Annotated in this window: 97 protein-coding genes and 2 tRNA genes; 44 read left to right on the forward strand and 55 right to left on the reverse strand. The window is 71.3% G+C overall.

What is annotated here, in order from left to right; translation table 11 throughout:
* Window positions 1-103: 103 nt before the first annotated feature.
* The 6 genes from EOT10_RS24855 to EOT10_RS24880 all read left to right on the forward strand — a co-directional run bounded on the left by EOT10_RS24855 (window position 104) and on the right by EOT10_RS24880 (window position 7,647).
* A complete protein-coding gene (locus tag EOT10_RS24855) occupies window positions 104-1,861 on the forward strand; it encodes a dolichyl-phosphate-mannose--protein mannosyltransferase (protein WP_127830554.1) in 1,758 nt (585 codons plus the stop codon).
* A gap of 51 nt (window positions 1,862-1,912) precedes the next feature.
* Entirely contained in the window at window positions 1,913-3,550 is a 1,638-nt protein-coding gene (locus tag EOT10_RS24860; protein ID WP_127830555.1) for a penicillin-binding transpeptidase domain-containing protein, read from the forward strand.
* Between the two features lie 94 nt (window positions 3,551-3,644).
* Complete coding sequence (locus EOT10_RS24865; RefSeq protein WP_127830556.1) at window positions 3,645-5,312, forward strand: penicillin-binding transpeptidase domain-containing protein; 1,668 nt, start codon at window positions 3,645-3,647, stop codon at window positions 5,310-5,312.
* A gap of 76 nt (window positions 5,313-5,388) precedes the next feature.
* Complete coding sequence (locus tag EOT10_RS24870) at window positions 5,389-5,904, forward strand: YbaK/EbsC family protein (RefSeq protein ID WP_127830557.1); 516 nt, start codon at window positions 5,389-5,391, stop codon at window positions 5,902-5,904.
* Window positions 5,901-6,755: a DMT family transporter gene (locus EOT10_RS24875; RefSeq protein WP_127830558.1), complete on the forward strand. Its 855-nt coding sequence runs from the start codon at window positions 5,901-5,903 to the stop codon at window positions 6,753-6,755. Before EOT10_RS24870 ends, EOT10_RS24875 begins: the two co-directional genes overlap by 4 nt.
* Window positions 6,756-7,029: 274 nt before the next feature.
* Window positions 7,030-7,647 carry a hypothetical protein gene (locus EOT10_RS24880; protein WP_189492044.1) on the forward strand — a complete coding sequence of 206 codons (618 nt, stop codon included), beginning with the start codon at window positions 7,030-7,032 and terminating at the stop codon, window positions 7,645-7,647.
* Here the strand turns inward: EOT10_RS24880 and EOT10_RS24885 are convergent.
* Genes EOT10_RS24885 through EOT10_RS24900 form a run of 4 tightly spaced genes read right to left on the reverse strand, consistent with a single transcriptional unit; the run spans window position 7,605 to window position 11,403 of the window.
* Entirely contained in the window at window positions 7,605-8,765 is a 1,161-nt protein-coding gene (locus tag EOT10_RS24885) for a serine hydrolase domain-containing protein (protein WP_127830559.1), read from the reverse strand. The genes EOT10_RS24880 and EOT10_RS24885 overlap by 43 nt on opposite strands.
* 55 nt (window positions 8,766-8,820) lie before the next feature.
* A complete protein-coding gene (locus EOT10_RS24890; RefSeq protein WP_127830560.1) occupies window positions 8,821-9,603 on the reverse strand; it encodes an energy-coupling factor ABC transporter ATP-binding protein in 783 nt (260 codons plus the stop codon).
* Window positions 9,591-10,352, reverse strand: a complete 762-nt coding sequence (cbiQ, locus tag EOT10_RS24895) for a cobalt ECF transporter T component CbiQ (protein ID WP_127830561.1) — start codon at window positions 10,350-10,352, stop codon at window positions 9,591-9,593. Before cbiQ ends, EOT10_RS24890 begins: the two co-directional genes overlap by 13 nt.
* Window position 10,353: 1 nt before the next feature.
* The gene (locus EOT10_RS24900; protein WP_127830562.1) at window positions 10,354-11,403 is read right to left on the reverse strand and encodes an energy-coupling factor ABC transporter permease; all 1,050 of its coding nucleotides are present in this window, start codon (window positions 11,401-11,403) and stop codon (window positions 10,354-10,356) included.
* A 235-nt stretch (window positions 11,404-11,638) separates the two neighbouring features.
* Between EOT10_RS24900 and EOT10_RS24905 the strand changes: the two genes are divergently transcribed.
* The gene (locus EOT10_RS24905) at window positions 11,639-11,968 is read left to right on the forward strand and encodes an SsgA family sporulation/cell division regulator (protein ID WP_127830563.1); all 330 of its coding nucleotides are present in this window, start codon (window positions 11,639-11,641) and stop codon (window positions 11,966-11,968) included.
* A gap of 8 nt (window positions 11,969-11,976) precedes the next feature.
* Here EOT10_RS24905 and EOT10_RS24910 read toward each other — a convergent pair whose 3' ends face one another.
* Window positions 11,977-14,229: an MMPL family transporter gene (locus EOT10_RS24910; protein ID WP_127830564.1), complete on the reverse strand. Its 2,253-nt coding sequence runs from the start codon at window positions 14,227-14,229 to the stop codon at window positions 11,977-11,979.
* A gap of 101 nt (window positions 14,230-14,330) precedes the next feature.
* A complete protein-coding gene (locus tag EOT10_RS24915; RefSeq protein ID WP_127830565.1) occupies window positions 14,331-14,921 on the reverse strand; it encodes a TetR/AcrR family transcriptional regulator in 591 nt (196 codons plus the stop codon).
* Between the two features lie 175 nt (window positions 14,922-15,096).
* On the opposite strand from EOT10_RS24915, the gene EOT10_RS24920 reads away from it, so the two are divergent.
* The gene (locus EOT10_RS24920) at window positions 15,097-18,426 is read left to right on the forward strand and encodes a S41 family peptidase (protein WP_127830566.1); all 3,330 of its coding nucleotides are present in this window, start codon (window positions 15,097-15,099) and stop codon (window positions 18,424-18,426) included.
* 202 nt (window positions 18,427-18,628) lie between these two features.
* Here EOT10_RS24920 and EOT10_RS24925 read toward each other — a convergent pair whose 3' ends face one another.
* The 4 genes from EOT10_RS24925 to EOT10_RS24940 form a co-directional block, all read right to left on the reverse strand.
* On the reverse strand, window positions 18,629-18,835 hold the full coding sequence (locus EOT10_RS24925) for a hypothetical protein (protein WP_127830567.1): 207 nt from the start codon (window positions 18,833-18,835) through the stop codon (window positions 18,629-18,631).
* A gap of 115 nt (window positions 18,836-18,950) precedes the next feature.
* Window positions 18,951-19,826 (reverse strand): SDR family oxidoreductase, encoded by an 876-nt coding sequence (locus tag EOT10_RS24930; protein ID WP_127830568.1) that lies wholly within the window; start codon window positions 19,824-19,826, stop codon window positions 18,951-18,953.
* Window positions 19,823-20,749, reverse strand: a complete 927-nt coding sequence (locus EOT10_RS24935; protein WP_127830569.1) for an alpha/beta fold hydrolase — start codon at window positions 20,747-20,749, stop codon at window positions 19,823-19,825. Before EOT10_RS24935 ends, EOT10_RS24930 begins: the two co-directional genes overlap by 4 nt.
* The gene (locus tag EOT10_RS24940; protein WP_127830570.1) at window positions 20,746-22,299 is read right to left on the reverse strand and encodes a flavin-containing monooxygenase; all 1,554 of its coding nucleotides are present in this window, start codon (window positions 22,297-22,299) and stop codon (window positions 20,746-20,748) included. Before EOT10_RS24940 ends, EOT10_RS24935 begins: the two co-directional genes overlap by 4 nt.
* 190 nt (window positions 22,300-22,489) lie before the next feature.
* On the opposite strand from EOT10_RS24940, the gene EOT10_RS24945 reads away from it, so the two are divergent.
* Entirely contained in the window at window positions 22,490-23,116 is a 627-nt protein-coding gene (locus EOT10_RS24945; RefSeq protein ID WP_127830733.1) for a MerR family transcriptional regulator, read from the forward strand.
* 66 nt (window positions 23,117-23,182) lie between these two features.
* Here EOT10_RS24945 and EOT10_RS24950 read toward each other — a convergent pair whose 3' ends face one another.
* Complete coding sequence (locus EOT10_RS24950) at window positions 23,183-23,983, reverse strand: exodeoxyribonuclease III (protein WP_189492047.1); 801 nt, start codon at window positions 23,981-23,983, stop codon at window positions 23,183-23,185.
* Between the two features lie 71 nt (window positions 23,984-24,054).
* Here EOT10_RS24950 and EOT10_RS24955 point away from each other — a divergent pair, with 71 nt between their 5' ends.
* The gene (locus EOT10_RS24955; protein ID WP_127830572.1) at window positions 24,055-24,552 is read left to right on the forward strand and encodes a GNAT family N-acetyltransferase; all 498 of its coding nucleotides are present in this window, start codon (window positions 24,055-24,057) and stop codon (window positions 24,550-24,552) included.
* Window positions 24,553-24,670: 118 nt separating this feature from the next.
* On the opposite strand, the gene EOT10_RS24960 is transcribed toward EOT10_RS24955, so the two are convergent.
* The 7 genes from EOT10_RS24960 to galU all read right to left on the reverse strand — a co-directional run bounded on the left by EOT10_RS24960 (window position 24,671) and on the right by galU (window position 30,341).
* Window positions 24,671-24,744, reverse strand: a tRNA-Ala gene (locus EOT10_RS24960).
* A gap of 87 nt (window positions 24,745-24,831) precedes the next feature.
* Window positions 24,832-26,154, reverse strand: coding sequence for a divisome protein SepX/GlpR (sepX, locus tag EOT10_RS24965; protein WP_127830573.1), 1,323 nt, complete (start codon window positions 26,152-26,154; stop codon window positions 24,832-24,834).
* 181 nt (window positions 26,155-26,335) lie between these two features.
* Complete coding sequence (locus EOT10_RS24970; protein WP_223281176.1) at window positions 26,336-26,986, reverse strand: GNAT family N-acetyltransferase; 651 nt, start codon at window positions 26,984-26,986, stop codon at window positions 26,336-26,338.
* A 17-nt stretch (window positions 26,987-27,003) separates the two neighbouring features.
* Window positions 27,004-27,528: a MogA/MoaB family molybdenum cofactor biosynthesis protein gene (locus EOT10_RS24975; protein WP_127830574.1), complete on the reverse strand. Its 525-nt coding sequence runs from the start codon at window positions 27,526-27,528 to the stop codon at window positions 27,004-27,006.
* Window positions 27,501-27,995 carry a cyclic pyranopterin monophosphate synthase MoaC gene (moaC, locus tag EOT10_RS24980; RefSeq protein ID WP_127830575.1) on the reverse strand — a complete coding sequence of 165 codons (495 nt, stop codon included), beginning with the start codon at window positions 27,993-27,995 and terminating at the stop codon, window positions 27,501-27,503. Before moaC ends, EOT10_RS24975 begins: the two co-directional genes overlap by 28 nt.
* An 88-nt stretch (window positions 27,996-28,083) precedes the next feature.
* A complete protein-coding gene (gene glp / locus EOT10_RS24985; protein ID WP_127830576.1) occupies window positions 28,084-29,433 on the reverse strand; it encodes a molybdotransferase-like divisome protein Glp in 1,350 nt (449 codons plus the stop codon).
* Window positions 29,430-30,341 (reverse strand): UTP--glucose-1-phosphate uridylyltransferase GalU, encoded by a 912-nt coding sequence (gene galU / locus EOT10_RS24990; protein WP_127830577.1) that lies wholly within the window; start codon window positions 30,339-30,341, stop codon window positions 29,430-29,432. The genes glp and galU overlap by 4 nt, the downstream gene beginning before the upstream one ends.
* A gap of 85 nt (window positions 30,342-30,426) precedes the next feature.
* Here galU and EOT10_RS24995 point away from each other — a divergent pair, with 85 nt between their 5' ends.
* Window positions 30,427-31,029 (forward strand): 5-formyltetrahydrofolate cyclo-ligase, encoded by a 603-nt coding sequence (locus EOT10_RS24995; RefSeq protein WP_127830578.1) that lies wholly within the window; start codon window positions 30,427-30,429, stop codon window positions 31,027-31,029.
* A 70-nt stretch (window positions 31,030-31,099) separates the two neighbouring features.
* On the opposite strand, the gene EOT10_RS25000 is transcribed toward EOT10_RS24995, so the two are convergent.
* Window positions 31,100-33,907 carry a penicillin acylase family protein gene (locus tag EOT10_RS25000; RefSeq protein WP_127830579.1) on the reverse strand — a complete coding sequence of 936 codons (2,808 nt, stop codon included), beginning with the start codon at window positions 33,905-33,907 and terminating at the stop codon, window positions 31,100-31,102.
* Window positions 33,908-34,140: 233 nt separating this feature from the next.
* Here EOT10_RS25000 and EOT10_RS25005 point away from each other — a divergent pair, with 233 nt between their 5' ends.
* The 6 genes from EOT10_RS25005 to mscL all read left to right on the forward strand — a co-directional run bounded on the left by EOT10_RS25005 (window position 34,141) and on the right by mscL (window position 40,312).
* Window positions 34,141-35,721 (forward strand): potassium/proton antiporter, encoded by a 1,581-nt coding sequence (locus tag EOT10_RS25005; protein ID WP_223281178.1) that lies wholly within the window; start codon window positions 34,141-34,143, stop codon window positions 35,719-35,721.
* A 314-nt stretch (window positions 35,722-36,035) separates the two neighbouring features.
* A complete protein-coding gene (locus EOT10_RS25010) occupies window positions 36,036-37,328 on the forward strand; it encodes an MFS transporter (protein WP_127830580.1) in 1,293 nt (430 codons plus the stop codon).
* 203 nt (window positions 37,329-37,531) lie between these two features.
* Window positions 37,532-37,891, forward strand: a complete 360-nt coding sequence (locus EOT10_RS25015) for an FmdB family zinc ribbon protein (protein ID WP_127830581.1) — start codon at window positions 37,532-37,534, stop codon at window positions 37,889-37,891.
* A 93-nt stretch (window positions 37,892-37,984) separates the two neighbouring features.
* Complete coding sequence (locus EOT10_RS25020; protein WP_189492050.1) at window positions 37,985-38,878, forward strand: S-methyl-5'-thioadenosine phosphorylase; 894 nt, start codon at window positions 37,985-37,987, stop codon at window positions 38,876-38,878.
* Window positions 38,879-39,082: 204 nt separating this feature from the next.
* Window positions 39,083-39,712 (forward strand): hypothetical protein, encoded by a 630-nt coding sequence (locus EOT10_RS25025; protein WP_431313320.1) that lies wholly within the window; start codon window positions 39,083-39,085, stop codon window positions 39,710-39,712.
* A gap of 141 nt (window positions 39,713-39,853) precedes the next feature.
* Window positions 39,854-40,312: a large conductance mechanosensitive channel protein MscL gene (mscL, locus tag EOT10_RS25030; RefSeq protein ID WP_127830737.1), complete on the forward strand. Its 459-nt coding sequence runs from the start codon at window positions 39,854-39,856 to the stop codon at window positions 40,310-40,312.
* Between the two features lie 7 nt (window positions 40,313-40,319).
* Here the strand turns inward: mscL and EOT10_RS25035 are convergent, their stop codons facing one another.
* A complete protein-coding gene (locus EOT10_RS25035; protein WP_127830582.1) occupies window positions 40,320-40,502 on the reverse strand; it encodes a hypothetical protein in 183 nt (60 codons plus the stop codon).
* A gap of 70 nt (window positions 40,503-40,572) precedes the next feature.
* Here EOT10_RS25035 and EOT10_RS25040 point away from each other — a divergent pair, with 70 nt between their 5' ends.
* The 3 genes from EOT10_RS25040 to EOT10_RS25050 all read left to right on the forward strand — a co-directional run bounded on the left by EOT10_RS25040 (window position 40,573) and on the right by EOT10_RS25050 (window position 43,956).
* Window positions 40,573-41,832: a low temperature requirement protein A gene (locus EOT10_RS25040; protein ID WP_127830583.1), complete on the forward strand. Its 1,260-nt coding sequence runs from the start codon at window positions 40,573-40,575 to the stop codon at window positions 41,830-41,832.
* Window positions 41,833-41,939: 107 nt separating this feature from the next.
* Window positions 41,940-43,049, forward strand: coding sequence for a P1 family peptidase (locus EOT10_RS25045; protein ID WP_127830584.1), 1,110 nt, complete (start codon window positions 41,940-41,942; stop codon window positions 43,047-43,049).
* A 136-nt stretch (window positions 43,050-43,185) separates the two neighbouring features.
* Window positions 43,186-43,956, forward strand: a complete 771-nt coding sequence (locus EOT10_RS25050) for a DUF6227 family protein (RefSeq protein WP_127830585.1) — start codon at window positions 43,186-43,188, stop codon at window positions 43,954-43,956.
* A gap of 92 nt (window positions 43,957-44,048) precedes the next feature.
* On the opposite strand, the gene EOT10_RS25055 is transcribed toward EOT10_RS25050, so the two are convergent.
* From EOT10_RS25055 to EOT10_RS25080, 6 genes are all read right to left on the reverse strand, one after another.
* The gene (locus tag EOT10_RS25055) at window positions 44,049-44,282 is read right to left on the reverse strand and encodes a hypothetical protein (RefSeq protein ID WP_127830586.1); all 234 of its coding nucleotides are present in this window, start codon (window positions 44,280-44,282) and stop codon (window positions 44,049-44,051) included.
* 105 nt (window positions 44,283-44,387) lie between these two features.
* Window positions 44,388-46,472 carry a PTS fructose transporter subunit IIABC gene (locus tag EOT10_RS25060; RefSeq protein ID WP_127830587.1) on the reverse strand — a complete coding sequence of 695 codons (2,085 nt, stop codon included), beginning with the start codon at window positions 46,470-46,472 and terminating at the stop codon, window positions 44,388-44,390.
* 131 nt (window positions 46,473-46,603) lie between these two features.
* A complete protein-coding gene (gene pfkB / locus EOT10_RS25065) occupies window positions 46,604-47,551 on the reverse strand; it encodes a 1-phosphofructokinase (protein ID WP_127830738.1) in 948 nt (315 codons plus the stop codon).
* A gap of 53 nt (window positions 47,552-47,604) precedes the next feature.
* Window positions 47,605-48,366, reverse strand: coding sequence for a DeoR/GlpR family DNA-binding transcription regulator (locus EOT10_RS25070; protein WP_127830588.1), 762 nt, complete (start codon window positions 48,364-48,366; stop codon window positions 47,605-47,607).
* A gap of 209 nt (window positions 48,367-48,575) precedes the next feature.
* The gene (locus EOT10_RS25075; protein WP_127830589.1) at window positions 48,576-49,340 is read right to left on the reverse strand and encodes a glucose 1-dehydrogenase; all 765 of its coding nucleotides are present in this window, start codon (window positions 49,338-49,340) and stop codon (window positions 48,576-48,578) included.
* A gap of 128 nt (window positions 49,341-49,468) precedes the next feature.
* Window positions 49,469-50,149 carry a TetR family transcriptional regulator gene (locus tag EOT10_RS25080; protein WP_189492053.1) on the reverse strand — a complete coding sequence of 227 codons (681 nt, stop codon included), beginning with the start codon at window positions 50,147-50,149 and terminating at the stop codon, window positions 49,469-49,471.
* Window positions 50,150-50,219: 70 nt separating this feature from the next.
* On the opposite strand from EOT10_RS25080, the gene EOT10_RS25085 reads away from it, so the two are divergent.
* Complete coding sequence (locus EOT10_RS25085) at window positions 50,220-51,479, forward strand: extracellular solute-binding protein (protein ID WP_223281179.1); 1,260 nt, start codon at window positions 50,220-50,222, stop codon at window positions 51,477-51,479.
* A 64-nt stretch (window positions 51,480-51,543) separates the two neighbouring features.
* Here EOT10_RS25085 and EOT10_RS25090 read toward each other — a convergent pair whose 3' ends face one another.
* Window positions 51,544-53,052, reverse strand: coding sequence for an MFS transporter (locus EOT10_RS25090; RefSeq protein ID WP_127830590.1), 1,509 nt, complete (start codon window positions 53,050-53,052; stop codon window positions 51,544-51,546).
* A gap of 146 nt (window positions 53,053-53,198) precedes the next feature.
* Here EOT10_RS25090 and EOT10_RS25095 point away from each other — a divergent pair, with 146 nt between their 5' ends.
* Entirely contained in the window at window positions 53,199-54,233 is a 1,035-nt protein-coding gene (locus EOT10_RS25095) for a helix-turn-helix transcriptional regulator (RefSeq protein ID WP_127830591.1), read from the forward strand.
* Between the two features lie 61 nt (window positions 54,234-54,294).
* Here EOT10_RS25095 and EOT10_RS25100 read toward each other — a convergent pair whose 3' ends face one another.
* Window positions 54,295-55,299, reverse strand: a complete 1,005-nt coding sequence (locus tag EOT10_RS25100) for a sigma-70 family RNA polymerase sigma factor (protein WP_127830592.1) — start codon at window positions 55,297-55,299, stop codon at window positions 54,295-54,297.
* 203 nt (window positions 55,300-55,502) lie between these two features.
* Between EOT10_RS25100 and EOT10_RS25105 the strand changes: the two genes are divergently transcribed.
* Window positions 55,503-56,048 carry a GNAT family N-acetyltransferase gene (locus tag EOT10_RS25105; protein ID WP_127830593.1) on the forward strand — a complete coding sequence of 182 codons (546 nt, stop codon included), beginning with the start codon at window positions 55,503-55,505 and terminating at the stop codon, window positions 56,046-56,048.
* A gap of 11 nt (window positions 56,049-56,059) precedes the next feature.
* Here EOT10_RS25105 and EOT10_RS25110 read toward each other — a convergent pair whose 3' ends face one another.
* Window positions 56,060-56,821 carry a dioxygenase family protein gene (locus EOT10_RS25110; RefSeq protein WP_127830741.1) on the reverse strand — a complete coding sequence of 254 codons (762 nt, stop codon included), beginning with the start codon at window positions 56,819-56,821 and terminating at the stop codon, window positions 56,060-56,062.
* 115 nt (window positions 56,822-56,936) lie between these two features.
* Between EOT10_RS25110 and EOT10_RS25115 the strand changes: the two genes are divergently transcribed.
* On the forward strand, window positions 56,937-57,500 hold the full coding sequence (locus EOT10_RS25115; protein WP_127830594.1) for a MarR family winged helix-turn-helix transcriptional regulator: 564 nt from the start codon (window positions 56,937-56,939) through the stop codon (window positions 57,498-57,500).
* 60 nt (window positions 57,501-57,560) lie between these two features.
* Here the strand turns inward: EOT10_RS25115 and EOT10_RS25120 are convergent, their stop codons facing one another.
* A complete protein-coding gene (locus EOT10_RS25120) occupies window positions 57,561-59,045 on the reverse strand; it encodes an MFS transporter (RefSeq protein ID WP_127830595.1) in 1,485 nt (494 codons plus the stop codon).
* 131 nt (window positions 59,046-59,176) lie between these two features.
* A complete protein-coding gene (locus EOT10_RS25125; RefSeq protein WP_127830596.1) occupies window positions 59,177-59,851 on the reverse strand; it encodes a TetR/AcrR family transcriptional regulator in 675 nt (224 codons plus the stop codon).
* Window positions 59,852-60,115: 264 nt separating this feature from the next.
* Here EOT10_RS25125 and EOT10_RS25130 point away from each other — a divergent pair, with 264 nt between their 5' ends.
* On the forward strand, window positions 60,116-61,393 hold the full coding sequence (locus EOT10_RS25130; RefSeq protein ID WP_127830597.1) for a M6 family metalloprotease domain-containing protein: 1,278 nt from the start codon (window positions 60,116-60,118) through the stop codon (window positions 61,391-61,393).
* Window positions 61,394-61,449: 56 nt separating this feature from the next.
* On the opposite strand, the gene EOT10_RS25135 is transcribed toward EOT10_RS25130, so the two are convergent.
* On the reverse strand, window positions 61,450-63,243 hold the full coding sequence (locus tag EOT10_RS25135) for a class I adenylate-forming enzyme family protein (RefSeq protein ID WP_127830598.1): 1,794 nt from the start codon (window positions 63,241-63,243) through the stop codon (window positions 61,450-61,452).
* A 124-nt stretch (window positions 63,244-63,367) separates the two neighbouring features.
* On the opposite strand from EOT10_RS25135, the gene EOT10_RS25140 reads away from it, so the two are divergent.
* Window positions 63,368-63,440, forward strand: a tRNA-Arg gene (locus tag EOT10_RS25140).
* A 50-nt stretch (window positions 63,441-63,490) separates the two neighbouring features.
* On the opposite strand, the gene EOT10_RS42100 is transcribed toward EOT10_RS25140, so the two are convergent.
* A complete protein-coding gene (locus EOT10_RS42100; RefSeq protein ID WP_223281180.1) occupies window positions 63,491-63,949 on the reverse strand; it encodes a hypothetical protein in 459 nt (152 codons plus the stop codon).
* Window positions 63,950-64,066: 117 nt separating this feature from the next.
* Here EOT10_RS42100 and EOT10_RS25155 point away from each other — a divergent pair, with 117 nt between their 5' ends.
* The gene (locus EOT10_RS25155; RefSeq protein ID WP_127830599.1) at window positions 64,067-64,633 is read left to right on the forward strand and encodes a Uma2 family endonuclease; all 567 of its coding nucleotides are present in this window, start codon (window positions 64,067-64,069) and stop codon (window positions 64,631-64,633) included.
* Between the two features lie 179 nt (window positions 64,634-64,812).
* On the opposite strand, the gene EOT10_RS25160 is transcribed toward EOT10_RS25155, so the two are convergent.
* On the reverse strand, window positions 64,813-65,226 hold the full coding sequence (locus EOT10_RS25160; RefSeq protein ID WP_127830600.1) for a hypothetical protein: 414 nt from the start codon (window positions 65,224-65,226) through the stop codon (window positions 64,813-64,815).
* 112 nt (window positions 65,227-65,338) lie between these two features.
* On the reverse strand, window positions 65,339-65,512 hold the full coding sequence (locus EOT10_RS41385; protein ID WP_189492056.1) for a hypothetical protein: 174 nt from the start codon (window positions 65,510-65,512) through the stop codon (window positions 65,339-65,341).
* A 175-nt stretch (window positions 65,513-65,687) separates the two neighbouring features.
* Between EOT10_RS41385 and EOT10_RS25165 the strand changes: the two genes are divergently transcribed.
* A complete protein-coding gene (locus EOT10_RS25165; RefSeq protein WP_127830601.1) occupies window positions 65,688-65,978 on the forward strand; it encodes a hypothetical protein in 291 nt (96 codons plus the stop codon).
* Window positions 65,979-66,065: 87 nt separating this feature from the next.
* On the opposite strand, the gene EOT10_RS25170 is transcribed toward EOT10_RS25165, so the two are convergent.
* The 5 genes from EOT10_RS25170 to EOT10_RS25190 form a co-directional block, all read right to left on the reverse strand.
* The gene (locus tag EOT10_RS25170; RefSeq protein ID WP_127830602.1) at window positions 66,066-66,854 is read right to left on the reverse strand and encodes an ABC transporter permease; all 789 of its coding nucleotides are present in this window, start codon (window positions 66,852-66,854) and stop codon (window positions 66,066-66,068) included.
* Window positions 66,851-67,846, reverse strand: a complete 996-nt coding sequence (locus EOT10_RS25175) for an ATP-binding cassette domain-containing protein (protein ID WP_127830603.1) — start codon at window positions 67,844-67,846, stop codon at window positions 66,851-66,853. The genes EOT10_RS25170 and EOT10_RS25175 overlap by 4 nt, the downstream gene beginning before the upstream one ends.
* Window positions 67,847-68,099: 253 nt before the next feature.
* On the reverse strand, window positions 68,100-68,942 hold the full coding sequence (locus EOT10_RS25180; RefSeq protein ID WP_127830604.1) for a DUF4097 family beta strand repeat-containing protein: 843 nt from the start codon (window positions 68,940-68,942) through the stop codon (window positions 68,100-68,102).
* An 82-nt stretch (window positions 68,943-69,024) separates the two neighbouring features.
* Window positions 69,025-69,546 (reverse strand): hypothetical protein, encoded by a 522-nt coding sequence (locus EOT10_RS25185; protein ID WP_127830605.1) that lies wholly within the window; start codon window positions 69,544-69,546, stop codon window positions 69,025-69,027.
* 258 nt (window positions 69,547-69,804) lie between these two features.
* On the reverse strand, window positions 69,805-71,187 hold the full coding sequence (locus tag EOT10_RS25190; RefSeq protein WP_127830606.1) for an FAD-binding oxidoreductase: 1,383 nt from the start codon (window positions 71,185-71,187) through the stop codon (window positions 69,805-69,807).
* Window positions 71,188-71,563: 376 nt separating this feature from the next.
* Here EOT10_RS25190 and EOT10_RS25195 point away from each other — a divergent pair, with 376 nt between their 5' ends.
* Window positions 71,564-75,364, forward strand: a complete 3,801-nt coding sequence (locus tag EOT10_RS25195) for a beta-propeller fold lactonase family protein (RefSeq protein WP_127830607.1) — start codon at window positions 71,564-71,566, stop codon at window positions 75,362-75,364.
* A gap of 137 nt (window positions 75,365-75,501) precedes the next feature.
* Here EOT10_RS25195 and EOT10_RS25200 read toward each other — a convergent pair whose 3' ends face one another.
* Complete coding sequence (locus EOT10_RS25200) at window positions 75,502-76,731, reverse strand: globin domain-containing protein (RefSeq protein WP_127830608.1); 1,230 nt, start codon at window positions 76,729-76,731, stop codon at window positions 75,502-75,504.
* Window positions 76,732-76,858: 127 nt separating this feature from the next.
* On the opposite strand from EOT10_RS25200, the gene EOT10_RS25205 reads away from it, so the two are divergent.
* Genes EOT10_RS25205 through EOT10_RS25215 form a run of 3 tightly spaced genes read left to right on the forward strand, consistent with a single transcriptional unit; the run spans window position 76,859 to window position 81,859 of the window.
* On the forward strand, window positions 76,859-79,234 hold the full coding sequence (locus tag EOT10_RS25205) for a serine/threonine protein kinase (protein WP_223281181.1): 2,376 nt from the start codon (window positions 76,859-76,861) through the stop codon (window positions 79,232-79,234).
* Between the two features lie 34 nt (window positions 79,235-79,268).
* Window positions 79,269-80,540: a hypothetical protein gene (locus EOT10_RS25210; protein WP_189492059.1), complete on the forward strand. Its 1,272-nt coding sequence runs from the start codon at window positions 79,269-79,271 to the stop codon at window positions 80,538-80,540.
* A gap of 11 nt (window positions 80,541-80,551) precedes the next feature.
* On the forward strand, window positions 80,552-81,859 hold the full coding sequence (locus EOT10_RS25215; protein ID WP_223281182.1) for an ABC transporter substrate-binding protein: 1,308 nt from the start codon (window positions 80,552-80,554) through the stop codon (window positions 81,857-81,859).
* On the opposite strand, the gene EOT10_RS25220 is transcribed toward EOT10_RS25215, so the two are convergent.
* Window positions 81,856-83,778, reverse strand: a complete 1,923-nt coding sequence (locus tag EOT10_RS25220) for a DUF8823 domain-containing protein (RefSeq protein WP_127830610.1) — start codon at window positions 83,776-83,778, stop codon at window positions 81,856-81,858. The genes EOT10_RS25215 and EOT10_RS25220 overlap by 4 nt on opposite strands.
* A gap of 206 nt (window positions 83,779-83,984) precedes the next feature.
* Window positions 83,985-86,654, reverse strand: a complete 2,670-nt coding sequence (locus EOT10_RS25225; RefSeq protein WP_223281183.1) for a D-alanyl-D-alanine carboxypeptidase — start codon at window positions 86,652-86,654, stop codon at window positions 83,985-83,987.
* A gap of 192 nt (window positions 86,655-86,846) precedes the next feature.
* On the opposite strand from EOT10_RS25225, the gene EOT10_RS25230 reads away from it, so the two are divergent.
* The 3 genes from EOT10_RS25230 to EOT10_RS25240 all read left to right on the forward strand — a co-directional run bounded on the left by EOT10_RS25230 (window position 86,847) and on the right by EOT10_RS25240 (window position 89,275).
* A complete protein-coding gene (locus EOT10_RS25230) occupies window positions 86,847-87,584 on the forward strand; it encodes a GOLPH3/VPS74 family protein (RefSeq protein WP_127830611.1) in 738 nt (245 codons plus the stop codon).
* 375 nt (window positions 87,585-87,959) lie between these two features.
* On the forward strand, window positions 87,960-88,817 hold the full coding sequence (locus EOT10_RS25235) for a helix-turn-helix domain-containing protein (protein ID WP_127830612.1): 858 nt from the start codon (window positions 87,960-87,962) through the stop codon (window positions 88,815-88,817).
* 248 nt (window positions 88,818-89,065) lie between these two features.
* Window positions 89,066-89,275 carry a DUF397 domain-containing protein gene (locus EOT10_RS25240; RefSeq protein ID WP_127830613.1) on the forward strand — a complete coding sequence of 70 codons (210 nt, stop codon included), beginning with the start codon at window positions 89,066-89,068 and terminating at the stop codon, window positions 89,273-89,275.
* 172 nt (window positions 89,276-89,447) lie between these two features.
* On the opposite strand, the gene EOT10_RS25245 is transcribed toward EOT10_RS25240, so the two are convergent.
* Window positions 89,448-90,287, reverse strand: coding sequence for a hypothetical protein (locus EOT10_RS25245; protein ID WP_127830614.1), 840 nt, complete (start codon window positions 90,285-90,287; stop codon window positions 89,448-89,450).
* Window positions 90,288-90,368: 81 nt separating this feature from the next.
* Here EOT10_RS25245 and EOT10_RS25250 point away from each other — a divergent pair, with 81 nt between their 5' ends.
* Window positions 90,369-91,151: an SDR family oxidoreductase gene (locus tag EOT10_RS25250; RefSeq protein ID WP_127830615.1), complete on the forward strand. Its 783-nt coding sequence runs from the start codon at window positions 90,369-90,371 to the stop codon at window positions 91,149-91,151.
* 35 nt (window positions 91,152-91,186) lie between these two features.
* Here EOT10_RS25250 and EOT10_RS25255 read toward each other — a convergent pair whose 3' ends face one another.
* Entirely contained in the window at window positions 91,187-92,326 is a 1,140-nt protein-coding gene (locus EOT10_RS25255; protein WP_223281184.1) for an ADP-ribosylglycohydrolase family protein, read from the reverse strand.
* A gap of 240 nt (window positions 92,327-92,566) precedes the next feature.
* Here EOT10_RS25255 and EOT10_RS25260 point away from each other — a divergent pair, with 240 nt between their 5' ends.
* Window positions 92,567-93,994, forward strand: coding sequence for an FG-GAP-like repeat-containing protein (locus EOT10_RS25260; protein WP_127830616.1), 1,428 nt, complete (start codon window positions 92,567-92,569; stop codon window positions 93,992-93,994).
* A 51-nt stretch (window positions 93,995-94,045) separates the two neighbouring features.
* Here the strand turns inward: EOT10_RS25260 and EOT10_RS25265 are convergent, their stop codons facing one another.
* Together EOT10_RS25265 and EOT10_RS25270 are read right to left on the reverse strand one after the other, a co-directional pair.
* Window positions 94,046-96,646 carry a bifunctional FO biosynthesis protein CofGH gene (locus EOT10_RS25265; RefSeq protein WP_127830617.1) on the reverse strand — a complete coding sequence of 867 codons (2,601 nt, stop codon included), beginning with the start codon at window positions 96,644-96,646 and terminating at the stop codon, window positions 94,046-94,048.
* A 108-nt stretch (window positions 96,647-96,754) separates the two neighbouring features.
* A complete protein-coding gene (locus tag EOT10_RS25270; protein ID WP_127830618.1) occupies window positions 96,755-97,585 on the reverse strand; it encodes an LLM class F420-dependent oxidoreductase in 831 nt (276 codons plus the stop codon).
* 159 nt (window positions 97,586-97,744) lie between these two features.
* Here EOT10_RS25270 and EOT10_RS25275 point away from each other — a divergent pair, with 159 nt between their 5' ends.
* Window positions 97,745-99,274, forward strand: coding sequence for a CehA/McbA family metallohydrolase (locus EOT10_RS25275; RefSeq protein WP_127830619.1), 1,530 nt, complete (start codon window positions 97,745-97,747; stop codon window positions 99,272-99,274).
* A gap of 88 nt (window positions 99,275-99,362) precedes the next feature.
* Complete coding sequence (locus tag EOT10_RS25280) at window positions 99,363-100,106, forward strand: hypothetical protein (RefSeq protein ID WP_127830620.1); 744 nt, start codon at window positions 99,363-99,365, stop codon at window positions 100,104-100,106.
* A gap of 52 nt (window positions 100,107-100,158) precedes the next feature.
* On the opposite strand, the gene EOT10_RS25285 is transcribed toward EOT10_RS25280, so the two are convergent.
* The 6 genes from EOT10_RS25285 to EOT10_RS25310 form a co-directional block, all read right to left on the reverse strand.
* Window positions 100,159-101,625, reverse strand: a complete 1,467-nt coding sequence (locus tag EOT10_RS25285; protein WP_127830621.1) for an aldehyde dehydrogenase family protein — start codon at window positions 101,623-101,625, stop codon at window positions 100,159-100,161.
* Entirely contained in the window at window positions 101,622-103,361 is a 1,740-nt protein-coding gene (locus EOT10_RS25290) for an N-acyl-D-amino-acid deacylase family protein (RefSeq protein WP_127830622.1), read from the reverse strand. Before EOT10_RS25290 ends, EOT10_RS25285 begins: the two co-directional genes overlap by 4 nt.
* Before the next feature lie 241 nt (window positions 103,362-103,602).
* On the reverse strand, window positions 103,603-104,721 hold the full coding sequence (locus EOT10_RS25295; protein WP_127830623.1) for an LLM class flavin-dependent oxidoreductase: 1,119 nt from the start codon (window positions 104,719-104,721) through the stop codon (window positions 103,603-103,605).
* Window positions 104,722-104,873: 152 nt separating this feature from the next.
* Complete coding sequence (locus EOT10_RS25300) at window positions 104,874-105,653, reverse strand: SDR family NAD(P)-dependent oxidoreductase (RefSeq protein WP_127830624.1); 780 nt, start codon at window positions 105,651-105,653, stop codon at window positions 104,874-104,876.
* 33 nt (window positions 105,654-105,686) lie between these two features.
* Window positions 105,687-106,619, reverse strand: a complete 933-nt coding sequence (locus EOT10_RS25305) for an LLM class F420-dependent oxidoreductase (protein ID WP_127830625.1) — start codon at window positions 106,617-106,619, stop codon at window positions 105,687-105,689.
* A 4-nt stretch (window positions 106,620-106,623) separates the two neighbouring features.
* Entirely contained in the window at window positions 106,624-107,871 is a 1,248-nt protein-coding gene (locus tag EOT10_RS25310) for an amidohydrolase family protein (RefSeq protein WP_127830626.1), read from the reverse strand.
* A gap of 182 nt (window positions 107,872-108,053) precedes the next feature.
* Between EOT10_RS25310 and afsR the strand changes: the two genes are divergently transcribed.
* The gene (gene afsR / locus EOT10_RS25315) at window positions 108,054-111,062 is read left to right on the forward strand and encodes an SARP-family global regulator AfsR (protein ID WP_127830627.1); all 3,009 of its coding nucleotides are present in this window, start codon (window positions 108,054-108,056) and stop codon (window positions 111,060-111,062) included.
* A gap of 167 nt (window positions 111,063-111,229) precedes the next feature.
* Window positions 111,230-111,484, forward strand: a complete 255-nt coding sequence (locus tag EOT10_RS25320; RefSeq protein WP_223281185.1) for a hypothetical protein — start codon at window positions 111,230-111,232, stop codon at window positions 111,482-111,484.
* Window positions 111,485-111,775: 291 nt separating this feature from the next.
* On the opposite strand, the gene EOT10_RS25325 is transcribed toward EOT10_RS25320, so the two are convergent.
* A complete protein-coding gene (locus EOT10_RS25325) occupies window positions 111,776-112,183 on the reverse strand; it encodes an ATP-binding protein (protein ID WP_127830628.1) in 408 nt (135 codons plus the stop codon).
* A gap of 122 nt (window positions 112,184-112,305) precedes the next feature.
* Between EOT10_RS25325 and EOT10_RS25330 the strand changes: the two genes are divergently transcribed.
* From EOT10_RS25330 to EOT10_RS25340, 3 genes are all read left to right on the forward strand, one after another.
* A complete protein-coding gene (locus tag EOT10_RS25330; protein ID WP_127830629.1) occupies window positions 112,306-113,157 on the forward strand; it encodes a helix-turn-helix domain-containing protein in 852 nt (283 codons plus the stop codon).
* A complete protein-coding gene (locus tag EOT10_RS25335) occupies window positions 113,138-113,356 on the forward strand; it encodes a DUF397 domain-containing protein (protein ID WP_127830630.1) in 219 nt (72 codons plus the stop codon). The genes EOT10_RS25330 and EOT10_RS25335 overlap by 20 nt, the downstream gene beginning before the upstream one ends.
* A gap of 109 nt (window positions 113,357-113,465) precedes the next feature.
* On the forward strand, window positions 113,466-113,690 hold the full coding sequence (locus tag EOT10_RS25340; RefSeq protein ID WP_223281186.1) for a hypothetical protein: 225 nt from the start codon (window positions 113,466-113,468) through the stop codon (window positions 113,688-113,690).
* Between the two features lie 59 nt (window positions 113,691-113,749).
* Here EOT10_RS25340 and EOT10_RS25345 read toward each other — a convergent pair whose 3' ends face one another.
* Entirely contained in the window at window positions 113,750-115,333 is a 1,584-nt protein-coding gene (locus EOT10_RS25345; protein WP_127830632.1) for a FadD3 family acyl-CoA ligase, read from the reverse strand.
* Window positions 115,334-115,343 lie beyond the last annotated feature (10 nt).

The raw sequence follows: 115,343 nt of genomic DNA on the forward strand, positions 1-115,343 counted from the left end.
CCGACACGTCCCGCCCCTGGGCGTCGACTGCGGCGGGCCGCCGACGGGACACGGGGAACGGCCGGACGCCCCCGCGCACAGTCGCGTTCCCTACGATGGCGCGGTGACCAGTACCGCGTCCTCGCCGTCCTCGCCCTCGACCAGCGCCCCGCCGGCCCCCGGCGAAGGGCGGCAGCCGTCGACGTGGGAGCGCCGGCTGCGGCGGTTCGGGTATCTGGCGCGGCCGAGAGCCGACGTGGGCACGCGGCTCGTGCCGCCGTACGCGCCCCCGTCGTCGCGGCTGTGGGGGACGCTCGGTCTGTCCGACGGCGCCGCACGCACCGTGACGCGCTGGTCCGGCTGGCTCGGTCCGCTCCTGGTGACGCTGGTCGCGGGCGTGATGCGGTTCTGGCATCTCGGCAGCCCGAAGGCCGTGATATTCGACGAGACGTACTACGCGAAGGACGCGTGGGCGCTGATCCACCGCGGCTTCGAGGTCAACTGGGACAAGAACGCCAACGACCTGGTCCTCAAGACGGGCGGCCATGTGCCGCTCCCGCACGACGCCGCGTACGTGGTGCATCCGCCGGTCGGCAAGTACGTGATCGGGATCGGCGAGTGGCTGTTCGGGTTCAACCCGTTCGGCTGGCGGTTCATGACGGCGGTGCTCGGGACGCTGTGCGTGCTCATGGTGTGCCGCATCGGGCGCCGCCTCTTCCGCTCGACGTTCCTGGGCTGCCTGGCCGGACTGCTGCTCGCCGTGGACGGACTCGCGTTCGTGATGAGCCGGACGGCGCTGCTCGACTCGGTCCTCGTGTTCTTCGTGGTCGCCGCGTTCGGCTGCCTGCTCGTGGACCGGGACGCGGCGCGCGGGAAGCTGGCCGCCGCGCTGCCGCGGGGCGAGGACGGCGTGCCGCGCCCCGACGCGCACATCGCCGAGACGCTGCGTCTGGGATGGCGCCCGTGGCGGCTGCTCGCCGGCCTGTGCCTGGGTCTCGCCGCGGGCACGAAGTGGAACGGCTTCATCTATCTGGCCGCGTTCGGTGTCCTCACCGTCCTGTGGGACGTCGGCGCGCGCCGCGTCGCCGGGGCGAGCCGGCCGTACGCGGCCGTGGCCAGGCGGGATCTCGGCTGGGCGTTCCTGTCGACGGTGCCGGTCGCGGTCGCCACGTACGTCCTGTCCTGGCTCGGCTGGATCCTGTCGCCGTCCGACGGGACCGGCGGCTACTTCCGCAACTGGGCGGCGACCGACGGCCGGGGCGGGTCCTGGACCTGGCTGTTCCCCGACTGGGTGCGCAGCCTGTGGCACTACGAGCACGAGGTCTACAAGTTCAACGTGGGGCTCAGCTCCCCGCACATCTACCAGTCGAACCCGTGGAGCTGGCTCGTCGACGGCAGGCCGGTCTCGTACTTCTACGAGTCCCCGCTGCCCGGCAAGGACGGCTGCCCGGCGGGCGCGGGCGACAAGTGCGCCCGTGAGGTCCTGGCGCTCGGCACCCCGCTGCTGTGGTGGGCCGCGGCGTTCGCCGTGCTGTATCTGCTGTGGCGCTGGTTCTTCCGCCGTGACTGGCGGGCGGGCGCGATCGCGTGCGGGGTCGCGGCCGGATATCTGCCGTGGTTCAACTATCAGGAACGCACGATCTTCTTCTTCTACGCGGTCGTCTTCGTCCCGTTCCTGTGTCTGGGCGTCGCGATGCTGGCCGGCGCGATCCTGGGGCCGCCGGGTTCCAGTGAGCGGCGCAGGGTGGTGGGCGCGGTGGGCGCGGGCGCGCTCGTCCTGCTGATCGTGTGGAATTTCATCTACTTCTGGCCGATCTATACCGGTCGCGCCATCCCGTTCGACTCCTGGCAGTCACGGATGTGGCTCGATACGTGGGTGTGACACCGAAGGCCGCATTAAAGTCCCTCCCGGAACCTGGGGAGGGGACGCAGCATGCGCAAGGGGGCCAAGGCGGCTGTGATCGGCGGGGTGTTCGCCATCATGGTCGGGGGCGCGGGATACGGCGCGTACAACATCGTGACGGCCGTGACGGGAGTGGGCGGATCGTCGACGGCGGGGGGTCCTGCGCCGCGCAGGACCGGGCCGCCGACGGCGGACGAGATCAAGGACGTGTCGCAGAAGTTCCTCACCGCCTGGGCGAAGGACGACCCTGACTCGGCGTCGAACTACACGAACAACGCGGAGGCGGCGCTCGCGGCGCTGACCGGCTGGCACGACGACGCGCACGTCACGCACACCACGCTGACGGCGGGCGCGCACTCGGGTGCCCGGGTCCCGTTCACGGTGAAGGCCACGGTCGCGTACGGCGGGAAGAAGAAGACCCTCGCGTACGACTCCGCCCTCACCGTTGTGCGGGGGCTCAACACCGGCCGGGCGCTTGTCGACTGGCAGGCGGCCGTCGTGCATCCGGACATGGAGCGCGGTGACACCCTCGTCACGGGCGAGGCCGAGGCCCCGCCGATCGAGGCCGTGGACCGCTCGGGGAACGTCCTGACGAAGGAGAAGTACCCCTCGCTCGGGCCGGTCCTGGACCAGTTGCGCGAGAAGTACGGGGACACGGCGGGCGGCAAGCCGGGCGTGGAGACGTACATCAAGCACGAGAACGAGGACGCGGGCTCGCGGACGCTGCTCACGCTGGCCAAGGGCACGACGGGCAAGCTGCGCACGACGCTCAGCGCGCGAGCGCAGGCGGCGGCCGAGCAGGCCGTGAAGAGCTACGCCGAGTCGTCCGTGGTGGCCGTCAAGCCGAGCACGGGCGAGGTCCTCGCGGTCGCCAACCACCGTCAGGACGACTTCAACGCCGCCTTCCTGGGCAAGCAGGCCCCCGGCTCCACGATGAAGATCATCACCGCGGCCATGCTCATCGACAACGGTGTCGCGTCGATGAACAGCCCTGCGCCCTGCCCCGACACCGCGACCTGGCAGAGCCAGACCTTCCACAACCTGCCTGGGATGAAGGCCGACGAGGGCGCCAGTCTGGCGAACAGTTTCGCGCGGTCCTGCAACACGGCGTTCGTGAAGCTCATCGACGAACAGCCGCTCACGGACGAGTCGTTGACGCGCGAGGCGCAGGACCGCTTCGGCCTGGGCCAGGCCAACTGGAAGACAGGCATCGTCTCGGCCGACGGCACGATCCCCGCGTCCGGCGGGCCCGACCGCGCGGCGGGCGCCATCGGGCAGGGCGGGGTCCAGATGAATCCGCTGAACATGGCGTCCGTCACAGCGACCGTGAAGGCGGGCGCCTTCCACCAGCCCGTGATCGTGCCGCCCTCCCTCGACGACCGGGAGCTCGCCACCGCCCGCGGGCTGCCCCCGAACACCGCCGCCCAGCTGCGGTCGATGATGCGTCTCACCGCGACGGCCGGCACCGCCGCGCAGGTCATGGCGGGTCTCGGCCCGGACATCGGCGCCAAGACCGGTTCCGCGGAGGTCACCGGCCAGACGAAGTCGAACAGCTGGTTCACCGGCTATCGCGGGGATGTCGCGGCCGCCGCGGTCACCGAGGAGGGCGGCCATGGCGGCGACGCCGCGGGCCCGATCGTGGCCGCGGTGCTACGGGCGGGTAGCTGAGGCGCCGTCGGGGGCACCTCCTCCGACGCCTTAGTCTGGGCCGTCCGCCACGAACCGAACGGCCCGGACGGACAGGACGACGACGGAGGACCCCGTGGGCAGCAGAGGCAGAAGTTCCGAGCGCAAGAAGGCGAACGCCGCCGTGATAGGCGGAGTGGTCGCCGTCGTGGTGCTCGGCGCGGGAGTCGGCGCCTACGCCCTCCTAGACAGCGGCCCGCAGCAGACGGCCACCGCCGACGACAAGCCGCACGTCAAGACGGGGCCCGTCACACAGGCCGAGGTCCGCACCGCCGCCGACCGCTTCCTGACCGCGTGGGCCGCCGGCGACACCGCGAAGGCGGCGGCCGCCACGGACGACGCCCCGGCGGCGACCGCGGCGCTCACCTCGTACTCCAAGGACGCCCATCTGACCGGCGTGAAGCTGACACCGGGCCACCGCACCGGCGCCAAGGTGCCGTTCGCCGTGTCGGCCACGGTCTCGTACGGGGGAAAGACGAAGCCGTTCGCGTACGGGTCCGAACTGACCGTGGTGCGGCGGGTGAAGGACGGCAGGCCGCTCGTCGGCTGGCAGCCGTCCGTCGTGCACCCCGACCTCAAGGAGGACGGCGACCGGCTCGTCACCGGCGAGGCCGGCAACCCGCCGATCAAGGCGACGGACCGCGCGGGCAACGAGCTGTCGACGGCCAAGTACCCCTCGCTGGCCACGGTCGTCGACGGGCTGCGCGAGAAGTACGGCAAGACGGCGGGCGGCACCGCCGGCATCGAGCTGCGCGTCGTCCACAAGGACAGCGGCAAGAAGAGCGAACACACCCCCGACAAGACGCTGGTGACCCTCTCCAAGGGCACGCCCGGCACCCTGCGGACGACCATCAGCCCCACCTCACAGGCCGTCGCCGAGCGCGAGGTCGCGGGGCGCGAGAAGGCCGCGGTCGTCGTCATCAAGCCGTCGACCGGGGAGATCCTCGCGATCGCCAACTCCCGCCCCGGCGGCTACAACACGGCCTTCCAGGGCTCCCTCGCCCCCGGCTCCACGATGAAGATCGTGACGTCGTCGATGCTCCTGGAGAAGAACCTCGCGGGCGTCGACAAGAAGCACCCCTGCCCCAAGTACGTGACGTACGGCGGCTGGAAGTTCCAGAACGACCAGAAGTTCGAGATCAAGGACGGCACCTTCCGGGCCAGCTTCGCGCGCTCCTGCAACACCGCCTTCATCAGCCAGGCGAAGAAGCTGCACGACGACGACCTGACGAAGCAGGCCCAGGAGGTCTTCGGGCTCGGCCGCGACAACTGGTCGATCGGCGTCCCCAGCTTCGACGGCGCGGTACCCGTGCAGACGCAGGCGCAGATGGCGGCCTCGCTGATCGGGCAGGGCGGCGTCCGGATGAACCCGCTCAACATGGCGTCGGTCGTCGCCACCGCCGAGACGGGTGTCTTCCGGCAGCCCTACCTGGTCTCGCCCGACGTCGACCACCGCACCCTCGCCACGGCCTCCCGCAAGCTGTCCCCCAAGACCGTGAGCGCCCTGCGCGACCTGCTGCACTACACGGCCGTTGCCGGTACGGCGGTCAAGCCGATGTCGGGCCTCGGCACGGACATGGGCGCGAAGACCGGCTCGGCGGAGGTCGACGGGCAGAAGAAGCCGAACGGCTGGTTCACGGCCTGGCGCGGCGACCTGGCGTCGGCGGCGGTCGTCCAGGCGGGCGGCCACGGCGGTGACTCGGCGGGTCCCGTGGTGCGGCAGATGCTGCTCGCCGGAAGCTGAGGGGCCTTGTCCTGACCGGCTTGCGGCCGCCGATACCTGGTCGCGTGCCGGGTACACGGACAGCTACGGTGCCGGGATGAGCACTCCGGAATCCGCCGACGACGGCGCCCAGGCCGCGCACCCCCGTTTCGCCGAGGCCCTCGCCGGCCTGGGCCTCGCCGACGTCATCCCGCTCGTCCGCCGCTTCCCGGAGGCGACCCGCACCGCGCAGGAGGCCGCCGCCGCGATCGGCTGCGAACTCAGCCAGATCTGCAAGTCGTTGATCTTCGCGGCGGACGGGGTGCCGGTCCTCGTCCTGATGGACGGCGCGTCACGCGTGGACGTGGACCTGGTCCGGCGCGAGCTGGGCGCGGAGAAGGTCACGCGTGCCAAGGCGGACGTCGTGCGCGAGACGACCGGGTACGCGATCGGCGGCATCCCGCCCTTCGGGCACCGCACCCGCACCCGCGTCCTCGCCGACCGCTCGCTCCTGGACCACGACACCGTGTGGGCCGCCGCGGGCACCCCGTACGCCGTGTTCCCCATGGACCCCAAGTCGCTGATCGCGCACGCGGGCGCGGCCCTCGTGGATGTGCGCGAGACCGATCTGTGACGCCCCTCGTCGCGGCGGCCGTCCTCCTCGCGGCGGTCACCCACGCGAGCTGGAACGCGATCGCCCACCACATCACCGACAAGCTGGTGGGCTTCACCCTGATCTCCGGCGGCGGCGCGCTGATCGGCCTCGGCCTCGCGCCCTTCGTACCGCTGCCGCACGCGGCGGCCTGGCCGTACCTGATCGCCTCCGCCCTCCTCCACGTGGCCTACTACGCCCTGCTCATGCGGTCGTTCAAGCTCGGCGACTTCGGGCAGGCCTACCCGATCGCGCGCGGCACGGCGCCCCTCGTGGTGACGGTGCTCGCGGCGCTGTTCGCGGGCGAGATCCCCGACGGCTGGCAGGCGGCGGGCATCGCGGTCTCGTGCGCGGGCCTGACGGGTCTCGCCCTGTGGGGCATACGGGGCTCGGGGCGCAGGCCCGACTGGGCGGCGATCGGCGCGGCCCTCGCCACGGGCGTCTCGATCGCGGCGTACACGGTGGTGGACGGCCTCGGCGTACGCGCCTCCGGCAACTCGCTCGGCTACATCGCGTGGCTGATGATCCTCGGCGGGCTCGGCGTGCCGGTGTACGCGGCGTGGATGTGGCGCGGCGAACTGACCGCGCGGCTAAGGCCGTTCGCGGCGGCGGGACTGCTGGGCGCGGCCCTGTCCGTGTCGGCGTACGGACTCGTTCTGTGGGCCCAGACGCGGGCGGCACTGGCACCGATCTCGGCGCTGCGCGAGTCGTCGATCATCGTGGGCGCGGCGATCGGAACGGTGTTCTTCAAGGAACGGTTCGGGGCGCCGCGGATGGTCGCGGCGGGGCTGATGGTGGCGGGGATCGGGCTGATGCTCCACGCGTCGGGATGACCCCCGTTGTCCTCAACCCGTCCGCCCATTCCTCTCAATCCGGCCGCCCATTCTTTCAACCCGGCCGCCCCATTCAGCCCGTCCGGCGTTTGAGGACCGGGGCCTGGGGCGGAGCCCCAGATCTGCGGGAAGGGGCGGGCTGGGGGAGAAGAAACCACTCGCCCCCTGAACCCCGGCGCCGACGCTACCCCGACACCCACCCAGGGCCCCCTCAGGGGCCAACCAGGGTCATTCCCCATCGAGTTGGGCCCGCACCGCGGTCACCATGGATCACATGACCCCATCACGCGGTGACTTCGTCTACGCCCCCGTCCTGTTCGGCGCCTACGGCGTGATCCGCACGCTCGACGGACTCGACGGGACGCGCGGCCCTGGCTTCGCCTGGACGGCCGGGCATCTGTGCTTCGTCGCCGGACTCGCCTTCTTCATACGGGGGTTCGTGACGATGCGGGAGCGGGCGGGGCGCGACAGGTGGTCCACGGCGGGCCTGTGGACGGCGTGCGCGGGCGCCTTCGCGTTCGCGGTGCAGTTCGGCGCCGACCTCGTCACCGGGTTCCTCGCGGCCGACCACGAGGCGATGTCCGAGCTGGTGTCGAGCTTCCAGGACGCGCCGGGCGTCACGCTCGCGTTCTACGCGGTCGGTCCTGCCCTGTTCTTCATAGGCCAGCTGCTGCTGGTGGGGCGGCTCGCGGCACTGCGGATCCTGCGCTGGTGGGCGCCCGCCCTGGTCCTGACCTGCTCCCTGCTGCCGAATGCCAACAAGGACCTGATACCGCTCGGCGCCGCCCTCCTGCTGGTCGCGTACACCCCGCTGTACCTGGGCAAGGGCGGCGGCGCGGGCAGCGGCGGCTACCCGGCGAGCGAGGAGCGCACGGCCCGTACCAGCGCCTGAGCGCGCGGGTCGGCGGTGACGCCCTTCTGCATGCCGTTCGTGACGTACCCGAAGGCGATCCCCGTCTCCGGGTCCGCGAAGCCGAGCGCGCCGCCCCGGCCGGGGTGGCCGAAGGAACCAGGTCCGAGGAGGGGGGAGGCGACGCCGTGAAGCATGTAGCCGAGTCCGAAGCGGGTCGGGACGACGAGGACGCGGTCGGGTCCCGCGGAGGCCTCTTCGCGCGCCTTGCCCATCGTCTCCGGCGTGAACAGGCGGGTGCCGCCGTCGACCTCGCCGATCAGGGACGCGTAGAAGCGGGCCAGGCCGTCCGCCGTGCCGACGCCGTTCGAGGCGGGCAGCTGGGCGGCGCGGTAGGCCGGGTCGTTCTCGTCCGGGGCGGGGTGGATGGCGCCGAAGGCGCGGCTGGTGAGGGAGTCGGGGTCGTTGTGCGCCTCGGAGACGCTCCGCTTGGGACGGGTGCGCAGGCCCCCGTTCGCCGTCGCGGGCGGCTCGACGGGGCCGACCAGGCCCGCCCGGTGGGCCTCGGCGGCGGGCAGGCCCACCCAGAGGTCGGCGCCGGCGGGGCCGGTGATGTGCTCGGCGATCCAGTCCCCGATGCGGCGGCCGGTGACGCGGCGCACGAGCTCGCCGGTGAGCCAGCTGTAGGTCTGCGCGTGGTAGCCGTGGGCGGTGCCGGGTTCCCAGGCGGGGGCCTGGGCGGCGACGGCGGCGGCGCCCCGGTCGGGGTCGGCGGCCTCGGCGGGGGTCAGCGGGTGGTCGAGCGCGGGGACACCGGCGCGGTGCGCGAGGACGTCACGGACCAGGGCCTGGTCCTTGCCGTGCTCCTTGAACTCGGGCCAGTAGGAGCCGACGGGCGCGTCCAGGTCGAGCTCGCCGCGCTGGTGCAGGAGGAGCAGCGCCGCGGCGGCGACGCCCTTCGTGGCGGAGCGCATGATCTGGGCGGTGCCCTGCTCCCAGAGGGCTCCGCCGATCACGTCGCGGGTGCCGCCCCACAGGTCGACGACCTTGTGCCCGTCGCGGTAGACCACCACGCCGGCACCGCGCTCGCCGAGCACGTCGAAGTTGCGCGCGAACGCGTCCCTGACCGGTCCGAACCCGTCGGCCACCGTTCCGTTCATGTCACTCACGATCGGTGCAACCACCATCGGTCACCGGGGGATTCCCGGAACGCCCTTATGCCGATGTGACCTTCACCGACTTCGGGTCGAAGCCGAAGGGCAGTTCCAGGCGGTGTGCGCGCATGAGGTCCTCGTCGGCGAGGAGGTCGCCGGTCGTCCCGTCGGCGGCGATCACGCCCTCGCTGAGGATCACCGAGCGGGGGCAGAGTTCGAGCGCGTACGGCAGGTCGTGCGTGACCATCAGGACGGTGACGTCCAACGAGCGCAGGATGTCGGCGAGTTCGCGCCGCGAGGCGGGGTCGAGGTTCGACGACGGCTCGTCCAGGACGAGGATCTCGGGCTCCATGACGAGGACGGTGGCGACCGCGACGCGGCGGCGCTGCCCGAAGGACAGGTGGTGCGGCGGCCGGTCGGCGAACTCGGCCATGCCGACCTGGGCCAGCGCCTTGTGGACCCGCGCTTCGAGCTCGGGCCCCTTGACCCCGGCGGCGGCGGGCCCGAAGGCGACGTCCTCCCGGACGGTCGGCATGAAGAGCTGGTCGTCGGGGTCCTGGAAGACGATGCCGACCTTGCGCCTGATCTCGGCCATGTGCCGCTTGCCGACGGGCAGGCCGGCGACCGTCACGGTGCCCGCGCCGCCGGTGAGGATGCCGTTGAGGTGCAGCACGAGGGTCGTCTTGCCCGCGCCGTTGGGCCCGAGCAGGGCGACGCGCTCGCCCCGGCCGAGGGTGAGGTCGACGCCGAAGAGGGCCTGGTGGCCGTCGGGGTAGGCGTAGGCGAGGCCGCTGACCTCCAGCGACGCGGTGGAGGATTCGGGGAAGTCAGTCACAGCACCCATCCCAGCAGACAGACGACAAGGGCGGCACAGGGGAGGGTGAGGGCGTACGACCACTGCGCGCGGGAGGCGCTCACGTCGTCGATGACGGGCATCGATCCGGCGTACCCGCGGCTGACCATGGCCAGATGCACGCGCTCACCGCGTTCGTAGGAGCGGATGAAGAGGGCGCCCGCGGACTTGGCGAGGACGCCCCAGTGCCGTACGCCGCTCGCCTCGAAGCCGCGGGACTCGCGGGCGATCTTCATGCGACGCATCTCGTCGGTGATCACGTCGCCGTAGCGGATCATGAACGACGCGATCTGGACGAGGAGGGGCGGCAGCTTGAGCCGTTGCAGGCCGAGCAGCAGTTCGCGCAGTTCGGTGGTGGAGGCGAGCAGGACGGACGCGGCGACGCCGAGGGTGCCCTTGGCGAGGACGTTCCAGGCGCCCCAAAGGCCGTTGACGCTGAGGGACATCCCGAGGACGTCGACGCGCTCGCCCTGCGCCACGAACGGCATGAGGACGGCGAACGCCACGAACGGGATCTCGATGAGGAGCCGCTTGAGGAGGAAGGCGGCCGGGACCCGGGCCGCGTACGCGACGGCCGCGAGCAGGGCCGCGTACAGGGCGAACGCCCACATCGCCTCGCGGGGCGTGGAGACGACCACGATCACGAAGCAGAGGACGGCGGCGAGTTTGGTGTGCGGCGGCAGGGTGTGCACGGGCGAGTGCCCGTGCCGGTAGAGCCTGTGCGCGTGTCCGGCGCCCATGTCAGACGGTTTCCGTGAGCTGACTCGGGGACGTGTCCGCGGTGCGGCGCCTGCGCACGACCCAGAAGACACCGCTGCCGGCGACGACGGTGACGCCGACGCCGATCACGCCGGCGAGGCCGCCGGAGAGCCGGGCGTCGCTCACGTCCTTGACGCCGTACCCGGCGAGCGGGGAGCCGTCGGAGGCGTGCTTCCGGGCCTTCGCGTCGATGCCCTTGTCGTGGGCGACCTTCTCCAGGCCGTCCGGGTGCGCGGAGGCGTAGAAGGAGACGAAGCCGGCGAGGACGAGGGACGTGACGAGGCCGGTGAGCCAGACCTTGCGCTGGGAGCCGCGGACGGCGGCGGGCGCGGGCGTCCCGGCCGCGTCGACCAGTTCGCCGCCCACGCGGAGCTTGAGGGGCCGGTTCAGGCCGCGGGCGCCGTACACGAGGTCGGGGCGGACCGCGACGACCGCGCCGACGGTCAGCGCGGTGATGACGGCCTCGCCGATGCCGATGAGGACGTGCACGCCGACCATGGCGGTGGCGACCTTGCCGATCGAGACGTCGGTGGTGCCGCCGATCGCGTAGATCAGCGTGAAGACGACGGCCGCGGCCGGCACGGAAAGCAGCGCGGCGACGAAGGAGGCGGCGGTGACGGAGCTGCGCTTGCGGGGCAGCACCTTCACGAGGACGCGGAAGACGAGGTAGGCGACGACGGTGGTGGTGATCGCCATGTCGGTGATGTTCACGCCGAGCGCGGTCAGGCCGCCGTCGGCGAAGAGCACGCCCTGCATCAGGAGCACCACGGACACACACAGGACGCCCGTATAGGGGCCGACGAGGATCGCGGCCAGGGCTCCGCCGAGGAGATGGCCGCTGGTGCCCGCCGCGACGGGGAAGTTCAGCATCTGCACGGCGAAGATGAACGCGGCGACGAGGCCGGCGAGGGGCGCGGTGCGCTCGTCGAGTTCGCGCCGTGCGCCTCGGAGGCTGACGGCCACGGCTCCCGCGGCGACGACGCCCGCCGCCGCCGAGACGGGGGCGTTGATGAATCCGTCGGGGACATGCATGGGTGAGGGCTCCGCTTCGGCACGGGACGGGCTTCCGGTGAACCGTTCGATGATAGTGCCTTGTTGCGAACTAGTTGCAACAGCGGTGCGGACACATTTAACCCACGAGCAGTTAGCCGCTCATGTGGTTTATGTGGGACATTTGATGACAGCATTCGCGTAAAGGTCACTCGCGAGAAGGCCACGAGAAGGCCATTCGCGTAAAGGTCGTTCACCTGAAGGTGAGGAGTGCCCGATGTCCGCCGTCTGGCAGAAGGCCCGCGCCCGCATCGTCACCGACTCCCCCGGCGAGCCCCCGGCCGTCCCCGCGGTCCTGAGCTACGACGGGCGCGTCCACCTCACCGTCCCCGAAGAGGGCGACTGGAGCTTCACCCGCGAGCTCCTCGAAGAGGGCCTGCGCGCCCCGACCGAAGTGGGCGACATCCGCATCTGGCCGTGCGGCCGCGTCCAGGCCGTCCTGGAGTTCCACTCGCCGAAAGGGGTGGCGGTCGTGCAGTTCGACAAGAAGACGCTGGTGCGCTTCCTCCGCCGGACGTACTCGGCCGCCACCCCGGTGGCTCACTGACCTCACGGTCACACGCGGACCAGCTCCCGGTCCCCCTCGTCGTCGGCGGCGGCGTCGTCGCCCCCGCGGGTCGCGTCCCGCAGGCCCTCGCCCTCGACGTCCACGTTCGGCAGGATCCGGTCGAGCCACTTCGGCAGCCACCACGCCCGCTTCCCGAGCAGCGCGAGGACGGCCGGCACGATCGTCATACGCACCACGAACGCGTCGAAGAACACTGCGATCGCGAGGCCGAAGCCGATCATCTTGACCATCTGCTCACTGGAGCCGATGAAGCCCGCGAAGACGGCGATCATGATGACGGCGGCGGCCGTGACCACGCGCGCCCCGTGCTTGAACCCGGTCACGACGGCCTGCGCGGGCCGCTCCCCGTGCACGTACGCCTCCCGCATGCGGGTCACCAGGAAGACCTCGTAGTCCATCGCGAGGCCGAAGACCACGCCCACCATGAAGATCGGCATCATCGACATGATCGGCCCGGTCTGCTCCACGCCGAACAGTGAGCCGAGCCAGCCCCACTGGTAGACGGCGACGACGGCGCCGAGCGCGGCGACCACCGAGAGCAGGAAGCCGAGCGCCGCCTTCAGCGGGACCAGGACCGACCGGAAGACCACCATCAGGAGCAGGAACGCGAGGCCGACGACCAGCGCCAGGTACGGCACGAGCGCGTCGTTCAGCTTCTGCGACACGTCGATGTTCATGGCGGTGGTGCCGGTGACCAGGACCTCGGCCCCGGTGTCCGCCTTGATGTCCGCGCCCTTGTCCCGGATGGCGTGGACGACGTCCTCGGTCCGCGTCGAGCTGGGCTTGTACGACGGCACGACGGTGATCGTCGCCGTGTCACCGGCCTGGTTGAACGCGGCCGGGGTGACCGTCCTGACGCCGTCGGTCGCCGCGATGTCCTTGGCGACGCGGGCCACCGCGTCCTTCGGGTCCTGCGAGTGCTTCACGTCGACGACCGCGACCAGCGGCCCGTTGAAGCCCGGCCCGAAGCCCTCGGAGAGCAGGTCGTACGCCTTGCGCTGCGTGGTGTCGGTGGGCTGGACCCCGTCGTCGGGCAGGCCCAGCTCCAGCGAGGACACCGGCACCGCCATCACACCGAGGCCGATCACGCCGGTGAGCAGCACGGCCACGGGCCGGCGCAGCACGAAGCTCGCCCAGCGCGTGCCCATGTTCGCCTTCGGCTCGGGCTTCGTATTCGTCTCAGGCTTCGTCCCGGGCTTCGCTTCGGCGGCCAGGGCCTTACGGGCCTTGCGGCCGTGGACCCGCTTACCGGCGTAACCGAGCAGGGCCGGGATCAGGGTGAGTGCGATGAGGACGGCGATGGCGACCGTACCGGCGGCCGCGACGCCCATCTTGGTCAGCATCGGGATGTTGACGACGGCGAGTCCGACGAGCGCGATGACGACGGTCAGACCGGCGAAGACCACGGCGGAGCCGGCCGTGCCGACGGCCCGTCCGGCCGCTTCCTCGCGGTCGCGGCCCTCGGCCAGCTCGGCACGGAAGCGGGAGACGATGAACAGCGCGTAGTCGATGCCGACCGCGAGGCCGATCATCATGGCCAGCGTCGAGGTCGTGGTGCCGAGGTCGAGCGCGTTCGCGAGTGCGGTGATCGACGAGACGCCGATGCCCACGCCTATCAGCGCGGTGAGCAGCGGAAGCCCGGCCGCGACGAGCGAGCCGAAGGTGATCACCAGGACGACGGCGGCGATCGCCACACCGATGATCTCGGTGGCCCCGGTCTCCGGCATGGCCTGCAGCGCGTCACCGCCGACCTCGACGGTGAGCCCGGAGTGCCGCGCCCCGTCGACGGTCTTCTGGAGCGCGTCCCGGTCTGTGTCCGTCAGCTCCATCGAGGAGACCTTGTAGGACACCGACGCGTACGCGATCGTGCCGTCCTTGCTGACGGTCCTCGCGGCATACGGGTCGGCGGCCGCGGCCACCTGCTTCGAGCCGGAGCCGAGCTCGGCGACGGTCTTGCTGACCTCGGCCTTGTTGGCCGCGGACGTGATCTTCTCGCCGGCGGGCGCCTGGAAGACGACGCGGGCGGTGGCGCCGTCGGCACTGGAGCCCGGGAATCGCTGGTCAAGCAGGTCGAAGGCCTTCTGGGCCTCGGTTCCCGGGATGGAGAAGGAACTGGACGCCGCCGTGGGCGCGGAGGCGGCGCCCACCCCCGCGAGGGTGAGCAGCGCCACCCAGATCAGGGCGACGAAGTGCCTTCGGCGGAAGGCGAGCTTGCCGAGTTTGTAGAGGAATGTGGCCACGAGGGCGTACTCCCGGTCAGGTCGTTGGGTCTTCAGGGCAGGAGGAATCAGCCCGACGACGTGAGCGGTCGCGTCAGGTGCTTGGTTTTACGGGGGTGGGGTCAGGCGCCGAGAGCGGGGAGGACCACGGCGTCGATGTACGAGGCGACGAAGGCCTGGGTGGGGGGCTGTTCGTCGATGAGGGTCCGGGCCGCGAAGGCCCCGACGATCATGTGCAGGACGTAGTCGAGGGCCGGGTTGTCCGCCCGGATCTCGCCCCGGTCGACGGCGCGCCGCAGCATGTGCCGCAGCTCCTCCATCTCGGGCTCGATCAGCAGCTCGCGAAAGGCCCGCAGGAGATCCGGGTTCGCGTGCACGGCCATGGCCAGGCCCCGCATCAGCGCGGATCCCTGAGCCATCTCGCAGTCGTTCTCGCGCAGGGCCAGTGCGTGGAAGTCGCCCCGCAGCGACCCGGTGTCGATCTCGCTGAGCCGCGACGGCTTCTGATGCCGCAGCGCCTTGACGACCAGCTCGGCCTTGCTGCCCCACTGGCGGTAGAGCGTGGCCTTGCTGGACCGGGTGCGGGCGGCGACGGCGTCCATGGTCAGGGCGTCGTAACCGACCTCGCGAAGCAGTTCGAGCACGGCGCCGTACAGCTCGGCCTCGCGCTCGGGCGTGATCCGGCTGCGGCGCGGCGTGGCGGCTTCAGCCATGGGTCACTCCTGTTCCGGTCCGGAAGTGCGTACGAAACGGTTTCGTACACCAGTACTCTACGACCGCCCTTAACGAAACGAAACCGTTTCGTACGTGGCCTGTGCCACAAGCCACGGGCGAAAACGGGGCGACCCACAAGTTGCCGGGGCCCGTGGAGCGGAAAAGCATGTGTAGGTGAGCGACGACGCGTACCTCCGGTTTCCGCATCTGCACGAGGACCGGCTCTGCTTCGAGACCGAGGACGACCTCTGGGTCGCCCCCCTCGACCAGCCGGGCCGGGCGTGGCGGATCACGGTCGACCGGACCAAGGTGAGCCACCCGCGGTTCTCGCCCGACGGCCGCCACATCGCGTACACGACCTGGCGCAGCCTCGATCCGGAGATCTACCTCATGCCGGTGGACGGCGGACCCGCCCGCCGCCTCACCTACTGGGGCAGCTCGGACACCCAGGTCCGCGGCTGGACACCGCCGGACAGGGACGGGCGGACCGTGATCCTCGCGGTGGCCTCCCACGGCCAGCCCTTCTCGTACTTCACCTGGGCCTACGACGTCCCCACCGACGGCTCGCCCGGCGGCAGGCTGCCCTGGGGCCCGGTCTCCGACATCGCCGTCGCCGACCTCGACGGCGAGCGCAAAACCCTGCTCCTGACCGGCACTCCCCCGCACGAACCGGCCGCCTGGAAGCGCTACCGGGGCGGCGCCCAGGGCCGCCTGTGGCTGCACGGCCGACAGCTCGTCGCCGACCTCGACGGACACCTGGAAGCCCCCATGTTCGTGGCGGGCCGCATCGCGTTCCTCTCCGACCACCAGGGCATCGGCAACGTGTACTCCTGCCTGCCCGACGGCTCCGACCTGCGCCGCCACTCCGACCACGACGCGTTCTACGCCCGCAACGCCTCCAGCGACGGGACCCGCATCGTCTACCAGTGCGCCGGCGACCTCTGGATCATCGACGACCTGGCCGCCGGCTCCGTGCCGCGCAAGCTGGACGTGCGCCTCGGCGGCCCGCGCGTCGGGCGCCGCCCCTACCAGGTGCCGGCCGCCCACCACGTCGACGGGCTCTCCGTCGACGAGACCGGCCGCGCCAGCGCCGTCGTCGTACGCGGCAGCCTGTACTGGCTCACGCACCGCGACGGCCCCGCCCGGACCATCGCGGACACCCCGGGCGTACGGGTCAGGCTCCCCGAGATGCTCGGCCCCGGCGGACAGGTCGCCTACGTCACCGACGCGGAGGGCGAGGACGCGGTCGAGATCTCGTACCTGCCGCGGGCGAGCGGGGAGCGCGAACCGCGCCGCCTCGCGTCCGGGCAGCTCGGCCGGGTCCTGGAGATGGTCAGCGACCCGGACGGCGAACGCCTCGCCATCGCCTCGAACGACGGCCGCCTGCTCCTCATCGACACGTCGGAGGAGGAGGAAGGGGAGGAAGGGGAAGCTGGTGAAGGGAACAAAGGAGAGGGCGAAGGCCATGAGGAAACCGCACCCGAACCCCCCTCCGCCTCCGGCGAAGTAACCGAACTGATCCGCTCCATCAACGGCCCCGTGCGCGACCTCGCGTTCTCGCCGGACGGCGCCTGGCTGACCTGGTCCCACCCCGGCATCGGGCGCTCCCTGCGCCAGATCAAGATGGCGCGCATCAAGGACCGCACGATCATCGACGTCACCAACGGCCGCTTCGAGGACGAGAACCCGGTGTTCACGCGCGACGGCCGCTACCTCGCCTTCCTGTCCTGGCGCGGCTTCGACCCGGTCTACGACGTGCACACCGGCGACCTGTCCTTCCCGCTCGGCTGCCGCCCGTACCTCGTACCCCTGTCGTCCGCGACGCCCTCGCCCTTCGCGCTTTCACCTCACGGGCGCACGGCCGCGGGCGGACTCGACCCGACGGAGGACTCGGGCGCCGACGGGGCGCCGACCGTGGAGATCGAGGGCCTGCCGGAACGTGTCGTGCCGTTCCCCGTCGCGGCGTCCAAGTACTCGGCCCTGTACCCCGTTTCGGGCGGTGGCCTCGTCTGGCTGCGCTGGCCGATCTCCGGCGCGCTCGGCGAGACGTTCGTCAACCCGGCCGACACCTCGGGCCGCCCCACCCTCGAACACTTCAACCTCACCAAGGGCAAGAAGACCGAACTGGTCACCCACCTCGACTGGTTCGCGCCCAGCGGCGACGGCACCCGGCTCGTGGTCGTCGACGAGGGCGAGCTGCGGGCCGTCCCCTCCACGGAGACCGGCGACAGCGACACCACGGTCTGGATCGACCTGCGCCGCATCCTGCACGAGGTGGACCCGGGCGCCGAGTGGCGCCAGGCGTACGACGAGGCGGGCCGGATCATCCGCGCCTACTTCTGGGACCCGAAGATGAGCGGCATCGACTGGGACGCGGTCCTCGCCCAGTACCGGCCGCTCGTCGAACGGGTCGCGTCCCCCGACGAGTTCGCCGACCTGCTGCGCGAGGTGCTCGGCGAACTGTGCACCTCGCACGCGTACGTCTCCGCCGCCCGCCGCAACGAAGGCCCGCCCCACTACCAGCGCGCCCAGGGCCTCCTCGGCGCCAACTTCGTGCACCGCGAGGGGGGTTGGCAGCTCGTCCGGGTCCTGCCCGGCGACTCGTCCGACTCCAAGGCGCGCTCGCCGCTGGCGGGCAGCGGCATCCGGGAGGGCGCCGTCCTGACCCATGTCGACGGGCGGCCGGTCGACCCGGTGGCCGGGCCGTACCCGCTGCTCGCGGGGGCGGGCGGCACGACGGTCGAGCTGACGTTCCGGCCGGCGGAGGGCGAGGGCCCGTCCCGCCGCGTCGCGGTCGTCCCCCTCATCGACGAACGGCCGCTGCGCTACCAGGACTGGGTGGCCAAACGCCGTGCGGTCGTACGGGAGTTGAGCGGCGGCAAGTGCGGCTATCTGCACATCCCCGACATGGGCGGCTCGGGCTGGGCGCAGTTCAACCGGGACGTGCGCATGGAGGTGTCACGGCCCGCGCTCATCGTCGACGTACGCGGCAACGCGGGCGGCCACATCAGCGAGCTCGTCGTCGAGAAACTCACCCGCAAGATCCTCGGCTGGGACCTGACGCGCAACGCCCAGCCCGTCTCGTACGCGTCGAACGCGCCGCGCGGCCCGGTCGTCGCCCTGGCCGACGAGGCGACCTCGTCCGACGGCGACATGATCACGGCGGCGTTCAAACTCCTCGGGCTCGGCCCCGTCGTGGGCCAGCGCACCTGGGGCGGCGTCGTCGGCATGACGGGCCGCCACACGCTGGGCGACGGCACGGTCATCACGGTCCCGATGAACGCGGCCTGGTTCCCCGAGTACGGCTGGTCCATCGAGAACAAGGGCGTGGCACCGGACATCGAGGTCCTGCGCACGCCCCTGGACTGGGCCGAGGGCCGCCACGCCCAACTCGACGACGCGGTCTACCTGGCCCTGGACCTCCTCGTAGCCTCCCCCGCCAAAACCCCCCCGGACTACACCAACACCCCCAACCACACCCGCCCCAAACTCCCTCCCCGCTAGCCCGCTCCCTCTGTGGGCAACTGGTCCGCCCCCTCCCCCACCCGCTCCCTCGCCTCCCCCTGTGGGCAACTGGTTCGCCAGGGGCGGAACGGGTGGGCACAGCCCACGCGCCGGGCGCCAACGCAAAGGGCGCGAGCCACGCAAAAAACGAGGGCCACCCGGCGTCCCGGGTGACCCTCATCCGCAAGGCTCAGCGCCAGCGTCAGGCGTCGTAGTCCTGATCGAACCGATCCTGCGCCTCCTGCGCACTCCGCTGGGCCTCATCGGACTGCGAACGCCCACGCTCGCTCATCCGGTCCTGCCCCTGCGAGGCACGCTCACTCGCCTCGTCCTTGCCTTGACCCGTCTTCTGCTTGGCCTTCTCGGCGAGCTGATCGGCCTTCTCCTGGAACTGGTCCTTCATGCCCATGCGATTTCACTCCCGTATTGGGTGAGGGGGGTTCGGGCTCGACCAGACTTACACGCCAGGACATCCCACGCATTTCGATCAATAACGCATCGTGCCCGCCTCCCGAAACCGCCGGTCAACCACCCCGTACGGACTCGTCGGCGGCGCCCCCCGCCCCCACGAGCCCGGTCGACACACTGCTCAGGCGCGGCTCGAAGCGCCGCATCTCGCGCTGCCCGACCGCCCCGATGATCCCGGGCAGATAGCCCCGGATCCCCTGCATGCCCCGCAGCCACCACTGCGCGTACACATGGCTGGAGCGCCGCTCGATACCCGCGACGATCCGGTCCACGGCCGGGCCCAGCGGATACGTCTTGTTCGACGGCCACGGCAGCCGCTGCCGCAGCTCCCGCATCACGTCGTCCTGGTCGGCGCCGCGCACCATGTCGGTGTCGGTCCACGACAGGTAACCGACCCCGACCCGCACGCCCTTGTAGCCGACCTCGGCACGCAGGCTGTGCGCGTACGCCTCCACGCCCGACTTGGACGCGCAGTACGCGGTCATCATGGGCGCCGGGGTGATCGCGGCGAGGGACGCGATCTGGAGCAGGTAGCCGCGGCTCTCCATCAGCACCGGCAGGAACGCTCGCGCCGTGACCGCCGACCCGATCAGGTTGACCTCGATGACCCGCCGCCAGGCGACGGGGTCCGACTCGACGAAGGGGCCGCCGTTGGCCACCCCGGCGTTCGCGACGACGATGTCGACCTTGCCGAAGCGCTGCTTGACCTCCTCGGCGACCTGCGCCATCGCCACATGGTCGGTGACGTCGGCGTGCCAGAAGTCGCTGTCCGTGTCGAGGCGTTCGGAGACCGCCTTCAGCTCGTCCGGCTCCAGACCGACCAGCGCGATCTTCGCGCCGCGCGCCGCCAGCTTGCGCGCGAGGAGCTCCCCGACGCCGCGCGCGGCGCCCGTGACGACCGCGACCTGTCCTTCGAGACTGACCCTGCTCATGCGGATGCCGCTCCCTTCATCTCCACGTGGTTCGCGGACAGTTCACGTATGCGCTCGGTGACGAGCTCCGGCGCCTCGACGGGCGTCATGTGCCCGAGGCCGGTGAGTTCGGTGAGCCCCACGCACTTGGGCAGTGTCGCGGCCAGGCGCCGGGCGTGCACCACGGGCGTGAGCCGGTCGGCGGTACCGGCGACGACCGCCGTGGGCACCGTCAACGCGGCGACTCCCTCGTCGAGTTCGAGCTCGGCGAGGACGTGCGACCAGTGGTACCGCACCTTGGTCGGGCAGGCGTGCACGATCCGCGCACACGCCTCGACCTTGTCCGGCGCAGAGCCGGGGCCCATGGTCGCGTAGCGCAGGACCTTCTTGCCGAGGGGCGTGACGGGTCCGAGCGGTGCCCGCGCGCCGAGCACGGCGGTGGTGATCCGGGTGCGCAGGCGCCCCGCCCGCAGCGGCAGCACCGTCGACTCGGCGACGAGCCGCGAACTGCCCGTGCTGCACAGCAGGACAGCCGCCGCGTGCTCACGGAACGCCGGCCGCCGCGAGGCCGCCATCATCGTCATGCCGCCCATGGAGTGCCCGGCGAGCACGGCCTTCTCCCCCGGCGCGAGCGTCGCCGCGAGCACCGCCTCCAGGTCGTCCGCGAGCATGTCCGTCGAGTACGGGGCCTGCCCCGCGGGGCTGCGGCCGTGCCCGCGCTGGTCGTACGCGACGACCCGGTGGTCGGCGGCAAGGGAGCGTATCTGCGCCGCCCAGAACGCCGTCGAACACGTCCACCCGTGCGCGAGCACCACCGCGGGCGCACCCTCGGGTCCGTGCACCTCCACGTGCAGCCGCGCCCCGTCGGCGGAGACCGCCGTCAGCTCCCGCGCCGCGACCGGCGGCGCATAAGGCCCACTCGTCACATGCATCAACCGGCTCATGCCGCTCCCGCCTCCACCTTGTCGCCCCGGCCCTTCTTCGTACGTGCCTTCGCCACCGCGGCCGGCTTGGCCGCCGCCGCCCTGACCACCTCGTACTCGCCGAGGTCGACGCGGCGCGTGGCGGACCGGAACTCGGTCGTCGTGCCCGGCCACAGCGTCGTGTTCACGCCGTTGTCGTCGAGGTACCAGCTGCTGCAGCCGCCGGAGCTCCACACCGTGCGCTCCATCCGGTCCTGCACACGGCGGTTCCAGCCGTTCACCGCGGAGACGCGCGGGTTCAGCGCGACCCGGCCGCCGAGCACGTCCAACTGGCGCATGTAGTCGGCCAGATAGTTCAGCTGCGACTCGATCATGAGGATCATCGAGGAGTTGCCGAGACCGGTGTTCGGGCCGATCACGGTCATGAAGTTCGGGAACCCGGCCGCCGTCGCGCCGCGCAGCGACTTCATGCCGTCCTTCCAGGAGTCCATGAGCGTGTGGCCCTCGGGACCCACGACCCGGTCCGCGATCGGCATGTCCGTGACGTGGAAGCCGGTGCTGAAGACGATCGCGTCGACTTCGACCTCGCTGCCGTCCGAGCCGACCAGCGTGGAGCCGCGGATCTCGCTGAGGCCGGCGGCCACGACGTCGACATTCGGCTGCGCGAGCGCCGGGTAGTAGGCGTTGGACAGCAGGATGCGCTTGCAGCCGATGCGGTAGTCCGGGGTGAGCTTGGCGCGCAGGGCCGGGTCCTTGATGGACCGGTGGATGTTGCGCTTGGCCAGCTGCTCGACGAGGCCCAGCTCGTTCGGCCGCTTCGTGAACGCCTGCACCTGGAGCTCACGGATGCCCCACAGCAGGCCGCGCCTGGCCTGCGTGGTGAACGGCAGCTGGCGGTGCAGCCAGCGCTCGGCGCCCGTGATGGCGCGGTCGGCGCGCGGCATGACCCACGGCGGGGTGCGCTGGAACAGCGTCAGCTGCGCCACGTCCCGCTGGATGGCCGGGACGATCTGGATGGCCGAGGCGCCGGTGCCGATCACTGCGACGCGCTTGCCGCGCAGGTCGTAGTCGTGGTCCCAGCGCGCCGAGTGGAACACCTTGCCGGGGAAGGCGTCGAGGCCCTTGATGTCCGGCATCTTCGGGTCGGACAGCGGCCCGGTCGCCGAGACGACGACGTCGGCGGTGAGCGTCCCCTGCGACGTCTCGACCACCCACCACAGCTTCTCGGCGTCCCAGCGCGCCTGCTTCACCTCGTGGTCGAAGCGGATGTGCGGGCGCAGCCGGAAGGTGTCGGCGACGCCCTCCAGGTACTCGCGGATGTGCTCCTGGCCGGAGAAGGTGCGCGGCCAGTCGGCGTTGGGCGCGAAGGAGAAGGAGTAGAGGTGGGAGGGCACGTCGCACGCGCATCCCGGGTAGCTGTTGTCGCGCCAGGTGCCGCCGACGGCGCCCGCCCGCTCCAGGATCACGAAGTCGGTGATGCCTTCGCGCCGCAGTCGGACCGCGGCCCCGAGGCCGCCGAAACCGGACCCGATCACCGCCACCCGTACGTGCTCATGCTCGTGCTCAGTCATCCCGGCGCCTCCCTAGCCCTGCGACCCTGCCAGTGAACACTGGCGCAATGGGGAGACTAGAGCAGCTCCGTACTCATGGGTAGGGGTCGAGACCATCAAAGTTACTGGCGGTACAACATAGGCTTCCCCCGTGGCGAAGGAAGCAGTGAGAAACGCACCGGCGAAGGACACCGGCCCCCGCGAGTTCCGCATGGAGGAGCTCGCCCGGGAGGCCGGCATCACCGTGCGCACCCTGCGCTTCTACCGCGAACGCAAGCTCATCCCGCCCCCGCGCCGCGAGGGCCGCATCGCCTGGTACGACGAGAGCCACCTGGCCCGCCTGCGCACCATCGCCGCCCTCCTGGAGCGCGGCCACACCCTGAGCGGCATCGCGGAACTCTCCGAGGCCTTCGACCGCGGCCGCGACGTCGGCGAACTCCTCGGCCTCGGCGAACCCTCCGAGGAGACCCCCGTCCGCCTCACCCCCGAGGAACTCGCCGACTACTTCGCCGGCCAGGTCACCCCCGAGAACCTCGAAGCCGCGATGGACCTCGGCTACGTCGGCGTCGACGGCGAGGAGATCGTCCACGTCAGCCGCCGCCTGCTCGACGTGTCTGCCGCCCTCGTCCGCGAGGGCGTCCCGCTCGCCGACGTCCTCTCCGCCGCCAAACGCGTGCGCGCCCACGCGGAGGACCTCGCCGAACTCTTCACGGACCTGGTCCTCTCCCACGCCACAGAAAAGGACCTCCAGCGCCTGCGCCCACTCGCCAAGAACGTGGTCGAGGCCGAACTGTCACTGGCCCTGGACCGCAGGCTGGCCAGGAAACCGGCCAACTGACCGCGTCGCCCACCACGCCTCACCGAGCCGAGCCGAGCCGATCCGAGCCCGCCACGCCCGAAGGGCCTACTCGTAGACGACCGTCACCGGCGCGTGGTCCGACCACCGCTCGTCATGCGTGGCGGCCCGCTCGACGAATCCCTTGACCGCCCGCGCCGCGAGCCCGGGCGTCGCGAGCTGGTAGTCGATCCTCCACCCGGAATCGTTGTCGAACGCACGCCCGCGGTAGGACCACCACGAATACGGGCCCTCCTCGTCCGGGTGCAGGCTGCGGACCACGTCGACGTAGCCGCCGTCGGACTCGTCGAGGACCTGGCCGAACCACTCCCGCTCCTCGGGGAGGAATCCGGAGTTCTTCTTGTTGGACTTCCAGTTCTTGAGGTCGGCCTCCTGGTGGGCGATGTTCCAGTCGCCGCACACGACCACCTCGCGACCCTCGGCGGCGGCGCGCTCGCGCAGCCCCTTCAGGTAGGCCAGGAACTCGCCCATGAAGCGGATCTTCTCGTCCTGGCGCTCGGTGCCGACCTCGCCGGACGGCAGGTAGAGGCTGGCGACGACGACGCCGGGCAGGTCGACCTCCACGTACCGGCCGGTCCCGTCGAACTCCTCGGAGCCGAAGCCGATCTGCACCCGATCCGGCGCGCGGCGCGTGTAGACCGAGACGCCGGCCCGCCCCTTCGCGCTGGACGGGGCGTGGACGACGTGCCACCCCTCGGGCTCGCGCACCTCGTCGGGCATCTGCTTCGCCTCGGCCCGTACTTCCTGGAGGCACAGGACATCCGCGGAGGTCCCGGCCAGCCACTCCACGAAGCCCTTCTTGGCGGCGGCCCGCACGCCGTTCACGTTCACAGTCGTCACAGTCAGCATCCCGGCACGATACCGGCACACTTAAACGGACAGCCTCGATCCCCACTCGGCATAGAGATACGATACTTCGCATGACTATTCAGCCCATGGCCCCCACCCTGCACCGCGTCTCCTTCGGCCACCCCGACGCGGTCCGGCTCAACGACCGCGTCCAGCTCGAATACGCCGAGCGCTACGGGGACGAGGGCGACGCCACCCCGCTCGACCCGACGATGTTCGACGCCCCGCGCGGCCTCTACCTGATCGCGTACGACGACGCGGGCACCCCGCTCGCCACCGGCGGCTGGCGCGCGCAGGAGCGGAACGACGAGGGATACGCGGACGGTGACGCCGAGCTGAAGAGGATGTACGTCACACCGGAGGCCCGTGGGCTCGGGCTCGCCCGCCGCATACTCGCGGCCCTGGAGGAGGACGCCCGCACCACCGGCCGCACCCGCATGGTCCTGGAGACCGGCACCAAGCAGCCGGAGGCCATCTCCCTCTACACGTCGAGCGGGTACGCGCCCTGCGGCAAGTTCGGCCACTACCGGTTCTCGGACCTGAGCCGGTGCTTCGCCAAGGCCCTGTGACGCGCGGCACATCGAAGTGCGGGTCAGAAGTGCGGGCCACGAGCGGGCCATGAACGGCCCCATGAGTGGGAAAGGCAAGAGCCCCACCGGACGAATCCGGTGGGGCTCTTAATTGCGGTGGACCTGTGGGGATTTGAACCCCAGACCCCCTCGATGCGAACGAGGTGCGCTACCAGACTGCGCCACAGGCCCTTGCAACGAGTGAAACTCTAGCATCCCGATCGGGGTGCTCGGAAATCCGGTCCTGGCTGGTCAGCCAGGGTGGCCCCGAACGGAGTCTCACTCATTGGCCGCGCGGGGCCGGCCGCCGCCGTCGTCGTACTGGTCGAAGAGCGGAGTGCGGCCGCGCTCACGGGAGCGGCGGGCGGAGGCGGCCCGACGGGCGTCACAGCGCTCGCCCCCGGCTTCCCCGCTCTCCCCCGCCTCTTCCGGCTCCCCCGCCGCCGCGGACTCCGCCGGCGCTTCACCCGCGTACGCGTCCTGCTCCGGCTGCGCGCCGCCCACCGTGCCGGAGCGCGCCGAGCTCCACGCGTCGGGGGCGCCCAGGTCGACACTGCCCGAGGCGCGCGGGGCGACCGGGGCGGTGACATAGGTCGGCAGCGGTACGGGGACCGGGTCCCAGCTGTCGCCGCGGCCGGGGCCGCGCTGCCGCTCGCGCTGCTGGTCGACCCATTCGGCGTGGTCGGTCTGCTCGACGAGCGCGCGCCGGTCGGCGGCCAGCGCCTCCAGGCCGGGGTCGGTCCCGACCGCTGGGACGGGGCCCTCTTCGGCTTCCTCCACCGCGCCGCGGCCCGTGGTGGGCTGGCGCCTGCGGGGCTGCCGTTCACGCAGCCGCTGCGCCGCGACCTCGGCCTGGCGCCGGTCCATCGTGTACGCGAAGCGGCGTCGCTCCTGCGTGCGCAGATAGACGATGTACGAGCTGAGCAGCACGGCGGGCACGGCGGGCGCCCACAGGAACGCGAGGCCGCCCACGGCGGCGACGACGGCGCCGGCCGTGAAGGCGAGGAACAGCATGACCGTCGTACGGCGCCTGCGCGCAAGCACCTTGGTGCGGCGGGCGCGGGCGGCGGCGTCGGCGGAGACGGCCTGCCGCTCGGCCGCGGTCCGGTCGGACGGGTGCCGCTCCGCCGTGGACCGGCCGTTCGTGTGCGGGCCGTCGGGTGTCCGGTCGGGGGACAACCCGTCGCTGACGGTCCGGGCGGTGACCTGACGGTCGGGGGTCTGCCGGGCGGGCGAAGTCCTGGGCTGGGGCCGGGACTCCGGGCGCGGCTCGGAGCCGGGGCGCCGCTCGCGCTGGGCATCCCGGTTCTCGTATCCGCGCTCACCTCGGAGCGGAGGCGCGGCGAAGGCCCGGACGTCCACCGAGTCGGTGATCTCGTCCGGGTCGCCGCGCTGCTCCTCCCCTTCGGGCGAGCGCGCCTGCAGGTCCTTGGCGTATCGGCGCTCCATGCCCGCCCGTCCGGACAACAGCCGGATGGCGGTGCTGAAGCGTTCCGTCGGACGGGCCTCGTTCAGCTCGTCCTGCCTACGGAGCCACATCGGCACCAAGTAGGCGGCCCAGGCCCCGACGATGACTGCGTAGATGAGGCCGCTGCTGCTCACGTCTCACACGGTAGAGGGGTTTGCGCGGGGCCATCCGCCAATTGAGCCGGTGTGTCGCACGATCTGGCTGATATTTCGAGCTTTTTTTACGACTGAGGCAGCAACACGCCGTCCGCCGAGCGAAATTAATGCCTCCGGCGGACGATCCCGATCGCTCAGGGATCAATTTCGAACACTTATTTTATTTGGGCGGTGTTCCGGGCCGGTCCACGGTGTTCGCTCCGCCCGGACCAGCGGTGTTGTCACCACGCTTACGACGCCAGCGGCTCAGCAGGCCTTCCGGGACCTCCTCCGCGGTGAGCGCGAAGACGAGATGGTCGCGCCAGCCGCCGTCGATGTGAAGATAGCGTGGACGCAGGCCTTCCTCGCGGAATCCGAGTTTCTCGACGACCCTGCGGCTCGGCCCGTTCTCCGGGCGAATACAGACCTCGATGCGGTGCAGACCCACGGTGCGGAAGCAGTGGTCGACCGCGAGCGCCACCGCCGTCGGCATCACTCCGCGCCCCGCCACCGACTGGTCGACCCAGTAGCCGACATGCCCCGAGCACATCGAGCCCCAGGTGATCCCGGCGACCGTCAACTGCCCCACCAGACGGCCCTGGTACTCGATGACGAAGGGCAGCATGCGCCCCGCGCTCGCCTCGGCCCGCAGATGGCGCACCATCTGACGGTAGGTCGGACGGTGGGCGATGGGGCCGCTGGGCGTGGGGGGCGGGATGGTGGCTTCCCAGGGGCGCAGCCAGTCGCGGTTGCGGCGGTTGACCTCCCGCCAGGCGCGCTGGTCGCGCAGCTTTATCGGGCGCAGAGTGACGTCACCGTCCGTCAGCTCCACCGGCCAGGACGGGCTGTTCAGCTCGCACCCCCGTCAGGTCTGGGATGGTCTCCGCCGCGGAGCTGGTCGACGGCGTGGGTCAGCAGGGTGCCGAGGACGGCGAGGCCGTCCCTGACGCCGCCGGACGACCCCGGCAGGTTCACGATCAGGGTCCGGCCTGCGACGCCCGCGAGTCCTCGGGAGAGCGCGGCCGTTGGCACCTTCTCGCGGCCGAACGCCCGGATGGCCTCGGGGATGCCGGGCACCTCGTGGTCGAGCACGCTCCGGGTGGCCTCGGGGGTGCGGTCGGTGGGCGAGATGCCGGTGCCGCCCGTGGTGACGATGACGTCGTATCCGGCGTCGACCCCGGCCCGCAGCGCCTCGGCCACCGGGTCGCCGTCGGGGACGACCCGCGGGCCGTCGACCTGGAAGCCCAGGTCTTCGAGGCCCCGCGCGATCAGGGGGCCACCCTTGTCGGCGTAGACCCCGGCGGCCGCGCGGTTGGAGGCGGTGACCACGAGGGCGCGGTAGGCGCTCACTCCCCGGCCTCCGCGCGAGTCCAGTGGCCCGACTTGCCGCCGGTCTTCTCCTCGACGCGGACGTCCGTGATGACGGCGCCCTTGTCGACGGCCTTCACCATGTCGACGACGGTGAGCGCGGCGACCGAGACGGCCGTCAGTGCCTCCATCTCGACGCCCGTGCGGTCGGTGGTCTTCACCGTGGCGAGGATCTCCACCGCGTCGTCGGCGACCGCCAGGTCCAGCTTCACCCCGGACACCGCCAGCGGGTGGCAGAGCGGGATGAGGTCGGGGGTGCGCTTGGCACCCATGATCCCGGCGATGCGCGCGGTGGCGAGGGCGTCGCCCTTGGGGACTCCCTCACCCCGCAGCAGCTCCACCACGCGGGGCGATACGAGGACGCGGCCGCTGGCACGGGCGGTGCGCGCGGTCACGTCCTTGGCGGACACGTCGACCATGCGGGCGGCGCCCGCCTCGTCGATGTGCGTCAGTCGGTCCTGCGAACTGCTCATGGTGCTGTGGCGCTCCCGATCCGAGGGCCGCGGCGGTGCGGCGCGCGCGGCCTGTTGTGCGCGACACGCTATCGCGCGGACGGGGCGTCTAGCCGAGGAGGACCACGTCGACTTCCGTGCCCGGCTCGACCGATGTGGTCTTCTCGGGTACGACGATCAGCGCGTCCGCGTGCGCGAGCGCCGCGACGAGGTGGGATCCGGAGCCCCCCACGGGCGTGACGGTGCCGGCCTCGGCGTCGTACGTGCCGCGCAGGAACTGGCGGCGTCCGGCGGGCGAGCCGATCGCCTTGCCGGTCTTGAGGACCGCGCGGGCCGACGGCCGGTGGATGTCGGCGGCGGGCAGGCCCATGAGGGTGCGCACGGCGGGGCGTACGAACAGCTCGAAGGAGACGTACGAGGAGACGGGGTTGCCGGGCAGGGCGAGGAGCGGGGTGTGCTCGGGGCCGATGGTGCCGAAGCCCTGGGGCTTGCCGGGCTGCATGGCGAGCTTGCGGAACTCGACGCCGCTGCCGGCCCCGATGCCGGTCTCGTCCTCGGAGTCGCCGACGGACGTCAGCGCCTCCTTCACGACGTCGTACGCGCCGACGCTGACGCCGCCCGTGGTGACGATGAGGTCGGCGCGGATGAGCTGGTCCTCGATGGTGGAGCGCAGGGTCTCCGCGTCGTCGGCGACCGCGCCGACGCGGTAGGCGATCGCTCCGGCGTCGCGGGCGGCGGCGGTGAGGGCGAAGCTGTTGGAGTCGTAGATCTCGCCCTCGGCCAACTCCTCGCCCGGCTGGACGAGTTCGCTGCCGGTGGACATGACGACCACGCGCGGGCGCGGGCGCACGCGTACGGTGCCGCGGCCGATCGCGGCGAGCAGGGCGATCTGCGGCGGGCCCAGGACCGTGCCGGCCTCCAGGGCGCGGTCGCCGGCCTTCACGTCGCTGCCCTTGGCGCGCACGTGCGCGCGTGCCTCGGCGGGGCGGTGCACGCGGACCTCGCCGGTGGCGCCCTCGGGGGCCGCGCTGTGGGCGCGCATCCCGGAGACCGGGCCCTCGCCCAGGCCGCCGTCGGTCCACTCCACGGGGACGACGGCCTCGGCGCCGGAGGGCAGCGGGGCGCCGGTCATGATGCGGGCGGCCTGGCCGGGCCCGACGTGGAGCAGTCCCGCCCGGCCCGCCGCCACGTCTCCCACGACCGTGAGCACCGCGGGGAACTCCTCGCTCGCGCCCGCCACGTCGGCGGCCCTGACCGCGTACCCGTCCATCGAGCTGTTGTCGAAGGGGGGCAGCGAGACGGGCACCGTGATGTCCTCGACGAGGACGCAGCCCTGTGCGTCGAGGAGCTGGAGCTCGATGGGCTCCAGGGGGCGGACGGTGTCGAGGATGTCCTCCAGGTGCTCCGCCACCGACCAGACGTGCTGCTGCCCGGTGGCGTGTGTGGTCGCGCTGCTCAAGGTGCCTGCATCTCCTCGGTGACGTAACTGCGAAGCCAGGACCGGAAGTCGGGCCCCAGGTCCTCACGTTCGCATGCGAGTCTGACAATGGCACGCAGATAGTCGCTGCGGTCCCCGGTGTCATACCGGCGGCCCTTGAAGACGACGCCGTGCACGGGGCCGCCGACCTTCTCGTCCGCGGCGAGCTGCTGGAGGGCGTCGGTGAGCTGGATCTCGCCGCCGCGGCCCGGCTCGGTCCGGCGCAGTATGCCGAAGATCGCGGGGTCGAGCACGTAGCGCCCGATGATCGCGTAGTTCGACGGGGCGTCCTCGGGGTCGGGCTTCTCGACCAGGCCGGTGACCTTGACGACATCGCCGTCGGTGGTCGACTCGACGGCGGCGCAGCCGTAGAGGTGGATCTGCTCGGGCTCGACCTCCATGAGGGCGATGACGCTGCCGCCGCGCTCCTCCTGGACGTCGACCATGCGGGCGAGCAGGGGGTCGCGCGGGTCGATCAGGTCGTCACCGAGGAGGACCGCGAAGGGCTCCTGGCCGACGTGCGGGGCCGCGCACAGGACGGCGTGACCGAGGCCCCTGGGGTCGCCCTGGCGGACGTAGTGCATGGTCGCGAGGTCGCTGGACTCCTGGACCTTGGTGAGACGGTCGGCGTCACCCTTCTTCTGGAGGGCCGACTCGAGCTCGTAGTTGCGGTCGAAGTGGTCCTCCAGGGGCCGCTTGTTGCGGCCTGTGATCATGAGTACGTCGTGGAGGCCGGCGGACACGGCCTCCTCGACGACGTACTGGATCGCCGGCTTGTCGACGACCGGCAGCATCTCCTTCGGCGTCGCCTTGGTGGCCGGCAGGAACCGGGTGCCGAGGCCTGCGGCGGGGATGACAGCCTTGCTGATCCTGGGGTGCGAGTCAGTCATGCGGTGAACCATATCCGTAGCGTCTGGGGTGGAAGATTTGCTTCCAGCTAAGTTGATGTCTATATGAGGGGTTTGTGAGCGAGCTATGTCTTTGTCAAAGGCTGGCAAGAGCGCGTTGCGCGCAGCGCTCCTCCAGGTGAGGTCCGGGTTGACCGCCGATGACGTCGAGAAGGCGGCCGAGTTGCTGGCCCGTCAGGCCCTTGAGCTGCCCGAGCTGTCCGGGGCGCGGACGGTCGCCGCGTACGTCTCCGTCGGCCGGGAGCCGGGCACGCGCGCGCTGCTCGACGCCCTCCACGCGCGCGGGGTGCGCGTGCTGCTCCCCGTACTCCTCGGCGACAACGACCTGGACTGGGGCGCCTACGACGGACCGGGGTCCCTCGCGCGCGTGCAACACGCGGGAAAGATGACCCTTTTGGAGCCCGCCGGGGATCCGCTCGGCAAAGAGGCCGTCGTGGAGGCGGACGCCGTCCTGCTGCCCGGCCTCGCGGTGGACGGGCGCGGCATGCGCCTCGGCCGCGGCGGCGGCTCCTACGACCGGGTCCTCGCCCGCCTGGAGCGCGCGGCCGCGGATCCCTCGCTCGTCGTGCTCCTGTACGACGGCGAGATCGTCGCGCACGTGCCCGAGGAGGCGCACGACCGGCCGGTGCACGCCGTCGTGACGCCGTCGGGCACGCGCCGCTTCCGGTGAGCTGACGGGATGTGAAAGGGCCCTCCACGCACGCGTGGAGGGCCCTTTCACGAGGTGACGCTCGGCCGGGTCAGGGCCGCAGCACCAGGGTGTCCTTCGTCGCCCCGTCGACCGCCTTCTCCGAAGAGGCCCACGGAATCAGCTCGCCCTTGGACCACTTGTCGGTCTGGTCGGTGTAGTGCGCGCTGAACGCGTGCCCCGAAGCGCCGGTCAGGTTGATCCACTTGGACTTGTCGAGGTCCGCGAGGTTGACCACCATCCGCATCGACGGCACCCAGATGACGCCGTAGCCGCCCGCCGCGTTCCAGCCGGTCGCGTCCACGGCCGCCTCGCCGCCGCCGAGCTTCCACGGGCCGCGGTTGAGCACGTACTGGAGCCAGCCGGGCCCGTCCGTGCCGAGGGTCTGGTTCTTCAGGCTGAGCTGGTGCAGGCGGCCCCAGCTCCAGGTGTCGACGTCCTTGCCGAGCTTGGCGGTGACGTCCCAGCGCGCATCCCGCATGGCCCGCGCGAACAGCTGATCGCGGGTCTTGGCCTCGGCGTGAGTCCGGGTCGCCGGGGCCTTCCACCAGTCGTTGTTCTCGTCGTCGATGATGTTGCGGACGACCTCGAACCAGCGGTCGCCGCCGTCCGGCTGCGCCGAGTCCGCGGCACGCTGACCGCACTCGCGCACCCGCTGGTCCTCGTCCGCGGGGCCGGTGTCACCGGCCGGTTCGACGCTCAGGCACTGGCCCTGGACACGCAGCTCCTTGGGGAGCTTGTTGCCGAAGGCCAGCTTGAGGATGTTGCGCCAGACCGAGTTGAAGTACGCGGCCGCCGCCGAGTCCGGGCTCTGGGTGTAGTCCCAGTTCTCCAGGAGCTTCTGCGCCTCGCGGACGTCCTTGTCCGAGACGTCGATCTTGAGCAGCTTGGGCACGAGCAGCTTGGCGATCTCGCTGCTGTTGTCCATCTGCATGGTGCGCATGTCGTCGGTGGAGATCTTGCCGCCGCCGGCGATCTTCGACTCGATCAGGTCGGTGATGCGCTGGCTGCGCGTGCCGTAACCCCAGTCGGACGTGAGGTGGTACGGGTACTTGTCCTTGTCGATGACGGCCTGGTTCGCCGTCACGATGTAGCCGCGCTTCGGGTTGAACTCGTAGGGCAGCGCGGCCTGCGGGATGTAGCCCTTCCAGCGGTACCTGGAGTCCCAGCCGGGCGCGGGCAGCGAGCCGTCGTCGCCCTTGGCGCGTACCGGGATCCTGCCGGGCGCCTGGTAGCCGATGTTGCCCTTGGTATCGGCGTAGATCAGGTTCTGCGAGGGCACCTCGAAGTCGGCGGCGGCCTTGCGGAACTGCGTCCAGCCCGTCGCCCTGTCCAGGGCGAAGACGGCGTCCATGGACTTGCCGGGGGTCAGCGCGGTCCAGCGCAGCGAGACCCCGTAGCCGTCGCCGCGGTCGGGGGCGGCCGTGTCGACCCTAGCCTTCTTGCCGACCTTGACGAGCTCGTCGTCACGGTCGGAGATCAGAGGGCCGTTGTCGGTCTCGCGGACGGTGATGGTCTTGTCGTCGCCGCCGGCGACCTTGATGGTCTCCTTGCGGGTCTTGAACGGGACCGTCTTGCCGTCGGACTGGTAACCGCCGCCGCTGTTCAGCTTCTCCAGGTAGAGGTCGGTGACGTCGGCGCCGAGGTTGGTCATGCCCCAGGAGATGTCCTGGTTGTGGCCGATGATCACGCCGGGCATCCCGGCGAACGTGTAGCCCGTGACGTCGTACTGGCAGCTTGCGGAGATGCTCCGGCAGTGCAGACCCATCTGGTACCAGACCGACGGGAGCTGCGGTGACAGGTGCGGGTCGTTGGCGAGCAGCGGCTTGCCGGTGATCGTGTGCTCTCCGGAGACGACCCACGAGTTGGAGCCGATGCCGTTGCCGTTCGGGCCGACGGCCGCGGGGACCTGGTCCAGGGCGTCGGAGAGTCCGGTCAGCTGGCTCTGGAGCCCGTTCGGGGCCTCGGTGTTGCCGGCGAGGCCGGTGCCGGAGCCCGTGCCTCCCGTGCCTCCCGTGCCGGTGGTGTTAGCGGTGGAGGCGCCAGTTCCGGTGCCGGTTTGATTTCCGGACCCGCTGGAGCCCGCCCCGTAGGTGCCGGTCGCGCTGTCGTAGGAGCCCGACTGGACGATCGCCTTGTTCCGGTCGTACGGGTAGTCCGGGTAGAGGTCCGCGATCTGCTGCGGGCCGAGGCGGCTCGTCATCAGGGAGCGGTCGATCTCTTCCTGCATGTTGCCGCGCAGGTCCCAGGCCATCGCCTTGAGCCAGGCCACCGAGTCGGCCGGCGTCCACTTCTGCGGCGTGTAGTCGTTGGTGAACCCGAGCGCCGCGTACTCGACGGAGATGTCACCGCCGTCCTTGCCCGCGAGGTAGGCGTTGACTCCCTTGGCGTACGCCTGGAGGTACTTCTTCGTCTCGGGCGAGAGCTTGGAGTCGTACTCCTTCTGCGCCACCCGGTGCCAGCCGAGCGTCCGCAGGAACTCATCGGTCTTGACCTGGCTCTTGCCGAACATCTCGGAGAGCCGGCCGGAGGTCATATGACGGCGGACGTCCATCTCCCAGAAGCGGTCCTGCGCCTGCACATAGCCCTGGGCCATGAACAGGTCCGCGTCGGACGAGGCGTAGACCTGAGGGATCCCGTAGGAGTCGCGCTTGACGTCGACGGGCCCGGAGAGTCCGTCGAGCTTGATCGACCCCTTCGTCTGCGGGAAGGAGGCGCGCACGGTGCCGACGCTCCAGTACGTGCCGTAGCCGATGCCCGCGACAATGGCCAAAACCAGCACGATCAGGATGAGTCGGGCTCTGCGCCCCTTCTTCTTGCCGGACGAATGGCCGGAAGAGGCGTTGGTGTTCGAGGGCATCGCTGTCCTTGCTGTCCTTCGCGAGCGGCAGAGCGGGCTGCAGGCGGGCTGTGGGGTCACGGAGCGCTGGGAGCAACCATAGGCGCAGGGCTCGGCGGCTCCGGACGCGGTGTCAAGAACCCGGGCCCTGGAGCCGCCCGAGGTCATCCTGAAGAGCGTCAAGAAAGCGTCAACGATTAGGTAAGGTAACGAAGTAGTTTAACGAAGTAGTTTCCTGAGTGCCGCCCCCCGGAGTGAGTGCCGGATCCCCGGAGCGAGCGCCCGATCCCCTGAGGGAGGAACAGCCCCTGACCGTCCACCACCTCAACCAGCTCCTGCTCGTCTGTTCGCTGGTCCTGCTGATCGCCGTGGCAGCCGTGCGCATCTCCTCGCGCAGCGGTCTGCCGAGCCTGTTGCTCTACCTCGGCATCGGGGTGGCGATGGGCCAGGACGGCATCGGCAACGTGTCGTTCAGCAACGCCGAGCTGACGCAGGTCATCGGCTACGCGGCCCTCGTCGTGATCCTGGCCGAGGGCGGCCTCGGCACGAAGTGGAAAGAGATCAAGCCGGCACTGCCGGCCGCCGTCGCGCTGTCGCTGGCCGGAGTCGCCGTCAGCGTGGGCGTGACAGCCGCCGGGGCGCACTACCTCGTGGGTCTGGAGTGGCGGCAGGCTCTGATCATCGGCGCGGTGGTGTCCTCGACGGACGCCGCGGCCGTCTTCTCCGTCCTGCGCAAGGTGCCGCTGCCGTCCCGCGTGACGGGCGTCCTGGAGGCCGAGTCCGGCTTCAACGACGCCCCCGTCGTGATCCTGGTGGTGGCCTTCTCCACGGCCGGACCCGTCGAGCACTGGTACGTCCTCGTCGGCGAGATCGCCCTCGAACTGGCGATCGGCGCCGCGATCGGCATCGCGGTGGGCTGGCTCGGCGCCTTCGGACTGCGGCGCGTCGCGCTGCCCGCCTCCGGCCTCTACCCGATCGCCGTCATGGCCATCGCCGTCACCGCGTACGCCGCCGGAGCCATGGCCCACGGCAGCGGGTTCCTCGCCGTCTACCTCGCCTCGATGGTCCTCGGCAACGCGAAGCTCCCGCACTGGCCCGCCACCCGCGGCTTCGCCGAAGGACTCGGCTGGATCGCGCAGATCGGCATGTTCGTGCTGCTCGGCCTGCTCGTCACCCCGCACGACCTCGCGGACGACTTCTGGCCCGCGATCGTCATCGGCCTCGTCCTGACGATGGTGGCGCGCCCTCTGGAGGTGTTCTTCAGCCTCGTGCCCTTCCGGATGCCCTGGCAGGAGAAGGCCCTCATGTCCTGGGCCGGGCTGCGCGGCGCGGTGCCCATCATCCTGGCCACCATCCCGATGGTGAACGGCATCGAGGACAACCGCCGCATCTTCAACATCGTCTTCGTGCTCGTCGTCGTCTACACCCTCGTCCAGGGGCCCACGCTCCCCTGGCTCGCCCGGGAACTGCGCCTCGGCAGCGACACCTCCGCCTCCGACCTCGGCATCGAGTCGGCGCCCTTGGAGCGGCTGCGCGGACACCTCCTCTCGGTGTCGATCCCCGAGAAGTCCCGGATGCACGGCGTCGAGGTCAGCGAGCTGCGGATGCCCGTGGGCGCCGCCGTCACCCTCGTCGTACGCGACGGGAAGTCCTTCGTACCCATGCCGACCACCGTCCTGCGCCGCGGCGACGAACTGCTCGTGGTGGCGACGGACCCGGTGCGCGACGAGGCCGAGGCCCGGCTGCGGGCCGTGGCACAGGGCGGCAAGCTGGCCGGATGGCTCTCGGGGCACGGGGCGCCGGGACGCGGACGACGGGGGCGCGGGGCCTCATAGAGGGTCCCCCGGGGTCCCTACGGAGTCCCTACGGGGACCCCGACTTCCCCGGGTGTTCCACCGGAGTTCCGCTTCGCGGAAGAACTCGGCCCCGTCGGCCGTTAACATGGCCGGTACACACGTGAAAGTTCCACCGACTCTGCCTGATGTAGAGCCGGCGCGACCGCAAAGCGGCCGCGGTTCCCTTGCAGCACCCTGCATGGCCCAGGGCCTCCTGGCGCGGACCTCGGTATCACTCGGTTCCCGGCGCAAGAGGACGGCTCTCGGCGCACCCCACCGGGTCAGCGCTACCAGGCGGCAGAAAGGCAAGGACCGTGCCTGAGAACCACCCGGCCACGGTCACCGACAAGCGCCCCGGATACGGCCAGCTGCTGCGTACCCGCGGCGCCTGGACGTTCCTGCTCCCCGGCTTCGCCGCCCGGCAGCCGTTCGCGATGCTCACGCTCTCGACGGTGCTGCTCGTACAGCACACCACCGGCTCGTACGGGACCGCCGGCGCCGTCTCCGCCACCACCGGCGTCTCCATGGCGCTGTTCGCCCCCTTCACGGGCAAGCTCGCCGACCGGTTCGGGCAGCGCGCCGTCCTGATCCCCGGCGTCCTCCTGCACACGGCCTCCGTCCTGGCGCTGACGCTGCTCGCGCTCTCCGGCGCGCCCCTGTGGACCCTCTTCGTGGCGGCGGTCCCGACCGGCGCCTCCACCCCGCAGATCGGCCCCATGGTGCGGGCCCGCTGGGGCGTCAAGCTCCACGGCTCCCCCCTGATGACGACGGCCGCCGCCTTCGAGTCGGTCACGGACGAGTTCACATTCGTCCTCGGCCCCCTGTTCGCGACCGCCCTGTGCACCGGCGTGCACCCGGCCGCGGGCCTGATCACGGAGGCGTCCCTGACCCTGGCCGGCGGCCTCCTGTTCGCCGCCCAGCGCAGCACGCAGCCGCAGCCCTCCCGGTCCACGAACGATGTCCACGCACGCGTGGAGCACGATTCCGCCCTGCGGGTGCCCGGAGTGCGCGTCCTCATCGCCGCGTTCCTCGGCATCGGCGCCGTCTTCGGCGGCATGCAGGTCTCCCTGGCCGCCTTCACCGAGTCGATCGGCGAGCCCGGTCTGAATGGTGTCCTCTACGGGACGTTCGCCGCGGGCAACATGCTCTCCGGCATCGTCTGCGGAGCCGTTGCCTGGAAGATCGCGCCGCAGCGCCGCCTCCTGCTCGCGTACACCGCCCTGGCCCTGACCGCCTCGGGCCTGTGGGCCGCGCAGTCCGTGCTCCTGCTGGCCGGGCTCGGCCTGCTGGTGGGCACGTGCATCGCACCCGCCCTGATCACCGGCTACACGCTCGTCGACCGCCTGGTCCCCTCGACCGCCCGCACGGAGGCCTTCACCTGGCTGACGGGCGCGGTCGCCCTGGGCCAGGCGGCCGCCGTCACGGTCGCCGGCCAGCTGGAGGACCGCCTGTGGGACGGGGCCGGATTCCTGGTCCCGATGGGGGGCACCGTGCTCGCCCTGCTGGTCGTCGCGGCCCTGCGTTCGCGGCTCGTGCCGCCGCGCGTGACCAAGGTGGTCACACGCGGCGCGGCCCATCGCGAACCCGTCGCGATCGGTGAGATGTGACGCGTATTTTTTTTTCCCGGGAATACGTCACTGTGACTCCGCCGCCGAGGCGGCTTCTCACTTGGGCCGGCAGGCCCTCATGACGGTCAAGCCCTGACCGCTGCCCGAGGGCAGGTGACGCACGTTACTCCAATTGCCGGGTGGCACGGGTTAACATGGACGATCGTTAGCACTCATCGAGTGAGAGTGCCAGGAGGAAGCAAGTGCCGACGTACCAGTACCAGTGCACCGAGTGTGGCGAGGGCCTCGAGGCGGTGCAGAAGTTCACCGATGACGCCCTGACCGTGTGCCCCAGCTGCGACGGACGCCTCAAGAAGGTGTTCTCGGCGGTCGGCATCGTCTTCAAGGGATCGGGCTTCTACCGCAACGACAGCCGCGGCTCCTCGTCGAGCAGCTCGCCGGCGTCGTCCGCGAAGTCGTCCGGCTCCTCGGACTCGAAGTCGTCGTCCTCGGACTCCGCGTCCTCCGGGTCGTCGTCCTCTTCGTCGACGTCCTCGGCTTCTTCGACGTCCTCGGCCTCGGCCTCGTCGTCAGGGTCGTCCACCCGCTCTTCCGCCGCGTAAGGCCCACCCCGCCCGTCCGATCGGTTCTTACGAAACCCTGTCGTCCACCGACGACAGGGTTTTCGGCGTTCCCGTCCCGCTACTGTGCCGGACATGGCGAACACTGTGCCGGGCACGGCGAACAAGGCGAACACGGCGAACGTGGCGGACACCGGGGCCACGGCCGGGATCGGCGTCATCGGCGGCTCCGGCTTCTACTCGTTCCTGGACGACGTGACCGAGCTCCGGATCGACACCCCGTACGGGGCGCCCAGCGACTCGCTCTTCCTCGGTGAGATCGCGGGCCGGAAGGTCGCCTTCCTGCCCCGCCACGGCCGCGGCCACCATCTGCCGCCGCACCGCATCAACTACCGCGCCAACCTCTGGGCCCTGCGTTCCGTGGGCGTCCGGCAGATCCTCGGCCCGTGCGCCGTGGGCGGCCTGCGGCCCGAGTACGGGCCGGGGACGCTCCTGGTGCCCGACCAGTTCGTGGACCGCACGAAGGCCCGCGCCCAGACGTACTTCGACGGGGCGCCGCTGCCGGACGGGACCGTGCCGAACGTGGTGCACGTGTCGCCGGCCGACCCGTACTGCCCGACCGGGCGCCGGATCGCGGTGAAGGCGGCGCGCGGGCGCGACTGGGAGCCGGTGGACGGCGGGACGCTCGTGGTCGTCGAGGGGCCGCGGTTCTCGACCCGTGCCGAGTCGCGCTGGCACGCCTCGCAGGGCTGGTCGGTGGTCGGCATGACCGGCCACCCCGAGGCGATGCTCGCCCGTGAACTCGAGCTCTGCTACACGTCCTTGACCCTGGTGACCGACCTCGACGCGGGCGCCGAGTCGGGCGAGGGCGTCTCGCACGACGACGTGCTCCAGGTCTTCGCCGCCAATGTGGACCGGCTGCGGACGGTGCTCTTCGACGCGGTGGCGGGGCTGCCGGCGGAGGAGGAGCGGGACTGCCTGTGCACGCGGGCGCTCGGCGGGATGGATCCGGGGTTCGTGCTGCCGTAGGAAACGGCGAACTTGCTGTTGGGTGGGTGAACTTCCCGTTCGGGTGAGGGAGTTGTCCACAACCCGTCGGTAGTCCACGGGGCTCAGCGGGATTCGGCACGAGCGTGGATCGTGGAGCGCGAGACGGGCTGACGGACTTTCGGGCTTTCGGGCCCGTGCGGTCCCGATTCTCCAGACGCTTCCCGAACCAGGCGGTGGTCTTCCGTGTACCAGCTCGACGCTCCCCCACTCGGCACGCCCTCACTCGACCCGTCCCCACTCGACCCGTCCCCACTGGGCACGCCCTCACTCAGCACGCCTCCACTCAGTACGCCCCCGACCTGCGAGGTCCCGCGGTTCGCGCCGCTGCGGGTGCGCGGTGGGCGGTGGCGGGCCCGGCCCGCGACGCGGCACCGGCGGCGGGCCGTCGCGGCGGGACTGGCACTGACGGCCGCGGCGCTGGTGACCGCCGGACCCTCCGGTGCCGGGCCCGGGCGGGAGCGCGCCGCCCCCGCCGGTGAGCGGGAGGCGCATGAGAGGGAGCCGCGCCGGCCCGTCGTGACGGTGTCCGCGCCGGTGCGGATCGCGGACGCGGCCGCTGTGCGGCTGCTGCGGCCGGGCGACCGGGTGGACGTGGTGGCGGCGGGAGCGGGGGCCGTGGCCGGGGAGGGTGCCGCCGCGGGCGGCCAGGGTGCCCGGATCGTGGCGGCGGGGGCGCGGGTCAGGTCCGTGCCGGAGTCGGCGGACGTGGCGGCGGAGGGCGGCGCCCTGGTCGTGCTGTCCGTGCCGCGGGCGACGGCGGCCCGACTCGCCGGGGCCGGTGCGACCTCACGACTGGCGGTGACCCTGTGGTGATCATTTCTTTCGGGCCCGCCCGCACGGTTTCGAGGTCAAGTCCCTCGTTCGAGTTACCGAATTGGACAGGTCTGCCACGTGTTGTCGTAGGTTGCGAAGTTGTTTGCTCCACAACCTGTACACGTGAAGAAAGGCCTCCTGGTGAGCGAGAAGAAGAAGCCCAGTGTGTGGGAGGGCTTCAAGGCCTTCCTGATGCGGGGCAATGTGATCGACCTTGCCGTCGCTGTCGTCATCGGCGCCGCGTTCACCAACATCGTGAACTCGGTCGTGAAGGGGGTCATCAACCCGCTGGTCGGCGCGTTCGGCACGAAGGACCTGGAGGGCTACAAGTCCTGCATCAAGGGCACGTGCCCGGGCCCCGGCGGCATCGAGATCCTGTGGGGGTCGGTGCTCAGCGCGGTCCTCAGCTTCGTGATCACGGCCGCGGTCGTGTACTTCCTGATGGTGCTGCCGATGGCCAAGTACCTCGCCAAGAAGGCGGACCGGGACGCCGCGAAGGAGGGCGTGCACGAGACCCTGGAGGTGTCCGAGCTGGAGGTCCTGAAGGAGATCCGCGACGCCCTGGTGGCGCAGCGCGGCTCCGGGCACAGCGAGGCGTAGCGGCGGCTCAGATGTGGTGGGGCGGCTTCTCGTCGAGGAAGCGCGCCAGGTCGGCGGCGCTGTCGCCGCCGCCGGTGGGCCGCTCGCCCCACCCACGGTCCGTGTCGTCCGAGGACTGCGTGTTCAGCGGGTCGTCGAAGACCAGCGCGCTCTTCGGATCGCGCGGTTCGGGGGCGGGGGCGGTGCTCATGCCTCCAGCGTACGTCCGCGGGAGCGAGCCGACGTCCCCGGGCGGGCCTCGGGTCTGCTGTGCTTGGACCATGACGTCCTTCCAGGGCAGTGAGCCCGGCCCGGCCCCCAAGAGGCATGCACCACCCGGCCCCCGGCCGCCCGTCCGCCGTATGACCGCGCGGGGGCGTGGTGAGGCGCACCGGGTGGCGACACCGCTGGAGCTGCTCTTCGACCTGTGTTTCGTCGTGGCCGTGGCCCAGGCGGGCGCCCAGCTGGTGCACGCCGTGGCCGGGGGGCACGCGGGCGAGGGGGTGCTCAACTACGCGATGGTGTTCTTCGCCATCTGGTGGGCGTGGATGAACTTCTCCTGGTTCGCGTCGGCGTACGACAACGACGACGCGCTGTACCGGGTGGTCACCCTCGTGCAGATCGCCGGTGTGCTCGTGCTGGCCGCCGGGGTGTCGCGGGCCTTCGAGAGACATGAGTTCCTGGCCGTCTGGCTCGGGTACCTGATCATGCGCCTCGCGATGAGCGCGCAGTGGCTGCGCGCGGCGGCGTCCACGACGGGTGCCGAGCGGCGCACGGCGCTTCGGTACGCGTGCGGGGTGCTGCTCTGCCAGGTCGGCTGGCTCGGCCTGCTGGTCCTGCCCGAGCCCGCGAGACCGTGGGTGTTCCTGGTGATGGCGCTCGCCGAGATGGCCGTCCCGGTGTACGCGGAGAGGGCCGCCGGCACGTCCTGGCACCCGCATCACATCTCCGAGCGGTACGGCCTGTTCGTGATCATCGTCCTTGGCGAGTCGATCGCGGCGGCGACGGTCGCGGTGAAGTCCGGGGTCGACGAGCACGACGCGCTCGGTGAGCTGCTGCCGATCGCCGCGGGCGGGCTCCTCATCGTGTTCGCCGCGTGGTGGATCTACTTCGCGGTGCCGATCCACGGGTATCTGCGCTCGAACCGGGAGTCGTTCCTGTGGGGCTACGGCCACTACGTGATCTTCGCGTCGGCGGCGGCGATCGGGGCGGGGATCGAGGTGGCCGTGGAGCAGGCGGTGGGGCAGGCGCATGTGTCGACGCTCGCCGCGTCGGCCGCGGTGACGGTGCCGACGACGCTGTATCTGCTGACGGTGTGGGCCCTGCACGCCCGGCATTTCAAGGTCGGCACCGCCCAGCAGCTGGTGCTTCCGGTGAGTGCGCTGGTGATCGCGGTGTGTACGTTCGCGGGCCGCTGGGCCGTTCTCGCAGCGGGCGTCGCGGCCGCGCTGACCGTCGTCCTGGGTGTCACGCTCACCGCCCGCAGAGCGCGCGCGGAGGCGGTCGCGGGCCCCAACTCTCGTGATACGCATGCCGTTTGACGCCAACCGGGAAACGATCTTTCGCCTCGGAGACGTCCGCCGCTCCGTGCCCTGCTGCACGGAGGCTTCCCCCGGCCGAAGCCGGGGGTATCCACGAAAGGATTCAGATGACGACTCCGACGCGCAACGCGCTGACCGATGTCGCCGGCCTGCGGGTCGGTCATGCGACCCGTGCCGGCGGGGGCGGCTGGCTGACCGGGACCACGGTCGTGCTCGCGCCCGAGGGCGGGATGACCGCCGCCGTGGACGTGCGCGGCGGCGGCCCGGGGACGAAGGAGACGGACGCGCTCGACCCGCGCAACGTGGTGCGGCGCATCGACGCGGTGACCCTGACGGGCGGCAGCGCGTACGGGCTCGATGCCGCGTCGGGTGTCATGGCGTGGCTTGAGGAGCAGGGCCGGGGCGTGCGGGTGGGGGCGGGTCCGCGCGAGGTCGTGCCGGTGGTGCCCGCCGCATGCGTCTTCGATCTGGGCCGGGGCGGCGAGTTCCGGGCCAGACCCGACGCGGCGACGGGTCGCGCGGCGGTGGAGGCGGCGGCCGCGGCGGCGCCGGGCTCCCCTGTCGCGGAGGGCTCGGTGGGGGCGGGCACGGGTGCGGTGATCGGCGGGCTCAAGGGCGGTGTGGGCACGGCGAGTACGGTCCTCGACTCGGGTGTGACGGTCGCGGCGCTGGTCGTGGCCAACGCCGTGGGCTCCGCGGTCGATCCGGCGACGGGGGCGCTGTACGGGCGGTTGTTCGCCCCTGAGCCCGCTCGGGACGGCGGCCCGCACCCGTACCCACACCCACACCCACACCCGTATCCGTACCCGTCGCCGGAGACGCACGCGGCGGCGCGGGAGCGGATCGCGCGGGCGCGGCAGGAGACGGCGGAGGCGGTCGGCGGGCCGGCGTCGCCTCCGATGAACACCACGCTCGCGGTCGTCGCGACGGACGCGGTGCTCGGCCGTTCCCAGGCACAGAAGCTCGCGGGCACGTCGCACGACGGGATCGCGCGCGCGGTGCGTCCGGTGCACCTGCTGAACGACGGGGACACGGTGTTCGCCGTGGCGACCGGCGCCCGCCCGCTCGACGAGAAGAACCCCCTCGCGCTGAACGACGTCCTCACGGCGGGCGCGGACGTGGTGACGCGGGCGATCGTGCGGGCGGTGCTGGCGGCGGAGACGGTGCGAGGGCCGGGCGGGACGTTCCTCTCCTATCGGGATCTGTACGGGAGTTGAGGTCAGCTCACCGGGGCGGGCCGCGCGGGAACTTCCCGGGGCGGCCCGTTCGTTTCTGATTTTGAGGACACGATGTCCGACCTAGGGGCTACGGTATGCACCCACAAGGTGACATGTAGCAACGCCGGGAGATGCCTTGAGCGTTCCGTACGACACCGCAGCGTACGAGCCACCCGAGTCGCACGAGTCGCATCAGCCGGACGGCACGCACCAGCCGGATGAGCACCTCGGGCGCCTCCTGGGGAGGGCCCTGAACTCCTTCGAGCTGCCCGACGAGGCCCTCGCCCGCCTCGACTGCGCGCTCGCGTACGACAGTTCGCTGCACTCCGCGCACCACAGCGCGGGCCTGCACCGCGAGACGTACCGGCACACGTGGCTGCTCGCGGACGGCCACGCGCTCACCCTGTGGGAGCTCGTCCACAACACGATGCCCGGCCGGCTGACCCAGCACGAGCTCTACACCACGGAGGAAGATCTCCGCCTGGCGACGGACCGCCTCCCGCTGCCCCCGGAAGCCGCCCCCGACTTCGAGCTGCCGCTCCCCCTCCAGCTCCCGTCGATCCCCGAGCCGCGCCGCAGTTACGCGGCCGACGGCTCGGCGGACCACGCCCGCCGTCTGCTGCGCCGCGCGGAGAACGAGGACGGCCCGGGCCCCGCCGCGGCCCGCCTCCTGCACGCCGCGTGCGCGCACCAGATCACCCAGGCCTTCGGCCGCCCCTGCCTCGGGTTCACGCTGTACGAGCACGCGTTCCTGCTGCACGACGGCAGCGAGGTCAGCCTCTGGGAGATCGAGCACACGGCCACACCGGACGGCCGTCACATGTGCGAGGTGTACGCCACCCAGGACGAGGCCCGCGCGGCGATGGAGCGCCGCGCCACGAACCGCTCACGCCCCAGCTGCGGCTGAGGCGGCGATTCCCGCGGAAAGCGGATGGCGGATGGCAGACAGCGGCTGGTGGCAGTGGCCGGCGGCGGTGGCTAGCGGCTAGCGGCTAGCGGCTAGCGGCGGCCGAACTGCCGTACCAGGCCGGCGAACGCGTCGCACTCGGCCGGTGTCAGCGGCACGGACTCGCGGGCGGGCGGACCGCCCTGGCCCGGCATCGAGGAGAGGGGCCGGCCCGTGCCCCAGGCCACATGGCGGATCAGCCGGACGAGGCCGACGACCCACACCACGGTGACGGCTGCGAGGAACGCCACACCTATCTGCTGAAAGACGGATACGTGCTCAGGCATGGTGCCAGTCAACACCACGGTCCGGGACTTTGGCCCCGGACCGTGACGTATCTCGCATCAACGGACAGTTCCGCCGACTTGTGGTGACTTGCGACTTCCGGACTGTCAGGCGGCCACCGATATCGCCGGCTCCCGCGGCTCACCCGGGACCGCCTCGGCCGCCCCGCCCTCGGGGGCCTGCTTCCGCATCCCCTTCAGGACCACGACCACGGCCGTCGACACACAGACACCGGCGGCGATGGCGATGAGGTACAGGAACGGGTTGCCGATCAGCGGGACCACGAAGATGCCGCCGTGCGGGGCCCGCAGGGTGCAGCCAAAGGCCATCGACAGGGCGCCGGTGACCGCTCCGCCCGCCATCGAGGCGGGGATGACGCGCAGCGGGTCCGCCGCGGCGAACGGGATCGCGCCTTCGCTGATGAACGAGGCGCCGAGCACCCACGCCGCCTTGCCGTTCTCGCGCTCGGTCTTGGTGAAGAGCCGGCCGCGCACGGTGGTCGCGAGGGCCATGGCGAGCGGCGGGACCATGCCCGCGGCCATCACCGCGGCCATGATCTTCATGGCCGAGTCGCTGGGGCTCGCGACCGCGATACCGGCGGTGGCGAACGTGTACGCGACCTTGTTGACCGGGCCGCCGAGGTCGAAGCACATCATCAGGCCGAGCAGCGTGCCGAGCAGGATGGCGTTGGCGCCCGTGAGGCCGTTCAGCCAGTCGGTCATGCCCTTCTGCGCGGAGGCGATGGGCTTGCCGATCACCACGAACATCAGGAACCCGACGATCGCCGCGGAGATCAGTGGGATCACCACCACCGGCATGATGCCGCGCAGCGCCTGCGGGATCCTGACCTTCTGGATCCCGATCACCACACCACCGGCGATGAGACCCGCGGCCAGGCCGCCGAGGAAGCCCGCGTTGATGGTGAGTGCGATCGCTCCGCCGACGAAGCCCGGGACGAGGCCCGGCCGGTCCGCCATGCCGTACGCGATGTAGCCGGCCAGGACCGGGACGAGGAAGCCGAAGGACACGACGCCGATCTGGAAGAACAGCGCGCCCCAGCTGTCCGTCTGCGTCCACAGGAAGTGGTCCATGACGGACGGCGCCTTGTTGATCTTGTAGCCGCCGATCGCGAAGCCGAGGGCGATGAGGAGGCCGCCGGCCGCGACGAACGGGACCATGTAACTGACGCCGCTCATCAGCCACTTGCGCAGCTTGGTGCCGTAGCCCTCGCCCGCGCTGCCTGCGCGCTCCACGGGGGTGCCGGGGGCCGCGGCGGCCGACGTCACCTCGCCCCGGGCCGCCTTCTCGCGGACCTCGCCGATGAGCTCGCCGGGCCGGTTGATGCCGGCCTTCACGCCGACGTCGACGGTGGGCTTCCCGGCGAACCGGTCCTTCTCCCGTACGGGCACGTCGTGCGCGAAGATCACGGCGTCCGCGGCGGCGATCACCTCCGGGGACAGGCGGGTGAAACCGGCCGAGCCCTGCGTCTCGACCGCCACCTCCACGTCGCCCGCGTCCCGGCCCGCCTTCTCCAGGGACTCGGCCGCCATGTAGGTGTGGGCGATGCCGGTGGGACAGGAGGTGACGGCGACGATCTTGAACTTCGCGGCGGGGGCGGGGGCGGGGGCCTCCGGCCCGGGCACGGGCGTGGACGTGGGCGTGGGCTCCTGAACCGACGCCTCCGGCTCGGGCTCCGCGATCGCGGGCTCGGGGGCCTGCGCCTCCGGTTCCGGCGTGGGCTCGGGGGCCGGTTCGTCGCCGCGGATCAGCGCCGCCGTGCCGCCCGCGTCCGTCGCCGAACGCAGCGCCGCCTTGAAGTCCTCGTCCATCAACTGCCGTGCCAGGGACGACAGGATGGTGAGGTGGGCATCGTCCGCGCCGGCCGGCGCGGCGATGAGGAAGATCAGGTCCGCCGGACCGTCGGGCGCACCGAAGTCGATGCCGTCCGCGCTGCGGCCGAAGGCCAGTGTCGGCTCGGTGACGTGCTCGCTGCGGCAGTGCGGGATGCCGATGCCGCCGTCGAGGCCGGTCGGCATCTGCGCCTCGCGGGCCGCGACGTCGGCGAGGAAGCCGTCCAGGTCGGTCACCCGGCCCTGGGCGGCCATCCGCTCGGCGAGGGCGCGGGCCGCCGCCTCTTTGGTGTCGGCGGACAGGTCGAGATCGACCAGTTCCGCGGTGATCATCTCGCTCATCGCGGGCTCCTTAGGCGTATCGCCTGGGTGGCGGGGGCGGGGAGGGTGGGGACGGGGGGGGTTGGGGAGTGGGGCGGGTGCGGGTCCGTGGGGGTTGATCGCGCAGTTCCCCGCGCCCCTTACGGGGCGCGTCATGGCGCCGGCTCCGTCAAGGCTCGGTCGAGCGGGACGTGAGACATGAGCGTGACCGCCTCCAGCGCCAGATCCTGGGGCGTCGGCATCGCGCTGCCCGGGAGTTGGACCGCCGCGGCGCCGTGGGCGACCGCCGAGGCCAGCGCCCGCGGGCCCGTGCCGCCCGCGATGAGGAAGCCGGCCAGGGACGAGTCGCCCGCGCCGACGTTGCTGCGGACGGTGTCGACGGGCGCCGTGGCGAACCAGGCGCCCGAGCCGTCGACGAGCAACTGCCCGTCCGCGCCCAGCGAGGCGAGGACGGCGTGCGCGCCGAGGTCACGCAGCTCCTCCGCCGCCTTGACCGCGTCGCCGACGGTGGCGAGCGGGCGACCGACCGCTTCGGCGAGCTCCTCGGCGTTCGGCTTGACGACGTCGGGGCGTTCACGCAGGGCCGCGAGGAGTGCTGGGCCCGAGGTGTCGAGCGCGATCCGGGCGCCGGCCGCGTGGGCGCGGGCCACCAGTTCGGCGTACCAGGACGGGGCGAGGCCGCGCGGGAGGCTGCCGCAGCAGGCGACCCAGGCGGCGCCGGCGGAGCGCTCGCCGACGACGGAGAGCAGCGACTCGGCTTCCTCGGAGGTGAGTTCGGGGCCCGGCGCGTTGATCTTCGTCAGCGTTCCGTCCGGCTCGGCGACCGCGATGTTGGACCGGGTCTGTCCCGCGACGGGTACGGGGGCGACGCTGATCCCCTGGGCGTCGAGGAGTTCGGCGACCAGGGCGCCGGGCGCGCCGCCGAGCGGCAGCACGGCGAGTGTGGGGGCGCCGGCGGCGGCGACGGCCCGCGAGACGTTGACGCCCTTGCCGCCCGGGTCCATGCGCTCGGCGGTGGCGCGGACGACCTCGCCGCGGTCGAGCGCCGGGACCTCGTAGGTGCGGTCGAGGGACGGGTTGGGGGTGACGGTGAGGATCATGGCGGGGGTGTCTTCCGGTGTCGCTTGCGTGCCGTGGGCCCGGGTCGCGGGGTTCATGCGCGGACCACCTCCGTGCCGCCCTTCTCGATGGCGGCGGCGTCCTCGGGGCTGAGGCCGCTGTCGGTGATCAGCAGGTCCACGTCCGACAGGTCGCCGAAGCGGGCGAAGTGCTCCTGCCCGTACTTGGCGGAGTCCGCGAGCAGGACGACCCGGCGGGCGGCGGCGACGGCCGCACGCTTGACGGCGGCCTCGGCGAGGTCGGGGGTGGTCAGGCCGTGCTCGGCGGAGAAGCCGTTGGCCGCGAGGAAAAGGACGTCGGCGCGGATCTCCCCGTACGCACGCAGCGCCCAGGCGTCGACGGCGGCCCGCGTGCGCTGGCGGACGCGGCCGCCGACGAGGTGCAGCTGGACGCCGGGGTGGTCGGCGAGGCGGGCCGCGGTGGGCAGCGCGTGGGTGACGACGGTGAGCGCCGAGTCCAGGGGCAGCGACGCGGCGAGGCGGGCGACGGTGGTGCCCGCGTCGAGGATCACGGTGCCGTCGTCGGGGAGCTCGGCGAGCGCGAGCCGGGCGATGCGGTCCTTCTCGTCGGCCGCGGTGCCCTCGCGCTCGGTGACGTCGGGCTCGAAGTCGAGGCGCCCGGCCGGTATGGCACCGCCGTGCACGCGCCGTACGAGACCGGCCCGGTCCAGGGCCTTCAGGTCGCGCCGGATGGTCTCGGCGGTGACCTGGAACTCCTCGGCCAGGGACAGCACGTCCACTCGTCCGCTGTCACGCGCGAGACGGAGGATCTCCTGCTGCCGCTCCGGTGCGTACATGTCCGTTTGCCTCCGAACCTCTTGCCCGATCGTGCCCGAGTCTGTGGTTTCTCTTCGAGGCTACGACTGGATTTCCAGAAAGTAAACAGGTTCGGGCACACGACAGACACAAACGGGCTTCTGCCCGTCGCCGGGTCTGCAGACACGGCAAACGGGCCCGGTCCTCCCCGCGGAGAACCGGGCCCGTCAGAGGGGCTGTACCGATGCGCCTACTGGCCCATGACGTACTTGATCGTCGGGCCGGTGGTCCAGCCGCCGTCCACGGCGAGCTCGGCGCCGGTCACGTACGAGGAGTCGTCCGAGAGCAGGAACACGACGGCCTTGGCGATCTCGTCCGCCTCGCCGACGCGGCCCATCGGGGTGTTCGGGTAGTTCCCGTCACCCCGCTGGATGCCGACCTGGGCGGTCATCGGGGTGTACGTCATGCCGGGGTGCACGGAGTTCACGCGGATCTTGGCCGTGCCCTGCTCGACCGCGGCGACCTTGGTCAGGCCGCGTACGGCCCACTTGGAGGCGCCGTAGGAGCTGGTCATGGCGAGGCCCATCAGGCCGGCGGCGGAGGAGATGTTGACGATCGAGCCGCCGCCGCTGTCCTTCATCGCGTTGATGGCCGTCTTCATGCCGATGAAGACGCCGGTGAGGTTGATGTCGATGACCTTGCGGAAGTGCTCGACCGACTCCGTCTCCAGGGGCATGCCGGTGGAGATGCCCGCGTTGTTGACCAGCCCGTCGAACCCGCCGAACTCGGCGACGGCGAACGCGGCGACGGCCGCCCAGTCCTCCTCCGACGTCACGTCGTGGCGCACGAAGCGGGCGCGCTCGCCGAGGTCGGCGGCGAGGGCCTTGCCCTCGTCCTCCAGGACGTCGGTGACGACGACGTTCGCACCGGCCTCGACGGCGAAGCGCGCGACCTCGGCGCCGATACCGCGGGCTCCGCCGGTGATGAGGACGGTCTTGCCGGTGAGGTTGTTCATGACGGGCTCCTGAAGAAGTCGGGGGTGGGACAAGGGGGTTCGGGGCGGTTCGGGGTTGCTCAGGGTGGTCCTGTGGGGTCCGAAAGGGTTCGAGGGCCGCGGGGGTCGGGCGGTCGGCCTACGTCGGCCTACGTCGGCGCCCACGAGAAGTCGCCCAGCGACGCGAGGCAGCGCGTGGCGAGTGCCGCGGGTCCGAGTTCGCCGGCGGCCGGGGCGTCGCTCGCCGCCCAGGTCTCCACACCGACGCGCACGGCGGTACTCGCGACACCGGCGGCCATGCGCAGGGCGAGCGGTACGGGCGTCAGCGGGGCGTCCGCGCCACCGGCCTCCGCCGCCCGCTCCCCTGCCCGCTCCTCCGCCCGCTCCCCGACCCGCTCCTCCAGCACCGCCAGAAGCGTGGCCTCGGAGGCGTGGCAGGCGCTGCCCCACACCGCCTGGAGCGCCGGGCTCTCCGCCGCCATGCGCAGCAGGGACCTGATCCACTCCAGGGATTCGGCGTTGGCCGTGAGCGCCTCGGCGACCGCGTGCCGCAGCGCGTCGGGCACGGACAGGTCCGCCGGGGCACTGCGCACGGCCTCCGCCCACATCTGGGCGCCCGCGGCGAAGAGCGGTGCGACGGCTTCCTCTTTGGTGGGGAAGTAACGGTAGAAGGTGCGCGGTGCGACTCCGGCGGCGCGGGCGATGTCCTCGGCGCGGGTGGCGCGCAGACCGTCCGCCACGAAGAGGGCCGCGGCGGTGCGGGCGATGTCCAGGCGGGTGGCGGCCTTGCGTCGCTCCGTCAGCGTCTCAGTCGTCGAGATTCCGGCCATAAAGTCATGGTATGCCTATGTGGCAGAATCTGCCACTGATCCGGTGTTCGACCAAGGGTGGGCGAGAGCAGTGCGGCGGCGACGTTTCCTTCTTCAGACGGCCGGGCTCACCGGCGCCGCGGCCTACGGGCTCAGCGGCTGCGGTTCCGGTTCGTCGAAGACCTCGCTCCACCTCATGGTGGGCAGCTACGACAAGACCGTCGGCTCGAAGATCGGCGACGACTGGGGCACCGTCGCCAAGGACTACCAAAAGGTCAATCCGGACGTCGAGATCCATGTCGAGCGGATCCCGTACCTCAAGCTCGACAAGGCGATCGCCGACCGCGTGAAGGCGGGCAAGGCCCCGGACATCGCCCAGTCCAACTACTTCGCGACGTACGCCGAGGCGGGCAAGCTCTACCCGGTGTCCGAACTGTTCGACATCCCGACCCAGGCCGACTTCATCCAGTCGTTCGCCCAGGCCGGCGTCTCCCACTACGTCCAGTACGGCATCCCGGTCCTGGCCAGCACCCCGCGCCTCTTCTACAACACGAGGCTCTTCAAAGCGGCCGGTGTCTCCGCGCCCACCTCCTGGGACGAACTGCGCACCGCCGCACAGGCGTTGAAGCGGATCGGCGTACCGACGCCCTACGGCCTCCAGCTCGGCCCCGAGGCCGCCGAGGACGAGGCCCTCTCGTGGCTCCTCGCGGGCGGCGGCACGTACGCGGGCGTCACCGGCTACGAGTTCGCCACCCCCAGCAACATCGCGACGCTGACGTGGCTGCGCGACAATCTCGTCGCCGACGGCCTGGCCGGCTCCGCCCCGCACCGCCTGTCCCGGACGCCGGCGTACGCGCAGTTCATGCGCGGCCAGATCGGCATGATGCTCGCGCACCCCGTCCTGCTGCCCGCCCTCGAACAGACGAAGTTCCCGTACGCGCATGCCGCCTTCCCCATGAAGGGAGGGGGCGAGGCGCCGCCGCTCGGCCTCAACGGCTGGATGCTCGCGTTCAACCAGAACGGTCACAAGAAGGCCTGCGGTGACTTCCTGACGTACCTGTACAAGAAGAAGACGTCGGTCGCGTACAGCGGCGGGGCGGCGGCGCTGCCCGTGACGGCGTCGGCGTCGGACACCCTGCGCTCCGATCCGGCCCGGCGCCCGCTGTGGAAGTTCATCGACCAGATGCCGAAGGCCGAGTTCCAGCCGGCGAACCTGGCGTCCTGGCCCGAGGTGCAGACCGCCATCCGAACGGACATCGGCAAGGCGGTGGTGCGCGGCGGCGACCCGCGCGGCGTCCTCGCGTCCCTGGACACGGAGGCGAGCCGCGCGGAGATCCACGCGGCGAGGTGAACGACGCGTGGGCGGGCCCCCGCGCCGCAGCGCGAGAGCCCGCCCACCCGGAGTAACGCAGGCCCTAGACCAGTTCGGATTCCTTCTCCGTGCCCTTTGCGACCGGAGGGGCCTCCGCGTCCTGCGCGCCCCCCTCGACGTGCTGGGCGGGCCGGGCCGGCAGCGCGAACATCAGCAGGAAGATCGCGCCGAGCACCGCGACGACCCACCACAGCGAGTCGCGGAACGCGTCCGTGAACGCCTGCCCGACCGCGGCCGGTACGAGGTGGTCGCCGATCGCCCCGAAGAAGACGACGGAGACCAGGCCGAGGCCGAGCGCCGTACCCATCTGCTGCACGGTGTTGATCAGTCCGGACGCCGAACCCGCGTGCTCCTTCGGCACCTCGGACAGCACCGCGTCGGTCAGCGGGGCCACGATGAGGCCCATGCCGGCGCCCATCACGACGAGCGGCAGCGCCATCTGCAACGAGTTGATCCCGGCGCCGTAGTGCCCGGCCTCCCAGATGTAGATCAGCAGCCCGGCGATCATCGCCAGCGCTCCGGCCTGGAGCACCTTGCGGCCGAACCGCGGCACCAGCTTCTGTACGGAGATCCCCGCCGCCGCCGAGACCGCGATGGAGAACGGGATCCCGGTCAGGCCCGCGTGCAGGGCCGTCCAGTGCAGGCCCACCTGCATGTACATGGTCCAGACCAGGAAGAAGATGCCGAGCGCGACACCGAAGACGACCTGGACGGCGATGCCGGCCGCGAAGCTCTTCACCTTGAACAGCGACAGCTCGATCAGCGGCGAACCGTCACGCCGCGCCTTGTACTTCTCGTAGGCGACGAGCGCGCCGAAGACGAGGACGCTGCTCGCCATCACGAGGTGACCCCACAGCGGCCAGCCCAGCTCACGGCCGCGCGTCAGCGGGTAGATCAGCATGAGCAGGCCGAGCGTGACCAGGACGACGCCCACGAGGTCGAGCTTGAGGGCGCGCGGCGCCTTGGACTCGCTGATGAACGCGCGGCCGAGCAGCAGTCCCGCGATGCCGACGGGCAGGTTGATCAGGAAGATCGGGCGCCATTCGAGGCCGAACAGGTTCCACTCGGTGAGCAGCGCGCCGAGCACAGGGCCCGACACGGCGCCCAGGCCGACGATCATGCCGAACATGCCGAAGACCTTGCCGCGCTCCTCCGCCGGGAAGGTGGCGTGCACGATCGAGAGGACCTGCGGCACCATCATCGCGGCCATGCCGCCCTGGAGGATGCGCGAGGCGACAAGCACCTCGGGGTTCGCGGCGAAGCCGCACAGCGCCGAGGCGAGCGTGAAACCGGCGATACCGATGAGGAAGAGCCGCTTGCGGCCGTAGATGTCGCCGAGCCGCCCGCCGGTGATCAGGCCCGCGGCGAACGCGAGTGCGTATCCAGCGGTGATCCACTGGATCTGGCTTACGGTGGCGCCCGCGTCGCGCTGGATCGACGGGATCGCGACGTTGACGATCGTCACGTCGACGAGGTCCATGAAAGCGGCCGTCATCACGATGGCCAGGGCGAACCAGCGTCGCCTGTCGGGGGTGGTCACGGGTGAAGTCATACGGTGAGACTAGAAGGCATATAGGTCAGCCTGTGTCCTAGATCGCGCGCATGCTGGGCCGCGTCGATAACAACTGCGCCGCGATACGAGTACGGCGCGATACGCGTCTCGAACGGCGCGATTCGCGAAACGAGAGGGGACGCACCATGACCACCGACACCCCGGCCCGGCTGCTCCAGCTGCTCTCCCTGCTCCAGACCCCGCGCGAGTGGCCCGGCGGTGAACTCGCCGGCCGCCTCGGCGTCTCGCGGCGGACCGTGCGCCGCGACGTGGACCGGCTGCGCGACCTCGGCTATCCCGTGCAGGCGTCGATGGGCGCGGACGGCGGCTACCGCCTCGTCGCGGGCAAGGCGCTGCCCCCGCTCGTCCTGGACGACGAGGAAGCGGTGGCCATCGCGGTCGGCCTGCGGGCCGGTGCCGGGCACGCCGTCGAGGGGGTCGAGGAGGCGTCCGTACGGGCGCTCGCCAAGCTGGAACAGGTGCTGCCCTCGCGCCTGCGGCACCGGGTCGCCACGCTGCAGGCCGCGACGATGCCGCTGACCAGCGGGGACGGGGCGTCCATCGCGACGGAGACGCTCACGGTCCTCGCGTCTGCGACGGCGGGGCAGGAGCGGCTGCGGTTCCGCTACCGCTCGGGCGACGGCACGGAGTCCCGGCGGCTCACGGAGCCGTACCGGATGGTGTCGACGGGGCGGCGCTGGTATCTCGTGGCGTACGACATAGACCGCGACGACTGGCGCACGTTCCGCGTGGACCGGGTCACGGAGCCGTTCGCCACGGGTGCGCGGTTCGTGCCGCGGGAGCTGCCGACGGGGGACGCGGCGGAGTACCTCCGGCGGTCCATGTCGGGGCGCGGGCGGCCCTCGTACGACATCGACGTGACGTTCGACGCCCCGGCGGAATTCGTGGCGGCGCGACTGCCTTCGGCGCTCGGCGCACCGGTGGCCGAGCCCGACGGCCGGTGCCGGCTACGCGCCGCCGCGTCCGACTCCGTCGAGTGGCTGGCGCTACGGCTCGCCATGGTGGACTGCGAGTTCACGGCACACGGCCCGGATGAACTGGTCGACTACATAAGGGAGTTGGGTGCACGCCTAAACAGAGCGACGCAACCCGCTTCATCCAGCGGGGCCGGCACCCCATTCAGCCCGTCCGGCACCTCATCCAGCCCGTCCGGCGTTTGAGGACAAGGGACGCCGGGGGGTCTGGGGGCAGCGCCCCCAGAAACCACGCCCCGGACCACCCTTACGCCGCCGCGTCGAACCCGGTGTCCCGCGCCAGCTTCTTCAGCTCAAGAAGAGCGTGCTTCTCGATCTGCCGGATCCGCTCGCGCGTGAGCCCGTGCTCCTTGCCGACCTCCGTGAGCGTCCGCTCACGCCCGTCGTCGATCCCGTACCGCATCTTGATGATGGACGCCGTCCGCTGGTCGAGGCGCCCGATGAGGTCGTCCAGCTCCTCGCTGCGCAGCAGCGTGAGGACGGACTGCTCGGGCGACACGGCGGACGTGTCCTCCAGGAGGTCACCGAACTGGGTCTCGCCCTCGTCGTCGACCGGCATGTTCAGCGAGACCGGGTCGCGGGCCCAGTCCAGGACGTCGACGACGCGCTCGGGCTTGGTGTCGAGCTCGGCGGCGACCTCCTCGGGACCGGGGTCCCTGCCGTTCTTCTTGTTGAACTCGCGCTGGACGCGGCGGATGCGGCCCAGCTCCTCCACCAGGTGGACGGGGAGCCGGATCGTGCGCGACTGGTCGGCTATCGACCGCGTGATGGCCTGACGGATCCACCACGTCGCGTACGTGGAGAACTTGAAGCCCTTGCGGTAGTCGAACTTCTCGACCGCGCGCACCAGGCCCGCGTTCCCCTCCTGGATGAGGTCGAGCAGGGGGAGTCCGCTCCTCGGGTAACGGCGTGCGACGGCCACGACCAGGCGCAGGTTGGACTTGATGAAGATGTCCTTGGCCCGCTCGCTCTCGGCGACGAGCGCCTCGAGCTCCTCGCGGGACGCGCCGTCCGCGGCCTTGCTCTCTGCCTCACCGTCGAGGATCTGCCGGGCGTACACACCCGCCTCGATGGCCTGTGACAGTTCGACTTCCCTGGCGGCGTCGAGCAGCGGTGTACGCGCGATCTCGTCGAGGTACATGCCGACCAGGTCGCGGTCGGCGATCTCGCCGCCTACGGCGCGAACACTGCGTGCGCCGTCGGTCTCGCCGGGGGCGGCGGACTTACGACGGGCGACGGCACGGGTTGCCATGCGTGCTCCCTTGCGATGGTGGGCGGGGGCCTGCGGTGGACAGGTCCTGTGGTCCTGTGGTGTCCCGGACACCCTCCCGGGTGCCCTGCATCCGATGGAAACAACGACTGGAATCCGGACAGAATTCCCAAGCCGACCATCGATTTTCGTGATCATGCAGTACCCTGTGCCGCCATCGGCCGGATACGGAGAGGTCCGCACGGGTGACGGAGTCCGCAGAAGTGCAGGTCAGGCCGGGAGCCGAGGACGATCTCGACACGCTCACCGCCATCTACAACCACTATGTCCGTGAGACGCCGGTCACCTTTGACACGGACGTCTTCACCCCGCGGGAGCGCCGTCCCTGGCTGCTCTCCCACCCTGAAGACGGCCGGCACCGGCTGCTGGTTGCCCAGGAGCGCGATTCCGGCCGGATCCTCGGCTACGCGACCTCGGGCCCCTTCCGCGCCAAGGCCGCCTACGCCACCTCGGTAGAGGTCAGCGTCTACTGCGCGCCCGACGCGGGCGGCCGGGGCATCGGCACCCTGCTCTACAAGGCGCTCTTCGAGGCGCTCGCGGGAGAGGACGTCCACCGCGCGTACGCGGGGATCACACAGCCGAACGAGGCCTCGGCGCGCCTGCACGCCCGCTTCGGCTTCACGCACGTGGGCACGTACCGCGAGGTCGGCCGGAAGTTCGGCCGCTACTGGGACGTGGCCTGGTACGAGAAGCCACTGGGCACCGGTACCGCCACCAGCACCAGCACCTAGCCGAACTGCGCCTAGCCGAACTGCACCGACCGCTTCGCCAGCCCCATCCAGAACCCGTCGATGACGCTGCGCTGCGCGTCCAGCTCGCCGCCCGCGTCCGCCGCGCCCATCGCCACGAACAGCGGCGCGAAATGCTCGGTGCGCGGGTGGGCGAGCTGCCCCGCCGGGGACTTGTGGGTGAAGTCGAGGAGGGCGTCGACGTCACCGCTCTCCAGGGCCCGGTGCCCCCAGTCGTCGAACTCGGACGACCAGGCCGGGATGCCGCCCTGCCGCAGCGCGGCGAGGTTGTGCGTGAAGAAGCCGGAGCCGACGATCAGGACGCCCTCGTCCCGCAGCGGTGCGAGCTTGCGCCCGATGTCCATCAGCTTCTGCGGGTCGAGCGTCGGCATGGAGATCTGCAGGACCGGGATGTCGGCGCCGGGATACATCTCGACGAGCGGCACGTACGCGCCGTGGTCGAGGCCGCGGTCCGGGATGTCCTGCACGGGAGTGCCGGGGCCGCGCAGCAGCTTGCGTACGGAATCGGCCAGTTCGGGGGCGCCGGGGGCCTCGTAGCGCACCTGGTAGTAGTGCTCGGGGAAGCCCCAGAAGTCGTAGACGAGCGGCACGGTCTCGGTGGCGCCGAGGGCGAGCGGGGCCTCCTCCCAGTGCGCGGAGACCATCAGGATCGCCCGGGGGCGCGGCAGGTCGGCCGACCACTCGGCGAGCTGGCCGGTCCACAGGGCGTCGTCGGCGAGCGGCGGCGCACCGTGGCTGAGGTAGAGGGCGGGCATACGCATGGCGACGCTCATGGCGACACTCCCAGAATTACTTGAAGTCTCAAGCTGTACTGACAGAGTAGTACCCGATTGTTTAATCTTCAAGAAGGAGGTGCGTACAGTGGAATCCATGACGACGGCACCCACCGAGGCAGCCCGGACCCAGGCGGCCAAGACCCAGGCAGCCAGGACCGAGGCAGCCAGGACCCAGGCCCCGCACTGGCTCACGGACGAGGAACAGCGCACCTGGCTCGCGTACCGCCATGCCTCCACGCTGCTCGAGGACCACCTCGACCGGCAACTCCAGCGGGACGCGGGCATGCCGCACATCTACTACGGGCTGCTCGTCCAGCTCGCCGAGGCGCCCCGCCGGCGGCTGCGGATGACCGAGCTGGCCATGCACGCGAAGATCACCCGCTCCCGCCTCTCGCACGCGATCGCCCGCCTGGAGAAGAACGGCTGGGTGCGCCGCGAGGACTGCCCCTCCGACAAGCGCGGCCAGCTGGCCTGCCTCACCGACGAGGGGTACGAGGTCCTGACGCGGACCGCGCCCGGCCATGTCGCCGCCGTCCGGCAGGCCCTCTTCGACCGTCTCTCCCCGGAACAGCAGAAGTCCCTCGGCGAGATCATGAGGATCGTCGCCGAGGGACTTCAGCCGAAGGAGGCGGGCGCGGACCTGCCCTGGCTCCGGTAGCGCCCCGCGTCTTCTACGGGGTCAGTGCACGTCCTACGGGTCAGTGCACGTCCTACGGGGTCAGTGCGCGACCACCGGGATCTGCACCTCGTCCTCGGCGCCCTCCGTGGAACCGGAGGCCGTCGGGGCCGCGCTGCCCGGGACACCCGTGTTGATCAGGGTGAGGGCGATCGTGGCCGCCGCGGCGAGGATGCCGACGGCCCACCAGATGGCGTGGGTGTAGCCGTTCACCATGGCCTGCGCCTGGAGGAGCTTGGCGTTGGTGGCGCCGGCCGCGTGCGCGGCGACGTAGGCGGTGGTCGCGGACGCGGCGATCGTGTTCAGGAGGGCGGTGCCGATCGCGCCGCCGACCTGCTGCGAGGTGTTGACCATCGCGGAGGCGACGCCGGCGTCACGCGGCTGCACCCCGTGCGTGGCCAGCGACATGGCGGGCATGAACGCCGTACCCATACCGAGGCCGAGCAGCAGCTGCGCGGGCAGGATCAGGGCCGGGTACGACGAGTTGATCTCCAGCTGGGTCAGGAGCAGCATGCCGAGCGCGGCGACCAGGAAGCCGGGGCCCATGAGCAGCCGCGGGCGGACCCGGGTCATCAGACGGGCGCCGATCTGCGTGGAGCCCGTGATCATGCCGACGATCATCGGCAGGAACGCGAAGCCGGTGGTCACCGGCGAGTAGCCGCGTACGACCTGGAGGTAGTACGTGAGGAAGAGGAACAGGCCGAACATCGCGATGACGGCGAGGCCGAGCGAGAGGTAGACGCCGCCGCGGTTGCGGTCGAGCAGGACGCGCAGCGGGAGCAGCGGCGAGCGGACCTTGGACTCGGTGAAGACGAACGCGAGCAGCAGCACCGCGGAGGCCACGAACATGCCGACCGTCACCGCGTCGGACCAGCCGTCGGACTCGGCGCGCGTGAAGCCGTAGACCAGGGAGACCAGGCCGAGGGTCGACAGGACGACGCCCGGGATGTCGAGCGACGAGCGGTTGCGGGAACCGGCCGGCTCACGGATGACGAAGTAGGCGCCCGCGGCCGCGATGACCGCGAACGGGATGTTCACGAAGAACGTCCAGCGCCAGTTCAGGTACTCGGTGAGGAAGCCGCCGAGGATCAGGCCGACGGCGCCGCCGCCACCCGCGATCGCACCGTAGATGCCGAAGGCCTTGGCGCGCTCCTTGGCGTCGGTGAACGTCACCGCGAGCAGGGAGAGCGCGGCGGGCGCGAGCAGCGCGCCGAACATGCCCTGCAGGGCGCGGGCGCCGAGCATCATCGCCTCACCCTGGGCCGCGCCGCCGAGCGCGGACGCGAGGGCGAAGCCGACCAGTCCGGTGACGAAGGTCCGCTTACGGCCCCACAGGTCGGCGATCCGGCCGCCGAACAGAAGCAGTCCGCCGAAGGCCAGCGCGTAGGCCGTGATGACCCACTGCTTGTTGCCGTCGGAGATGCCGAGGTCGTGCTGGGCCCACGGCAGCGCGATGTTCACGATGGTCGCGTCGAGCACGACCATCAGCTGGGCGAGCGCGATGAAGACGAGCGCTTTCCAGCGCATGGCGTCTGCCTGGGGCAGACCTGTTTTTGGCAAGGGGGTAGCCACGAGGGGACTCCAAGTCTCAAATAAGCGTGAAATATCGGGTGTTACGGAAGCGATGAGGGCCCCGCGCGCCGGCGGGGCGGGATGACTCAGGCCTGCCGGAGGTCCTCCAGAGTCGCGGGCTCACCCGGGAGCTCCGAGCGGGCCGGTGTCATGAGGCCGTCCAGGAACAGCTGCAGATGGCGGTGGACGAAGCGGTCGATGTCCAGGCAGGCGATGCCGGGCAGCGGCCTGGTGAGCTGGGAGAGGGCGACCATCAGGTCCCCGGCGGCGATGTCGGCGCGCAGCTTCCCGGCCGCGCGGGCCCGCTCCATGACACCCTCGGTGCCGGCCTCCAGGCGGTCGCGGGCGGCCAACAGGTCGGGGTGATCCTTGTCGAAGCCGGACGAGAGCATCGGGCACAGGGCGCCGATCCGTTCGTCGGCGGCCGCGTGCACGAACGTACGCAGGGCGCCGAAGGAGGCGTCCGGGTCGGCGTCCGCGACGGCGATCGCGTGTTCGGCGTGGGCGATGACGCTGTCCATGACGGAGAGGACGACGTGCCGGAGCAGTTCGGCGCGGTCGGCGAAGTGCCGGTAGACGGTGGCGTTGCCGACGCCCGCCCGGCGGGCGATCTCGTCCATCGGGACCTCTGCGCCGTGTTCGACGACCATCTCGCGGGCCGCGGCGACGATCCGCTCCCTGTTGCGCAGCGCGTCGGCGCGCGGCTTGGGCACGCGGCGCGGGTGCGTGGCGGGGGCGTGGGCCGAGGCGGCGGCACTCATGGGTCTTGCTCCTTCCGGCGGGCGTTCCGACGATTCTCCGGCGTCCTTCCGATCCGGGGAGCGAGTCCCCGTTTCATCCGGACACCTGGCTAAACGGGGAATGCCTCCCCGGTTATTTCCCGGCCCTTTTGTGACCTGCGTCACATTCTCGAAAACCCCACGATCGGCGCACCCAGCGAGCGGCCCCGCACACCCCGTCACAGGGTGATCGAAACGGCGCGGCCCGCTCTCGGTGCCGCCGGGGACCGAGGGTGAGGCGATCTCATGCGGCAACGCATACGCAGGGCCCGGCGCAGCGCGGGGCTCGCCGGGCTCGCCGCCGTGGCCCTCGCCGTCAGCACCTCGGCGAGCACGGGCCGCTTCATGGCGGAGTCCCCGTCCCCGGGCGGCGCGGGCCCCGTATCGCTGTCCCGGTCGACCGCGCTCAGCCCCTGCATGATCCGGGGCAAGCTCGGCGTACAGATGTCGGAGGGCGTGCCCACCCAGCCCGGCTACGCCCGCTCCACGGGCACCGTCCACGCCCTGTCTCTCATGGTCGACTTCCCCGACGCCCCCGGCCGGGGCAGCGCGCACGACCGCCTCGCCGAGTTCTTCCCGCAGACCCAGGCGTGGTTCCGCACCGCCTCGTACGGGAAGCTCGACTACCGCCCCGAGGCGCCGATCAGCCACTGGCTGCGCATGCCGAAGCCGTTCTCCGCGTACGGCATAGAGCGCGGCGCGCCCTTCGACCCCGGCTACCGCGACCTCGTCGACGACATCGTGGCGAAGGCCGACCCCGACGTGGACTTCCGCGACTACGACCTGGTCAACATCCTGGTCACCCCGAACGCGGGCCCCTCGGCCCTGGACACCGTGCTGTCCGTGACGTTCGCCGGCAACCACGAGGCGCCGGTCGCGGACGGAGTCCCGATCTCCAACGCCTCGTTCGTCTACAGCCGCCAGGACGACGGCTCCGGCTCGTACGCCGAGACCGGCTACCGCGTCCTGCCCCACGAGAACGGCCACACCTTCGGCCTGCCCGACCTCTACACCCAGGACGGCGGCGGCGCCGTCGGCCACTGGGACATCATGAGCGAGGACTGGGGCGCCAACAACGACATGCTCGGCTGGCACAAGTGGAAGCTGGGCTGGCTCGGGAACGACCAGGTCAGCTGCGCGTCGGCGAGCGGCACGACCGAGCACACCCTGTCCCCGCTCGGCCGCGCCGGCGGCACGAAGCTCGTGTTCGTCCCGCTCACGGCGAAGACCGGTTACGCGATCGAGGTCCGCACCCACGAGGGCAACGACGAGGCCGTGTGCCGCCCCGGCGTCCTCGTCTACAAGGTCGACGCCGGTGTCGACACCGGGCACGGCCCCATCACCGTCGAGGACGCCACCCGGAACAGCGGCGGCTGCACCCGCAGCCCGAACGTGCACGCGGAGCTCTCCGACGCGCCCTTCACCCCGGGCCAGACCTTCAAGGACCCCAGGACGGGCGTGCGGATCAAGGTCACGGGCGCGGACCCGAACGGGGACTACCGGGTGCTGGTCACCCGGAAATAGCCGGCGGGTACCGGGTGCTGGTCACCCGGAAATAGCCGGTGGCTACCGGGTGCTGGTCACCCGGAAATAGCCGGTGGCTGCCGCGGGCCGTCCGATGCCGGGCATTGTGGGGCCACCGTCTCCCCCACCGCCTCCCCCACCGGCCCGCGCAGCTCCCGCTTCAGGAGTTTGCCGGTCGCGTTGCGCGGCAGCGGGGCCTCCCGCAGGAGCACGTGGGCGGGCACCTTGAACGCCGCGAGGGACTTGCCGACGTGCGCCCGGATCTCGTCCGCGTCCAGCCCCGACCCCGGCCTGACCTGCACGACCGCGGCGACCTCCTCGCCGAGCACCGGGTGCGGCACCCCGAGCACCGCCGCGTCGAGGACGTCCGGGTGGTCGTGCAGGACGGCCTCCACCTCCACGCAGTACACGTTCTCGCCGCCGCGGATCACCATGTCCTTGATCCGGTCGACGACGCTGACCCGCCCGTCCCGCAGCGTCGCGAGGTCCCCGGTCCTGAACCAGCCGCCCGGCGCGAACGCCGCCGCCGTCGCCGCCTCGTCACGCCAGTAGCCGCGTATCACCGACTGCCCGCGCAGCCACAGCTCCCCGACCTCACCCTCAGGGACCTCCTCACCACCCGCCCCCGCAACCCGCACCTCCACGGCGGGCGCAGGCCGGCCCACGCTCTCGGGGTGGGCCCGGTACTCGGCGCCGAAGTTGGCGGTGACACCGCCGAGCGTCTCGGTCAGCCCGTATCCGTTACGCGGCTCCACCCGCTCCCCGAACCGGGCGGTGAGCCGGGCCACCAGGTCGGGCGGCGCGGCGGCGCCCCCCGTGTTGAACATGGCGAGCGTCGGCATCGCGTCACCCGCGGCCTCGGCGGCGTCGAGGAGCTGCAGCGCGGTCGCGGGCACGCCCCCGTAATTCGTGATCCTGTACTCCCGGATCGCCTCCAGCGCCTTGCCCGCGTCCCACTTCCTCAGCAGGACGAGGGTGCCGCCCGCCGACATCGCCGCGTAGAAGCCGGTGAACGCGGCGACGTGGAAGAAGGGGAAGGTGAGCAGTGCTACGGGCGTGGGCCCCTGCCCGGGGATCTGCCCGCGCCGCAGGGCCGAAAGGGCCGCGAAATAACGGGGGTTGGCGATGGCACCCATATGCGCGCGGTGCGTGGCGACGGCACCCTTGGGCCGCCCCGTGGTCCCCGACGTATAAATAATGGTGGCGTCGTCATCGGGCCCCACCTCCACGTCGGGCGGCCCGAACGCGGGATCGGCGGCGGGCAGATCCTCGTACCGCTCGAAGCGGTCGCCGCCCGGCAGATCACCGTCATGATGAAAAACAAGGGTCCACGGCAGCCTCTCCTCCCCACCCCCCTGCCCCGCCAGCCACGGCCCGACCCGCTCCAGCCGCTCCCCGTCGACGAGCAGCACGCCCGGCTCACAGTCACCGAGGGCGTACGCGAACTCGTCGGCGGTCCACCAGGCGTTCAGCGGAACGGCGACGAGCCCCGCCAACTGCGCGGCCCAGAAGGCGATCTGCCACTCCGGGTGATTGCGCATGGCGACCACGGCACGGTCCGCGGGCCGCAGCCCGTACTCCTCCACGAACCGACGTGCGAGCGCGGACGCGGCGGCGAAGAACTCCCCATAGCTGAGCCTCTTGCCCTCCGCGATCAAGAAATCCGTGTCCCCGAAGGCCCAGGTCGTCTCGACGAACTCCCGCAGGGTCTGCGGCCCGTCGACGTACTCGAGCCCACCGCGCTCCCCCCGCGCGACAGCGAAGGGCGCACCGGGCCCGGTGAGGAGTGCAACGACCGGATCGGCTCCGGGATCGGCTCCGGGCGCGGTGTCTGCGAACTGCGGCTCCATCTGAGGCGAGGCCCTTTCAGCAGGTCGAACGAACACATCCACTACACCTCCGGACGCTACGACGTCAGAAGAAAACCCGGAACCCCACACCCGAACCCATCGGCTACCCTGTCAGTGGTCGCACGCCTTCGTAGCTCAGGGGATAGAGCACCGCTCTCCTAAAGCGGGTGTCGCAGGTTCGAATCCTGCCGGGGGCACAGCGAAAAGGGCCAGTTCGGAGGCTTGATCCTCTCGAACTGGCCCTTCGTCATGATCGCGGTCGTGCCACACGCGTGCCACACGGTCCGCTGAGCGTCCGCGTCGCCACGCGTCTTGCGGATCGTCGAGCCGAGCCGAGCCGCTCGGCGATCTCACGGTCACGCCCGCTGACCATGTGCCGATAGATCAACGCTGCCCGGGGCGTGCTGTGCCCCATCCTCGTCATCAGCTCGCGCAGGCTCGCAGAGCTACTACCGCTCCGCATAGCGCAGGATCGGTCGCGGATGTAGCAGCCGACCGCCGAGATTTTCTCGTCGTTGACCAGGTAGGTCCAGCCCAGTACCAGGCAGACCACGGGGACGGCGAGCAGTAGTTGAGCCTGCCTGCTCTGGACCGTGATCGCCAGGACCGCGGTGGACGCGGCGAGCGTGAAGTAGAGCAGGTTGTCACGGAATCCGATCCGGGTTTTTTGCTCCTCCTTGATCCGGTCGTACTCGGCCAGCAGCAATCTGCTTTCGGTGACGTCCTCTATGGCGTCAGCGAGATCAGCGTGCCGGACGGATGGCAGACAGTACGCTGAATTCAGCGGGATCGGGCCCGCGGAACAGTGTCCAGGAGGTGCTTCATGACGGCCGAGATGGTGGCCCCGGCGTGGATGCATGAGCAGATCACCGCTTTGGAGTACGAGTCCTGGTCCGAGGAGCAGTGCGCCGGCATCGAGGTCGTGGACGGGATGGTCGTCGTGAGTCCGAGTGCGTCCAAGCGGCACAACCGGCTGGCCCGGATTCTGGCGAACGCCCTGGATGCCGCCACGGGCCCGGAGTGGAACGCCGACACTGACTTCGACGTCCGGCTTCAGGACGTCCCGCTCACCAATCGCCGCCCGGACGTCGTCGTGTACCGCGCAGACACGATCGACATCACGCCTACTCGCCCTGAACACGTGCTGCTGGTCGCAGAGGTGGTGTCGCCAGGCTCGGAGACCACCGACCGGATCGTGAAGGTCGACCAGTACGCCAAGGCAGGCATCGGCTTCTACTGGCGGATCGAGCAGGCCGCGACAGGCGTTCCTCTCGTGTACACCTACGTTCTCGACCCCGCGACGAACACCTACCGGGACGGAGACGTGTTCACCGGCGTCCTCAAGGCGGCGGCCCCGTTCCCGGTGGAGCTCGACCTCAGCCAGGTCTGACCACGCACTGCTCAGCAGCCGGCGGCGCGTGAGCGATTCGCGAGCGGAAGGCCCGATACAGGGGGACATGAGCTGGATAAAGTGGCTCGCCATGCGGTTCCGACCAGGGGAAACAGCACGCCTCGACAGCTCCAGGCACCCCGCGGGCGCGACACAGATGTGCCGCTATGCCCGCATCCTCACGCCGAGTGCCGGATGGTCTGCAAGAACGCACCGGACCCGTCATCGAGCAACCAGAACGACCAGCCGTTGCGGTTCGGGTTGACGTCCGGCTTGTAGTGCGCCACCACCGCCCGGGCCGCCCCAGTGGGTGTCTTGAAGCTTTGCCCGGCAAGCGGCCCCGAGGTGATGTCGATCCGCTTCGTGTCCCGGTCATAGCCACCACGAGTGCGGTGACCTTCATAGTCGACATACACGCCGACCTTGCGCTCCGTCTCCCCGCCCTCCTCGCTCGTGACGGCCGGCACAGAGGGCGGCACACTAGCGGTTCTCACGAGCCGGGCAACGACTTCACCTGCGGTCGTATTACCCATGCGCGCGGCGAACTCGATGGCGCCATAGGTCTGTTCATCAACATCAATAGTCGGGCTCATGCCCTCCCCCTTGCTCGTCGGCGTCGACCACCCAAGACTAACGCCAAAGGAGGGAGCAAAGCAAGAGAAAGCAGCATTCAAAGCTGTCCGATGGTGCGCCGGCCGGTCCGGGTTAGATCGGGGCAGGGTCCGCCAGCGGTGCCGCGAGCACGGCCGGAACCACCGTGATCGATGCCAGTCCCAGCACGATGCCGGTGGTGACGAGGCGAATGCGCGTGGGCGAAGCGGGCGTGGGAATCGCGGATTCGTCCGGAACATCCGCGTGAGTGGGACGGCGATCCGCCATGAAGGAAGAGCAGGCGTCAGGCGTCAGGCGTCACACCATTGACGGGTGCCAGGCATCGAGCGAGGTCGAACTGCCGGGCAAGGCAATGGGTTTGCACCGGACGGCAGTCTTCGGCATCTTGCCTTCGCGGTACCCTCCGTGCCCCTGGATCACCAGATCGAAATGCGAGCGCCCCGTGGCCATACGTGACACGTTCTCCAGCCTCTTCAAACGCACGGCGAAGACCGATGACGGAGCTGCCTACGCGGCGGAACGGCCCTGCCTGTGTTCTCCCGCATGGCCCGGCCTGGAGACGACGGCGAACGGCTTCACGCTGCCGGCCGAGCCGTCCAGCCACTACAGCGTCCTCACCAACCCGGACATCGGCCCGTTCGTCGCCCGCTGCACCGGCTGCCAGGCCCGCTACCCCGACCCCTGGGTCATCCCCCAGGGCGCACCCATGCCTTTCGAGTGGGCACAGGACTAGGGAGGGACGAGTCATCGCGGGCGGGCATGGCTCAGGGCCCGTCCTGTGGAAGGACGGGCCCTGAGCCGGCACCGGTGAAGACCGGCGTCAGCGCTTCGTCGTGCTGTTGAAGAGCGAGCGCGACCAGAAGTAGCCGACGAGGGCGATTCCCGCGCACCAGGCGAGCGAGATCCAGCCGTTGTTGCCGATCTCGGAGCCGGTGAGCAGGCCGCGCAGCGTCTCCGTCATCGGCGTGAACGGCTGGTTCTCGGCGAACCAGCGCAGGCCCGGCGCCATCGAACCGGCCGGCACGAACGCCGAGCCGAGGAACGGCAGGAACTGGATCAGCAGCGGCTTGTTGCTCGCCGACTCGACCGTCTTGGAGATCAGCCCGAGCGCCGCCGACAGCCAGGCCACGGCGAACGCGATCGCCGCGACGAGTCCCGCCGCCGCCAGCCACTCGACCGGGTTCGCGTCCGGGCGGAAGCCGAGCGCGAGCGCCACTCCCACCACCAGGACCAGGCTCACCAGCGTCGTGATGACGCTGCCGACGACATGGCCCGTCATGAAGGAGGAGCGGGTGATGTTCATGGTGCGGAAGCGGTTGATGATGCCCTCGGTCATGTCCTGGCAGACCGCGATCGAGGTCGACATGGCCCCGGCGGCCACGCCCATGATGATGACGCCGGGCGTCAGGTACTCCAGATACGCGTCCCGGCCGCCCGCGCCGGGAAGACCGGCGCCGATCGAGTCACCGAAGGCGTAGACGAAGAGCAGCAGCATCAGAATCGGCATCATGGCCGGGCCGAGCGAGACGGCCGGGTAGCGCAGCGCGTGCTTGATGTTGCGCCGCAGCATCGTCATCGAGTCGTGCACGGCGTACGTGAGGGTGCTCATCGCAGGGTCTCCTTGACGTGGAGCGGAGTGGCGTCGGTGCCGTCGCCGGTCAGGGCGAGGAACACGTCGTCCAGGTCGGGGGTGTGCACGGAGAAGTCGGCGGCCCGTACTCCGGCCGCGTCCAGCCGGTCGAACAGGGCGCGCAGCGCTTCCATCCCGGCGTCGCTCGCCACGCGCAGGGCGAGGTTCTCGTCGTCGCGCGCCGCGCCGGGGAAGGCGGCGGCCGCACGCTCGTACTCGTCGAGCTCGTTGAACCGCAGGCGTACGTGGCTGCCGGGGATCTGCGCCTTGAGTTCCTCGGCGGTGCCCTCGGCGACGATCCGGCCGCCGTCGAGAACCGCGATCCGGTCCGCCAACTGGTCGGCCTCTTCCAGGTATTGCGTGGTCAGGAAGACGGTGACGCCACCGGCGACCAGCGAGCGCACCGTCTCCCACATCGTGCGGCGGCTGCGCGGGTCGAGCCCGGTCGTCGGCTCGTCCAGGAAGATCACCTGCGGGTCGCCGACCAGCGTCATCGCGATGTCGAGCCGGCGCCGCATGCCGCCGGAGAAGGTCGCGGCCCGGTTGCCCGCGACGTCGGCGATACCGAAGCGCTCAAGGAGCTCCTTGGCGCGCTTCTTGCCCTCGCGCTTGCCGAGCCGCAGCAGGTCGGCCATGAGGAGCAGGTTCTCCTCGGCGGTGAGCAGGTCGTCGAGCGCGGCGAACTGTCCGGTGACACCGATCGCGGCGCGGACGCCGTCCGGCGAGGTCGCGACGTCGTGACCGGCGACCTGGGCGTGGCCGCCGTCGGCGGAGATGAGCGTGGAGAGGATCTGCACGGTGGTGGTCTTGCCGGCGCCGTTCGGGCCGAGCAGGGCGAACACGGTGCCGGCCGGGATGTGCAGGTCGATGCCGTCGAGAACGTTCTTGTCGCCGTAGGACTTGCGCAGATCGGCGGTGGAGACGGCGGCGGGCGACGGGTGACTGCCGTCGGCCTGTCGGGGCGTGGGCATGACAGATGAAGGCATGGGGCCCTCCGGTTGGTGAAAGGCGGAAGAGAGGGGGTTGAGAGAGAGGGGGGTGGGGGCGCAAGGTGCGAGGGCGCGGGCGCATGGCGCGAGGGCTCGAAGCGCGAAGTGCGGGGCCCTGTGTGGCGCGAAGTGCGGGGTGTGTACTGGCAGTTGGGCTATGGGGCTGCGGGGTGCGGGCCGGCGCCCGCCCGCCCGCCGCAGGCGAAGTGGCTCTCCCCCTAAGCCAGTTCCTCCGTCACGCCTTCGCGCGGCGGACGTCGATGTTGCCCCAGTTGGTGCGGGCGCGGACCGTGACCGTTTCCTCCGTCTGGGACGGGGCGTCCGACGCCGCGAGCGTGTTGCGTACCTGACCCCGCGTGGAACTCGCGTCGAGCCACGCCGCCGTGCCCTCGCGGACGCCGACCTCGATGGCGCCGTACGACGTCTCCAACTGGACCGTGCCGGAGGCGACTTCGGCCACCCGCAGGGCGCCGTGGGCCGTCGTGGCCGTGACCGAGCTCTCCGCGCGGGCGATGTCGATGTCGCCGTGGGCGCCGCTCACCCGCAGTTCGCCGGTCGCGGCGGCCACCGTCGTCGTGCCGTGCGAGTTCTTCAGGACGGCGGGGCCGTCGACGACGCCGACGCGCACGCTGCCGGAGCTGGTGGTGATCTCGGCCGCGCCGTCGACCCGGTCGACGGTGATCGAGCCGTGGGACGCGGTCAGGTGGAGCGGCCCGGTCGCGTCGAGGCGGACGTCACCGCCCGAGGTCTTCACCCGGACCTCGCCGAGCCGGCCCTCGCCGAGCACCTGGGTCCAGGAGCCGGTCACCTCGACGTGCGAGCCCTCGGGCAGTTCGACCGCGACGTCGACGGCTCCGCTCGGCCCGACCAGGCGGCGCTCCTTCGTCCTGACGGTCAGGACGCCGCTCGCGAACGACACCTCGGTCTGCTCGGCGGCCCGTACGTCCTTGTCCCGCTTCGGGCTTGCCGGCCGTACGTCGACCGCCGTGTCGGCGCGGTCGCTCGCGGTGAGCCGGAGGGAACCGGCGCCCACGTGGGCGATGACGGAAATCGGTTCGGGAGTGTCGAAAGAAGGCATGGCTGTCCCGTCCTCTTGGGTCTCAGATGAAATTCCGGGTGAAGTCAGGCAGGTGGAGCGGCGGGCGGAGCGGCTGACGGCGTCAGCGCACCCAGCCCGTGAAGTTCTGTCCGACGGTGCGGGTCTTCTCCGTCGTGCGCGGCCGCGCTCCGCCGTCGACCGCCGCCGACACGGCCCGTACCAGCCACGCGTTGACCGACAGGCCCTCGCGGCCGGCGGCCTCCTCGGCCCGTGCCTTCAGGTGGGCGGGCAGCCGGAGGTTGACGCGGGCGGTGCCACCCTCGTCGGCGTCGGCGGGTGCCGGAGCCGGCGCGTCGAACGGCGCGGCGGGCGCGCTCTTGCTCTCGTACGGCTCGTCGCGCGGCGGCGCCGTCACCACGAAGTCCGGGTCGAGACCCCGCAGCCGTACGTCGACCGAGCCCGGGGCGAGTTCGCGGGTGATCTCGTCCATCGCGGCGGAGAGCACGTTGAGCATCGTCAGGCGGGTCGCCGACTCCAGGGGAGCGGTGAGGCGCTCGGCCAGCTCGCGGGCGTCTTCGCCGCCGGCTTCGGCGGCCACCGCGAGTTCGCGGCGGAGGTTGTCGACATAGGGCGTGAGGTCCATGTGCGCCATAGTGGCACCACAGTGGCGCCACATGCAACCCCATAGGGGGAACAAAGATGTGCCACAGTCTGCGCATTGACTCTGACCTGCGAAAACGCGACGACATCAAGCCGCGTCAATGTGGCGCCACGCACCGCCCCGACCCCACTGGCACCCCGAATGGCACCACCTGGCGCCAGCTGACACCACGTGGCACCACCTGACGCCGCCTGGCGCCCAGTGGTGCCACCCCGACGCGGCCTACACCCCCTACGTCGCCTACGCCGCCGCCGGCGCGATGTTCTGGTTCGCGTGGAACAGGTTCTTCGGGTCGTACTTCCGCTTGACCTCCGCGAGCCGCGCGTAGTTCTGCCGGTACGTCGCCCGCACGCGGTCCTGGGACTCGTCCGCGCCGAGGAAGTTCACGTACGAGCCGCCCATCGAGTACGGGTGCAGGTCGTGCCAGTACGCGACCGCCCACCGCTTGACGGCCTCCGCGTTGGCCGGGTCCGGGTCGATGCCCGCGAAGATTCCCGACCAGAGGGCGTCGCGGTAGCCCCAGGCCGTCGCGTCCCCGGAGACGCGGGACGCGGCCGCGTCGACCGGGTAGAGGTGCATGATCGACAGCGGCGTCGGCAGGTTCTCGGCGAACTTCGCGTGCACGTCGATCGCCTCGTCCGTGATCCGGTCGAAGAAGTCACCGCGCCAGTACCACTGCAGCCCCTTCGGGATCAGCTCGTCGAACATCGCCTGGAGCATCGGATACGGCATCGGGGCCACGAACTGGAAGGCGGGCGGGCCCGCTTCGGCCGCCCCCGCGATCGCCTCGCGGAGGTGGGCCAGGTCACCGGTCCAGCACCACACCACGCCGCACATCTTCTGCCCGTGGATCTCCGCCGGGAACGGCGGCGCCGGCGGGACGGTCAGGACGGCGAAGAAGCCGTTCAGGTCCTCGGGCGCCTGCGGCAGGAAGTCGCGGTACCACTCCAGGACCTCACGGGTCCGCTCGACGGGCCACAGCGTGACCCCGACACCGACCGTGTGCACCGAGTGCAGCTGGAACTTGAACGCCGTGACGACGCCGAAGTTGCCGCCGCCGCCCCGCAGCGCCCAGAACAGGTCCGGGTGTTCCGACTCGCTCGCCGTGACGAAGCTGCCGTCCGCGAGGACGACGTCCGCGGCGAGCAGGTTGTCGATGGTCAGGCCGTACTTGCGGGTCAGGTGGCCGTGGCCGCCGCCCAGGGTGAGGCCGCCGACCCCTGTCGTCGACATGATGCCCGCGGGCGTCGCGAGCCCGAACGCGTGTGCCGCGTGGTCCAGGTCCCCCAACTGGCTGCCGCCGCCGACCCACGCCGTCCTGTCAGCGGGGTCTACGCGGACGTAGCGGATCGGTGTCAGATCGATCGTGACCCCGCCGTCGACCAGGCACAGGCCGCCGCCACTGTGGCCGCCGCCCCGCACGGCCAGCTCCAGTTCGTGGTCGCGGACGAAGTCGACCGCGGACATGACGTCCGCCGCGTCCGAGCACTTCACGAAGGCCGCGGGACGCCGGTCGATCATCGCGTTGTAGATCTCGCGGGCGTCGTCGTAGTCCGGATCCCCCGGGCCGATGACCGGTCCGCGCAGTTCAGCCCTCATCAGTTCGAGAACGGTGTCGTTCATGGCGCACTCCTCGACGCAGCCTCGACGCGGCACCTACCGCTGTTCCCTCCCCGCCTCGCCCTCTTCGGCCGGTGTCGGTGAGCGGTCGGGCGCCGGCGTCCGGGCGCCCCCGGCTGCCACGGCACGCCTCGCTTCGCGCGCGGGCTGCCCTTCCAGGATCCGCCCGCCCGGCAGGGCCCGCAATCGCGTAGCCGCATAACGGATCCATAACGTGTCTAGTCCCAACCGTTGGCACCAGTTCATGTCCACGACAGCGTGAACAGCCTTGCCCGTCGCCTGTGGCAACGAAGGTCTCGGAGGCCGGAGGGCAACGCTCCGGTCTCCCCCTCACCCGGCGAGGGGCGAACCGATGTTCACGGAAGGGACATGAACAACCGTGAGATGGACAGGACTTCTGCAAGGACGGGAACGCAGGTCACGCACCACGGTCACGGCCGCCCTGTGTGCGAGTGCCCTCGTGTTGGGTGGCGGTCTCGCCTTCTCCCTGGGCGCCTTCGAGCACGCCGGCCCACAGGGCGACGGCACCGCATACACGCCCGCGGGCTGGCAGGTGACCCCCGCCGGCAAGCAGCAGGCGGCCGGCTTCTTCCCGGCGAACGCGGTGCTCTCGCCCGACGGCCACTCCGTGGTCGTACCGAACATCGTGCGGAACGCGAACGGCAAGCAGACCGTCCAGGTGCTCGACGCCGGTGACGGCAAGCTCGTGCAGGAGCTGGAGCTCGACACCTCCAACACCTCCGTGCCCCAGGGCGTGGCGCCGGGCCTTGTGTTCAGCCATGACGGCAAGCAGGCCTTCCTGGCGACGGCGAGCAAGAACGCGATCCTCGTCCTCGACTGGGACTCCGCGGCCCGCAAGCTGAGCGTGCGGCGCTCCCTCCCCCTGCCCAAGGGCGCGTACCCGCAGACGGTCGCCGTCTCCCCGGACGACAAGACCGTGTACGCCAGCGGGCAGTACGCCCGCGCCCTGATCGCCGTCGACGTCGAATCCGGCAGGACCGCGCAGGCGCCGGTGGACCTCTATCCGTACGGCGTGACACTCGCTCAGGACGGGCGCACCGCGTACGTCAGCAACCAGGGCGCGAAGACGGTCTCGGTCTTCTCGGTCGACGGCCTGACGCTCACCCCGAAGCCCGCGATCACGGTCGGTACCCACCCCAACGCGATGCTGCTGGACGCGGGGCACCACCGGCTGTTCGTCGCCAACGGAGACAACGACACCGTCTCGGTGGTCGACACCGAGACCGACAAGGTCGGCGACACGATCTCGCTGGCCCCCTTCAAGGACGCGCACGGCGGCAGCCAGCCGACCAACCTGACGCTCTCCCCCGACAAGGCCACGCTGTACGTCACCAACGGCGGCAACAACGACGTCGCCGTGGTCAACGTCTCCGACCACGGCGAGTTCGGCCAGGTCAAGGGCCTGATACCCACCGGCTGGTACCCGACGGGCGTGCAGGTCACCCCCGACGGCAAGCGGCTGCTCGTCACCAGCGCCAAGGGCCTCGGCACCGGTCCGAACAAGGGCACCGACCCCTCGAACCCCGACAGCCACCCCTACATCGAGCGCCAGCTCCAGGGCTATCTCTCGGTCGTACCGGTCCCGGACGCCGACCAGCTCGCGAAGTACACCCGTCAGGTGCGCCAGAACAACGACTTCGACGGCAAGAACGGCGTGCGCGGCTTCGACGGCAAGGAGACCGGCACGATCGTGCCGCGTCGCGTCGGTGACTCCTCGCCCATCAAGCACGTGATCTACGTCGTCAAGGAGAACCGCACCTACGACCAGGTCCTCGGCGACTTCCACAAGGGCAAGGGCGACCCCTCCCTTGCGGTCTTCGGCAAGGACGTCACGCCCAACCACCACAAGCTGGCGGACCAGTTCGTCACCCTCGACAACTTCTACGTCAACGGCGAGGTCAGCCAGAACGGCTGGCAGTGGGCCACCCAGGCCAGCTCCAACGGCGAGAACGAGACGGCCACGGCGCAGGGCTACGCCGGCAACGGCTCGGAGTACGACTCCGAGGGCTACCACCCCGACGTGGCCGCCGCCGGCGCCGACCCCGACCACGCCTACCTGTGGGACAAGCTCGCGCAGAAGAAGGTGCCGTTCCGCAACTACGGCCAGTTCGTGGTGCCGGACAACTGGATCGGCCAGGACGAGAAGGTGAAGTGCGCGAAGGGCGACTTCTGCGCGCACGACCCGCTGCTCGACGCCTCGACGAACCACGCGTTCCCGTGGTTCGACATGGGCGTGACCGACGCGCACCGCTACGACCTCTGGAACAAGGAGTTCCAGGGCTACGTCGCCCACGACAACCTGCCCACCATGCAGTTCATCGACCTGCCGCGCGACCACACCGCCGGCGGGGCGACGGCGAAGCAGCTCGTCGCGGACAACGACGTGGCGCTCGGCAAGATCGTCGACACGGTGTCGCACTCGAAGTACTGGAAGAACACGGCGATCTTCGTCGTCGAGGACGACGCCCAGGCGGGCCCCGACCACATCGACGCGCACCGCACGATCGCCAACGTGATCAGCCCGTACACGCAGACCGGCAAGGTCGACTCGCACTTCTACAGCCAGGTGTCGATGCTCCGCACCATGGAGCTGTTCCTGGGTGTCGATCCGATGTCGCAGTACGACGCCGCCGCGCTGCCGATGATCTACTCCTTCACCGACAAGCCGAACTTCGCTCCGTACAGCTCGGTCACGCCGCCGAGCGTCACGGCGACCGTCTCCGACCCGATCGTGAAGCCCGGGCAGACCATCACCGTCACGGGCAAGGTCACCAACCCGGGCAGCACCCCGCTGTCCGGCGCGAAGGCGCGGCTGACCACGCCGGACGGCTGGAAGGCCACGCCTGACGGCTCGTCGGACCTCGGGACGCTCGCGCCCGGTGCGGACTCCACGCTGACCTGGAAGGTCGAGGTGCCCTCGGGGGCCACGCCCGGCCAGCAGCGCTTCACCGTGCAGGCGGACTACGCCATCAACGGGAGCATGACCGGCTCGCAGAAGGCGACCGTCGCCACCGTCGTACCGGACCCGCACACCGCCGAGGTGCCGCAGGCCTTCGTCGCGAACTACTCCAGCAACAGCGTCTCCGCCGTCGACGTGTCGACCGGCAAGAAGCTGGCCGACATCCAGGTCGGATCGGCCCCCGGCACCATAGCCGTCAGCCCCGATCACACCAGGGCGTTCGTCGCCAACCAGGGCTCGAACACCGTCAGCGTGATCGACGTGGCCGCCGACGCCGTGGTCTCCACCATCCCGGTGGGCAGGACCCCGGCCGGACTCGCCGTCAGCCCGGACAGCAAGACCCTGTGGGTCAGCGCCTACGGCGACAACGCGGTCCAGCCCGTCGACATCGCGACCGGCAAGGCCGGCGCGCAGATCGCCGTGGGCAACGGCCCGGAGAACCTGGCGATCACCCCGGACGGCTCCACGCTGTACGTCGCGAACAAGTGGAGCGACACGGTGACCCCGGTCAGGACGGACTCCCGTACGGCCGGTACGCCGGTCAAGACCGGCAGCCAGCCGTTCGGCATCGCCATCACGCCCAACGGCAGGACCGCGTACGTGACCGACATGGGCTCCAATGACGTCACGCCGATCGACCTCGCCACCGGCACCCCGCGCGAGCGGATCCAGGCCGGCGCGACCCCGTTCAACATCAGCATGTCGCCCGACGGAGCGACGGCGTACGTGGCGAACACCGGTGGCGACAAGGTCACCCCGATCGACATCGCGACCGGGACGGCCAAGCCCGGGCTGACCGCCGGCTCCGCCACGAGCGGTGTCGCGGTCTCACCCGACGGCAACACCGTGTTCGCGACCGCGGCCGGCGACGGCAGGCTCGTCCCGATCTCGACCGCGACCGGCAAGGCCGGCACGCCGATCCAGGTCGGCAACTACCCGATCTGGGTCTCGTACGCCCCGCCCGTCGGCTCCCAGCCGGCGATGCGCGAGCAGGCGCTGACCCAGACCAGCCCGGCCACCAACCCCTCGGTCCTCCCGTCCCTGGCCATGACCCCGCAGGAGATCGCCGGAGCCCCCGACCAGGCCGACTCCGCGGCCCTCAACGAGGAGATCTGGAAGGCGATCCGCGGCAGCCACAGCAAGATGCCCGCGCCGCAGCACCACATCTACCCGAACGTCCCCGACGCCGACGGCCGCTGATCCCCCGGCACTGACCGTGCCACCGCACCGGCCATGAGAACGAGGCGCCGCGCTCTTCGCAGAGCGCGGCGCCTCACCGCGTCCGCCGCCATCCACATCCGCGACTCGAAGAACACCCCCGCCGGAGACAGCTGACCCTAAGAACGCGGCCGTATCCACGGAACCTCGCGCTTCATCAGGAACCACTCCGCCGCCGTCTCCGGACGCTCACCCGTGCCGGGGTGGACCACAGGATCGTGGTGGACGTGGGCAGGCGGCACCCCATGCCGCGCCGTCAGTCGGGCCTCCACCATCTCGACCATGCCGGCGGGGCCACTGACGTACACCTGGGGTCGACCGGCAGGCGCGTGGCGGGCGAGTTCGCGCAGGAGCGCGGCGTCCGCGTCGCCGGGCCCGCCCTCACGCGGAGGCAACGCGGCACGCACGCGAAGCCACGGGTGCGCGCCGGCGAGAAGTTCCAGGACGCCGGCGTCGTACACGTCGTGGGCGGCGCGGGCGCCGACGAGGAGCGTGGCGGTCGCGTCGCCCCGGCAGACGGCGAACTCCTCGACGAGCGCCTTGATCTGGGCCCAGCCGGTCCCTCCGGCCACGAACAGCAGCTCGCCGCGCGGGGACTGAGGGAGCGTCGTCGTGCCGAGGGCCGGGCCGAGGCGGACGGAACCGCCGGGGGCGACCGCCTCGACGAGCGCGGTGCTCAGGACGCCGCCGTCCACGCGGCGGACATGGAAGTCGAGGGTGCCGTCGGCGCGCGGGGCGTTCGCGACGGAATACGGGCGCCAGACCTGGGGCGCCTCGGGGACCGTCAGCGTCGCGTACTGGCCCGGCAGATACCCGTAGGGCCGGTCGGGGAGGACCGTGAGGACGGCGATGTCCTCGGTGCGGCGCTCGTGGCGGATCACCTCCGCGTCCCACCAGGCGGGCTCCGTCGCGGGTGCGGACTCCGCGCCGGCGATCATGATCTTGGAGATGAGGACGTAGGCCGCGCGCCAGGCCGCCTCCGTCTTCGGGGTCCAGGCGCTGCCGGAGAAGAACTTCAGGGCCGCCAACAGGCTTTCGCCGACGGCCGGGTAGTGCTCGGGGCGTATCCCGAACTTGCGGTGGTCGAAGCCGAGGGTGCGCAGCTGGGCGACGAGCGCGTCGGTGTCCTCAAGGCGCAGGATCGCCGCGGTCAGGGCGGCGAAGAGACGGTCGCGCTGTTCCTCCATCCGCTCCGGGAACATGGCCCGCAGACCGGGGTTGTGCTTGAACAGGTGGGCGTAGAAGTACTGGGTGAGGGAGTCGGCGCGGCGTTCGACGACGGCGAGGCTGGAGCGGATCAGGGCGGGGTTCAGGGCCGCGTACGGTCTGGTGCCGGTACTCGTCGTCACGGGGCGGGGCCTCCATTCCACGATCAGGCCGGAGGCCTACGAACGGGCGCCATCCGGACGCCGCGCCCCTATCCTGAGGCAGCATGCAGGGGGACGCGGGAGCAACCGGAGAATTCAGGGGACGCCGATGACTCGGTCCTCCGGCCCCCTGTTCGTGATGCCCTCCCCGGACAGGCCGCGCGACGCCCGGGTCACGCTGCCCGAGGAGGGACCGGACCCGACGGCACTGCCCGAGGTCAGGCCGCGTGACGACCGGGGACGGGCCGCGGGACCCGGTGAACCGGCCCTTGAACAGGGCGAGTTACTGGCCGGGCAGTACCGGGTCGTGCGGCGGCTCGGGCAGGGCGGCATGGGCGACGTGTATCTGGCGCTCGACACGAAGATCGACGACCGCGAAGTCGCCGTGAAGACGCTGAGGCCGGGTCAGGTCGCGCCGCGCCTCGGCTCCCTGGAGGACGAGCGGCAGGCGTTCGCCGACCTGCACCACGACGGGATCATCGCGGTCTTCAACTACGGCCGCCACACCCGCGTCGGCCCCTTCCTCGTCCTGCCGTACGTCGACGGGCTCAACCTCGACGAGATCCGCGCGCTCGCCGCCCACGACCCCGACCGGTTCGGCGGCTCCCGCTTCCACGAGTTCGTGCTCGCGTACGGGCTCCGCGTCCTGTCCGCGCTCGACCATCTCCACGCACGGCCCGCACCCCGCAAGGTGTACGGCGATCTGAAGCCGGAGAACGTGATGCACGACGGCGCCACCACCAAGGTCATCGACGTCGGGTCGATCCGCGAGGAGGGCGCCCCGGGCCTGACGACGGACGGGTTCCGCGCGCCGAACGTGCTGCTCGCGCCGCCCGCCGTGGCCGGCGCGTCCACGCCGCGCGACGACCTGTTCAGCCTGGGCGAGACGCTGCGCACGCTCAGCGGGCTCGGCGCGGGAACCCACGCGCTCGCCGAACTCGGCGCCCTGGACCGGCTGCGCGCGGGCGACCCCGTGACGGCGGAGGCCGCCGCGCGGACCACGACGCCCGCCCCGGAAGGCCTCGGGCTCGTCTCGCTGGCCCGCGCGCTGCGCCGTGCCACCCGGCCCGAACCCGCCGACCGGTACGCGGACGCCGACGAGATGGCCGACCAGCTCCGGGGTGTCTTCCGGGAGTTGAGGTCGCTGCGGACCGGCCAGGAGACGTTCGAGCCGTCACCGCTGTTCGAGCAGTCGCCGTACGCCCTTGACGGGGCGCTCGGTGTGGCGCCCGTGCTGCCGCGCTGGGCCACGCCGTCGGGGGGCGCGGGGTCGGGCTCCGCGGGGTCGGGGGACACGGCCTCCGGGGACGCGGGGTGGGGGGACGCGGGGTCAGGGGTGATGGGGCCGGGGCACGCGCCGCTCGGCCCGCTCCACGAGCCGCCGTCCCCCGCCGACGCCGCGGCCCGCCTCCCCGCACCGCGCCCCGACCCGCACGACGCCCACCACGACCGCCTCAGCCGCCTCGCCGACGCCGACCCGGCCGCGCTGCTCCAGCACACCGGGGACTGGCGGGACTCCCCCGAGGTGCGGCTCCTGCGGTGCCGGCTCCGGCTGCGCGTCGCCGTACGCGCCGACCGCGCAGCGGGCGAACCCCCGGACCTGAAGGCCGCCGCCGGCGAGCTGGACGGCGCCGTCGCCGGCATCGGGCCCGAACTGTCGCCGCACGACTGGCGCATCGACTGGCACCGCGGCCTCCTCACCCTCGCCGAGGGCGACGTGGCCTCCGCACGCGACTACTTCGACCAGGTGTACGGCGCGATCCCCGGCGAGTACGCGCCCAAACTGGCCCTCGGCCACTGCGCCGAGCGGCTCGGCCACTGGCACGAGGCGCTGACCTTCTACGAGGCCGTACGGCTGCGCAACCCGTCGCTCGGCAGCGCGGCGTTCGGCGCGGCCCGGGCCCGCCTCGCGCTCGGCGGCACCTCCCCGGACACGTACGCCATCGACGCGCTGGACGCCGTACCGCAGCACTCGCGGCACCGCACGCCGGCCCGGACCGCGACCGTGCGCATCGCCGTCGAGTACGCGACGACGGCCGACGGGCTGCGCACCGCGCTGACCCGGCTCGCCCGCCTCTTCAACGAACACGGGCTCACCGACGAACAGGCCCGCGTCCGGATGAAGGCCGAGGTGTGGGAGGCCGCTCAGCGCCTCGTGACGCGGCGGAGCGTGGACACCGCGGACCTCGTCCGCCTGTCGGAGGCGGCACGGCGGCGCGACGAGGACGCCCGGGACGCGGGCGGGCGGCTCGAATTCCCGTCCGAACAGGTCGAGTTGAGGCGCCAGCTGTCACAGTTCTACCGGGCGCTCGCCCGGCAGGCCGCCCGCTCCGACAGCCCGCACGGCGAAGCCGTCGCCGAACGCCTCCTGGACCGCGCCTACCTGGTCAGACCGCTCGAACTGTGGCACCGCCGCGACCGGCCCCGCCCGCCGCGCCTGCTGCCCCGGCTCCCCGGCACCCGGCCTTCGGGCGCGGACCGATGACGAGGACGAGAAGGACGAGGATGGGGGAGAGGGGATGAGCGAGATACGGGCGGCGCGTCGCGCGGGCGTGCTCCTCGCCGCGCTCCTCAACGGGCTGCTCGCCGGGCTGCGGACGCTGTGGCGCGGCGCCCTCGCCCTGTGGCGGGCCGTCCGCGTCCTGTGGCGGTATCTCTGGGCGCCGCCCGTACCGGCGACGGACCGGCCGCGCGGGCGGCGCACCGCGGCCCCGCCCCGCAACCGCGCCTACCTCCACGACCGCCTCGTCGCCCTCCCCCTCCTCGCCGCCGTCGCCTTCGCCGGACTCGGCTACACCGCCACGTCCCTGCGCGACGACTCCGCCGCGATCCGCACCCACCTCGCGCCCGCGCTCCGCGACCTCGCCGACGCGCGGATCTCCCTGCGGATCGCCCAGCGGGAGGCCGAGGTGAGCCTCGACGCCGGGGACGCCGTGGAACTGAGCGGACTCAGCCCCCGCTACGGCTCCCGGATCACCGGCGCCGCCCAGGACCTCAGCCAGGTCGCCCGCGGCGGCGCCCTCACCGCCGCCGAACGCCAGGAACTCGACGTCGTCTCCGGTCTCGTCGACGGCTACGAGCACTGGATCGCCTGGGCCCAGACCAACGTCTCCGACGTGTCCCTGCGCAAGGCCGGACTCTCCTACGCGCTCAGCATGCTCTGCCCCACCCAGCCCCCCGAACCCGCCACCGACCGCTACGCCCCCTACCCCCGCTGCAAGCCCGCCACCGGCACCGACGCCACGACCGTCGTCGACCGCATCTCGGCCCTGGAACACGCCCTGCGCGACCGGCTCGCGGAGCGCGCCGCGCTCGGCCCCGCCGTCGTCACCGTCACCGCCGTGTCCGCCGCCGCGTCCGTACTCCTGGCCGCCGGCCTGTGGCGCACCCTGCGCTTCCTGCGGATCCGCTTCCGCGTCCTGGCCAGCCTGCCGCTGCTCGCCGCCGCGCTGCCGCTGCTCGCCGTACCCCTGCTCGCCGTCGACGGGCTGCGCGCGCACGCCGCCCAGGAGGACACCGTGCCCCTCGCCCGCCGCCTGTCCACGGCGACCTCACCGGGCACCGAGGTCGCCGTCGAGGACCACCGCGTCGACGCACGCGACGCCCCCGCTGTCGTGACACTCGCCGGGGCGATGGACCGCGCCCTCGACCAGGGCAGACTTCCCGCCGTCGACGGGGCCGCGCCCTGGGTGACGCCAGTCGGGCTGCTCACCGCCGCCGTCATCGGCGCCACGCTGCACGCGTACCGGCGCGAGTACCTGCTCGTGGGGCGCCCGGGGGCCGCCGTATGAGGGGGCGAGCCGTGCGTGTCCTGGTGGCCGCCTGTCTGCTCGCCCTCGCCGCGCTCACCGGCGGCTGCGCGGGCGGGCCCGCCCACCGCACGGTCGTCGTCCTCGGGCCCTGGACCGGAGCCGAGGGCGCCGCCTTCGAGGACGCCCTCCAGCGCCTGTCCGCCGGTCGCGGCGACCGCTACGTCTACAAGGGCACCCGCTCCCTGCGCGAGACCCTCGTCGCCCAGCTGGAGGCCGGCGCCCCGCCCGACGTCGCCATCCTCAACAGCATCGGCGAACTCACCGAGTACGCCGCCGACGGCAAACTCGAACCGCTGTCCCCGCGCGCCGCCGAGCGCGCCTACCCGCCCTGGTCCCCCACCCTCATGCTCGACGGCAGGCGCCGCACCTACTGGGTGCCGCTGCGCGTCAACCTCAAGAGCCTCGTGTGGAGCAAACGGGCCACCCCGCCCGGGCCGCCGAACTGGTGCGTGGCGATGGCCGCGCAGGCCACCTCCGGCTGGCCCGGCACCGACTGGATCGAGGACATCCTGCTCCACCAGGCCGGCCCCGACACCTACACGCGCTGGGCCACCGGACGCCTCGACTGGTACCGGGACCCGGCCGTCCGCCGCGCCTTCACGACCTGGGCCCAGCTCCTCGGCCCCCGCTCGACCCGCTCGGTCGAACAGTCCCTGACCATGTCCTACGAAGGCACGCCCGACCCGGCCCACCCCGACGACCCGCGGCGCGGACTGCTCGGCGGCTCACTCCCCGGCTGCACCCACGAGCACCAGGGCTCCTTCATCCGCTACCTCTACCCCGGCGCCGCCGGCGAGGCCCTGCGCGTCGAACCGTCCGCCCGCTACCTGCGGGGGCAGGCCGCGTACAAGGACACGTACGAGGTGTCGGGCGACATGGCCGCCGTGCTCACCCACAACCCGGCGGCGCAGGACCTCGTCAAGCTCCTGACCAGCGAGAGCGGCCGGGCGGGCTGGTCGCGGGCCGCGCCCGAGGAGCTGCGGCCCTTCTTCCCCGACGCGAGCGACCCGCAGCCGGGCGACGCGACCGGCCAGGCCATCGCCTCGTATCTGACCCGCGACGCGGACACCCTGTGCTTCGACGCGTCGGACGTGATGCCGCCCGTGCTGCGCGACGCGTTCTACCGGGCCGTCCTCACGTACTTCCAGGACCCGCGCCCCGGCACCCTCGACACGCTCCTGTCCCAGCTGGAGACCGTCCGCAGCGAGATCGCCGGCACCCCGTCCGGCCGGTCAGGACCGGTCCGCGTACCGGACGACATCTGCGCGCCGCCCGGCAGCCAGGGCGACCCTCCCTAGGGCATGAGCTCCTCGGGGCAGGCCGTGCCGCGCGGGAGCTGGTAGGGCGAGGCGAGGCGGTAGGTGCCCGCCTTCGGGGCGACCAGTTCGGTCCACCGGTCGCCGGACGCGTCCTCCTCGGTCTGCGTCAGACAGCCGTTGACGTTCTCGTACGTCTTCGGGAGGCTGTCGTCCTCCTCGCGGGCCAGCTTCGACGCCGCCGTCTCGCGCGGCGCCCCGAGGCTCTTGCCCTGCGCGTCGACGAGGCTGAGCCACGGCGAGTAGGGGATCCGGACGAGGATGACGCCGGGCTTCCTGACGTCGATCGTCCACTCGCCCTGATCGGCGCGGTCCACGACGGCGTTCGGCTCGGCGAGCGGGCTCGCGTCGGTCACCTCGAACAGCTGCCAGTTCGCGTCGCCCCACACCTGCTTCAGATACGGCAGTCCGCGCTGGACGAGCTCGCGCTCCCGCTCGCCGCCGTCACCGTCCGGCTCGCCCTTGGGCAGCACCACGTAGTGCACGGCCCAGCGGCCGAGCCAGTCGTGGTAGTTCGCCGAGTTGAGCGTGTCGTCGTAGAAGAGCGGGTTGCGCTCCATGTCGGCCTGACGGTTCCAGCCGCGGGCCAGATTGAAGTACGGGGCGAGCGCGGACGCCTCGCGGTGCGAGCGGGCCGGGACCACCTCGACGCGGCCGCGCTCCGCGCCGACCTTCTGGAGCGCGTTGACGATGGGGGCGAGCTCGCGCGCCCAGGACGCGGCGGGCGTCGTGTGGATGACGTCGTCGCCCGTCTTGTCGCCGATCCACACGATGAACCCGGTGAACGCGACCACGATCGCGTACCACTTGCGCGAGCGGGGCACCGCGAACGGCAGCGCGGCCAGCAGGACCACACCTGCGAACAGCATGGCGAGCCGCGTGATGTTCGAGCCGATCTGCGAGCTGATCAGCCAGGTGAGCAGCACGGACAGGGCGTAGACGACCCCCGTGATGCGGACCGTCAGCCACTCCTTCGGCACGAGCACGCAGCACAGCACCCCGAACACCATCGGCAGCGACGCCGATCCGAACGACATCGGCTGGGTGCCCGAGAACGGGAACAGCCAGGCGGAGAGCGCCACGACGGCGGCCGGCGCGAGACCCAGGGCGTACGCGCCCGGCCGCCGCCTCTGCAGGAACAGGGCCACCGCGACCAGGCCCACGAAGAGCCCCGCGACCGGCGAGCAGAGGGTGGCGAGCCCCGCGAGGGGCGCCGCGCAGACGGCCTTCGCCCAGCGTTTGTAGCGCCAGCGGTACGGCCAGCAGAACACGGTCGCGGCGGCCGCGAGCCCGAACATCATGCCGAGCCCGAATGTGACCCGGCCCGACGCCGCGTTGCACAGCAGCCCGTAGACACCCGCGAGCGCGGGCCACATCGGCTTCCGCACGGCCCGGCTGCGGATGAGGATCATGGTGAGCAGCGCGGCGGACGCGGTCCCCGCGAGCATCATCGTGGTCCGCACTCCGAGCACCGACATCAGATACGGCGACACCACGCTGTACGACACCGGGTGCATGCCGCCGTACCAGGCGAGGTTGTACGCCGAGTCGGGATGCCGCCCTACGAACTCGGCCCAGGCGTCCTGCGCCGCGAGGTCTCCCCCACTGTTCGCGAACGTGAAGAACCAGAGGATGTGCAGGGCCGCGGCGACGGCGGTGGCGACGGTGACGGGGTGCAGCAGAAATCGCCCGATCCGGCGTTCGGCGAAACGGGTGGTGGGGGCGGGGAGGGAGGTCTGAGGGGTGTGGGAGGTCTGGGGGGCCTGGGGGGCCTTGGGGTGTATTCGGGGGGCGGCGTCCGTGCGTATGCCGGTGCTGGTGCTGGTGCCGCTACCGGTGCCGGTCGACTCCGCACCCGGCTCGGCGTCGTCGCCCGCGCGCGTCGGCTCCGCAGTCGCCACTGAAGGCACTCCCCGTACGTGTCGTTCCCCACCGGGAATCCGAGAGGGTCGCCCCCGGGACACGTCCCGGTGCTGCCCCGGTCTCGCGACGCTAGCACGCGACGCGGCGCGGGGCCCCGGGGGTTGTTCCCCCGGAGCCCCGCGCCGCGCTGTTGCTTCGTAGCTCCCTGGCTCTGTCGCGCTGTTCGAGCGTCAGCCGACTCGGGTCAGCCGACGCGGGTCAGCTTCGCGCTGAAGCCCGGTTCCGTGAGGTCCTTCTGCAGGCTGACCGGGACCTCGACCGCGCCGCCCGAGCCGTCGCCGACCTTGAGGACACCGACCTTCGTCCCGGCTTTGGCCTTGTGCGGGATGGCGGCGGCACCGTCGCCGAGCTCCAGCTTCACGGTGAGCCCGGCCCAGCCGACCGCCGAAACGTTCTTGTCCACGACGACCGGGGTCTGCCCGCCGAGCCCGTCGTCCACGTACCCGACGACGTCACCCTTCTTGAGGATCGCCGACGCCTTCACGGCGTCCTGCGCCGCGAGCATCGCCGTCTTGCTGACCGCGTTGACGGTGTCGATGATCGGCGCGGTGTGCTGGCCGAGCACCGCGCCGACGACCGTCACGGTCTCGCCGCCGGCGTCCTTCGTCGCCGCGAACAGCAGGTTGCCGCCCGCCTTCGTCGTCGAACCGGTCTTCACGCCGACCGCGTTGTTGTACGGCACGAGGCGGTTGTAGTTCTGCCAGGTCTTGCCCGACGGGTCCTTCCACGACGGCAGCTTGGTGATGTCCGTCAGCGCCTGGATCTTCACCAGCTCGTTGCCGAGCTTGACCTGGTCACCGGCGGTGGAGACGGTCGTCTCCTTGAGCCCGGACGGGTCCGTGTACGTCGTGCCGGTCATGCCGAGTTTCTTGGCGGCGGCGTTCATCTTCTTGACGAACGCCTCCTCGGAACCGGCGTCCCAACGGGCCAGCAGCCGCGCGATGTTGTTCGCCGACGGAATCATGATCGCCGACAGGGCGTCCTTCTGGCTGAGCTTGTCGCCCGCCTTGACGGTGTTCAGCGTCGACTCGCCCCCGGAGTCGTAGCCGCCCTCCGTCTCGGCCTTCGCGTCCACGTCGATCGACGGCCCGTCCTTGCCCGGCTGCAACGGGTGATCCTTGAGCACGACGTACGCGGTCATGGCCTTGGCGACCGACCCGATCGGCACGGGCTTCTGCTCACCGAAGTGATCCATCTTGCCGATGCCGCTGACGTCCATCCAGCCCTGGCCCTCGGCGGGCCACGGCAGCGACACCTTGTCGCCGCCGAACGTGAACGTCGGCTTCGCGGTCAGCGCCAACGTGGGCGTGGGCAGCGGCCGTACGGCCTGCACGACCGCGAACACGACCGCGAGCAGCAGGACGAGCGGCGTCCAGATCTTGACCCTGCGCACGGCCGTACGGACCCGGGTCTCCGGGGGCGGCGGCGTGTTCGTCAGCTCGGCGAGCAGGTCGAGCGGCGGGCGGGGCGGCAGCGGCTGCTGCGTGGTCCGCTCGGGCCCGACGGCCGCCACCGCCTCCGGCAGAGCGCCGGACCCACCCAGGTGGGCCTTCTTGAGCGGCACGAACTTGCTGGTCCGCTCAGCGTCGGACTCGGCGGGGCCGGCTTTGGCGGGGCCGGCTTGAGCGGGGCTGGCTTTGGCGGGCTGGGCCGCTGCGGGTTTGCCTTCGGCGGGCTTGGCGTCGGCGGGCTTGGCTCCGTCTGGCTTTGCGCCGGTGGGCTTGGCTTCGGCCGGCTTGGCGCCGGTGCCGGTCCCGCTGCCGAGGGACTTGAGCATCTGGGTGGGCTGGTCGACAGGCGGCTTGGTGGGCGGCTTGACGGCCTTGAAAACGGCGGTGGCCTGGTCGACGCGGGGGGTTCCGGCGTCGGGCTTGGCGTCGTCGGGCTCGACGTCGTCGGGCTCAGCGTCGTCGGGCTCAGCGTCGTCGGGCTCAGCGTCGGCTTCGGGCTTGGCCTCGTCCGGCTCGGCGTCGGCTTCCGGCTTGGCGTCGTCGGCTTCGGCTTCGGCTTCGGGCTTGGCGTCGGACGGCTCGGCGTCCGCTTCCGGCTTCGCGTCAGCCTCGGACGGCTTCGCGTCGGCGTCGGCTTCGGGCTTGGCGTCGTCGGCTTCGGCTTCCGGCTTCGCGTCGGACGGCTCGGCGTCCGCTTCCGGCTTCACGTCGGTTTCGGGCTCGGCGTCGTCCGCCTCAGCGTCGGCTTCCGGCTTCGCGTCGTCCGGCTCAGCGTCGGCGTCGGCTTCGGCGTCGGCTTCGGCTTCGGCTTCGGCTTCCGGCTCAGCGTCCGACGGCTCGGGGGCATCCTCGGGCTCGTCGTCCTCGCTGGAGGCCTCGGGAGCTTCCGCCGGCTCGTCGTCCTCGCCGGACGCCTCAGGGGCGTCCGAGGCGCCGTCGGCCGAGCCGTCCCGCGGACCCGCCACCCACGCCGCCACCGCGGCACGCAGACGGGCGTCGCCCGGCTCATCACCGGAACCCGGCTCCGTACCGGAACCAGAATCCTCATCCGAGTCAGAGTCCGAACCCTCGGCCGAGTCCGCGTCCGAATCTGCGTCCGAATTCGAGCCCTCGGCCGAGCCCGACTCCGAATCGCGTCCCGACTTCGCAGGCGTATCCGCATCCGCGCTCACGTCGGCGCTCGCGTCGTCCGAATCCGTCGCCGAATCCTCCGCCGCGTCCGAATCCGTCGCCGAGCCCGATTCCGCCCCCGCCGCCGGAACATCCCGCACCGAGAACACCGCCGTCGCCTGATCGACCCGCTCCGGCGACTTCATCGCCATCGCGAGCCTCGGGTCGCGTTCCTCCGGGGCCCCTCCGCCCGACGACTCCTGCTGCTCCGACCTGTCGGGGGTCCCCGCCACCGATGCCTCCTCGCTACGCGCCACGCGCTACGCCACTGTCCGAACCATGTACCAGTGTCCTGTGTGGGGGCTTAACCCCCTAGGTAGACGAGAACGACATACCTGCCGGTTCCCGCACATAGCCCCCACGCACTCTCGACAGACCAATGTGAGAGGGGTCACCCTGTCATTCATCCACGCGGGGAGGCATGGATGGGCAGGAGCCGCAGAACAATTCCGGAGGAGCTTCTGCTGCTCGCTCTGGACCCGGCCACGGGTACCACAGCGCAGCCGCAGTCGCTCGACCTAGGTCTGGCCGGAGCACAGCTAGTAGAGCTGGCGCTGGCCGGACGGATAGCCCCAGACGGGGATCGTATCGCCGTGGTCGCACCACGGCCGACCGGAGATCCGACATTGGACTGTGCGTTGGAGTTGCTGCGCAGACGCGGCGCTCCGGTACGCGCGGTGCACTGGATCGGCGGGCCCCGACTGGGGCTGCGCCAGACATATCTCTCGCATCTGGAGAGGTGCGGCATGGTCCATGCCGTGGCCGGCCAGATGTGCGGAGTGCTGCCGACGACTCGCTACCAGGCGACGGACACGGCGATCAGCCGGGAGATCAGGACCCGGCTGGACAGTGCGATCCGTACCGGCGTACCGCCGGACCCACGGACCGCGGCGCTCGCCGCACTGGCCCACGCGGTCGGACTCGGCAAGCACCTGTATCCGGGGAACGAGGGACGATCGTCCCGCTCCCGGCTGCGGGATCTGATCAGGCACGACCCCATGGGCGGCCTCGTGGCGCACGCCGTGATGGACGTCCAGAACGGTGCGGCCGCTCAGCCGCGCCGCAGCCCGGCGCCGCCGGGACGGGGAGCACCGGAGCCCGGCAGGGTTCCGATGCAGCCGCACCACGGGCACGGGTCGATGGCCCGCGCCGTGGCGCACTGAGCGACCCGCAACACCCGCAGTACCCGTAGAACCAGCAGCACCCGCAGCACCGCAACAGCGCCGCACCGCAGTCCCCAAAGACCGGTTCGGGAGCCGCTGAGCCGCGCGGGGTGCCGGATCCGGACGTCAGGACGACGACGCCACGGACCGGCGCCCCGCGCGGCCGCATGTCCGGCCACGCCTCAGGCCACAACTCGGGCCACATCTCCTGGCACATCTCCGGGCACATCTCCGGCCGCGCGCCCAACTGTCGTGTCCGCGGCGCATATCCGCCGTTTCCCAGCGGTATGAAGTCCAGGGTGGCAATCTGCTGAGCAGCAGATTCGCAAGATACGCAAAAAATCACAGAGGCACGCAGCCGGAGGTGCACGTCCCGTGGCGTCCAACGTCAATCCCACCGTCAGGCGACGCCGGTTGGGCCAGGAGCTGCGCCGGCTCCGCGAGCTCAAAGGCATGACCGCCGAAGAGGTGGCCGAGCGGCTCCTGGTCTCCCAGTCGAAGATCAGCAGGCTCGAGAACGGGCGGCGCAGCATCAGCCAGCGCGACGTCCGTGACCTGTGCGGGGTCTACGAGGTCGAGGACCACCGCATCGTCGACTCCCTCATGCAGATGGCCAAGGACTCGCGTCAGCAAGGCTGGTGGCACTCCTTCGGCGACATCCCGTACAGCGTCTACATCGGCCTGGAGACGGACGCGGCGAGCCTGCGCGTCTACGATCCGCAGGTCGTGCCGGGCCTGCTCCAGACCCGGGCCTACGCGGAGACGCTCATCACCGGCGCGCTCCCGGAGACCACGCCGACGGACATCGACAAGCGCGTCCAGGTCCGCGTGCGCCGCCAGGACCGGATCGCCGCACCGGACAACCCGCTGCGCCTGTGGACCGTCCTCGACGAGTCCGCGCTGCGCCGCGTCGTCGGCAGCCGCGAGGTGATGCGCGAGCAGCTGGAGCATCTCGTCGCCCAGTCGCAACTGCCGCACGTGACCGTGCAGGTGATCCCGTTCGACATGGGCGCGCACCCGGGTCTGAACGGGCAGTACGCGATTCTGGAGTTCCCGGACGCCGCGGATTCGAGCGTCGTCTACATCGAGGGCGTCACCAGTGATCTTTATCTGGAGAAAGCCAATGATGTGCAGAAATACAGCGTGATGTACGAGCATCTGCGGGCACAGGCTCTTAATGTGGAGCAATCCCGACAGTTCATCGCGAAGATCGCCCAGGAGTACGCGCTCTGAAGGGATCCTGAATTTGGGATCCGGAGCTCCGGATTCCGCCCCGCTCACGAAGGGCGCCGCACGGTACACCTTCGCCGCAGCGGGGCGGAAGACCCCACTGGAATATGCCATCCGGTCGAGTGAATGGCCGCTTCGCCAAGCGATGTTGGCGAGTAGCGTCGATCACGCCAACAAGTCACCACGTTGGCGCAAACCGCTTCACAGAAGCGGTGGCAGTAAATTCGACCACTGGCTGAACCGGAGCAAACATGGCAATCCAGCAGGGCGCCACGAATTCCTGGACCAAGTCCTCCTATTCCACGGGTAACGGCGCGTGCGTCGAGGTCAAGTCCCCCGTCCTGCACGCGATCGCGGTGCGGGACTCGAAGGCCCCCGAAGGGCCCTCGATCGGCTTCGCCCCCGATACATGGAACTCCTTCGTGACCGGGGTCGGCGCCGGAACCTTCGACGCCGCCTGAGGGATCGGAGCGAACCCTCATCACCACTCAGCACCACCGCACCACTGACAGAGCCCTCTCGACTGGCCCGCCGTCCTAGCCGAGGGGGCTCGGCACATCTCTTTTTGTTCGTTCGCCTCCGGCGCGCCCCTCCGGCTCTCTCACCCCGAAGCCCGAACCCCGAAGCCTCCCCCTACCGCAACCGGTCCACGTACCTGTCCGTCCCCGGCACCGTCGGGATGAACGGGGCCACCAGTTCCACCCGGCCCAGGCCCGACTCCTCCACCGCCGTGTCCAGGCCCGTGAAGTGTTCCTCCCAGCAGTCCGCCGGGTCCTCCTCCAGGAACCACAGGAGCGTCAGGCGGGTGTCGACGCCCTCGACCTGCTTCACGTACGTCATCCGGTCCCCCGGCAGCGGTGTCGGGCGGAAGACGGTGACCATCGCCGCCGGTGAGCCCGCGAGCCGGCGCGGGAGGTGGCTCGAACGCAGCCACTCCAGCAACTCCTCGCGCTGCTCGGGACCTTCCGCGTCGATCACCTCCACGACCAGGCCCTTGTAGGGGTGGTCCAGGGCGTGGAAGTCGCGCGGGCCGGCGGCCCCGTCCCGGTAGACCGTCGCCTCGTGGTCCTGGAACGCCGTGAAGACGTGCGTGCGGTCCTGATAGACGCGGCCGTCGCGGTTCAGCCGCTTGTTGATGCCGACGGTCCACTTCATGTGGTCGTCGTAACGGCCCTCCGTGACCCAGTACGTGGAGATGTAGCAGCCCGCGGTGACCGGCTGCGCGACCGCCGACTTCTCGGGGTAGCGCAGGAGTTGGAGTTCGCGCGGGGCGACCCAGCGGCGGCCCGCGTACATCCACGGCATCGCCATCGCGCCGGCGTAGTAGTGGTCGTCCTCGTACCAGCGGTTGTACGCGTACTCATGGCCCGGGTGCGGTTCGACCATGGTGATCAGGGCGTGCCCGGGGCGCACCCCGTACGGGCCGACCGACGCCAGCTCCGCGTACACCTCGCTCCTCGTGTCCTCGCTCACGACGCTCCCCTTCCTTCATCCACCGGACGGGCCTACTCTGACGCCCCGTCAGAAAAACTGCCAGAGCCCGGAGGCGACCGGATGCTGCTGAACGGAAAGACAGTTGTCGTGTCGGGGGTCGGAGCGGGGCTCGGCCAGCGGGTCGCCGCGGCCGTACTGCGGGACGGCGGCAACGCCGTCCTCGGCGCCCGCACCGAGGCGAACCTCGCCAAGACCGCCGCCGCACTCGACCCGGACGGTGCGCACACCGCGTACGCGGCGACGGACATCACCGACGAGAAGCAGTGCGAGGCACTCGCGGCGCTCGCGCGCGAGCGGTTCGGCGGAGTGGACGCCGTGGTCCATGTCGCCGCCTGGGACAGTCACTTCGGGGGGCTCGAAGACGCGGACTTCTCGACGTGGCAGCAGGTCATCGACGTGAACCTGCTCGGCACCCTGCGCATGACCCGGGCCTGCCTGCCCGCCCTCAAGGAGCGCGGCGGCTCCGTCGTCATCATCGGCACGCAGTCGTCCGTGGCCGCGCCCTCCGAGGTGCACCAGGCGGCGTACGCGGCCTCCAAGGGCGCGCTGACCTCGGCGATGTACTCGATGGCCCGCGAGCTCGGCCCGCACCGCGTCCGGGTCAACACCGTGCTGCCGGGCTGGATGTGGGGGCCGCCGGTCGAGGCGTTCGTCCAGTTCACCGCCCACACCGAGGGCGTGCCGCAGGAAGAGGTCCTCGGGCGGCTCACCCAGCGGATGGCGCTGCCCGACCTGGCCACGGACGGCGACGTGGCCGACGCCGCGGTGTTCCTCGCGTCGGACCGGGCGCGCGCCATCACCGGTCAGTCGCTCCTGGTCAACGCGGGCGAGCTGATGCGGTAGACACCCTTATGCCCCGCGCCGTCACATGGACCGGGTCACGCCCTCGGGTAGCGCGCCAGCCAGCCCGGTGACGACGCCACGGGACTGTGCAGGGCCGGGCCCTGCGTCATCTCCATCGCGAAGTCGTCGGCGAGCTCCAGGACCGTGGGGCGGCCCTCCAGCTCGGTGACCCAGCCAGGCGGCAGCGCCGTCTCGCCGTGCAGGGCGCCGAGCAGGCCCCCGCACAGCGCGCCGGCTGTCTCGGACGGGCCGCCGTGGTTGACCGCGAGACACAGGCCGTGCCGTATGTCCTCGCCGACCAGGGCGCAGTACACGGCGACGGCGAGGGCGCCCTCCGCGAGGCCGTCGCCGACGAGTTCGTCGACGCGGGGCGCCGACGGCATGCCCTGGCGGACGGCGCCGAGCGCGTGCTTGAGGGCGTCCGTGACGGGCTGGTGCCCCGGCCGTGCGGCCAGCAGGACAAGGGCGCGCTGCACGGCGCCGTCCAGGCTCTCGCCGCGCGCCAGCCCGTGCACGAGGACCGCGTAGGCGCCGGCGGAGAGGTAGGCGGCGGGTGCGCCGTGGGTCTGGACCGCGCACTCGGCGGCGAGCTGGAAGACGAGCTGCGGCTCCCAGCCGACGAGCAGCCCGAACGGGCCCGAACGGGCGGCCGCGGCGGGCCCGGCCGCCGAAGGGTTCTTCGGCTTGTCCAGCGTGCCCATGACGTCGTTGCCGAGGCCGAGGAGACAGTCGCGGGAGGCCCCGCGCCGCGAGTACAGCCACTCCTCACGGGCCAGCCAGCCGTCTTCCTTGCGCCGCTCGTCCGGGCCCCAGTCGCGCTGGGTCGCGGCCCAGCGCAGGTAGGCGCGGTGCACGTCGGTCGGGGGGTGCCAGGCGCCCGTGTCGCGCCGCACCTGCGCCCTTATCAGGCCGTCCACGGTGAAGAGGGCCTGCTGGGTGGCGGCGGTGACAGCGCCGCGGCGCCCGTACGCGGGCGCGAGGTCGGTCAGCCCCTGCGGCCCGTGCGCGGCCCGGACCTCCTCCAGGGACAGCCCGGCCAGCGGCGCCCCCAGGGCGTCACCGAGCGCGGCCCCGACGAGGGCGCCTCGCACCCGGCTGCGGAAGTCCTGCTGCTCGGCGCGGCCCCATACGGAAGATGAGGATCCGCCCTGCTGGGGCGTCAGTGGGGCTGCCACGGGGAGCTCTCCCCTCCGGTCTCGTTACGCGTGCGACGACTGCGCAGCACTGTAATCGACGGGACGGACCGGTTCCGGAGCCAGAGAGCCCAGGCGAAGTCGCCCTTGCCCCCACTTCACCCGCTTTTCTTCCGCAAACCGGACGGAGGCCCGCGCTCCGTACAACGTTTCCCACCCCCCGCACGTCTCCCCCTGCGTCACCCACAACACCCCCACAGGACACCAAGAAGGAGAGGAACCGTGCGTCGCACACTTGTCACCGCGCTCGCCGTCACCGCGCTCGTCACGCCGCTCGCCCTCGCATCGGCCGCAGGGACCGCCGCGGCCGCGCCCGTGCCGCCCCGCGTGCCCCTCACCGACTTCAATCACGACGGGTACGGGGATCTCGTGCTCGGGGCGCCCGGGGCCACCGTGTCCGGGCATCCGAGTGCCGGGGCCGTGTCCGTCGTGTACGGCGCGAAGGGCGGGCCCGATATCGCGCACGCCAAGGTCTTCACACGATCCACCGCCGGGATACCGGGGGCCGCGGCGGAGGGCGGCTACTTCGGGGAGCGCGTCACCACCGGAGACCTCGACGGGGACTCGTACACCGACCTCGTCGTCGCCGGGCTCGACGGAAAGCCGAGTGTGGTGCTGTGGGGGTCCCCGACGGGAGTCGGCGGGGCCGGGGCCGTCGCGCTGCCCACCTCCACCGGGATGTTCGCCGTCGGGGACTTCAATGGGGACGGGCACCGCGACCTCGTCACCGACGACTACCCGCGCAGCGACGACCCGGATGACGACAATGCCGGGATGACCGTCTCGTACGGGCCGTTCGACCGGGCGAGCGGGAAGCCGGCACACCAGGACTCCATCGTCACCAGTCAGACGTTCGGGCCCGGCGACATCGTCGTCGGGGACGTGACCGGGGACGGCGCCGACGACATCGTCACGAGCCACGGCTTCGAGGAGACGGCCTACGCCAGCAAGTTCTGGAAGGGCGGGAAGACGGGCGTCAGCCACACCGCGAAGGCTCTGACCTCCTCCTTCCGTGGTGCCATCGGCGACGTCGACGGCGACGGCTACGGCGACCTCGTCGTCCACGACATCGGCAGCAACTATGAGGACATCCCGTACGAGAAGGGGACCGTCCTGGTGATGTACGGGACCGCCGACGGGCCCTCCACGACCCGGACCAAGGTCATCACGCAGGACACGTCCGGCGTGCCCGGGGTCGGGGAGAGCGGGGACATGTTCGGGTCCGACCTCTCCGCCGGTGACGTGAACGGCGACGGCTACGCGGACATCGCCGTCGGCGTGCCCGGCGAGGCCATCGGCAGCGTCAAGGACGCCGGCAGCGTCGTCCTGCTCAAGGGCGGCCGCGGCGGCCTGTCCGGCACCGGCGCGCAGGCCTTCAGCCAGTCGACGGCCGGTGTGCCCGGCGCGTCGGAGAAGGGCGACGGGTTCGGGCAGCAGGTCGTGCTCCAGGACCTCGACGGCGACGGCAAGGCCGACCTGGCCGCCGCCGCGCCCCTGGAGGACGGCACGTACGCCGACTCCGGCGCCGCGTGGGTGCTGCGCGGGGCGACGGGCGGCCTGACGACGAGGAGCATCACGTCGTTCGGCCCGGCCGCCGTCCATGTCCCGGAGAAGAACGCCCAGTTGGGGCAGGAGCTCGGCGGGCGGTGAGCCATGGGGGCCGGCGCTGCGCCGGCCCCCGTCCCACTGCCGTCGCCGCGCTCAGTCCCCCAGGACCGGCAGCAGTTCCGGCAGATGGCCGTCCGACGCCGTCGCCGCCCGCTGCCGCTCCTCGGGCACCTCCCCGTACAGGGTCGTCCGCGGCTTCGCCGGGCGGCCCGCCGCCTCCGCGATCGTGACGAGATCCTTGACGGAGCGGTACGAGCCGTAACTCGACCCGGCCATACGGGAGATGGTCTCCTCCATGAGCGTGCCGCCCAGGTCGTTCGCTCCCGAGCGCAGCATCTCCGCCGCCCCCTCCGTGCCCAGCTTCACCCAGCTCGTCTGGATGTTGGGGATGTGGGGGTGCAGGAGGATGCGGGCCATGGCGGTGACGGCCCTGTTGTCGCGGGTCGTCGGGCCCGGGCGCGCGATGCCCGCGAGGTAGACCGGCGCGTTGGTGTGGATGAACGGGAGCGTCACGAACTCCGTGAAGCCGCCCACGTTTTTGGAGAGTGCGGCCTCCTGGATGCCGGCCAGCGTGCGGAAGTGGCCGAGCCAGTGGCGGGGCTGGTCCACATGCCCGTACATCATCGTGGAGGAGGAGCGGATGCCCAGCTCGTGGGCCGTCGTGATGACCTCGACCCACGTCGCCGTGGGCAGCTTGCCCTTGGTGAGGACCCAGCGGACCTCGTCGTCGAGGATCTCGGCCGCCGTGCCGGGGATCGAGTCGAGGCCGGCCTCCTTCGCCGCGGTCAGCCAGTCCCGTATGGACAGACCGGTGCGCGTCGCGCCGTTCACGACCTCCATCGGGGAGAACGCGTGCACGTGCATGCCGGGTACGCGTTCCTTCACCGCCCTCGCGATGTCGAAGTAGGCCGTGCCCGGCAGGTCGGGGTGGATGCCGCCCTGCATGCACACCTCGACCGCGCCCACGTCCCACGCCTGCTCGGCCCGGTCCGCGACCTGGGAGAGCGAGAGCGTGTACGCGTCCGCGTCCGTGCGGCGCTGCGCGAAGGCGCAGAAACGGCAGCCGGTGTAGCAGACGTTCGTGAAGTTGATGTTCCGCGTGACGATGTACGTGACGTCGTCGCCGTTCACCGTCTTGCGGATGTCGTCCGCGATGCCGCAGAGCGCGTCGAGGGCGGGGCCGTCCGCGTGCAGCAGGGCGAGCGCCTCGTCGTCGGTGAGCTTCGTCGGGTCGTCGGCCGCCGTCGCGAGCGCGGCGCGCACGTCGCCGTCGATGCGCTGCGGGACCATGCCGGGCGCGGCCTGCTCGCGCAGCGCCTCCCAGTCGCCGTACACCTCGTCGAAGTCGTCGCGCCGGTCGGACGTGCGGCCCGTCGTGTCGATGGTGCGGTGCAGGTCCGTGCGGCCCGAGGACGCCACGTATCCCTCGTCGGGCTCCTGCCACGGCAGGCCCTGCGGGCGGGCCTCGTCGTCGGCCAGGCCGGTCTCGGCCGAGGCGAGGGCGCGCACGTGGGGCAGGAGGCGCGGGTCGAGCCACGGCTCGCCGCGCTCGATGAACTCCGGGTAGATCGTGAGGCGTTCGCGCAGCTCGAAGCCCGACTCGGCGGTGCGGGCGGCGAGTTCGTCGATGTGCGGCCAGGGGCGCTCGGGGTTCACATGGTCCGGGGTCAGCGGCGACACCCCGCCCCAGTCGTCGATGCCGGCGCCGATCAGGAGCGCGTACTCCTCGTCGACGAGGTTCGGCGGGGCCTGGATGCGGGCGGACGGGCCGAGGATGTGGCGGGCGACCGCGATGCACGCGGCGAGCTCCTCCAGCTCGGCGTCCGGCATGCCGCGCATCGCCGTGTCCGGCTTGGCGCGGAAGTTCTGGACGATGACTTCCTGGATGCCGTGGTAGCTGCGCTGGATGCGGCGCAGCTGGAAGAGGGCGTCGGCGCGCTCCTCGTAGGACTCGCCGATGCCGATCAGGACGCCCGTCGTGAACGGCACGTTCGAACGGCCCGCGTCCTCCAGGACCCGCAGCCGGACCGCGGGCTCCTTGTCGGGCGAGCCGTGGTGCGGGCCGCCGGGCTCGGACCACAGGCGGGTCGCGGTCGTCTCCAGCATCATGCCCATGGACGGCGCGACCGGCTTGAGGCGCTGGAGGTCGGTCCACGTCATGACACCGGGGTTGAGGTGCGGGAGCAGTCCCGTCTCCTCCAGGACCCGGATCGCCATGGCGCGCACATACGCGAGCGTGTCGTCGTAGCCGTGCGCGTCCAGCCACTCGCGGGCCTCGGGCCAGCGGTCCTCGGGCCGGTCGCCGAGCGTGAACAGGGCTTCCTTGCAGCCCATTTCGGCGCCCCGGCGCGCGATGTCGAGGACCTCGTCCGGCGACAGGTACATCCCGTGCCCGTCCCGGCGCAGCTTGCCGGGCACGGTCACGAACGTGCAGTAGTGGCACTTGTCCCGGCACAGCCGGGTCAGCGGGATGAAGACCTTCTTCGAGTACGTGATGACGCCCGGTCTGCCCGCGGCCTCCAGGCCCGCGTCCCGTACGCGCGCGGCGGACGCCGTCAGGTCCCGCAGGTCGTCGCCGCGGGCCTGGAGCAGGACCGCCGCCTCCGCCAGGTCGAGGGCGACGCCGTCGCGGGACCGCTTCAACGCGCGGCGCATCGCGTTGGCGGTGGGTCGTACAGCCTCCGGATCAGTCATGGTCCGATGTTACGAGCGCCCGCCGACAACGTCTGCGCCGCGCCGACGTGCGCGGAATCACGCCGGGCGCGCGTTTCACGCCAGGTCAGGGGCTGACTCATAAGAGCGTCACAGGTACTGCCCGTACTCGTCGAGGATCCTGAGGACCGACGTCTCGTCCGCCGGGGGCAGCTGGAGGACGACCTCGTCGATGCCGAGCTCCGCGTAGTGCGCCAGCTTCCCCGGGCTCGGCAGGACCGCGTACGGGACGACGTGCAGGGCCGCCGGGTCGCGCCCCGCCTCCTCCCAGCGGGACCGCAGGACGGGCAGCGACTCGGTGAGGCCGCGCCCGCCGATGGGCAGCCAGCCGTCCGCGTACTCCGTGATGTGCGTGAACAGCGTGGGCCCCGCCGCTCCCCCGATCAGGGTGCGCGGGGCGCCCCCGGCCGGCTTCGGATAGGCGTGGCTGGCCCGCACCGACACCCCGGACTTGCCCTCGTACGCGGTCGGTGCGGGCGCCCACAGAGCCCGCATCAGGCGCATGCGTTCCCGGCCGAGGGCCCGCCGCGTGCCCCAGTCGACGCCATGGTCCGCGGCCTCCTCGACGTTCCAGCCGAAGCCCACGCCGAGCGTGAACCGGCCGCCCGAGAGATGGTCGAGGGTCGCGATCTGCTTGGCCAGGACGATGGGGTCGTGCTGGGCGATCAGCGTGATACCGGTGCCGAGCCCGAGGCGTTCCGTGACGGCGGCGGCCTGCCCGAGCGCGACGAACGGGTCGAGGGTGCGGCCGTACTCGGCGGGCAGTTCACCCCCGGCCGGGTAGGGCGTCGTCCGTTCCACCGGGATGTGCGTGTGCTCGGGCAGATAGAGCCCCGCGAACCCGCGCTGCTCCAGCTCCCGCGCGAGCCGCACGGGCGTGATGGTCTCGTCGGTCAGGAAAATCGTGGTCGCGATCCGCATGGGGCATTCCTACCGGACAGACGTAAGACTCCGCTCCCCTTCCCTTACAGGGGAGTTCACGACTCAATACCAGGGTTGCCTGCACCACCCACGTCACCGACAGAACGTCATCGACAGAACGTCATCGACAGAACGTCACGACACCCTGGGAGCCACAGCATGTGCGACGACGACCACACCACGACCGCCATGGGCAGACGCGCGCTGTTCGTGACGGGAGCGGCCACCGCGCTTACGTTGAGCGGTGTGAGCTTCGCGAGCGCGGCCGACGGCCGCACACCGGCGGACGGTACGCAGACGACGCGGACCGTGAAGGGGACGCTGCCGCCCGGCGCGCCCGACTTCGTGTACGTGCCGGTCGAGGTGCCGCAGGGCGTCCGCGAGGTCCGCGTCGCCTACACCTACACCAAGGCCACCGTGCCGGCCGGGACGCAGAACAACGCCCTGGACATCGGAGTGTTCGACGAACGCGGCACCGCGCTCGGCGGCGAGGGCTTCCGCGGCTGGTCGGGCGGCGCGCGCAGCGAGTTCTTCGTCCGCGCGGACGACGCGACGCCCGGCTACATCCCGGGCCCGGTCCGCGCAGGGACCTGGCACATCGCGCTCGGCCCGTACACGGTGGCCCCCGGGGGCCTCCCCTACGAGCTGACCGTCACGCTCACGTACGGCGAGCAGGGCGAGACCCCGAAGCCCGTCTACCCGCCGTCCCGGGCCAAGGGCCGGGGCCGCGCCTGGTACCGCGGCGACTGCCATCTGCACTCGTGGTACTCGGACGGCAAGCGCACCCCCGCCGAGATCGCGGCCCTCGCGCGCGCGGCCGGCCTGGACTTCATCAATACGTCCGAACACAACACGCACTCCTCGCACGCCCATTGGGCCGACCAGGCCGGCGACGACCTGCTCATCATGCTCGGCGAGGAGATCACCACGCGCAACGGCCACGTGGTGGCGCTCGGCACGGACCCCGGCACGTTCGTCGACTGGCGCTACCGGGCCCGCGACAACCGCTTCGGCAAGTACGCCCGCGAGGTCCGCCGGGCCGGCGGCCTCGTCGTACCGGCCCATCCGCACGCCACCTGCATCGGCTGCAACTGGAAGTTCGGCTTCGGCGAGGCGGACGCGGTGGAGGTGTGGAACGGCCCGTACACCCCGGACGACGAGGTCTCCCTCGCCGACTGGGACAACACCCTCGTGGCGTCCGCGCGGGGTACGCGGGAGTGGATCCCGGCGATGGGCAACAGCGACGCCCACCGCGACCCCGACCGCGTCGGCGGCCCCCAGACGGTCGTCCTCGCCGACGACCTGACCCGCGAGGCCATCCAGGCGGGCATCAAGGCGGGCCGGTCCTACGTCGCCGAGTCGAAGGCCGTGGAGCTGACTTTCACGGCGTCCGGTTCGCGCGGCGAGCACGCGGGCATCGGCGAACGTCTCGCCGTGGACCCGGACGCCCCCGTCACGGTCCGTCTGGAGGTCAGGGGCGCGCCGGGCTGCACGCTCCACCTCGTCACGGACCAGGGCACCTTGTTCACCGCGCCCGCGCTCCCGGACTCCGGTGCGGGCTCGGCCGAGTGGCACACGACGGCGGCGTACGCGGCCTACGTGCGGGCCGAGGTCCGGCACGCGCCGGCGGTGCCGGGCCTGCCGGGGGCGCTCGCCGCGTTCACGAACCCGGTGTTCCTGGGCGCGTAGGACGACTGGCTAGGCTGCCCCTCCTTGAATGTTTGCCACAGCGCCGGGGTGGGGCAGTGCCGGCGCCGAGACTTGGGGCGGAAGACGCATGGCAGATCGCCAGACGGTCCAGTTGTTCGAGCACATGCGCAGGGGCATGCCGTTCGAGTTCACGACCAAGATGTCGATGATGAAGCGGCTCGCGACGCTCGTGTCCACCGCCGAGCTCTTCGGCTACCAGTACACCGGGGCCCGGCAGGAGACCTTCTCCATCAAGCTGCTCTTCACCCCCGACCCCAGCCCGCAGGCGCAGGCGCGCGCCGCGCAGTACTGGCCGTACGCGCCGCAGATGCCCGGGATCCCGCCGCAGACGCTGGAACTCAACAAGAAGCGCGTCCTCTTCGACCTGACCGGCAAGGCCGCGCTGATCAAGCGGCTGCCGGTCCTCGGCGTGGTCGTCCTCCTGGCGTTCCTGCGCTCGCTCATCTCCCTGGGCAGCTCTCCGGCCCTCGCCCTCGGCTATGCGGGCGGCCTGGTCGTCCTGGGCGGCGTCGGCGTCTGGATCAACCTCCTGCGCCACAAGAAGGCCGGCGCGTACCTCCAGGCGGCGGGCTTCGTCCGTTACGAGCCCGCCCCCGGCCAGGTCTTCTTCCTCCCGCCGGGCTCCCAGCCCCAGCAGCCGTACGGCCAGCCGCAGCCGCAGCAGTACGGCGGGCAGCAGCCGCAGTACGGCCAGCAGGCACCCGGATACGGCGGCCAGGCCCAGCCCCAGCCCCCGTACGGCGCACCGCAGCCCCCGCAGTACGGGCAGCAGGGGCAGCAGGGGCCCTACAACAACTGGCCGCCGCAGTAGGAGGAGGGCGGGGGGCAGGAGTCAGCCGGTCACCCCTGCCACACGCCTACGCCTACGCCTGCCACACGATCGACTGCAGCTCGCTGTACGCGTGCAGCGCGTACGAGCCCACGTCCCGCCCGACCCCGCTCTGCTTGAACCCGCCGAACGGCGCTTCCATGTTCCGCCCGACCGTGTTCACGCCGACCCCGCCGGCCCGCAGCCGCCGCGCCACCCGGAAGGCCCGCGCCACGTCGCCCGACCACACGTAGTCGATGAGCCCGTAGTCGCTGTCGTTGGCGAGGGCGATCCCTTCCTCCTCGTCATCGAAGGGCACGACCACGACGACGGGCCCGAAGATCTCCTCCCGCACCACCCGCATGTCGTTCGTGCAGTCCGCGAGCAGCGTCGGCGCGACGTAGAAGCCCTTCTCGAACGCGGGCCGCTCACCGCCCGCGACGACCCGCGCACCCTCCTTGCGGCCCAGCTCGACGTACGACTCGACCCGGTCGCGGTGCGCCGCCGAGATCACCGGGCCGACGACCGTCCCGCGCTCGCGCGGATCGCCCACCTTCATATAGCCGATGTAGTCGCTCAGCTTCGACACGAGCCGGTCGTAGATCCCGCGCTGGGCGAGCACGCGGGTCGGGGCGGTGCAGATCTGGCCGCTGTAGAAGGCGTACGTCGTGCCGATCCCGGAGACCGCGGACGCGAGGCCCGCCTCGTCCAGGTCGTCGAAGACGAGCGCCGCGCCCTTGCCACCCAGCTCCATCAGCTGCCGCTTCATGCCGCGCCCGCACACCTCGCCGATGCGCTGCCCGACCGCCGTGGACCCGGTGAAGCTGACCATGTCGACGTCCGGCGAATCGACGGCGGCCTCGCCCACCTCGACGGCCGTACCGCTGACCACGTTCACCACACCCGCCGGCGCACCGGCCTCCTCCAGGGCGGCCGCCATCCGGTATACGGACAGCGGGTCCTGCGGCGCCGGTTTCACGACGACAGTGTTGCCCATCGCGAGGGCCGGCGCGACCTTGCCCGCCGGATTGGCCCAGGGGTTGTTGTACGAGGTGATGCAGGTGACGACCCCGACGGGCTGGCGCACGGCGAGCGCTCCGAGGACACCGGCCTTCCCCATCGGCCCCGCCTCGTTGATCTGCGGCGGCAGCCCCTGCTCGACCGGTTCCAGGGCGCCCTTCGCATACCGCCGGAAGCGGGCCACACCCACCGCGACCTGCATGCCGCGCGCGGTCCCGCTCGTCGCGCCGCTCTCGGCCTGCGCGAGGTCCGCGTTCGCCGCGAAGTCCCGCTGCATGATGTCGGCGGCCCGGTCGAGGACCGCGGCGCGCTCCTCGGGCGACGTACGGGACCACGCATCAAAGGCCCCACGGGCGGCGGCGGCCGCGTCGTGGACCTGCGCGCGGGACGCCTCGGGCGCGAGCCCCACGACCGTCTCGCTCGCCGGGTCGATCACCTCGTAGTGACCGCCGCCGGGCTCGACCCACTCGCCGCCTATGAACAGCCGCTGCGTACTGGTCACTTGGTGCTCACCGTCCTTGTGTCCTTACCCGACCGCAGCACCTTGCCGGGCACGGCCCCGGTCACCACGTCCTCGCGGATGACCTCGACGCCGTTGACCCACACCGCGTTGATCCCGATCGCCTTCGAGTCGAGACGCGGGCTGTCGCCGGGCAGGTCGTGGACGAGGGTGGCCTTGCCCGCGTCGATCCGCTCCGGGTCGAACAGGACGAGGTCCGCGTGCCAGCCCTCCTCGATCCGGCCGCGCTCCCGCAGCCCGAAGAGCCGCGCCGGATCGTCGGTGAGCATCTTCACCGCCTCCTCGATCCCGGCGAGCTTCCGCCCGCGCAGACAGTCCCCGAGGAACCGTGTCGTGTACGGCGCCCCGCACATCCGGTCCAGGTGGGCGCCCGCGTCGGACCCGCCGAGGAGCACGTCCTCGTGGCTCCAGGTCTCGGCGCGCAGGGCCCACGAGTCCGGGTCGTTGTCGCTCGGCATGGGCCAGAGCACCGTCCGCATACGGTCGTTGGCGCAGATCTCGACGATGCACTCGAAGGGCTCCTGGCCACGCTCGGCCGCGATGTCCTTGACCACGCGCCCGGTCAGGCCCTCGTTCGCCTCCGAGTACGTGTCGCCGATGACGTAGCGACCGAAGTGGGCGAGGCGCCTAAAGACGCCGGCCTCCTTGCTGTCCGCGCGCCGCAGCATCTCGGCACGCACGTCCGGGTCGCGCAGTTTGGCGATGCGCTCGTCGACCGGCAGCCCGAGGATCTCGCCCCAGCCGGGTATCAGATTCAGCGCACAGAAGGTCCCGAGCGACATGTTCATCGGCGTCAGGATCGGCATGGTCAGGGCGACGACCCGGCCACCGGCCTTACGCGCCCGCTCACTCGGGATCAGCTGACGCGGCACACGCTCGGGAACGGCGGCATCGATCGTCAGAACGTTCCAGTTCAAAGGCCGCCCGGCCGCCGCGCTCATCTCCACGAACAGATCGATCTCGTCGTCACTGAACTGATCGAGACACCCCGCGACGATCGCCTCGATCTGGGTGCCCTCGTGCTCGCCGACGGCCCGGCTCAGCGCGAGCAGCTCCTCGGGCCGCGCGTGCCGGGACGCGACGGGCTGACCGTCACCGTCCGAGTGCGTGGACGACTGAGTCGTGGAGAACCCCCAAGCGCCCGCGTCCATGGCCTCGTGGAAGAGCGCAAGCATCTGCTCCATCTGCTCCGGCGACGGCTGCCCGCCGACGGCCTCGGCCCCCATCACGTACCGCCGCAGCGCGCAGTGCCCCACCATGAACCCGGCGTTGACGGCGATGCGCCCGTCGAGCGCGTCCAGATACTCCCCGAAGGAATTCCACGTCCAGGGCGCGCCCTCTTCGAGCGCGACCAGCGACATGCCCTCGACCTTGGACATCATCCGGCGCGTGTAGTCGGCGTCCTCGGGCCGGTCCGGGTGCAGCGGCGCGAGCGTGAAACCGCAGTTGCCGCCGGCGACGGTCGTCACACCGTGGTTCAGCGACGGCGTCGCGTACGGGTCCCAGAACAGCTGGGCGTCGTAGTGGGTGTGCGGGTCCACGAAGCCGGGGGCGAGGATGCGTCCGCTCGCGTCCTCGACCGTCGCGGCGGGCTCCGCCACGGTGCCCGGCTCGGCGATGACGGCGATCCGGCCGTCCCGTATGCCGACGTCGGCGACGAAGGCGCTCCGGCCCGACCCGTCGACGACGGTCGCGCCTTTGATGAGGTGGTCGAGCATGCGGCGTTTCCCTCCCGGCAGATTGAACAACGACAAACAGGCGCACCCACCCAGCCCTTCCGGACCGGGCGGGCGGGCGCACCAATTCAGCCCGTGGGGGTCCCCCCGGACGGTGTCTGGGGGAGATTGAGGACGAGCCCACAATCCAGCCCGTCCGGCGTTTGAGGACGAGCCCGAAGGGCGACAGGGGGGTCCGGGGGCGCAGCCCCGCGACGTGGGCCACACGCCCCGAACCCAACTCCTACGCCGACTGACGGAACCGCGTGGTCCGGTGCACCGGATCCGTGTCGATCTTCGGAATCACGTGCTCACCGATCAGCTTGATCGACTGAAGCGTGTCCTCCTTCGAGACACCGATCGGCAGGCCGAACGACAGCTGGTCGGCCCCCGCCTGCTCCCACCGCTTGCACTGGGAGAGCACCTCGTCCGGGTCGCCGCAGATGAGCAGCTCCTCGGCGATGAGGAGTTCGATGATCTCCTCGTTGAACTCGGGCAGCGTCTCGGGCCACACGGGGAAGCCCTCGGGCCGCGGGAACGTGTCGTGGTAGCGGAAGACGAGCGACTGCAGGTAGTTCAGGCCGCCGCCCGCGGCGATCCGTACGGCCTCCGCGTGCGTGGGCGCGCAGATCGCGGTCGAGGTCACCATGACGTTGTCGTTGACGAACGCCCCGACGGGCTCCGCCTTTCCGATGTTCGACTTGTACTGCTCCAGCACCCACTCCATGTCGGAGACCTTCTGGACGCTGAAGCCCAGGACACCGAGGCCCTTGCGGGCGGCCATCGCGTACGAGGGCGGCGAGCCGGCCGCGTACCACATGGCGGGGTGCGCCTTCCCGTACGGCTTGGGGAAGACCTTGCGCGGCGGGAGCGACCAGTGCTTGCCCTGGAACCCGACGTACTCCTCCTGGAGCCACATCTTCGGGAACTCGGCGATGGTCTCTTCCCAGATCTCCTTGGTGTAGTTCATGTCCGTGATCCCGGGGATGAAGCCGAGGATCTCGTGGCTGCCGGCGCCGCGCCCGCTGCCGAACTCGTGCCGCCCCTCGCTGAGGTGGTCGAGCATGGCGACCTTCTCGGCGACCTTCACGGGGTGGTTGACCTGGGCGAGGGGATTGAAGATCCCCGACCCCAGATGGATCCGCTCCGTCGCGTGCGCCAGGTAGCCGAGGAAGACGTCGTTCGCGGAGAGGTGCGAGTACTCCTCCAGGAAGTGGTGCTCGGACGCCCAGGCGTACTTGAAGCCCGACTTGTCCGCCTGGATGACGTACTCGGTCTCCTCCATCAGCGCCTTGTGCTCGGCGAGCGGGTCGGTCTCGGCACGCTTGCCCACATATCCCTGTACAAAGAGCCCGAATTCCAAGGAGGTTCACCGTCCCCTGTCTGTGACCGGCGGCTGTGTCAGAGGCCTTCGCCATTTCTGACGTACCGTCAGATTCGATGTGCCGACTGTTTCACCGTGCCCGTGGAGCGTCAATACCTGATGCAACGTCAGATCACTTGCCAGATCGTTCGTCACAGCACGCTGACGCCCGCGAGCCACCCGCCGTCGATGACGAACGGCTGGCCCGTGATGTACGCGGAGTCCTCCTGCGCGGTCAGGAACAGCGCGAGCCGCGCCACCTCCTCGGGCTGCCCGACCCGGCCCAGCGGCACGAGCTTGCGGTACAGCTCGTCGAGCGCCTGCGAGGCCTCCTCCGAGTCCGCCTCCGGGTCGAGCTGCGACGGATTGCTCATCGCGGTGTCGATGGCACCGGGGCAGACGGCGTTCACCCGGATCCCCTTCCCGGCCAGCTCCAGGGCCGCCACCCGCGTGAGCCCCACGATCGCGTGCTTCGTCGCCGTGTACGCGCCGACGTACGCCATGCCCGTCACACCCGTGTACGAGGCCGTGTTCACGATCGACCCCCCGCCGGCCGCCTCGATCTCGGGCGCCACCGTCTTGATCCCCAGGAACGCGCCCACCTGATTGACCTGGATGATCTGCTGGAACTCGTCCAGGGGCGTGCTGACCAGCTCGTTGAACCGCAGGATCCCGGCGTTGTTCACCAGGCCGTCGATCTTCCCGTACGCCTTCTTCGCGGCCGCGACCGCCGCCGCCCAGTCGTCCTCGCGGCTCACGTCCAGATGGACGTAGAGCCCGCCGATCTCCTTGGCCAGCGCCTCGCCCAGGTCGTCGAGGACGTCCCCGAGCACCACCTTGGCGCCCTCGGCCGCGAAGAGCCGCGCCTCCTGCTCGCCCTGCCCGCGCGCCGCGCCCGTGATGACGACGACGCGTCCGTCCAGCTTGCCCATGCCCGTACTCCTAGTCGTTGAGGTGCGGAGCGGTTAATCGTTGAGGTGCGGAGCCACGCCGGCGGCGAACGCCGCCATCTGGTCGGTCAGTTCACGAAGGCTCCGCGAGCGGAACCTGACCTGGATCTGGTGCACCCCCATCGCGCCGTACGCCCGCAGCGACTCGGCGACGGCCTCGGGGGCGCCGGACACGGTGCGCCGCCCGACGTGCCAGGACGGCCGCCCCACGTACAGGGGCTCGGTGATCGCGCCGACGGTGATCGGCGCGGCGACGCCCGCCTCCTCGCGCAGCCGCCGCAGCTTCGCGATCTGCTCGGGCAGCCGCTCACGCGGATCGCCCTGCGGCAGCCACCCGTCGCCCTTCACGGCGGCGCGGCGCACGGCCGCCGGCGACGAGCCGCCCACCCACACCGGCACCCGCGCCTGCGCGGGCCTCGGCCGCTGCCCAAGGCCCGAGAACGAGAACCGCTCGCCCTTGAACTCCGGGTACTCCTCCGGCCCGAGCGCGGCCTTCAACGCGTCCACCGCCTCGTCCAGGACGGCCCCGCGCCGCGCGAAGTCGACGCCGAGCGCCTCGAACTCCTCCTGCACGTGCCCCGCCCCCACCCCGAGGACGAGCCGGCCGCCGGAGAGATGGTCGAGGGTGGCGTACTGCTTCGCCGTGGCCAGCGGATGGCGCAGGCCGACGATCGCCACATGGCTCATGAGCCGCACGTTCTTCGTGATGCCCGCGAGGTAGGAGAGGGTGGCGACCGGGTCGTACCAGGTGGTGCTCATCGCGTCGGCCAGGCGTCGCGGGATGCCCACGTGGTCGCAGGACGCGATGTAGTCGAAGCCGGTGCGGTCGGCGGTGCGGGCGATCTCGGCGAGCTCGGCGGCGCCCGCTCCGGCCTCCCAGCCCTCCGCGTACATCGTCGACTGGGACTGGATCGGGAGCTGGATGCCGTAGACGAGTCGGGAGGTCATCGCGTCACTCACCTGCCCACAGACCGTCGTCGGTGAGGCCGAGCAGGTCGATGGCGTTGCGCCGCACGATGCGGTCGACGACGTCCGCGTCCAGGTGCCCCATCTGCGCCTCGCCGACCTCCCTGGACTTCGGCCAGGTGGAGTCGGAGTGCGGGTAGTCGGTCTCGTAGAGCACGTTCCCGACCCCGATCGCGTCGAGGTTCTTCAGCCCGAACGCGTCGTCGAAGAAGCAGCCGTAGACGTGGTCGGCGAAGTACTCGGAGGGCGGCTTGCGCACCTTGTCGGCGACCCCGCCCCAGCCCCGGTTCTCCTCCCAGACGACGTCCGCGCGCTCCAGGATGTACGGGATCCAGCCGATCTGGCCTTCCGCGTACATGATCTTCAGGTTCGGGAAGCGCTCGAACTTGCCGCTCATCAGCCAGTCGACCATCGAGAAGCAGCAGTTGGCGAAGGTGATCGTCGAGCCGACGGCGGGCGGCGCGTCGGCGGACGTCGACGGCATCCGGCTGGACGAGCCGATGTGCATCGCGATGACGGTGCCGGTCTCGTCGCAGGCCCGGAAGAACGGGTCCCAGTCGTCGCCGTGGACCGACGGCAGGCCCAGGTGCGGGGGTATCTCGGAGAAGGCGACGGCGCGCACGCCACGGGCGGCGTTGCGCCGGACCTCCGCGGCGGCCAGCTCGGCGTCCCACAGCGGGACGAGGGTGAGCGGGATGAGCCGCCCCTGGGCGAGCGGCCCGCACCACTCGTCCACCATCCAGTCGTTGTACGCGCGCACCCCGAGCAGCCCGAGGTCGCGGTCCTTGGCCTCGGTGAAGGTCTGGCCGCAGAAACGCGGGAAGGTCGGGAAACAGAGGGCGGACTGGACATGGTTCACGTCCATGTCGGCGAGCCGGGCCGGCACGTCGTAGGAGCCCTCACGCATCTGCTCGTACGTGATGACCTCGAGCTTGATCTCGTCCCTGTCGTAGCCGACGGCGGTGTCGAGGCGGGTGAGGGGCCGGTGCAGGTCCTCGTAGACCCACCAGTCGCCGATCGGGCCGTCGTCGCCCGGGGCGCCCATGACCGGCGCGAACTTGCCGCCCAGGAACGTCATCTCCTTCAGCGGCGCCCGCACGACGCGCGGGCCCACGTCCCGGTATTTCGCCGGGAGACGGTCCTGCCAGACGTTCGGCGGTTCCACAGTGTGGTCATCCACGGAAATGATCCTGGGGAAGGCCCGGGGGCTCTCCTTGCTCTCCTTGGTCTCCATGTCGACGACGGTAGCGCCGATCTGACGATCCGTCAGCTCCCTGGACGGCGGGCACCTGAGGTGAGGTGTCTGTGATGGCCGTCTCGCACGGCTGACGCATCCGCCATGCACAAGGCAAACTGGCCCTCGGCGACTCGGGTTGTCTTCGAGAAGTGACGCATGCGGCAGGGCAGGGGGCGGCGATGGACGGTGTACCGCGAGTACCGGAGCAGCGGCGCACCGGGACCTCCGGGGCCACCGGGAGCGCGGAGCCTCCCGAGCCTCAGGAGAGCCCGGCGCGTCTGCGCTTCAGCGTGCTCGGACCGGTACGCGCCTGGCGCGGCGGCGAACCCCTGGCCACCGGCTCGCCCCAGCAGCGCGCCCTGCTCGCCGCGCTCCTCCTGCGCGACGGCCGCACGGCGACGGCCGCCGAGCTGATCGACGCCCTGTGGGGCGACGATCCCCCGTCGCAGGCCCTCGCCGCCGTCCGTACGTACGCCTCCCGGCTCCGCAAGATCCTCGACCCCGGCGTCCTGGTCAGCGAGTCCGGCGGCTACGCGATCCGCTCCGCCGGCGGCGACGCGCTCGACCTGGCCGCGGCGGAGGCGCTCCGCGCGGACGCCGAGAAGGCCCGCGGCGCCGGCGACCTGCGCACCGCCCGCGAGCTGTGCAGCCGCGCGCTCGCCCTGTGGGACGGCGAACCCCTCGCGGGCGTCCCCGGCCCGTACGCGGAGACCCAGCGCGCCCGCCTGGAGGAATGGCGCCTCGGCGTCCTCGAGTCCCGCCTCGACATGGACCTCGAACAGGGCTGCCACGCCGAGGCCGTCTCCGAACTGACCGCCCTCACCGCGGCCCACCCCCTGCGCGAACGCCTGCGCGAACTCCTGATGCTGGCCCTGTACCGCTCGGGCCGCCAGGCCGAGGCCCTCGCCGTGTACGCCGACACGCGCCGCCTTCTCGCCGACGAACTCGGCGTCGACCCCCGCGCCGGCCTCGCCGAGCTCCAGCAGCGCATCCTCCAGGCCGACCCCGGCCTCGCGGAACCGTCCGCCCCGGCGACCGAGCCCGCCGCCGCGCCCCTGCGCCCGGCCCAGCTCCCCGCCACCGTCCCCGACTTCACGGGCCGCGCGTCCTTCGTCACCGAACTCAGCGACGTCCTGTCCTCCGCATCGTCCCCCGACGGGGAGGGCCAGGTCATGGCGGTCTCGGCGGTCGCGGGCATCGGCGGCGTCGGCAAGACCACGCTCGCCGTGCACGTGGCCCACGCGGCCCGCCCCTCCTTCCCCGACGGCCAGCTCTACGTGGACCTCCAGGGCGCGGGCTCCCGCGCGGCGGAACCGGAAACGGTCCTCGGCTCCTTCCTCCGCGCCCTCGGCACCGCCGACTCCGCGATCCCCGACTCCCTCGACGACCGCGCCGCCCTCTACCGCTCCACGCTCGACGGCCGCCGCGTCCTGGTCCTCCTGGACAACGCCCGCGACGCCGCCCAGGTCCGCCCGCTCCTGCCCGGCACGGAGGGCTGCGCCGCGCTCATCACGGGCCGCGTACGGATGGTCGACCTGGTCGGCGCGCATCTCGTGGACCTGGACGTGATGTCACCGGAGGAAGCCCTCCAGCTCTTCACAAAGATCGTCGGCGCGGAACGGGTCGCCTCCGAACGCGAAGCGGCCCTCGACGTGGTCGCCGCCTGCGGCTTCCTCCCCCTGGCCATCCGCATCGCGGCCTCCCGCCTGGCGGCCCGCCGCACCTGGACGGTCTCGGTCCTCGCCGCGAAGCTCGCGGACGAACGCCGCCGCCTCGACGAACTCCAGGCGGGCGACCTCGCGGTCAAGGCCACGTTCGAACTGGGCTACGGCCAGCTGGACCCGCCCCAGGCCCGCGCCTTCCGCCTCCTGGGCCTGGCGGACGGCCCCGACATCTCCCTCGCGGCGGCAGCAGCGGCCCTCGACCTCCCTCCGGAGACAACGGAAGACCTCCTGGAATCCCTGGTAGACACATCCCTGGTGGAATCAGCAGCCCCCGGCCGCTACCGCTACCACGACCTGGTCCGCCTCTACGCCCGCGCGTGCGCCGAGCGGGACGAGCTGCCTCCGGAGGAGCGGGAGGCGGCGATGTCGAGACTGCTGGACTTCTATCTGGCCACGGCGGCGGGGGTTTACGCGATCGAGCGGCCGGGGGAGCGGGTCCTCGACCACTTCGCGGCCACGGACCACCCCGGATTGGTCTTCGCGGACCGCGACCGCGCCCTGGAATGGCTGTTCAACGAGTCCAACTGCCTTCTGGCGTGCGCCCAGCAGGCTGCCGCGGCCGGGTTGCAGCGCAAGGCCGCCGACCTGCTGATGGCCGCGGTGGACCTCGGCGAATCAGGCGCCAACTCCCTGCAGTTCGCCCACGCGGCCACGACCGTGAGCGTCGCGGCCGAGGCGGTGGGCGACCAGTGGGCGGAGGCGCGCGCCCGGACGATGCTCACCCACGTGCACAGCGTGTGCGGCCGGTTCAGCGAGGCGGAGACCGAGGGCCACCGGGCCCTGGAACTGGGCAAGGCGGCGGGCGATCCGGTGGCATGCGGCCAGGCTCCGAACCAGCGAGGCATCATCGCTCTCTACGAAGGCCGCCACTCCGACGCCGAAGCCCATCTGGAACAGGCACTGGAAGCCTTCCGCGAGGACGCCAACCAGCCGGGCGCGGCCAGCGCCCTGTGCAATCTCTCGCGCGTCCACCTGGCCACCGGCCGCTTGGAGAGCGCGGTGACGCTGGCCCGCCGGGGCGTGGAGATCTACGAGGTGGACGCGACCGGACAGGCCCTGCGCCTGGCCAACGGAAAGTACGCGCTTGGCCTGGCCCTCACCAGCCTCGGGAAGACCGCGGAGGCACAGTCGACGCTGACCGCGGCCCTGGAGATCTTCCGCGGCAGCCGACAGCACCTGTGGCACGGGATGACTTTGTTCCGCCTCGCCGAGTTGCATCTCGCCGACCGCAGGCCGGCCGTTGCCGCCGCCCACGCGGAGCAGGCCCTCGCGATCCTGTCCGGGATCGGCGGGGACTGGCGGCGCGCCAACGTCCTCACCGTGCTCGGCCGCAGTCTCGCGGCGATCAGCCACACCGATCGCGCCCGCGTGTGCTGGACCGAATCACTGACGATCTTCGAGGCCCTGAACTCCCCCGAAGCGGAGGACGTCCGGGCACTCCTATATCCGGCAGCCGTCGCCTGACCACCGCGGCTCGACCGTTCATCGTTCGTTTATCGCGACCCGGCATTCTCATTCCTGCCGGTCCGTCGCGTCGGGGGGCAGACGGCTCGGTGCCTCGGCCGGAGCACTAAGGTGAACGGCCTTGCGAATGCCCGCCCGGCGACCCACGGGGGAGTCGCCGGGCGGGCATGTCCGAGATGCTCTGCACCTACAGACTGAAGGAGTTGACCGCGATGGCCGACAACACCGGAACGGCCAAGCCCGCCGACGCGCACGCGACCGGCGAGGAACTCACCACCCTGGACGCGCACGCCACCGGCGGCACCCTGAAGCCCGCGGACGCCCACGCCACCGGCACCACGCTGAAGCCGGCCGACGCGCACGCCACCGGCACCCCGCTGAAGCCGGCCGACGCCCACGCCACCAGCGAGCCGGCCAACTAAAGCCACACCCGACGGGGATCGGCCGCGGCGGCGCGGAGGGGGAGCCGCCGCGGCCGAGTCATGTCCGGCCGCAGCCACCCGCTCAGGCCGAACTCTGACAGAGGAAGTACGGCCGGGTCAGCGGCTCGTCGGTGACGTCCACCCGGTGGTCCGCCGCCGCCTCGCACGCGCACGGGCTGCGGGGCCGCGCACGCGGGGGTGGCCCCGACTCCTCCGCCGGAACGGCCCGGCGCCGGGTGCCGCTGCCCGGCAGCAGCCACGTAAGCACTCGCCCCAGCAGGGCAAGCAGCACTACGCGTCCCCCGCCTCGGCCGCGACCTCGCACCACACCGTCTTCGACGCCGCGCCCTGCTCCACGCCCCACCTCAGGGCCACCGCGTCCAGCAGCACCAGGCCCCGCCCGGACTCGTCCTCGCCGGTCGCCTGCAGCAGCACGGGGAGCACGCGCGGGTCAGGATCCGTGACCTCGACCCGGAACCCGGCCCCCTCCGCCCGCCCCACCCGCACTCGGACGGGCGTCCCCTCCCCCACATGCCGGATCACGTTCCCCAGCAACTCGCTCACGCAGAGCTGTACTTCGGGGCAGGCCACGCCCAGGTGCCCCCGCACCGCCCGCCGCAACTCGGGCACAGCCTTCGGAACGGCGAGCAACTCGACCTCCAGGTCGGGCGGGGCCGCGGTGGGGGGTTGGCGGTGCATGGGCGTACGCCCTTCCTGTCGAGTGCACTCCGTGACGAACAAGTCACACAGTGGCGCGGGACGTCGTACCGTAAAAGGGTTTTGGGTTACGCACAGCAACTGGCAAACGGTGGTGGTGGGTTGTGTCCTCCCGCAAGGATCCCGACGCGTCGGCGAACGTCCCGTCTTTCTACGGCGCCGAGTTGCGCTTCAAGAGGGAACTGGCCGACCTCACCCTCGAACAGCTGGCGGAAGGCAGCTTCCGCAGTGTTCCCTTCCTCAGCCAGATCGAGCGAGGCGAGCGCCGCATGCCGCTGGACCTGGCCCGGCACGTCGACGAGAAGCTCAACACCGACGGCTTTTTCCAACGCCGTTGTGAAGATGCCCGCAAGGCCCGCCAGTCGGGCCACGCGGAGTACTTCGCGGACGTGGCCGAGATGGAACAGCACGCGGACACGATCGAGGACTGGGCACCGATGATCGTGCCGGGGCTGCTGCAGACGGCGGCTTACGCTCGTGCGATCGTGAAGGCCGCCATGCCCCGGGCCTCGGACGGAGAGATCGAGAAGAAGGTAGCTGCCCGAATGAAGCGGGCAGAGCTCTTCGACGCCGAGAACCCGCCTGCTTTCTGGGCGATTCTCGACGAGTCGCTGATCCGCCGCCGGACCCTGCCGGGCGAGGGGATGGCCGAACTGCTCGACCACATCACGAAGGTGGTCGATGCCACCCGCTCAATTTTGCAGATCGTTCCGGAAACCGCAGCAACCCATCCCTTCATGATGGGCATGACCCGGATCATGACCTTCTCGGATGCCCCACCGGTGGTGTACGCGGAGAGCCTTCACAGCGGCCAACTCATCGACTATCCGCCGATCGTGAAGCAGTACCGGGGATCGTACGATCTGCTCAGGGCCGCCGCACTGCCACCTGAGGCGTCCCTGGCCCTGATCCAGGCAGCGGCAGAGGACTATCGAAATGGCCAGCACCGACATTGACTTGAACGCCGCGCACTGGCGCAAGAGCAGCTACAGCAACGGCACCGGAGGCGAATGCGTCGAGGTGGCCGACGGCTCCCCCGCCCTCGTCCCCGTCCGCGACTCGAAGACCGCGCACCTCGGCGGCCCCGTACTCCTCTTCCGCGCCGCGGCCTGGGCTTCCTTCGTAGCCAATCTGCGTCACGCGGGTCGGCGATGACACCGACGAGTTCCACAGTCCCCGACACAGACGACGCCGCCTCCGACCGCCTGGCCACTCTGCTGGACCGAGCCGCCGCCGGTCGGGATGATCAGGCGTGGAGCGACCTGTGGACGGAGCTCTACTTCCGCCGGCCGCTTTCGTCGCAGAGGTCGAGGAGCGTGCCGGCGAGCTCGTGCGGGCCGCTGACGTCCTGCATCTGAACGGCGCCGACTATCAGGGTGCGGGCGAAGGTGTACAGACGGCGTACGTGCCTGGCGGAATGTTCCTCTACCTGACGGTCGTGCGGCACCAGTGCATCTACGTCCTCCAGGTCACGGCTTGGCCCAGCTGATCCGTCGGGCACTGCGAACTGCGCGACGCTGCGCTGCTGCCTCGGCCCGCTTACCCGGCTCACCGCCCCCGCAGCTCCCCCTTCACCACCTTCCCGCTCGCGTTCCTTGGGAGTTCGCCGACGAATTCGATCGCCCTCGGGACCTTGTAGTTCGCCATTTCTCGGCGGGACCAGGCGATCAGGTCGTCGGACGTGGTCACCGAGCCGGAGCGGCGGACCACGTACGCCTTGCCCACCTCGCCGAGGCGGGGGTCCGGGATGCCGATGACCGCTACGTCGGCCACGTCGGGGTGGAGGCCGAGGAGTTGTTCTATCTCGGCCGGGTACGCGTTGAAGCCGCCGACGATGAACATGTCCTTGATGCGGTCCGTGATGCGGAGGTGGCCGGAGTCCGACATGACGCCGACGTCGCCGGTCCGCAGCCAGCCGTCGGGGGTCAGGACTTCCGCCGTTGCCTCCTCGTCCTCGAAGTAGCCGCTCATGACGTTGAATCCGCGGACCAGGACCTCGCCCGGCTCGCCGGGGGACGGGGAGTCCACGCGGACCTCCGTGCCCGGGATCGCGCGGCCCGAGGTCGAGGCGATGACGGATGCTTCGTCGCCTCGGCGGCACATCGTCACGATGCCGCTCGCCTCCGAGAGGCCGTACGCCGTGAGGACCGTACCGACGCCGAGTTCGCCCCGCAGGCGTTCCACGAGGCGCAGGGGGACCACGGCCGCGCCGGTCACGACGAGGCGCAGGGCCGAGAGGTCGTGGGCGTCGCGTTGGGGGTGGTCCAGGAGTGACTGGTGGAGGGTGGGCGGGCCGGGGAGGACGGAGATGCGTTCGGCGGCGATGTTGGCGAGGACCGTGTCCACGTTGAAGACGGGCTGCGGGACCATCGTGGCGCCGCGCATCAGGCAGGCGATGATGCCGGCCTTGTAGCCGAAGGTGTGGAAGAACGGGTTGACGATGAGGTAGCGGTCGCCTTCGCGCAGGCCGGCGAGTTCGGCCCAGATCGCGTAGCCGCGCAGGGTCTGGGCGTGGGTGATGACGGCGCCCTTGGGGCGGCCCGTGGTGCCGGAGGTGAAGATGATGTCGGAGGGGGAAGTGGGGGCTATTGCCGTCGAGCGAGCCCGGACCGCCGAGCCCGGCACCCCCTCGCCGGCCGCCAGGAAGTCCTTCCAGGTCCGCCAGACGCGCCGCTCCTCGTCGTCGGGTGACGTGTCGGGGGCGGTGTCGGAGAGGACGACGACCTGTTCCAGGTCCGGGAGTTCGGCTTCCGCGCGGCGCAGCGATGCCACGTACGACGTGCCCAGGAACGTGCCCGTCACGAAGAGCAGCTTCGCTCGGGCGCGGGCCAGGACGTAGGCCGCTTCCGTGCCCTTGAAGCGGGTGTTGAGGGGTACGAGGACGGCGCCCGCGGTGACCGCGCCGAGCGCCGAGACGATCCAGTCGAGCGTGTTGGGGGCCCAGACCCCGACCCGGTCGCCGGGTTCGACCCCGCTCGCGATGCAGGCCGCGGCGGCCCGTTCGACGCGGTCGCCGAGTTCCTCGTACGAGATGCGCGTACGGCCCTCGACGACGGCCTCACGCTCCCCGTACCGTTCGGCTGCCGCACGCACCAGTTGGGGAACGGTGCCCCACTCCAGGTCCCCGCGCATCGCACGACCT

The sequence above is a fragment of the Streptomyces antnestii genome (assembly GCF_004005495.1).
Classification (GTDB): domain Bacteria; phylum Actinomycetota; class Actinomycetes; order Streptomycetales; family Streptomycetaceae; genus Streptomyces; species Streptomyces antnestii.

Coding starts and splice junctions, on each gene's coding strand:
- EOT10_RS24860 (WP_127830555.1), top strand. CDS start 1,913: ATGCGCAAGGGGGCCAAGGCGGCTGTGATCGGCGGGGTGTTCGCCATC.
- EOT10_RS24870 (WP_127830557.1), top strand. CDS start 5,389: ATGAGCACTCCGGAATCCGCCGACGACGGCGCCCAGGCCGCGCACCCC.
- EOT10_RS24880 (WP_189492044.1), top strand. CDS start 7,030: ATGACCCCATCACGCGGTGACTTCGTCTACGCCCCCGTCCTGTTCGGC.
- EOT10_RS24885 (WP_127830559.1), bottom strand. CDS start 8,765: ATGAACGGAACGGTGGCCGACGGGTTCGGACCGGTCAGGGACGCGTTC.
- EOT10_RS24890 (WP_127830560.1), bottom strand. CDS start 9,603: ATGGGTGCTGTGACTGACTTCCCCGAATCCTCCACCGCGTCGCTGGAG.
- cbiQ (WP_127830561.1), bottom strand. CDS start 10,352: ATGGGCGCCGGACACGCGCACAGGCTCTACCGGCACGGGCACTCGCCC.
- EOT10_RS24900 (WP_127830562.1), bottom strand. CDS start 11,403: ATGCATGTCCCCGACGGATTCATCAACGCCCCCGTCTCGGCGGCGGCG.
- EOT10_RS24905 (WP_127830563.1), top strand. CDS start 11,639: ATGTCCGCCGTCTGGCAGAAGGCCCGCGCCCGCATCGTCACCGACTCC.
- EOT10_RS24915 (WP_127830565.1), bottom strand. CDS start 14,921: ATGGCTGAAGCCGCCACGCCGCGCCGCAGCCGGATCACGCCCGAGCGC.
- EOT10_RS24925 (WP_127830567.1), bottom strand. CDS start 18,835: ATGGGCATGAAGGACCAGTTCCAGGAGAAGGCCGATCAGCTCGCCGAG.
- EOT10_RS24930 (WP_127830568.1), bottom strand. CDS start 19,826: ATGAGCAGGGTCAGTCTCGAAGGACAGGTCGCGGTCGTCACGGGCGCC.
- EOT10_RS24935 (WP_127830569.1), bottom strand. CDS start 20,749: ATGAGCCGGTTGATGCATGTGACGAGTGGGCCTTATGCGCCGCCGGTC.
- EOT10_RS24940 (WP_127830570.1), bottom strand. CDS start 22,299: ATGACTGAGCACGAGCATGAGCACGTACGGGTGGCGGTGATCGGGTCC.
- EOT10_RS24945 (WP_127830733.1), top strand. CDS start 22,490: ATGGAGGAGCTCGCCCGGGAGGCCGGCATCACCGTGCGCACCCTGCGC.
- EOT10_RS24950 (WP_189492047.1), bottom strand. CDS start 23,983: ATGCTGACTGTGACGACTGTGAACGTGAACGGCGTGCGGGCCGCCGCC.
- EOT10_RS24955 (WP_127830572.1), top strand. CDS start 24,055: ATGACTATTCAGCCCATGGCCCCCACCCTGCACCGCGTCTCCTTCGGC.
- moaC (WP_127830575.1), bottom strand. CDS start 27,995: ATGAGCAGTTCGCAGGACCGACTGACGCACATCGACGAGGCGGGCGCC.
- galU (WP_127830577.1), bottom strand. CDS start 30,341: ATGACTGACTCGCACCCCAGGATCAGCAAGGCTGTCATCCCCGCCGCA.
- EOT10_RS24995 (WP_127830578.1), top strand. CDS start 30,427: ATGTCTTTGTCAAAGGCTGGCAAGAGCGCGTTGCGCGCAGCGCTCCTC.
- EOT10_RS25000 (WP_127830579.1), bottom strand. CDS start 33,907: ATGCCCTCGAACACCAACGCCTCTTCCGGCCATTCGTCCGGCAAGAAG.
- EOT10_RS25020 (WP_189492050.1), top strand. CDS start 37,985: ATGGCGAACACTGTGCCGGGCACGGCGAACAAGGCGAACACGGCGAAC.
- EOT10_RS25035 (WP_127830582.1), bottom strand. CDS start 40,502: ATGAGCACCGCCCCCGCCCCCGAACCGCGCGATCCGAAGAGCGCGCTG.
- EOT10_RS25040 (WP_127830583.1), top strand. CDS start 40,573: ATGACGTCCTTCCAGGGCAGTGAGCCCGGCCCGGCCCCCAAGAGGCAT.
- EOT10_RS25045 (WP_127830584.1), top strand. CDS start 41,940: ATGACGACTCCGACGCGCAACGCGCTGACCGATGTCGCCGGCCTGCGG.
- EOT10_RS25055 (WP_127830586.1), bottom strand. CDS start 44,282: ATGCCTGAGCACGTATCCGTCTTTCAGCAGATAGGTGTGGCGTTCCTC.
- EOT10_RS25060 (WP_127830587.1), bottom strand. CDS start 46,472: ATGAGCGAGATGATCACCGCGGAACTGGTCGATCTCGACCTGTCCGCC.
- pfkB (WP_127830738.1), bottom strand. CDS start 47,551: ATGATCCTCACCGTCACCCCCAACCCGTCCCTCGACCGCACCTACGAG.
- EOT10_RS25070 (WP_127830588.1), bottom strand. CDS start 48,366: ATGTACGCACCGGAGCGGCAGCAGGAGATCCTCCGTCTCGCGCGTGAC.
- EOT10_RS25075 (WP_127830589.1), bottom strand. CDS start 49,340: ATGAACAACCTCACCGGCAAGACCGTCCTCATCACCGGCGGAGCCCGC.
- EOT10_RS25080 (WP_189492053.1), bottom strand. CDS start 50,149: ATGGCCGGAATCTCGACGACTGAGACGCTGACGGAGCGACGCAAGGCC.
- EOT10_RS25090 (WP_127830590.1), bottom strand. CDS start 53,052: ATGACTTCACCCGTGACCACCCCCGACAGGCGACGCTGGTTCGCCCTG.
- EOT10_RS25095 (WP_127830591.1), top strand. CDS start 53,199: ATGACCACCGACACCCCGGCCCGGCTGCTCCAGCTGCTCTCCCTGCTC.
- EOT10_RS25100 (WP_127830592.1), bottom strand. CDS start 55,299: ATGGCAACCCGTGCCGTCGCCCGTCGTAAGTCCGCCGCCCCCGGCGAG.
- EOT10_RS25110 (WP_127830741.1), bottom strand. CDS start 56,821: ATGCCCGCCCTCTACCTCAGCCACGGTGCGCCGCCGCTCGCCGACGAC.
- EOT10_RS25115 (WP_127830594.1), top strand. CDS start 56,937: ATGACGACGGCACCCACCGAGGCAGCCCGGACCCAGGCGGCCAAGACC.
- EOT10_RS25120 (WP_127830595.1), bottom strand. CDS start 59,045: ATGCGCTGGAAAGCGCTCGTCTTCATCGCGCTCGCCCAGCTGATGGTC.
- EOT10_RS25125 (WP_127830596.1), bottom strand. CDS start 59,851: ATGAGTGCCGCCGCCTCGGCCCACGCCCCCGCCACGCACCCGCGCCGC.
- EOT10_RS25130 (WP_127830597.1), top strand. CDS start 60,116: ATGCGGCAACGCATACGCAGGGCCCGGCGCAGCGCGGGGCTCGCCGGG.
- EOT10_RS25135 (WP_127830598.1), bottom strand. CDS start 63,243: ATGGAGCCGCAGTTCGCAGACACCGCGCCCGGAGCCGATCCCGGAGCC.
- EOT10_RS25155 (WP_127830599.1), top strand. CDS start 64,067: ATGACGGCCGAGATGGTGGCCCCGGCGTGGATGCATGAGCAGATCACC.
- EOT10_RS25160 (WP_127830600.1), bottom strand. CDS start 65,226: ATGAGCCCGACTATTGATGTTGATGAACAGACCTATGGCGCCATCGAG.
- EOT10_RS41385 (WP_189492056.1), bottom strand. CDS start 65,512: ATGGCGGATCGCCGTCCCACTCACGCGGATGTTCCGGACGAATCCGCG.
- EOT10_RS25170 (WP_127830602.1), bottom strand. CDS start 66,854: ATGAGCACCCTCACGTACGCCGTGCACGACTCGATGACGATGCTGCGG.
- EOT10_RS25175 (WP_127830603.1), bottom strand. CDS start 67,846: ATGCCCACGCCCCGACAGGCCGACGGCAGTCACCCGTCGCCCGCCGCC.
- EOT10_RS25180 (WP_127830604.1), bottom strand. CDS start 68,942: ATGCCTTCTTTCGACACTCCCGAACCGATTTCCGTCATCGCCCACGTG.
- EOT10_RS25185 (WP_127830605.1), bottom strand. CDS start 69,546: ATGGACCTCACGCCCTATGTCGACAACCTCCGCCGCGAACTCGCGGTG.
- EOT10_RS25190 (WP_127830606.1), bottom strand. CDS start 71,187: ATGAACGACACCGTTCTCGAACTGATGAGGGCTGAACTGCGCGGACCG.
- EOT10_RS25205 (WP_223281181.1), top strand. CDS start 76,859: ATGACTCGGTCCTCCGGCCCCCTGTTCGTGATGCCCTCCCCGGACAGG.
- EOT10_RS25210 (WP_189492059.1), top strand. CDS start 79,269: ATGAGCGAGATACGGGCGGCGCGTCGCGCGGGCGTGCTCCTCGCCGCG.
- EOT10_RS25230 (WP_127830611.1), top strand. CDS start 86,847: ATGGGCAGGAGCCGCAGAACAATTCCGGAGGAGCTTCTGCTGCTCGCT.
- EOT10_RS25240 (WP_127830613.1), top strand. CDS start 89,066: ATGGCAATCCAGCAGGGCGCCACGAATTCCTGGACCAAGTCCTCCTAT.
- EOT10_RS25250 (WP_127830615.1), top strand. CDS start 90,369: ATGCTGCTGAACGGAAAGACAGTTGTCGTGTCGGGGGTCGGAGCGGGG.
- EOT10_RS25265 (WP_127830617.1), bottom strand. CDS start 96,646: ATGACTGATCCGGAGGCTGTACGACCCACCGCCAACGCGATGCGCCGC.
- EOT10_RS25270 (WP_127830618.1), bottom strand. CDS start 97,585: ATGCGGATCGCGACCACGATTTTCCTGACCGACGAGACCATCACGCCC.
- EOT10_RS25275 (WP_127830619.1), top strand. CDS start 97,745: ATGTGCGACGACGACCACACCACGACCGCCATGGGCAGACGCGCGCTG.
- EOT10_RS25280 (WP_127830620.1), top strand. CDS start 99,363: ATGGCAGATCGCCAGACGGTCCAGTTGTTCGAGCACATGCGCAGGGGC.
- EOT10_RS25290 (WP_127830622.1), bottom strand. CDS start 103,361: ATGCTCGACCACCTCATCAAAGGCGCGACCGTCGTCGACGGGTCGGGC.
- EOT10_RS25300 (WP_127830624.1), bottom strand. CDS start 105,653: ATGGGCAAGCTGGACGGACGCGTCGTCGTCATCACGGGCGCGGCGCGC.
- EOT10_RS25305 (WP_127830625.1), bottom strand. CDS start 106,619: ATGACCTCCCGACTCGTCTACGGCATCCAGCTCCCGATCCAGTCCCAG.
- EOT10_RS25310 (WP_127830626.1), bottom strand. CDS start 107,871: ATGGAGACCAAGGAGAGCAAGGAGAGCCCCCGGGCCTTCCCCAGGATC.
- afsR (WP_127830627.1), top strand. CDS start 108,054: ATGGACGGTGTACCGCGAGTACCGGAGCAGCGGCGCACCGGGACCTCC.
- EOT10_RS25320 (WP_223281185.1), top strand. CDS start 111,230: ATGTCCGAGATGCTCTGCACCTACAGACTGAAGGAGTTGACCGCGATG.
- EOT10_RS25325 (WP_127830628.1), bottom strand. CDS start 112,183: ATGCACCGCCAACCCCCCACCGCGGCCCCGCCCGACCTGGAGGTCGAG.
- EOT10_RS25335 (WP_127830630.1), top strand. CDS start 113,138: ATGGCCAGCACCGACATTGACTTGAACGCCGCGCACTGGCGCAAGAGC.
- EOT10_RS25345 (WP_127830632.1), bottom strand. CDS start 115,333: ATGCGCGGGGACCTGGAGTGGGGCACCGTTCCCCAACTGGTGCGTGCG.